The sequence below is a fragment of the Arenibacter algicola genome (assembly GCF_000733925.1).
Classification (GTDB): Bacteria; Bacteroidota; Bacteroidia; order Flavobacteriales; family Flavobacteriaceae; genus Arenibacter; species Arenibacter algicola.
Window position 1 is genome coordinate 1,384,115 of the sequence record NZ_JPOO01000001.1, and the last position, 115,343, is coordinate 1,499,457.

87 protein-coding genes, 2 tRNA genes, 1 other RNA gene, 1 pseudogene and 1 riboswitch (2 of these 92 running past the window's edge) are annotated in these 115,343 nt (G+C 38.5%); of the genes and pseudogenes, 41 read left to right on the forward strand and 50 right to left on the reverse strand.

Going from position 1 to position 115,343, the window contains the following annotated elements; translation table 11 throughout:
* Positions 1-1,224, reverse strand: the 5' portion of a protein-coding gene (locus tag U735_RS0106075; RefSeq protein ID WP_031442977.1) for a DNA polymerase III subunit gamma/tau. It extends 615 nt beyond the left edge of the window; only the first 1,224 of its 1,839 coding nucleotides appear in the window; the start codon lies at positions 1,222-1,224; its stop codon lies off the left edge, out of view.
* Between the two features lie 133 nt (positions 1,225-1,357).
* Between U735_RS0106075 and rnpB the strand changes: the two genes are divergently transcribed.
* An RNA gene (gene rnpB / locus U735_RS24990) (RNase P RNA component class A) lies at positions 1,358-1,674 on the forward strand.
* Positions 1,675-1,994: 320 nt separating this feature from the next.
* On the opposite strand, the gene U735_RS0106080 is transcribed toward rnpB, so the two are convergent.
* Genes U735_RS0106080 through U735_RS0106090 form a run of 3 tightly spaced genes read right to left on the reverse strand, consistent with a single transcriptional unit; the run spans position 1,995 to position 4,004 of the window.
* Positions 1,995-2,540, reverse strand: coding sequence for an RsmD family RNA methyltransferase (locus tag U735_RS0106080; RefSeq protein WP_031442978.1), 546 nt, complete (start codon positions 2,538-2,540; stop codon positions 1,995-1,997).
* Positions 2,540-3,376: a DUF3822 family protein gene (locus tag U735_RS0106085; protein ID WP_031442979.1), complete on the reverse strand. Its 837-nt coding sequence runs from the start codon at positions 3,374-3,376 to the stop codon at positions 2,540-2,542. The genes U735_RS0106080 and U735_RS0106085 overlap by 1 nt, the downstream gene beginning before the upstream one ends.
* On the reverse strand, positions 3,354-4,004 hold the full coding sequence (locus tag U735_RS0106090) for a hypothetical protein (RefSeq protein ID WP_031442980.1): 651 nt from the start codon (positions 4,002-4,004) through the stop codon (positions 3,354-3,356). The genes U735_RS0106085 and U735_RS0106090 overlap by 23 nt, the downstream gene beginning before the upstream one ends.
* A gap of 101 nt (positions 4,005-4,105) precedes the next feature.
* Here U735_RS0106090 and U735_RS0106095 point away from each other — a divergent pair, with 101 nt between their 5' ends.
* The 7 genes from U735_RS0106095 to U735_RS0106125 all read left to right on the forward strand — a co-directional run bounded on the left by U735_RS0106095 (position 4,106) and on the right by U735_RS0106125 (position 10,962).
* Positions 4,106-5,539, forward strand: a complete 1,434-nt coding sequence (locus tag U735_RS0106095) for an ATP-dependent DNA helicase (protein ID WP_031442981.1) — start codon at positions 4,106-4,108, stop codon at positions 5,537-5,539.
* A 33-nt stretch (positions 5,540-5,572) separates the two neighbouring features.
* On the forward strand, positions 5,573-6,136 hold the full coding sequence (locus tag U735_RS0106100; RefSeq protein WP_031442982.1) for a DUF4126 domain-containing protein: 564 nt from the start codon (positions 5,573-5,575) through the stop codon (positions 6,134-6,136).
* A 114-nt stretch (positions 6,137-6,250) separates the two neighbouring features.
* Positions 6,251-6,979, forward strand: coding sequence for a 3-deoxy-manno-octulosonate cytidylyltransferase (kdsB, locus tag U735_RS0106105; RefSeq protein ID WP_034248065.1), 729 nt, complete (start codon positions 6,251-6,253; stop codon positions 6,977-6,979).
* Complete coding sequence (locus tag U735_RS0106110) at positions 6,970-7,671, forward strand: HAD family hydrolase (RefSeq protein WP_031442984.1); 702 nt, start codon at positions 6,970-6,972, stop codon at positions 7,669-7,671. The genes kdsB and U735_RS0106110 overlap by 10 nt, the downstream gene beginning before the upstream one ends.
* A 4-nt stretch (positions 7,672-7,675) precedes the next feature.
* Positions 7,676-8,803, forward strand: a complete 1,128-nt coding sequence (locus U735_RS0106115) for an iron-containing alcohol dehydrogenase family protein (RefSeq protein ID WP_051891885.1) — start codon at positions 7,676-7,678, stop codon at positions 8,801-8,803.
* A 137-nt stretch (positions 8,804-8,940) separates the two neighbouring features.
* On the forward strand, positions 8,941-9,480 hold the full coding sequence (locus U735_RS0106120; protein WP_031442986.1) for a 1-acyl-sn-glycerol-3-phosphate acyltransferase: 540 nt from the start codon (positions 8,941-8,943) through the stop codon (positions 9,478-9,480).
* Between the two features lie 387 nt (positions 9,481-9,867).
* Positions 9,868-10,962 (forward strand): hypothetical protein, encoded by a 1,095-nt coding sequence (locus tag U735_RS0106125; protein WP_031442987.1) that lies wholly within the window; start codon positions 9,868-9,870, stop codon positions 10,960-10,962.
* 97 nt (positions 10,963-11,059) lie between these two features.
* Here the strand turns inward: U735_RS0106125 and U735_RS0106130 are convergent, their stop codons facing one another.
* The 4 genes from U735_RS0106130 to gcvT all read right to left on the reverse strand — a co-directional run bounded on the left by U735_RS0106130 (position 11,060) and on the right by gcvT (position 14,117).
* Positions 11,060-11,770, reverse strand: coding sequence for a YebC/PmpR family DNA-binding transcriptional regulator (locus tag U735_RS0106130; RefSeq protein ID WP_031442988.1), 711 nt, complete (start codon positions 11,768-11,770; stop codon positions 11,060-11,062).
* A gap of 67 nt (positions 11,771-11,837) precedes the next feature.
* Positions 11,838-12,125 (reverse strand): 4a-hydroxytetrahydrobiopterin dehydratase, encoded by a 288-nt coding sequence (locus U735_RS0106135; RefSeq protein WP_031442989.1) that lies wholly within the window; start codon positions 12,123-12,125, stop codon positions 11,838-11,840.
* Between the two features lie 48 nt (positions 12,126-12,173).
* Positions 12,174-12,992 carry a sugar nucleotide-binding protein gene (locus U735_RS0106140; RefSeq protein ID WP_031442990.1) on the reverse strand — a complete coding sequence of 273 codons (819 nt, stop codon included), beginning with the start codon at positions 12,990-12,992 and terminating at the stop codon, positions 12,174-12,176.
* A gap of 39 nt (positions 12,993-13,031) precedes the next feature.
* Positions 13,032-14,117 carry a glycine cleavage system aminomethyltransferase GcvT gene (gene gcvT / locus U735_RS0106145; protein ID WP_031442991.1) on the reverse strand — a complete coding sequence of 362 codons (1,086 nt, stop codon included), beginning with the start codon at positions 14,115-14,117 and terminating at the stop codon, positions 13,032-13,034.
* A gap of 261 nt (positions 14,118-14,378) precedes the next feature.
* Here gcvT and U735_RS0106155 point away from each other — a divergent pair, with 261 nt between their 5' ends.
* Positions 14,379-15,992, forward strand: coding sequence for an aminopeptidase P family protein (locus U735_RS0106155; protein WP_031442992.1), 1,614 nt, complete (start codon positions 14,379-14,381; stop codon positions 15,990-15,992).
* A gap of 17 nt (positions 15,993-16,009) precedes the next feature.
* Here the strand turns inward: U735_RS0106155 and U735_RS0106160 are convergent, their stop codons facing one another.
* The gene (locus U735_RS0106160) at positions 16,010-17,053 is read right to left on the reverse strand and encodes a beta-1,6-galactofuranosyltransferase (protein ID WP_031442993.1); all 1,044 of its coding nucleotides are present in this window, start codon (positions 17,051-17,053) and stop codon (positions 16,010-16,012) included.
* 139 nt (positions 17,054-17,192) lie between these two features.
* On the opposite strand from U735_RS0106160, the gene glf reads away from it, so the two are divergent.
* Positions 17,193-18,290, forward strand: coding sequence for a UDP-galactopyranose mutase (gene glf / locus U735_RS0106165; protein WP_031442994.1), 1,098 nt, complete (start codon positions 17,193-17,195; stop codon positions 18,288-18,290).
* A gap of 11 nt (positions 18,291-18,301) precedes the next feature.
* Here glf and thrC read toward each other — a convergent pair whose 3' ends face one another.
* The 4 genes from thrC to U735_RS25505 all read right to left on the reverse strand — a co-directional run bounded on the left by thrC (position 18,302) and on the right by U735_RS25505 (position 23,286).
* Entirely contained in the window at positions 18,302-19,597 is a 1,296-nt protein-coding gene (thrC, locus tag U735_RS0106170; protein ID WP_031442995.1) for a threonine synthase, read from the reverse strand.
* 67 nt (positions 19,598-19,664) lie between these two features.
* Positions 19,665-20,597, reverse strand: a complete 933-nt coding sequence (locus U735_RS0106175; RefSeq protein ID WP_031442996.1) for a homoserine kinase — start codon at positions 20,595-20,597, stop codon at positions 19,665-19,667.
* A gap of 34 nt (positions 20,598-20,631) precedes the next feature.
* Positions 20,632-23,076, reverse strand: a complete 2,445-nt coding sequence (thrA, locus tag U735_RS0106180; protein WP_031442997.1) for a bifunctional aspartate kinase/homoserine dehydrogenase I — start codon at positions 23,074-23,076, stop codon at positions 20,632-20,634.
* A gap of 69 nt (positions 23,077-23,145) precedes the next feature.
* On the reverse strand, positions 23,146-23,286 hold the full coding sequence (locus U735_RS25505; protein WP_157365008.1) for a hypothetical protein: 141 nt from the start codon (positions 23,284-23,286) through the stop codon (positions 23,146-23,148).
* A 58-nt stretch (positions 23,287-23,344) separates the two neighbouring features.
* Here U735_RS25505 and U735_RS0106190 point away from each other — a divergent pair, with 58 nt between their 5' ends.
* Entirely contained in the window at positions 23,345-24,889 is a 1,545-nt protein-coding gene (locus U735_RS0106190) for a bifunctional ADP-dependent NAD(P)H-hydrate dehydratase/NAD(P)H-hydrate epimerase (protein ID WP_031442998.1), read from the forward strand.
* A gap of 45 nt (positions 24,890-24,934) precedes the next feature.
* Here the strand turns inward: U735_RS0106190 and U735_RS0106195 are convergent, their stop codons facing one another.
* The gene (locus tag U735_RS0106195) at positions 24,935-25,345 is read right to left on the reverse strand and encodes a hypothetical protein (RefSeq protein ID WP_031442999.1); all 411 of its coding nucleotides are present in this window, start codon (positions 25,343-25,345) and stop codon (positions 24,935-24,937) included.
* A 205-nt stretch (positions 25,346-25,550) separates the two neighbouring features.
* Positions 25,551-28,103, reverse strand: coding sequence for an ATP-dependent Clp protease ATP-binding subunit (locus U735_RS0106200; protein WP_031443000.1), 2,553 nt, complete (start codon positions 28,101-28,103; stop codon positions 25,551-25,553).
* Positions 28,104-28,360: 257 nt separating this feature from the next.
* Here U735_RS0106200 and gyrA point away from each other — a divergent pair, with 257 nt between their 5' ends.
* Together gyrA and U735_RS0106210 are read left to right on the forward strand one after the other, a co-directional pair.
* Positions 28,361-30,892: a DNA gyrase subunit A gene (gene gyrA, locus U735_RS0106205; RefSeq protein WP_031443001.1), complete on the forward strand. Its 2,532-nt coding sequence runs from the start codon at positions 28,361-28,363 to the stop codon at positions 30,890-30,892.
* A gap of 43 nt (positions 30,893-30,935) precedes the next feature.
* Positions 30,936-32,198, forward strand: a complete 1,263-nt coding sequence (locus U735_RS0106210; protein WP_031443002.1) for a tetratricopeptide repeat protein — start codon at positions 30,936-30,938, stop codon at positions 32,196-32,198.
* Between the two features lie 56 nt (positions 32,199-32,254).
* On the opposite strand, the gene U735_RS0106215 is transcribed toward U735_RS0106210, so the two are convergent.
* Complete coding sequence (locus tag U735_RS0106215) at positions 32,255-33,007, reverse strand: C40 family peptidase (protein WP_031443003.1); 753 nt, start codon at positions 33,005-33,007, stop codon at positions 32,255-32,257.
* Between the two features lie 22 nt (positions 33,008-33,029).
* A complete protein-coding gene (locus tag U735_RS0106220) occupies positions 33,030-34,205 on the reverse strand; it encodes an acetyl-CoA C-acyltransferase (RefSeq protein WP_031443004.1) in 1,176 nt (391 codons plus the stop codon).
* Positions 34,206-34,441: 236 nt separating this feature from the next.
* On the opposite strand from U735_RS0106220, the gene U735_RS0106225 reads away from it, so the two are divergent.
* The 11 genes from U735_RS0106225 to U735_RS25510 all read left to right on the forward strand — a co-directional run bounded on the left by U735_RS0106225 (position 34,442) and on the right by U735_RS25510 (position 43,447).
* Positions 34,442-36,490 (forward strand): HD family phosphohydrolase, encoded by a 2,049-nt coding sequence (locus U735_RS0106225; protein WP_031443005.1) that lies wholly within the window; start codon positions 34,442-34,444, stop codon positions 36,488-36,490.
* Positions 36,491-36,645: 155 nt separating this feature from the next.
* Positions 36,646-36,729 (forward strand) — tRNA-Ser (locus U735_RS0106230).
* A gap of 181 nt (positions 36,730-36,910) precedes the next feature.
* A tRNA-Pro gene (locus U735_RS0106235) sits at positions 36,911-36,985 on the forward strand.
* Positions 36,986-37,211: 226 nt separating this feature from the next.
* Complete coding sequence (locus tag U735_RS0106240) at positions 37,212-38,513, forward strand: site-specific integrase (protein WP_083260601.1); 1,302 nt, start codon at positions 37,212-37,214, stop codon at positions 38,511-38,513.
* A gap of 257 nt (positions 38,514-38,770) precedes the next feature.
* The gene (locus U735_RS25935; RefSeq protein ID WP_232233182.1) at positions 38,771-39,103 is read left to right on the forward strand and encodes an IS110 family transposase; all 333 of its coding nucleotides are present in this window, start codon (positions 38,771-38,773) and stop codon (positions 39,101-39,103) included.
* Between the two features lie 10 nt (positions 39,104-39,113).
* Positions 39,114-39,767 carry a transposase gene (locus U735_RS24455; RefSeq protein WP_232233184.1) on the forward strand — a complete coding sequence of 218 codons (654 nt, stop codon included), beginning with the start codon at positions 39,114-39,116 and terminating at the stop codon, positions 39,765-39,767.
* 727 nt (positions 39,768-40,494) lie between these two features.
* Complete coding sequence (locus tag U735_RS0106260; protein ID WP_146032826.1) at positions 40,495-40,674, forward strand: hypothetical protein; 180 nt, start codon at positions 40,495-40,497, stop codon at positions 40,672-40,674.
* Positions 40,675-41,088: 414 nt separating this feature from the next.
* Positions 41,089-41,541, forward strand: coding sequence for a response regulator (locus U735_RS0106265; RefSeq protein WP_031443008.1), 453 nt, complete (start codon positions 41,089-41,091; stop codon positions 41,539-41,541).
* 102 nt (positions 41,542-41,643) lie between these two features.
* Entirely contained in the window at positions 41,644-42,138 is a 495-nt protein-coding gene (locus U735_RS0106270) for a hypothetical protein (RefSeq protein WP_031443009.1), read from the forward strand.
* Between the two features lie 164 nt (positions 42,139-42,302).
* On the forward strand, positions 42,303-42,569 hold the full coding sequence (locus tag U735_RS25695; protein ID WP_031443010.1) for a transposase: 267 nt from the start codon (positions 42,303-42,305) through the stop codon (positions 42,567-42,569).
* Positions 42,570-42,604: 35 nt separating this feature from the next.
* The gene (locus U735_RS25510; RefSeq protein WP_232233225.1) at positions 42,605-43,447 is read left to right on the forward strand and encodes an IS3 family transposase; all 843 of its coding nucleotides are present in this window, start codon (positions 42,605-42,607) and stop codon (positions 43,445-43,447) included.
* A gap of 1,388 nt (positions 43,448-44,835) precedes the next feature.
* Here U735_RS25510 and U735_RS0106285 read toward each other — a convergent pair.
* Genes U735_RS0106285 through U735_RS0106295 form a run of 3 tightly spaced genes read right to left on the reverse strand, consistent with a single transcriptional unit; the run spans position 44,836 to position 47,075 of the window.
* The gene (locus tag U735_RS0106285; RefSeq protein ID WP_031443012.1) at positions 44,836-45,933 is read right to left on the reverse strand and encodes a hypothetical protein; all 1,098 of its coding nucleotides are present in this window, start codon (positions 45,931-45,933) and stop codon (positions 44,836-44,838) included.
* A gap of 1 nt (position 45,934) precedes the next feature.
* Positions 45,935-46,738 carry an RNA polymerase sigma factor gene (locus U735_RS0106290; protein ID WP_031443013.1) on the reverse strand — a complete coding sequence of 268 codons (804 nt, stop codon included), beginning with the start codon at positions 46,736-46,738 and terminating at the stop codon, positions 45,935-45,937.
* A 19-nt stretch (positions 46,739-46,757) separates the two neighbouring features.
* Complete coding sequence (locus tag U735_RS0106295; protein ID WP_031443014.1) at positions 46,758-47,075, reverse strand: hypothetical protein; 318 nt, start codon at positions 47,073-47,075, stop codon at positions 46,758-46,760.
* Positions 47,076-47,246: 171 nt separating this feature from the next.
* Here U735_RS0106295 and U735_RS0106300 point away from each other — a divergent pair, with 171 nt between their 5' ends.
* The 3 genes from U735_RS0106300 to U735_RS26180 all read left to right on the forward strand — a co-directional run bounded on the left by U735_RS0106300 (position 47,247) and on the right by U735_RS26180 (position 50,565).
* Entirely contained in the window at positions 47,247-47,657 is a 411-nt protein-coding gene (locus tag U735_RS0106300) for a helix-turn-helix domain-containing protein (RefSeq protein ID WP_031443015.1), read from the forward strand.
* A gap of 983 nt (positions 47,658-48,640) precedes the next feature.
* Positions 48,641-49,903 (forward strand): group II intron reverse transcriptase/maturase, encoded by a 1,263-nt coding sequence (gene ltrA / locus U735_RS0106305; protein ID WP_051891886.1) that lies wholly within the window; start codon positions 48,641-48,643, stop codon positions 49,901-49,903.
* Positions 49,904-49,935: 32 nt separating this feature from the next.
* Positions 49,936-50,565 (forward strand): group II intron maturase-specific domain-containing protein, encoded by a 630-nt coding sequence (locus tag U735_RS26180; RefSeq protein WP_051891887.1) that lies wholly within the window; start codon positions 49,936-49,938, stop codon positions 50,563-50,565.
* Positions 50,566-50,764: 199 nt separating this feature from the next.
* Here the strand turns inward: U735_RS26180 and U735_RS0106320 are convergent, their stop codons facing one another.
* The 12 genes and pseudogenes from U735_RS0106320 to U735_RS0106390 form a co-directional block, all read right to left on the reverse strand.
* Positions 50,765-51,547 carry a hypothetical protein gene (locus tag U735_RS0106320; RefSeq protein WP_051891888.1) on the reverse strand — a complete coding sequence of 261 codons (783 nt, stop codon included), beginning with the start codon at positions 51,545-51,547 and terminating at the stop codon, positions 50,765-50,767.
* Between the two features lie 325 nt (positions 51,548-51,872).
* Positions 51,873-52,595: a hypothetical protein gene (locus U735_RS0106330; protein WP_031443020.1), complete on the reverse strand. Its 723-nt coding sequence runs from the start codon at positions 52,593-52,595 to the stop codon at positions 51,873-51,875.
* Between the two features lie 664 nt (positions 52,596-53,259).
* Entirely contained in the window at positions 53,260-54,390 is a 1,131-nt protein-coding gene (locus tag U735_RS0106340) for a hypothetical protein (RefSeq protein ID WP_031443022.1), read from the reverse strand.
* Positions 54,391-54,441: 51 nt separating this feature from the next.
* Positions 54,442-55,380 (reverse strand): sugar-transfer associated ATP-grasp domain-containing protein, encoded by a 939-nt coding sequence (locus tag U735_RS0106345; protein ID WP_051891889.1) that lies wholly within the window; start codon positions 55,378-55,380, stop codon positions 54,442-54,444.
* A 2-nt stretch (positions 55,381-55,382) separates the two neighbouring features.
* Entirely contained in the window at positions 55,383-56,960 is a 1,578-nt protein-coding gene (locus tag U735_RS0106350) for a 7TM domain-containing protein (RefSeq protein WP_031443024.1), read from the reverse strand.
* Between the two features lie 757 nt (positions 56,961-57,717).
* Positions 57,718-60,141, reverse strand: a complete 2,424-nt coding sequence (locus tag U735_RS0106355; RefSeq protein WP_031443025.1) for a carboxypeptidase-like regulatory domain-containing protein — start codon at positions 60,139-60,141, stop codon at positions 57,718-57,720.
* Positions 60,122-61,486 (reverse strand): HTTM domain-containing protein, encoded by a 1,365-nt coding sequence (locus U735_RS0106360; RefSeq protein WP_031443026.1) that lies wholly within the window; start codon positions 61,484-61,486, stop codon positions 60,122-60,124. Before U735_RS0106360 ends, U735_RS0106355 begins: the two co-directional genes overlap by 20 nt.
* 57 nt (positions 61,487-61,543) lie before the next feature.
* Positions 61,544-62,650: an imelysin family protein gene (locus U735_RS0106365; RefSeq protein ID WP_316933004.1), complete on the reverse strand. Its 1,107-nt coding sequence runs from the start codon at positions 62,648-62,650 to the stop codon at positions 61,544-61,546.
* A gap of 94 nt (positions 62,651-62,744) precedes the next feature.
* Entirely contained in the window at positions 62,745-63,947 is a 1,203-nt protein-coding gene (locus tag U735_RS0106370) for a DUF4856 domain-containing protein (protein ID WP_031443028.1), read from the reverse strand.
* Between the two features lie 1,069 nt (positions 63,948-65,016).
* Positions 65,017-65,184: pseudogene (locus tag U735_RS25225) on the reverse strand (transposase); the annotation flags it as partial.
* Between the two features lie 29 nt (positions 65,185-65,213).
* The gene (locus U735_RS0106385) at positions 65,214-66,182 is read right to left on the reverse strand and encodes an ISAon1 family transposase (RefSeq protein ID WP_031443029.1); all 969 of its coding nucleotides are present in this window, start codon (positions 66,180-66,182) and stop codon (positions 65,214-65,216) included.
* 7 nt (positions 66,183-66,189) lie between these two features.
* The gene (locus tag U735_RS0106390; RefSeq protein WP_031443030.1) at positions 66,190-66,576 is read right to left on the reverse strand and encodes an ISAon1 family transposase N-terminal region protein; all 387 of its coding nucleotides are present in this window, start codon (positions 66,574-66,576) and stop codon (positions 66,190-66,192) included.
* 67 nt (positions 66,577-66,643) lie between these two features.
* Between U735_RS0106390 and U735_RS0106395 the strand changes: the two genes are divergently transcribed.
* From U735_RS0106395 to U735_RS0106415, 5 genes are all read left to right on the forward strand, one after another.
* Positions 66,644-67,576, forward strand: coding sequence for a site-specific integrase (locus U735_RS0106395; RefSeq protein WP_083260597.1), 933 nt, complete (start codon positions 66,644-66,646; stop codon positions 67,574-67,576).
* Between the two features lie 384 nt (positions 67,577-67,960).
* Positions 67,961-71,125: a SusC/RagA family TonB-linked outer membrane protein gene (locus U735_RS0106400; RefSeq protein WP_031443032.1), complete on the forward strand. Its 3,165-nt coding sequence runs from the start codon at positions 67,961-67,963 to the stop codon at positions 71,123-71,125.
* 17 nt (positions 71,126-71,142) lie between these two features.
* The gene (locus tag U735_RS0106405) at positions 71,143-72,774 is read left to right on the forward strand and encodes a RagB/SusD family nutrient uptake outer membrane protein (protein ID WP_031443033.1); all 1,632 of its coding nucleotides are present in this window, start codon (positions 71,143-71,145) and stop codon (positions 72,772-72,774) included.
* 40 nt (positions 72,775-72,814) lie between these two features.
* Positions 72,815-74,188 (forward strand): glycan-binding surface protein, encoded by a 1,374-nt coding sequence (locus U735_RS0106410; protein WP_051891890.1) that lies wholly within the window; start codon positions 72,815-72,817, stop codon positions 74,186-74,188.
* Between the two features lie 80 nt (positions 74,189-74,268).
* Positions 74,269-76,449: an endo-1,4-beta-xylanase gene (locus tag U735_RS0106415; RefSeq protein ID WP_031443035.1), complete on the forward strand. Its 2,181-nt coding sequence runs from the start codon at positions 74,269-74,271 to the stop codon at positions 76,447-76,449.
* 581 nt (positions 76,450-77,030) lie between these two features.
* Here U735_RS0106415 and U735_RS0106420 read toward each other — a convergent pair.
* The 4 genes from U735_RS0106420 to U735_RS0106435 form a co-directional block, all read right to left on the reverse strand.
* On the reverse strand, positions 77,031-78,389 hold the full coding sequence (locus tag U735_RS0106420; protein WP_031443036.1) for a glucuronyl esterase domain-containing protein: 1,359 nt from the start codon (positions 78,387-78,389) through the stop codon (positions 77,031-77,033).
* 59 nt (positions 78,390-78,448) lie between these two features.
* A complete protein-coding gene (locus tag U735_RS0106425; RefSeq protein WP_031443037.1) occupies positions 78,449-80,386 on the reverse strand; it encodes a sialate O-acetylesterase in 1,938 nt (645 codons plus the stop codon).
* Between the two features lie 79 nt (positions 80,387-80,465).
* Positions 80,466-81,644, reverse strand: coding sequence for an endo-1,4-beta-xylanase (locus tag U735_RS0106430; protein ID WP_051891891.1), 1,179 nt, complete (start codon positions 81,642-81,644; stop codon positions 80,466-80,468).
* Positions 81,645-81,947: 303 nt separating this feature from the next.
* Positions 81,948-84,122: an alpha-glucuronidase family glycosyl hydrolase gene (locus tag U735_RS0106435; RefSeq protein ID WP_031443039.1), complete on the reverse strand. Its 2,175-nt coding sequence runs from the start codon at positions 84,120-84,122 to the stop codon at positions 81,948-81,950.
* Positions 84,123-84,747: 625 nt separating this feature from the next.
* Between U735_RS0106435 and xylA the strand changes: the two genes are divergently transcribed.
* The 4 genes from xylA (at position 84,748) to fsa (ending at position 90,299) form a co-directional block, all read left to right on the forward strand.
* The gene (xylA, locus tag U735_RS0106445) at positions 84,748-86,064 is read left to right on the forward strand and encodes a xylose isomerase (RefSeq protein WP_031443040.1); all 1,317 of its coding nucleotides are present in this window, start codon (positions 84,748-84,750) and stop codon (positions 86,062-86,064) included.
* Between the two features lie 3 nt (positions 86,065-86,067).
* The gene (xylE, locus tag U735_RS0106450; RefSeq protein ID WP_031443041.1) at positions 86,068-87,447 is read left to right on the forward strand and encodes a D-xylose transporter XylE; all 1,380 of its coding nucleotides are present in this window, start codon (positions 86,068-86,070) and stop codon (positions 87,445-87,447) included.
* Positions 87,448-87,511: 64 nt separating this feature from the next.
* A complete protein-coding gene (locus U735_RS0106455) occupies positions 87,512-89,548 on the forward strand; it encodes a transketolase family protein (protein WP_031443042.1) in 2,037 nt (678 codons plus the stop codon).
* Between the two features lie 97 nt (positions 89,549-89,645).
* Complete coding sequence (gene fsa, locus U735_RS0106460; RefSeq protein ID WP_031443043.1) at positions 89,646-90,299, forward strand: fructose-6-phosphate aldolase; 654 nt, start codon at positions 89,646-89,648, stop codon at positions 90,297-90,299.
* A 93-nt stretch (positions 90,300-90,392) separates the two neighbouring features.
* Here fsa and U735_RS0106465 read toward each other — a convergent pair whose 3' ends face one another.
* Positions 90,393-91,496, reverse strand: a complete 1,104-nt coding sequence (locus tag U735_RS0106465) for a glycoside hydrolase family 43 protein (protein WP_031443044.1) — start codon at positions 91,494-91,496, stop codon at positions 90,393-90,395.
* Between the two features lie 402 nt (positions 91,497-91,898).
* Between U735_RS0106465 and U735_RS0106475 the strand changes: the two genes are divergently transcribed.
* On the forward strand, positions 91,899-96,053 hold the full coding sequence (locus tag U735_RS0106475) for a hybrid sensor histidine kinase/response regulator transcription factor (protein ID WP_031443045.1): 4,155 nt from the start codon (positions 91,899-91,901) through the stop codon (positions 96,051-96,053).
* A 169-nt stretch (positions 96,054-96,222) separates the two neighbouring features.
* Here the strand turns inward: U735_RS0106475 and U735_RS0106480 are convergent, their stop codons facing one another.
* Complete coding sequence (locus U735_RS0106480) at positions 96,223-99,513, reverse strand: glycosyl hydrolase (RefSeq protein ID WP_031443046.1); 3,291 nt, start codon at positions 99,511-99,513, stop codon at positions 96,223-96,225.
* A 464-nt stretch (positions 99,514-99,977) separates the two neighbouring features.
* On the opposite strand from U735_RS0106480, the gene U735_RS0106485 reads away from it, so the two are divergent.
* The 3 genes from U735_RS0106485 (at position 99,978) to U735_RS0106495 (ending at position 102,752) form a co-directional block, all read left to right on the forward strand.
* The gene (locus tag U735_RS0106485) at positions 99,978-100,847 is read left to right on the forward strand and encodes a DMT family transporter (protein WP_262482702.1); all 870 of its coding nucleotides are present in this window, start codon (positions 99,978-99,980) and stop codon (positions 100,845-100,847) included.
* Positions 100,848-100,989: 142 nt separating this feature from the next.
* Positions 100,990-101,101: riboswitch (TPP riboswitch) on the forward strand.
* Between the two features lie 60 nt (positions 101,102-101,161).
* Positions 101,162-101,764: a nicotinamide riboside transporter PnuC gene (gene pnuC, locus U735_RS0106490; protein ID WP_031443048.1), complete on the forward strand. Its 603-nt coding sequence runs from the start codon at positions 101,162-101,164 to the stop codon at positions 101,762-101,764.
* Positions 101,733-102,752 (forward strand): acyl-CoA dehydrogenase family protein, encoded by a 1,020-nt coding sequence (locus tag U735_RS0106495; RefSeq protein WP_031443049.1) that lies wholly within the window; start codon positions 101,733-101,735, stop codon positions 102,750-102,752. The genes pnuC and U735_RS0106495 overlap by 32 nt, the downstream gene beginning before the upstream one ends.
* A gap of 21 nt (positions 102,753-102,773) precedes the next feature.
* Here the strand turns inward: U735_RS0106495 and U735_RS0106500 are convergent, their stop codons facing one another.
* The 12 genes from U735_RS0106500 to U735_RS0106555 all read right to left on the reverse strand — a co-directional run bounded on the left by U735_RS0106500 (position 102,774) and on the right by U735_RS0106555 (position 113,337).
* Positions 102,774-105,035 (reverse strand): carbohydrate binding family 9 domain-containing protein, encoded by a 2,262-nt coding sequence (locus U735_RS0106500; protein WP_031443050.1) that lies wholly within the window; start codon positions 105,033-105,035, stop codon positions 102,774-102,776.
* A 495-nt stretch (positions 105,036-105,530) separates the two neighbouring features.
* Positions 105,531-105,701, reverse strand: coding sequence for a Lacal_2735 family protein (locus U735_RS25515; protein ID WP_034248072.1), 171 nt, complete (start codon positions 105,699-105,701; stop codon positions 105,531-105,533).
* Positions 105,702-105,703: 2 nt separating this feature from the next.
* Entirely contained in the window at positions 105,704-106,246 is a 543-nt protein-coding gene (locus U735_RS0106510; protein ID WP_031443051.1) for a glutathione peroxidase, read from the reverse strand.
* Positions 106,247-106,249: 3 nt separating this feature from the next.
* Positions 106,250-106,933: an SDR family NAD(P)-dependent oxidoreductase gene (locus U735_RS0106515; protein WP_031443052.1), complete on the reverse strand. Its 684-nt coding sequence runs from the start codon at positions 106,931-106,933 to the stop codon at positions 106,250-106,252.
* A 9-nt stretch (positions 106,934-106,942) separates the two neighbouring features.
* Positions 106,943-107,173 carry a hypothetical protein gene (locus U735_RS0106520; protein ID WP_031443053.1) on the reverse strand — a complete coding sequence of 77 codons (231 nt, stop codon included), beginning with the start codon at positions 107,171-107,173 and terminating at the stop codon, positions 106,943-106,945.
* Positions 107,174-107,177: 4 nt separating this feature from the next.
* Positions 107,178-107,876, reverse strand: coding sequence for a GTP cyclohydrolase I FolE (gene folE, locus U735_RS0106525; RefSeq protein ID WP_031443054.1), 699 nt, complete (start codon positions 107,874-107,876; stop codon positions 107,178-107,180).
* A 54-nt stretch (positions 107,877-107,930) separates the two neighbouring features.
* Positions 107,931-108,203, reverse strand: a complete 273-nt coding sequence (locus U735_RS0106530) for a TIGR03643 family protein (RefSeq protein ID WP_031443055.1) — start codon at positions 108,201-108,203, stop codon at positions 107,931-107,933.
* On the reverse strand, positions 108,200-108,538 hold the full coding sequence (locus U735_RS0106535) for a hypothetical protein (RefSeq protein ID WP_232233189.1): 339 nt from the start codon (positions 108,536-108,538) through the stop codon (positions 108,200-108,202). The genes U735_RS0106530 and U735_RS0106535 overlap by 4 nt, the downstream gene beginning before the upstream one ends.
* Positions 108,539-108,747: 209 nt before the next feature.
* On the reverse strand, positions 108,748-110,172 hold the full coding sequence (locus U735_RS0106540) for an SDR family oxidoreductase (protein WP_031443057.1): 1,425 nt from the start codon (positions 110,170-110,172) through the stop codon (positions 108,748-108,750).
* A gap of 43 nt (positions 110,173-110,215) precedes the next feature.
* Entirely contained in the window at positions 110,216-111,526 is a 1,311-nt protein-coding gene (locus tag U735_RS0106545; protein WP_031443058.1) for an ABC1 kinase family protein, read from the reverse strand.
* A gap of 9 nt (positions 111,527-111,535) precedes the next feature.
* Complete coding sequence (locus U735_RS0106550; protein WP_031443059.1) at positions 111,536-112,192, reverse strand: TetR family transcriptional regulator C-terminal domain-containing protein; 657 nt, start codon at positions 112,190-112,192, stop codon at positions 111,536-111,538.
* A gap of 245 nt (positions 112,193-112,437) precedes the next feature.
* Positions 112,438-113,337: a MerR family transcriptional regulator gene (locus U735_RS0106555; protein ID WP_031443060.1), complete on the reverse strand. Its 900-nt coding sequence runs from the start codon at positions 113,335-113,337 to the stop codon at positions 112,438-112,440.
* A 200-nt stretch (positions 113,338-113,537) separates the two neighbouring features.
* Here U735_RS0106555 and U735_RS0106560 point away from each other — a divergent pair, with 200 nt between their 5' ends.
* Positions 113,538-115,343: the 5' portion of an FUSC family protein gene (locus U735_RS0106560; protein WP_031443061.1), read on the forward strand. Its footprint extends 429 nt past the window's final position; the window shows 1,806 of its 2,235 coding nt (coding positions 1-1,806); its start codon is at positions 113,538-113,540; its stop codon lies beyond the right edge, outside the window.

Here is a 115,343-nt window from a genome sequence, read left to right on the forward strand (position 1 = left end):
GCTTTCGACATTAGGAGCTGCCGTATGGACTGATTTTGCCTCCGGTTCGTTGGGTTTAATTTCTTTCTCCAGAACGGAGGGGCGACTAACCTTATAAAAGGAGGCGGGGATTATAAAATCTGGTTTGTTGCGACCATTCCCTAAGGATTCAGACTTTTTTTTTTCTCCATCAAAATCGATAGAGGCTAATTTCATTAAGGTCAACTCAACAAGAAGTCGCTGATTTTTACTGGACTTGTACTTTATGTCACAATCGTTGGCCAAATCAATAGCCGATAATAAAAAGCTACTGGATGTTTTTTTGGATTGTTCGCTGTAGTGTTTTTTTGCCTCCTCCCCAACTTCTAGGAGTTCTATAGTATTCTGATGTTGGCACACCATTAAATCCCTAAAATGCGAAGCTAGGCCACTTATAAAGTGGTGTCCGTCAAAGCCCCTGGCCAAGGTTTCATTAAAAAGAATCAGTAGGCCCGGAATATCATGCTTAAGAATAAGATCTGTAGCCGCGAAATAAGTATCGTAATCCAGAACGTTTAAATTCTCGGTTACAGCTTTTCTAGTCAATTTTTTGCCAGAGTAACTCACAACCCTGTCAAAGATGGAAAGTGCATCGCGCATCGCGCCATCAGCTTTTTGGGCTATGATATGAAGTGCATCGTCTTCAGCTTCTATTTCTTGGTTCTCCGCAATATATTTTAAGTACTCGGCAGCATCCTTAACAGTGATGCGCTTAAAATCAAATATTTGGCAGCGAGACAGTATTGTAGGGATAATTTTATGCTTTTCCGTCGTGGCCAATATAAATATGGCATGTGCGGGTGGTTCCTCCAACGTCTTTAAAAAAGCATTAAAGGCAGCTTGGGACAGCATGTGCACCTCATCAATAATGTATACCTTGTATTTTCCAACTTGTGGGGGTATACGCACCTGACTTGTCAGCTCCCTTATATCATCTACTGAATTGTTGGATGCAGCATCCAGCTCAAAGATGTTAAAGGCAAAGTCCTCATCTTCATCCGTTCTGCCGTCTTGATTGATCTGCTTGGCCAGTATACGGGCACAAGTAGTTTTTCCTACTCCTCTGGGACCTGTAAACAATAGTGCCTGAGCTAGGTGATCATTGTCTATGGCATTAGTAAGGGTATTGGTAATAGCCTGTTGCCCAACAACATCCTTAAATGTCTGGGGCCTGTATTTTCTGGCGGATACTATAAAAGGTTCCAAGGCTATTAACTTATTTTCGGCGTAAAAATAATACGCCTATGGGTGAAGTACAAATATAAAAATAGCATTGTATTAAAGGGCCTATTTAACTTTCTTTAGTACTTTATTTATCAACAATTGAATTACCTTTGCAATAGCAGGTCGCCTTATCGCTCCCCGCTTTCCGTGGGGGGAGGAAAGTCCGGACACCATAGTGCAGTATAGCGGGTAACGCCCGTCCGTCGAGAGATGAGGACAAGTGCAACAGAAAGTATGTACAGGTTATGCTGTAGTGAAACCAGGTAAACTCTATACGGTGCAACGTCATGTAAATCAGTGTTTGAGGGCTGCACGCCCAAGCTGAAGGGTAGGCGGTTAGAGCCTTTGGGCAACCATTGGCCTAGATAAATGATAGGGAGGCCATGAAGTAATTCAAGGCTAACAGAATCCGGCTTATGACCTGCTTTTTTTAATGAGACAGCATTTGCACAGCAAATGCGTAGTCGAATTAATGCCGCAGCAGGCGGTATCACTAATTATCAAAGTGTTTTGGGTAATGCCGCCGTAGGCGGTATAATATCATTTTAAAGCTGTCCCGAGAGAATAATTTGAAGTTAATGTCGCTGCAGGGGCTATCTTTTTGATGACCACTGGCAATGGAATATTCTAGCAGTTAATGCCGCCTCAAGCGTTATAATGTGAACTTAACACGGCTTCAGGCGTTAAAATATCTACCAAATGTCGCTCAATGCGGTATCATTTCAATATAATTCAGTTGTATAAGACTTTAGTTATTCTTCGCTCCATTCGAAAAAACTAAAAATACTGCCGCCATATCTTCGCTGATTGGTGAAATGCTCTAAATGTGAAAGATCGGTATGTTTGGAATGCTCAATAATCAGAACACCATTCTCTAGCAATAGCTGCTTTTCAAATACCAGTTTGGGAATAGCAGCGAACTCTTCGGGGGAAAGATCATAGGGCGGATCGGCAAATATAATATGCGCTTTTACAGGGTTGCTTTCCAAATATTGAAAAACATCTTTTTTGATGGCTACTATAGGGAAGTCCAAGTCAGTGGATGTTACTGTAATAAACTTAATACACCCAAAGTCTGCATCCACGGATGTAATGCTTTCGGAGCCCCTAGAGGCAAATTCGTAACTGATGTTTCCGGTTCCGGCAAAAAGATCCAATACGCTGACCTCATTAAAGTGGTATTGGTTGTTGAGTATATTGAAAAGGGCCTCTTTAGCCATATCGGTCGTAGGACGGACTGGGAGCTTTTTGGGAGCACTTAGTCTTTGGCCTTTGTTTTTACCGGATATAATACGCATTAAAGAGTGTTTAGTAGAGTAAAATCTATTGTTTCCTTATCTGTTCCCCCAAAATGATGAAATGAAGTGTTGGAGGGGACGAAAATGGAAATGTCCCTTACATATTGATGGCACATATTGTATAGTTCATCTCCTTCTTCAATAGATCCAAAAAGTTTGAGCTTAGTGGTTTCAGTATCCAATTTCAATTGTTCCATGGTAAATAAAAGGTAATAAATAAAATCCTCCTTGGTAGCAAAACTGAAGTTATTGTATAGAATCAACTTTTTGTTGGAAATTACGGCGATGTCCATATGTCCCTCTATGAGGTGTACATAACAAATGGGCTCGCTTTGGTTGCCATGGTGGTTTGTCAAGGTCTGGATCATGATCGTCCCATGGTGCATAAATTCAAATTCACCGAAAAGGTCGTATATATAGTTGTTTATATTCATAAAGGGAACATAAACGTTTACCATGTCCAAACTTTTAATTTCATCATATTCCAGATGGTCGTTGGCCAAGATTTTTGCATTGAATTTTAGGTAATTGGCCAGCTCTTCTTCGTTGAAAAGTGGCTTTGGGACTAGGCAGAAAAGGTTGTTCCTGTGTATTACAACGACTTCTGAAAATTTTACGTCCCTTATTCTATTTTTCTCAAAAAGCTGTTTTATTTCCTTTTGAACGGCATAGGGAGTAAGTTCATTTTCAAAAACCAGTCTTTCGGAAGCAAGAATTGTATTGGAAAGTGTATCCAGAACACAAAAAGAAAGTCCATTCAAGCTAACTTGAATGGACAATTTATGATATTCCGATTTAGAATTCTCTAAAATGCTATTGGTCGTTTCGTTTGTCATATATAGATGGCCAATTTCCACTGGTGCTTACCTCGGTCAAAGATCCAACCCTAATTATGTTTCCGTTTACTTCGTCAACATTAATTTGTGCATTTTCCCTAGCCAACAAAGTTTTGGGTTGGTCATGCAATACAATATCCTTACTAACCTTTGCCTCAAAAACCGGAGCTTTATATCCGCTTTTTTCGATGATGCTCGCCTTCATTTCAAATTTTTCTCCACTAGGAGCATAAGGAACATTCATCATGGTCTTATAGCGATCGTCTTTTTTGAATAAGGAATCCTTAACGGAAACAGTACCAAGGGTATCTATTATTTTTACTTCTTTCAACATATCGATACCAAAATTCTTATCGTATTCCAAATAAGAAGAATCTCTCTGTTGGGTAATGGTGTATTTACCGGTATCTACAAAACTTACCAAGGCGTTAAAATCCTTTGCATATCTGCCATTTACAGTTTTATATGCTTCTTGGGAATTTCTGATGTCCTTTAAGTTGGATATTACTTTAGCAAAACGTTCTTGCTTAACTTTCTTAAATTCAATTGGGCCATTCACGGAATTATATATCATATAACCCAACACGATAGCTGCTATCCAAAGGACAATTTGTAAAATGGTCTTCATTTTGTAAGTCTTATTTTATTTAGTGGTTGTCACAAATCTACAATTTTTTTTTAATGGTAAAAGTATTTGACCTTAAAAATACTGATTATCTTTGAGGACCTATGACTTCTATAACCGACGCTACTTTTTTTAAACTACTGAAAGATAAATTTCCGCATGACCCAACTGCCAAGCAGTCAGTGGCTTTGCAAAAACTTGCAAGTTTTGTTTTGTCCAAGGAAAAGGAGAGCGTTTTTATGTTAAAAGGGTTTGCAGGTACTGGGAAAACTACCATTGTTGGTACAATTGTGACCAATCTTTGGAAGACCACCATGAAGGCCGTTTTAATGGCTCCTACCGGGAGGGCAGCAAAGGTAATGTCCAATTATTCTGGAACACAAGCTTTCACGATTCATAGAAAAATTTATTTTCCCAAAAAACAGAGTGGGGGTGGGGTACAATTCGTCTTATCACCCAATAAGCATAGAAATACCATTTTTATAGTGGATGAAGCTTCCATGATTCCGGATACGCCAACGGATTCGAAGTTGATGGAAAATGGGTCTCTCTTGGACGATTTGCTAATGTATGTGTATTCAGGACATAATTGTAAGCTAATCCTCATTGGTGATACCGCACAGCTTCCTCCGGTACATTTAAATATTAGTCCGGCTCTGGATGAAAATCAATTGGCCTTGAATTATAACAAGGAAGTTATAAAACTGGAGTTGGACGAAGTGGTGAGGCAGGCCGAGGATTCAGGAATTTTAGTAAATGCCACCAACTTAAGGGAGCAGTTGCAAAGTGAATTCTTTGATGATTTTAAGTTTTCGGTGAGTCACTATACAGATATAGTGCGCTTGGTGGATGGCAATGATATCCAGGAGGCTATAGACGATTCCTATTCGCAAAATGGCAAAGAGGAAACCGCTATTATAGTTCGCTCCAATAAACGGGCCAATCTATATAATGAGAATATTAGGAATAGAATCCTATATCTAGAAAACGAGTTGGCCACTGGGGACTATATGATGGTAGTCAAAAACAACTATTTTTGGTTAAAGCCTACTTCCGAAGCTGGTTTTATTGCCAACGGCGATATCATTGAGGTCTTGGAGATATTTGCCATTAAGGAGTTATACGGATTTAAATTTGCGGAGGTAAAGGTGAAATTGGTAGATTATCCCAATCAAAAACCGTTTGAAACTGTGCTTTTATTGGATACCATTATGGCAGAGACTCCTTCTTTGTCCTATGATGACGGCAACCGTCTTTATCAGGAAGTTATGAAGGATTATGCCGATGAGAAATCCAAATACAAAAAGTTTTTGGCAGTAAAGAACAATAAGTTCTTCAATGCGCTCCAAGTTAAATTCTCCTACGCCATAACCTGTCATAAGTCCCAAGGGGGGCAATGGAATACCGTCTTTGTGGAACAGCCGTATTTGCCTAACGGAATAGACAAGGAATATCTTCGCTGGTTATATACCGCCGTGACCAGGGCTAAGCATAAATTGTACCTTATAGGCTTTAAGGACGATTTTTTTGTTGATTAGGAATAGCCTAATTTCGCATTAAAGTTTGGAAATATGACTTTTGAGACCGTTTTAAGCATATTTTTAGGTATTGGGCTGGCGGCATCTGTAGGCTTTAGGATTTTTTTGCCTCTGTTTGCCTTAAGTTTGGCCGCTTATTTTGGTGTATGGCAACTAAATGAAAATTGGGAATGGGTAGGGAGTATGGCCGCCTTAATAACTTTTGGCGTTGCCACTATCGTGGAAATTTTCGCATATTTTATTCCTTGGTTGGACAATTTGTTGGATAGTTTTGCAATTCCTATGGCTGCTTTGGCGGGTACCGCTGTAATGGTGTCAACAGCTTCCAATTTGGATCCAGTGATTACCTGGACCTTGGCTATAATAGCGGGAGGGGGTACGGCCACTGCGATAAAAGGAGCTTCGGCTACCGGCAGATTGGCTTCTACGGCCACCACCGGGGGAACGGCCAATCCTGTTATTGGTCTGGTGGAAACGGGCACTGCGGCAGTAGTAACTACAGCATCAATTTTCGCCCCTATTCTTGCTGCGTTTTTGGTCCTTATTATATTGATCGTTATATATAGGTTGTATAGAAAGTTTAGACCGAGAACATAATCCAAATTAATTTTAAATAATTTCCGTGTGAAATAAGCATGCCCCAAAACTGTTCTTAGAATCAATGAAGAAATGCCTATTAAGTATGACCGTTAAAACAATTAATATCTACATATGAAAATCATTGCAATGATACCGGCTCGTTATGCAGCCTCAAGATTTCCGGGTAAGCTTATGCAGGACCTTCAAGGGAAACCTGTAATACAAAGAACCTATGAAGCAGCTGTAAAAACTGGTTTGTTTCAGGAAGTTTATGTAGTTACCGACAGTACCACTATTTATGATACCATTACCAATATAGGAGGCAAAGCCATAATGAGTATAAAGCAACATGAATGTGGAAGTGACCGTATTGCCGAGGCAGTTGAATCCATGGGTGTTGATATCATCGTAAATGTTCAGGGAGATGAGCCATTTACGGATAGGGAAAGCCTGGCCAGTGTAATCGAAGTTTTTAAGGATGACGTTAAAAAAGAAATAGATTTAGCTTCCTTAATGACTAGAATTACCGATTGGGTAGAGATCAATGACCCCAATACAGTTAAGGTAATTGTGGATAATCAGAATTTTGCCCTTTATTTTTCCAGGGCCCCAATACCATATCCCAGATCAAGGGAGTTGGACATACCTTATTTTAAGCACAAAGGAATTTATGCCTTTAGGAAAAGTGCTTTGATGGATTTTCAGAGACTGCCCATGCTTATATTAGAGGCGACGGAAAAGATAGAAGCCATTCGCTACTTGGAATATGGCAAGAAAATAAAGATGGTAGAAACTAGTGTTACCGGTATAGAAATAGACACGCCGGAAGATTTGGAAAAAGCAAAGAAAGTATGGAAATAGATTTTGGCAATATCAAAGTGGTTGGTTTTGATGCCGATGATACCCTTTGGGTAAATGAAACGTATTTTAGGAATGCGGAGGAAAAATTTGCCAGTCTTTTGGATAGTTATGAAACCAAGAATCAAATAGATCAGGAGCTGTTTAAAACCGAGATCAAGAACCTTGAACTATACGGTTATGGTATTAAAGGGTTTATGCTGTCCATGATAGAATCTGCCCTGGATCTTTCCAATAATAGGATTTCTCAGGCAACTATTACGGAGATTTTGAATCTAGGGAAAGAAATGCTGTCGCACCCAGTGGAATTGTTGGATGGTGTGGAGCAGGTATTGGAAGCCTTAAAGGATAAATATCGCTTAATAGTATTGACCAAAGGGGATTTGTTGGATCAAGAGCGGAAATTGGATAAATCCGGCCTGTCCAAATATTTTCATCATGTGGAAGTTCTAAGCGATAAAAAGGAAGAAAATTATAAGAATCTATTGGAGCATTTGGAAATTCCTGTGGAGGAATTTTTAATGATTGGAAATTCTTTAAAATCGGACGTATTACCTATATTGAACATTGGAGCAAAAGCTGTTCATATTCCCTTTCATACTACTTGGCAACATGAAGAGGTAAAGCCGGAGGAGCACAACAACGATCACCTTACCTTAGGCACCCTCTCCGATATTTTAAAGTTTCTTAAATAAGTTTATGGACATAAAAAGTAAAAATATCAACACAATTGCAAGCCCTGAATTGAAGACGAATTACAAGAACTTTCCTATGGTGCCTCGCGTTATATTTGGAGCGGGTTGTTTTGGACAGTTGGGGGAGATTCTGTTGCCAAAACGGATTAATTCCGAGGCGCCATTTATTTTTTTGGTAGACGATGTATTCGAAGGTAGTGGGCTAATTTCCAGAATACCGTTAATTTTTAACGATCAAATAATATTCATTTCGGCAGACGAGGAACCTAAAACGGACCAAGTAGATGCCTTGGTCCAGAAAATAAAAAACGATTATGACAATCTGCCTTCTGGAATTATCGGTATAGGTGGGGGTACTTTGTTGGATTTGGCTAAAGCCGTGGCCATAATGTTGACCAATAAAGGCAATGCGTTTCAATATCAAGGTTGGGATTTGGTAAAAAAACCATCCATTTATCATGTTGGTATACCCACCATAAGCGGTACCGGTGCGGAAGTGTCCAGGACAACGGTATTATTGGGACCGGAGAAAAAATTGGGAATAAATTCCGATTTTACCACTTTTGACCAAGTGCTCTTGGATCCGGATTTAACCAAAGGGGTTTCAAAAGAGCAATGGTTCTATACTGGTATGGATTGTTTTATACATTGTATAGAATCCCTCAACGGTACTTTTTTGAACGCTTTTAGCCAGAGCTATGGCGAAAAGGCACTGGAATTATGTAAAGAGGTGTATTTGGATGATCTGCAAGAGGATGATGCTAGAAATAAATTAATGATGGCTTCCTGGCATGGGGGAATGAGCATAGCCTACTCCCAGGTTGGGGTTGCGCATGCCATGAGCTATGGTCTGTCCTATTTATTGGGTGTTAGACATGGAATAGGAAACTGTTTGGTGTTCCAGCATTTGAAGGAGTTTTATCCTGAAGGAGTAGAATTATTTAATGAAATGAAGGTAAAACACAACATCCGGTTGCCAAAAGGCATCTGTGGTGAGCTGACCAATGACGATTTTGAAATTATGATAAATGTGGCCCTTAGCCTTGTGCCCTTATGGGAAAATGCCTTGGGAAAGGAATGGCGCACTATTATAACCCCTGAAAAATTAAAATCGATCTATCAAAAAATATAATATATCCTAGAATATGATTCTTTATGTTCCAACTTGTGCTGCGTTTTGTATCAAATATAAACAAGGCAGGTTGTGGTAAATAAGGGTATCTGGATCAAGTACAAAAGGCACCTAACATTTTAAATAGTTAATGGTTTATGCAGACCCTTGCCAAGTTTATATATTTTAAAATTTTAGGCTGGAAATTGGTGGGATCCTTTCCGCAGCTGGACAAATGTGTTGTTATTGTGGTGCCACATACCAGTTGGGTCGATTTCTTTTTGGGACTTTTGATTAGGCGGGTTTTGAACGAGGATATCCATTTTATAGGCAAGAAGGCACTTTTTAAACCACCATTTGGTTGGTATTTTCGCTTGATGGGCGGTGCTCCTATCGATAGAAGTAAAAATATGGATACGGTGAGTGCTACGGCCAAAATATTCAATCAACATAAAAAATTCAGATTGGCGCTTTCCCCGGAAGGAACAAGAAAAAAGGTTTCGGAATGGAAAACAGGTTTCTACTATATTGCCAAGGCGGCCAAGGTTCCCATTGTGATGGTGGCGTTCGACTTTGGAAAAAAGCAGATTAAAATTTCCAAGCCTCAATATCCTACGGATGACAAAGAGGAAGATTTTGCAACTTATAAGGCATTCTTTAAAGGAGTAGTGGGCAAGGTGCCGGAAAATAGTTTTTGATATTCACTATTATACACCTCAATGGACAGGATAACCGCTCTCTTGGAATTCTGTATTTTCACTGGAAATAATTTATACTTAACATGGATTTTTAGTTGTAGTATATTCTAATTTTTTAAATAATTAAAAGAGCTATAATTAAATTGACGGTTATGTCACCGTGGACAATGGATTTGATTCCTTCATAAATGTAATCAAACTGCCCAATAAGAGCTGTACACAACATTTTCAGGTACTTATACATCTTTAGTGCTTTAATAAATCCTTTTTTGGGCGTGGAATACTAATTTTGATCTTAATACGTTATCAAGGAACAAGGTTTAGGCCTGGTTATATTAAGGAATAACGTTGATTTAAATAGCATTTATAGTATTAATTCCATTGAGAATGAAAAGAAATCAAATAATAGTCTTTTTAATTTCCGTCTTCTGTTTTTTTACTTCTATTGCCCAAGTTGAGGTAATGGTTAATAGTCTTGGTGACGATGATGTTAAGGGTACTTTACGTTGGGCCATAAATGCCGCCAATGCTGATGGGGAAATCAATAAAATAAGTTTTGTGGAAGGATTGGAGGGCACTCTTAGCTTGTCTGCAGATCTGCCTCATATTAATAGTAATCTAACCATTGCTGGACCTGGGGCGAATCACATCGCCATCTCTGGGGAAGGGAATTATCGTATGTTCATGATTAATAAAGGGTTTAACTTGGATATCTCCGGGCTAACCTTAACCGATTCTGCAGATAATTACAATGATGGAACTATTTTTGCCGTTACGGGCTCTGCAGTAAAGGCTTCAGAAATAAGGGTTACAGGTGTTTCCAATCAAACAGCATTTTGGTCCAAGGGAGATAATTCATCCATAACTATCTCCAATTCCGTTTTTGAAAATAATTCTGCCACCTTGTTTAGGAGCTATTGGGGGTCTACTCCCAATTTTACTTCGGATAATGAAAATGACTATACCAATAGAATTACCATTACCGGATCGTCATTTATTTCCAATAGGGGCTTGATTTTTTCAACGGAGCATTATGTGAAAATAGATAATTGCATCTTTAGCGGGAATTATGATCAAATAGCCAGTTTTAAGGGGGTAAACCGCTACCAGATATTAAACTCTAAATTCGTTAACAATACCGGTCGGTTGTTGTTTACGTTTTCAAGTAAGATTGGGGATACCCCATCCTGGGGCGAGGATACACTTGGGACCAACAATACCCTTTTTGATGGGAACCTTTTTCAGGGAAATACAGGAACTATTATTAATACAGGTGGAGGTTTTAAACATGATTCCAAAACTACTATTACCAATAATATCTTTGTAAACAATGGAAATAATTGGTACGGTAATCCTATTGTAACCTCAGGAAACCAACAGAATAATTTTATAACCTCGGTTACCCCGACGGAAGATGAGGGAACCATTGTTCTTACGTTGAACAAATCACTCATTATCGGGTCTGAAGACGAGCTGCACTAAAACTGGATTCTGCAGAATTTTTCACCTGATTTTATTATTTCAAAAAAATTAAAGAGGCCCAATTACGGGCCTCTTTCTAATTATTGTAAGGTGATTATTATTCCTGCATGGTGTGATATACGTTCTGCACATCATCATCCTCTTCTATTTTCTCCAAGAGTTTTTCTACATCGGCCGCTTCTTCCTCGCTAAGGGCTTTAGTGACCTGAGGAATACGCTCGAAACCTGAAGATAGGATTTCGATGCCCCTGTTCTCCAATTCTTTCTGAATGGCCCCGAAACTCTCAAAGGGAGCATAGATCAATATACCGTCCTCATCCGCAAAAACTTCTTCCGCCCCAAAATCGATCATTTCCAATTCCAATTCCTCTGGGTCTATGCCCTCTGCAGGAATCCTAAAGTTACAGGTATGGTCGAACATAAACTCAACAGAACCCGAGGTTCCCAAGCTACCGTTGCATTTGTTGAAATAACTTCTAACATTGGCTACGGTCCTAGTGTTGTTGTCCGTGGCTGTTTCTACTAAAATGGCAATGCCATGAGGTGCGTATCCCTCAAAAAGAACTTCCTTGAAGTCGCCCAAGCTTTTGTCAGATGCCCGTTTAATGGCTCTTTCCACATTGTCTTTGGGCATGTTTACCGCCTTGGCGTTTTGGATAACGGCCCTTAATCGCGCATTGGAGCTAGGGTCTGGCCCTCCCTCTTTTACTGCCATAACAATGTCTTTGCCTATTCTGGTAAAGGCCTTTGACATAGCGGACCACCTTTTCATTTTACGTGCTTTTCTAAACTCAAAAGCTCTTCCCATTTCTTAGTTTTATTATAATAATTTGGAACAAATTTAATAATTTTTACTGCTGGCGCAAGTGTTAAGTCTACTGACTTACAATAATTTCCTCAATACTCTGCGCCAACTTAAAATCCCTTTCAGTAACTCCCTCCGCATCATGGGTGGAAAGCCTTATATTAAGGGAATTGTAGACATTGCTCCAATCCGGGTGATGATTTTGGGATTCACATTCAAAGGCGATTCTGGTCATTACAGAGAACGCATCCTTGAAATTCTTAAATTCAAAAGAGGTTTCAATGGCACCATCCACATAATCCCAACCGTCCAATTCCTCCAATCGCTTTTCTATTTCTGATTCAGATAATTTTTTCATGTCGCTATTTTTTATAAAGTTAATTAAAACAGTACAATTCCACGCGGCTTATTCACTAAAGATATGATGGTCTATTATCTCCTGATAGTTAAATAATAAATTCTTTGGAAGCTGGTTCGTTTTTGGTAGCACCGCCAAATAACGGTCCTCATTGGTGGTAAATACACGTTTGTAAATAGGCTGGTAGTTGCCCAAACGGCTTACGATTTCCTTTATAAAATCTTCATGGTGTATTAGGTCTACACTTCCCAAATGAAAAGTTCCTGACTTATTGTGGTTTATAAGGTAATGTATTTGCTGTGTTAGTTTATCATCGTTGGTGACGTTGATGATCAAATTGGGGAATACTTCAATAGGTTCTTTATTGGTCAGGGCATTTTTTATTTCTTTAATTCTCGGTGAATTTATGCCAAAAACCATGGGCACTCTAAGAATAGCCATTTTGGAAACAGGTATCCTCAGCAGCATATTTTCTATTTTAATTTTCAGTCGGCCATAGATGCTTTCGGACAAAGTCTTGTCATTTTCATAGGAAGGGTATTTGCTATAGGCATCAAAGACGTTGGCAGAGGATATAAAATACAATTTGCAATCCCTGTTTTGGATGTATTCCACCATATGTTGGTGGGCCATTACCTGTGCTTGGAAATTTCCCCTTATGGCAGAAATTATTAAATCGGGTTTTACTTTGTTCAAAATATCATGTACGTCATCCTCCTCCAGATCATAACGGAAGAACTGTTGATTGTTCTCAAAGCTCCTTCTTGCGGAGTAATAAGTACCATAGGTGTCAAAATAGGAATGTAATTCCTTGTAAATGGCATTACCTATAAAACCGCTTGCTCCTAAAATGAGTATTTTGTTCATTCTATCACCTCCTTTTGCAAAACTCAATCGCTACATCTGTTAGACCTTATAAAAAGGGAGTTTAACAATGGTAGCAGGAACTGCATTTTTCCTAATTTGAATATAGATTTTACCGCCAATTTGGGATGCTGCCGTGGGCACATATCCCAGACCAATACCTTTCCCCATGGAAGGCGACATGGTGCCCGAGGTTACAATCCCTATTTTATTTCCTGTTGCATCAACAATATCGTAATCGTGCCTTGGAATCCCCTTCTCATCCAGCTCAAAGGCTACCAGTTTTTTGGTAACACCTTCTTCTTTTTGTTTGGCTAAGGCTTCGCTATTTACAAAATCCTTGCTGAACTTGGTAATCCATCCTAAGCCTGCTTCCAGTGGCGAAGTAGAATCATTGATGTCATTACCGTACAAACAGTAGCCCATTTCCAAACGCAAAGTATCCCTGGCAGCAAGTCCAATAGGTTTTATGTTGTATTTGGCACCGGCTTCAAAAACCTTGTCCCAAATCTGTTGTACTTCTTCATTCTTGCAATATATTTCAAAACCTCCAGAACCTGTATAACCTGTGGCTGAGATTATTACATGTTCTATACCCCCAAAATCCGCTACTTCAAAGGAATAGAACTTTATAGCGTTTAAGTCTATTGAGGTCAACGTCTGCATGGCTTCCACGGCTTTGGGGCCCTGAATGGCAAGAAGGGAATACACGTCGGATATATTGCGCAGATCTGCACCAAAATCCTTATTGTATTTACTAAGGTGTTCCCAGTCTTTATCAATATTTGAGGCGTTTACAACCAAAAGATATTGTTCTTCTTTAATTTTATAGACTATTAGGTCGTCCACAATACCACCTGTTTCGTTAGGTAAACAACTGTATTGTGCCTTGCCAATGGTTAATTTGGAAGCATCATTGGAAGTTACTTTTTGTATGAGGTCCAATGCATTGGGACCTCCTACCAAGAACTCGCCCATATGGGATACATCAAAGACGCCCACGCCTTTGCGGACCGTTTCATGTTCTATATTAACTCCTTCATAGGAAACAGGCATATTATATCCTGCAAAAGGTACCATTTTGGCACCCAATGCCTCATGGGTTTTTGTCAATGCGGTGTTTTTCATTTGAATAATTTGAGGCGTAAAAATATCGAAAATTAATCGAAGGGAGAATCTATATACTTTTTGTTTTGCACAAATTGATGTTAATTTGGGTTCCTACTTTAATAATTTGTGGGAGCAGGGATGTTCCCCTCTTCAAACCGGGCAGTGATTATTTTTTGTCCCTTAAAGGGTTGGTCGGCTTGCTTTTCCATATTTCCGGCCAATTATTGATCGATAAGGTATTATAATTGATTATTTTTAAGCATTAATTTAATGATGACTATGAGGAATTTAATTGTGATTTCTTTATTTCTTTTTTTAACGTCTTGGCTTCAGGCCCAGGAAGTGCCCAACGATTTTTTAAGCGCTGATTTTCATAAGGGAAGGCGTCAGGAAGTGCGTAAGGCAATGCCTCCAAATAGTGTTGCGGTATTTTTTGCTGCAGCTGTAAGGAATAGGGCAAACGACGTGGATTATATATACCATCAAGATCCGGATTTTTATTATTTAACCGGGTATAAAGAGCCCAATGCCCTTTTGCTCATATTTTCTGAAATGCAAAAGGATAAAGCCGGGAACAATTATGATGAGGTGCTCTATGCCCAGAAAAGGGATGAAAAGGCCGAACAATGGAATGGAAAACGTTTGGGAGTAGAGGGTGTTAAAGGGCAATTGGGGTTTGAACGTGCCTTTAATGCGGAAGAATTTTTAAACACTGATATTAATTTTCCCAAGTTTGAAAATGTACTGTTTTTCGATTTCAATAATGATTTTAGGGATACCAATGACCCCGCTGATTTATTTGATTTGATAAGGTCATTTAAGGAGAAGTCCAATTATCCGTCAGATTACGACGCCACTAAGCAACAGCTTTATGGCATGATCAAGTCAACGGAATTGGAAAATAGTGCCAATGTGGCCCAAACCTTGGGGAGGTATTTAAATTATTACCAGGAATTAAAATCGGATAAATTATTGGTTGATTTCGTAGAGGCTACAGATGATAGGTCCCGGACTGAAATCAAGGAAAAAGTGGCCCTGCAATTGAAATCCAATAACCTCAACAGTGCTATGCTGGAGGAAATAATGAACACCTTAAGGGAAATTAAGACCGAGGAAGAGCTGGTACTTCTTAAGAAGGCCGTGGAGATTTCCGCGGTTGGTCAAATAGAGGTTATGAAGGCCATGCACCCCAATATGTCCGAAATGGAAATTCAAGGGGTGCATGAGTTTGTCTATAAGAAGTACGGTGCCGAATATGAGGGCTATCCTTCAATAGTGGGTGGAGGCAATAACGGTTGTATTCTACATTATATAGAGAATAATAAACCTAAGGTGGGGAATGATCTGGTTTTGATGGATTTAGGAGCCGAATATCATGGTTATACAGCCGATGTAACCCGTACCATTCCGGCGAATGGCAAATTTTCAAAGGAACAAAAACAGATTTACGATATTGTTTACAATGCCCAGGAGGCGGGAATAAAGGCCAGTGTTTTGGGAGCTTCTTTTCAGGCTCCTGGGCAGGCTGCCAGTGAAGTTGTTGCCAAGGGGTTGATGAAGCTGGGAATAATTGGAAGTCCTGAGGAGGCCAGAAAATATTTTCCGCACGGCACCTCCCATTATTTAGGTCTAGATGTTCATGATAAGGGTACCTATCAGCCCTTTAAGGAAAATACGGTGATTACGGTGGAACCTGGAATTTATATACCGGAGGGGAGCGATTGCGATAAGAAGTGGTGGGGAATAGCAGTTAGGATCGAAGACGATATTCTTATCACTAAAAATGGCCCTGTTAATTTATCGGGGATGGCTCCTAGGACCACGGAAGCCATAGAGGCAGTGATGAAACAAACCAGTCCGTTGGACCACTTTAAATTACCAGCACTGGATTAAATTGGTGAATATAGGGGCTATGAAAGTGCTAGAAGTGCCTTGCCCATAGCCTCTTTTAAAAATCCACCTGAAATTATTTGTTCCCTAACTTCAGCTACATTTTTTACCATATTTTGGTAGTCTTCATTGGACAGGTTTTTTAATTTCCCATCCAATTCCTCCAAGGAGGATATACAAATACCTAATTGGCGTTCTTTAATGACGGCGGCAATGGCCGCCTTATTCCATATAATTATAGGAAGGCCACAGAGTAAATAAAGAGATGTCTTGTGGGGGTTGTTATATAAAAGATACTGCCCAAAATGCCCGGCACATTCGTCTATGGAATTCCCGTTCCATACCAGGCCAAAGGAACCTCTTATGTGTTTTGCAACTTCATCCGGAGAAAACATGCCTTCAAAACTTATGATGGAATTGGCCTGGTCCACATCACCTTTAATAAAACCGCTACCGTATAGCTTCAAATGAAAGCTGTTATTTTTTAAGGCATCCAATTTATAGATAAAGGCACTTTTGGCCATTCCCAAGCCACCGGCGAAAACTACATCGAATAAGCCATTTTTAGAAAGTTCAGGAGCTGTATAGTTGCTATTGTCTTCCAAATAATCGAACATGTACAAGGGTATCAATTTTGCGGTGGCCCTTTGTTGCTCGAACCATTTTTTCATGTTGTCGTTATGTACAATGATTACATCGGCACATGAGAATTTTTTCATTTCCCGGGCAATATCCTTGTTTTTTCCCATGAGGTATTTAACATCATGAATGATCAACACGATTTTACATTTTTTTATTCCGGCTATGGTAGTGATGTATTTGTAATATTTGCTAAGTGGGTATTGTATGGCCAAGGTGGAATTTTTTGGCAAACGAATAACGCCCTTGGTTATACCAAAAAAACTTACTACAGCACCAATGGCAGAACTGGCAAAAGTGGTTTGTTTAAAGCCTAAATTTTGGAAACCTATGGTGTCCAAGATCCGCTCACAATCTGTTTTCGGCTTGGAGGCTGCACTGTTGGTTGCTTTGTAATTTCGGGAGATATAATATAAATTGGCCATTTTGGGTCGGTTCATTAAGCACTACAAATATAACCATGTTATGGCAAAGGGGATTTTTTTTTTAAATTCAATTCATAAACGTTATAATATACATTAGTTTTACTTTTTATAAATTACAATAAGCACTAATAAACCTAAAATGAAATACGATTACCTGATTGTAGGAGCTGGACTATTTGGTGCCGTGTTTGCCCATGAGGCCAAAAAGAAGGGGAAAAAGTGTTTGGTAATTGATAAGCGTTCACATCTTGGGGGCAATGTTTTTTGCGAGGAGGTGGAAGGTATAAATGTTCATAAGTACGGGGCGCACATTTTTCATACCAATGACAGGGCAATTTGGGATTATGTAAATAGTTTTGTAGAGTTTAATAGGTATACCAATTCGCCCGTAGCCAATTATAAAGGCGAGCTTTACAATTTGCCCTTCAATATGAACACTTTCTATCAGTTGTGGAAGGTAAAGACGCCAGAGGAAGCCAAGGCGGTAATTGCAGAACAAGTAAGGGAAGTAGGGGTTAAAAATCCAAAGAATTTGGAAGAACAGGCTCTTTCGCTGGTCGGTAAGGATATCTATGAAAAATTGATCAAAGGCTATACGGAGAAACAGTGGGGAAGGAAGGCCACCGAACTGCCGGCTTTTATCATAAAAAGGTTGCCGTTGCGATATACGTTCGACAATAATTATTTCAATGATAAATACCAAGGAATTCCCATTGGGGGTTACAATAAGTTGATCGATGGTTTGTTGGATGGAATAGAAACACGTTTAGAGGTCGATTTTTTTAAAGATAAAACCGAATTGATAGAAACGGCTGATCAGCTAGTGTTCACTGGTAAGATCGATGAGTATTATGACTACCGGTATGGTAAACTGGAATATAGGAGTCTGGACTTTAAGCATGAAATCCTGGATTTGGAAAATTACCAGGGCAATGCCGTTGTAAATTATACAGCTTCAGACATTCCATATACCCGTATCCTAGAGCATAAGCATTTTGAATTTGGTACACAGAAAAAGACAGTTATAACCAAAGAATACCCTACGGAATGGTCCGGTAATAAAGAGCCTTATTATCCCATAAATGATTTAAGGAACAATGAAATTTACTCCAAGTATAAGACCTTGTCCGAAAAGGACAATATTATTTTTGGAGGAAGGCTGGCCGAGTATAAGTACTATGATATGCACCAAGTAATAGCCTCGGCATTGGCCAAGTGCAAAAAAATCTTTAACTGAGATAAAGCTATTTATTTACCCAATAGGTAGCCCTTCAGCTCACTATATTGGGAGATTTTGATCGACTTTTTCTTTTTCCCCATTACTTTTACAATACTTTCCGGTAAATCGATGTTTTCACGAATAGTGTCCTCCACTACATCTAAAAACTTGACAGGGTGAGCAGTTTCTAAGAAAATGCCATAGGTATCCGGATGGGTTTCCTGGTACTTCTTTAAGCCCAAATAACCAACGGCACCGTGGGGATCGGCCACATAGGTAAAGTCGTTGTATAATTTTAACATGGCTTCTTTTGTCTCATTATCTGTAAAGGAATAAGAGGATATATTCTTGGAAAGCTCATCAAAATTGTCTTTGTACAAATGTCTTATCCTGATAAAATTACTGGGATCACCAACATCCATAGCGTTGGAAATAGTGGCGATGGAAGCTTTTGGGTCATATTCTCCTGTATCCATATAACGAGGAACAACGTCATTGACGTTCGTTGAGGCAATAAAATGTTTGCAGGGCATTCCCAGTCTTTGAGCCATAATACCAGCACAGATATTTCCGAAATTGCCACTAGGGACAGAAAATATAATATCCTTGCCCTTGGACTTCATCTCTTTATATGCGAACAGGAAATAAAACATTTGTGGGAGCCATCTGGCCACATTGATACTATTCGCAGAGGTCAATTGCATGTTTTGGATCAACTCTTCGTCCAGGAAAGCTGTTTTTACCATGTTTTGGCAGTCGTCAAATGTACCTTCAACTTCCAGGGCAGTAATGTTCTTGCCCAAAGTGGTCAACTGTTTCTCCTGAATATCGCTCACCTTTCCGCTAGGATATAGAATAACAACCTTAACTCCATCCACCCCGAGAAAGCCATTGGCTACTGCGCCTCCGGTATCTCCGGAAGTAGCAACCAATACGGTGACATCCTTGGTGTTTTCAGATGAAAAATAGCCAAGACATCTGGCCATAAATCTTGCCCCGACATCCTTAAAGGCCAGGGTAGGGCCGTGAAAAAGTTCCAATGCGGCCACGTCGTCCTCAATTTCCACAAGTGGGAATTCAAAATCCAAAACATCGGCAATTATTTCTTTGAGAGCGTCTTCTGGAATATCCTTGCCCACAAATTGTTGTATGGCCAAGAAGGCAATTTCGTGATCGGAGTAATCTTCTATCTTGTTGAAAAAATCCTTTGGCAGGGCCTTGATTATTTCCGGAAAATATAACCCGCGATCAGGGGCAATTCCTTTTATAACTGCATCTTTAAAAGATACGTTGGGTGCTTGGTGGTTTAGGCTATAAAAGTTCATATTTATTGATGTTAGAATGAGTTGTAAATTTTGAGTTCCGCTAAAATGCATTGAAGGACATAATACATTAGCCTTCCAATATTTTAATCCCTTGGGTATTTATTTTCGAAACATGTACGTCATAGTCGACACCTATTTTTTCGTATACATTTCTCATAGCTTCGCCCACTTTAAGTGCATTTTCCTTGCCCTTACTTAGGGCAAAGATAGATGGGCCTGAACCTGAAATTCCACAGCCTAGGGCACCTGCTCCAATAGCATCTTCCTTTACCTTGTCGAATCCGGGTATAAGAATGGATCTAATGGGTTCTATGATATGGTCTACCAGTGATCTGCCTATTAGGTCGTAATCATTGGTAAATAGCCCGGCAATAAGCCCACCTACATTTCCCCATTGCTTAATGCCGTCTTCTAGGGAAATGGAGGTTTTGAGGATTCGTCTGGAGTCAGAAGTCCTTACTTCTATTTGTGGGTGTATTACCGTTGCGTATAACTCTGGAGGGGTCGGAATCTTTACAATGTCCAAAGGTTGGTAACTGCGTACCAAAGTAAAGCCTCCGTACAGGGCAGGAGCAACATTGTCCGCATGGGCAACCCCGCTGGCCAATCGTTCTCCTTCCATAGCAAATTTCACCAACTCTAGACTGCTAAAGGGACTGCCCAATAATTGGTTCATGGCCCATACTGCTCCTGTAGAACTGGCGGCACTACTTCCTATACCACTGCCCGCTTTTATTTTCTTGTAAATCTCGATCTCAAATCCACCTACATGGTCACTTTCCGCCAACAAGGCCAAACCGGCAACCCCGGCAACATTTTGTAGGGTCTCGGTGGGCAGGTCCTGTCCAGTAAGTTTGGTGATCTTTATTCCTTTTTCGTTGATTTTCCTTACCACCATCTCATCGCCTACAGAATCCAAAGCAAGACCAAGTACATCAAAGCCACAGGAAACATTGGCTATGGTAGCTGGACAGAAAATTCTAATTTCGTTAGTTTTCATTTTTATCAAATAAATTTCAGGCTTAGGCGCATTTTTAGAAATTGCCGATGCGTATAATATCTGCGAAGATACCAGAGGCAGTGACATCAGCACCGGCTCCGGCCCCTTTTATTATCATGGGTTGGTTGGGATAACGTTCTGTATAGAACAATACAATATTATCACTTCCTTCCAAATTATAGAAATCATGTCCCTTAGGTATCCGTTGTAGGCCCACACTGGCTTTTCCATTTTCGAATTGTGCCACATATTTCAATTTGCTGTCTTCCTCAACCGCCTTTTTGTACATCTCCTGAAACGAATCTTCATACTTGGTCAGCGATTTGAAGAAATCTTCATTGTTGGTTGTTTCCAAACTTTCCAGAGGTAGAAAAGAATTATTTTGGATGTCCTCTATGTTCAATACGTTACCACTTTCCCTGGCAAGGATCAATATTTTCCGCATTACATCCACCCCGCTCAAATCTATTTTGGGGTCGGGCTCTGTATATCCTTCCACTTGAGCTTGTTTTACTACATCGTGGAAAGTGGTACTGTCATTAAAATTGTTGAATACAAAATTTAGACTACCTGAAAGTACAGCTTGAATTTTTAATATTTTGTCGCCCGAAGCTACTAGGTGCTTTAAAGTGTCTATAATGGGTAGGCCTGCACCAACATTTGTTTCAAAAAGAAAGGGAGCGTTGTACTGTCTGGCCAGATCTTTTAACTCCTGATAATTGTCATAGGCAGATGAACAGGCTATTTTATTGCAGGTAACAACGGAAATACTATTCCTTAAATATGAATTGTAAGTTTCCGAAACCTTCTGACTGGCGGTATTGTCTACAAAGATGCTATTTCGGTAATTCAGTTTTTTTACCTTTTGGAAGAATAGGTCTAGATTGGTCTTTTCTCCCTTGTTTAGCAATTCTTCCCAGTTCTTAAGGGCAATGCCGTCTTCATCGAATATCATAGTTCTGGAATTGGACATCCCAATAACCCTGATATTAAGTTTTAGTTTCTCCTTTAAATACTTTTTTTGTGATTGTATTTGGTTCAAGAACTTGGCCCCAACATTACCGACTCCCATGACGAACAGATTCAGCTGTTTTATATTTTCCTCAAAAAATTCCTCATGTAAGGTATTGAGTGCCTTTTTTACATCCTCTTTGAGGATTACGGCAGATATGTTACGTTCAGAAGCTCCTTGGGCTATAGCACGGATATTAACGTTGTTCTTACCTAGGGTGCTGAACATTTTTCCGCTAAGACCTTGATGACTTTTCATGTTGTCTCCGACCAGGGCAATGATGGCCAAATCTTTCTCTGCAACTACCGGTTTTATTTTTCCGAGTGAAATTTCTATGTCAAATGCATCATTGATAACTTGAACCGCATGGTCCGCATCCTGATTGTCTATTCCTATACAGATAGAATGTTCGGACGATGCCTGGGTAATCATAACAACACTGATGCCAGCAGTTGAAAGTACTTCGAAAAAGCGCTTGGAAATCCCTGTAATTCCTACCATTCCTGGACCTTCAAGGGACACTAGGGCAATATTTTCCACATGGCTTATTCCCCGTACAGTTTTTCCTTGTCCATTTTTATTCTTGGTAATCAAAGTGCCAGGAGAATTTGGATCAAAGGTGTTTTTGATAACTATGGAAATTCCTTTGGTCAATACCGGTTGTATCGTAGGCGGATAAAGAACCTTCGCACCAAAATGGGATAGTTCCATTGCTTCCTCATAAGAAATATGAGGAATGGCCATGGCCTGCTTTACTATTTTAGGGTTGGCAGTATACATGCCGCTTACGTCTGTCCATATTTCCAGAACTTCCGCATTTATGGCGTTTGCAACAATGGCAGCAGTATAGTCCGATCCTCCACGGCCCAAGGTAGTGGAATCTCCATTTACGGCAGAAGCAATAAAGCCTCCCATAATAATTACGGATTTATTACAGTTGTTGACGTAGTCGGTAATATTTTTGTTCGTCAGATCAAAGTTAACGGCTGCTTTTCCAAAATTGGAGTTTGTTTTTATAAGCTGTCTGCTATCGGCATGAACGGTATCTATTCCTTCAACAATAAAATATTCGCTTATTATATAGGAAGACAGCAACTCTCCATAACTAACAATTTTGTCCGATAGTTTCGGTGTAATTTCCCCAATTAAATATGCCCCTTCCAAAAGTGTTTCCAAGGTGTTAAGCTCACTCTTTACTTTACTTAGCACCTTACTTTGGGAATGAATAGGGATTAGTTCCTTAATGGTAATAAGGTGTCTGTCCTCTATTTCCTTTAGGATGTTTTTGTAGGTTTGATCCTGTGCGGAAGCTAGAGCTGCCGTCTTTAAAAGAAGATCTGTAATTCCGCCAAGAGCGGAAACTACTACAATGCTTTTGTTGGACCCAAGGTCTGCAATTATATTTTTTACTAAACTTATATTATTGGCGTTGGCCACTGAAGTACCACCGAATTTTAGAACTTTCATGGTTCAAAGGTATTAAATAAGAAAAATTGAATTTTGATAAAATTGTGTAACAGACGTATATGTAGTAGCTTACCCCAATGGGGTAGTGGTGCTGATAACGGTAATGGCAATGCAACCATTTATAAATGGTGTATTAAGAAGATTATTGTCCGTATTGTTAAAAGTCATCATAAGAATAAAGAACCAAATGTAGTATTTTTGATTACCCAATCAAATGTTTTGACGGATTTTTACTAAATCATCAATTTTTACTAAATAATCTTATTGAATGAAGATTTTTAATGCCAAACAGATATACGAAGCTGACAAATTCACAATAGATAAGCAGCAGATTACTAGTGAACAGCTTATGGAGCGGGCCGCAATTCGGATTTTTAATTGGATGCATTCTAGAATGCAGGGTGCCCAGGCCAAAATTCATTTGTTCTGTGGTATAGGCAACAATGGCGGGGATGGGCTGGTACTTGCCAGACATTTGCAGGATCATGATTATAATATCGAGGTATTTGTTGTTAACTATAGCGAACACAGGTCCAAGGATTTTTTAATAAATCTGGATCGTTTAAAAGAGAAAGGTGTCTGGCCCAATTTTTTAAATGAAGAATCGGAATTGCCCGATATTGGAAAAGATGATATTATTGTGGATGCAATTTTTGGGATAGGCTTGAACAGGGTTCCTGATGAATGGGTGATTGGGCTTATGCAGCACCTTAACAACTCAAAAGCCTTTGTTCTGTCAATAGATATGCCTTCCGGACTTTTTATGGAAGCTGGTCTGCCCAATACAGAGGGGGTAATAAAAGCCAATTACGTGCTTACTTTTCAAGTGCCAAAACTTGTTTTTTTTCTTCCTGAAACGGGTAAATATGTGGATCATTGGGAGGTTCTGGATATTGGCTTGGACCAAGAGTTCTTGTTTAAGTTAAAATCACATTATGAGTTGATAGGGAAGAACGAAGTCCGGTCCATGTACATTCCCCGGGAGAAGTATTCGCATAAGGGCAGCTACGGCCATTCCTTAATAGTTGGTGGAAGTTATGGGAAGATCGGGGCCGTTGTTTTGGCTGCAAAAGGAAGTATGTTGGCAGGAAGCGGATTGGTTACGGCCTATGTCCCAAAGTGTGGGTATTTGCCATTGCAGACGGCATTGCCGGAAGCCATGGTACTCACGGATAATGAAGAAGTGGAAATTTCCAAAATAGATTTTGATATGCTGCCCAGCGTGATCGGTATTGGTGTTGGAATGGGAACAACCGCAACTACAGTTAAGGCTTTTTCTGATTTTCTCAAGGGGAATAAACTGCCATTGGTCATAGACGCCGACGGATTGAACATACTTTCCAAAAATCAGGACTTGTTCAAAGTAGTGCCTCCGCAAACCGTATTAACTCCGCACCCAAAGGAGTTGGAGCGTATAATTGGGAAATGGGCGGATGATTTTGACAAGTTGAAAAAAGCAAAGGAGTTCTCTGAAAAATACGATTGCATTTTAGTTATAAAAGGGGCAAATACCATTACTGTTTATAGGGATATGGGCTATGTTAACACCACGGGAAATCCAGGCATGGCCACTGGGGGGAGCGGGGATGTGTTAACAGGGATAATCACGGGCTTGATCGCTCAGGGTTATTCTGCATTAAATGCTGCTATTTTTGGGGTATACATCCATGGGAAAGCCGCAGATATTGCGGTAGAGAAATGTGGCTTTCAGGCCTTGATAGCCAGTGGGATATTGGATAATATTGGCAAGGCGTATTTGGATCTTTTTCAAGTTTCTGAACCTGATGCTGCCACTGGTGAAAGTGAGCAATAGAAGGTATGTTTTTGCCAAATATGACAATACCATACCTTTATTATGCTATTCTGCGTTGGATATTCTTACACGTCTTTTTACCCACATTAGGGCATTGTCCTGATCAATGAAGAATTTCATAGGTTTCTTGTAAAATAGTCTCTCGATATTAAAATTGTGCATGTCTATTTCTTTAATTGAAACTACTGCAAAAGCCTTAATATTCTCTATTTCCCTAATTTGATTGTATACCATTGGATCTATGGCATACGAGTTCTTTCTTAAACTTATGTAACCGAAGTTTTTATTTCTGAAATGAATTTCCATAATACCAATTATTTGAAATACTCTTTCTTTGGTTATGGTGCTTCCTTCATCAAAAATAGAAACCATGTAATCGTCAAATACCTGTACTTTTCCAATGTCCAGTTGATATTCTCGTACGATAATAGTCTTCTTGGGTCGTCCGACTTTCATTCTCCGTATTTTATATAGTGTGTCTGCAGCGAATGTAGAATTAAGTACAACTATTATAAAAATTATTAGATTAAAGACACTTTAATCGTTTATGTGGAGAGGAAATGGGCTTACTGTGTTTTATTTCTTACAAACCTGGGGGAATAAATAAAAAAAGGAGTAGCGTTTTGCTACTCCTTTTTTGTGTTAATTATAGATATCCAATTTAGGTTTTGGACGACTTTTCTGCTTTTTTGATCTTAATGGTGAGCTCTTCCTTGGCCTCGTCAAGATCCATATGAATAGTATCGCCTTCCTCCAATTTGGAATTTACGATTTCTTCCGCCAGAGCATCCTCAATATATTTTTGAATTGCTCTTTTAAGTGGCCTGGCACCGTATTGTTTGTCAAAGCCTTTTTCGGCAATATAATCCTTGGCCTTATCTGTTAGCTGCAAATCATATCCAATATCCTTGATCCTGAGGTATAGTTTCTTCAGCTCAATATCGATTATCCTGTGGATATCTTCACGTTCCAGAGCGTTAAATACAACAACGTCGTCTATTCTGTTTAAGAATTCCGGAGCAAAGGCCTTCTTTAGGGCGTTTTCGATAACACTTTTTTGATGGGTGTCTGCCTGTGCCTTTTTTGCGGAAGTTCCAAAACCAACTCCTTGGCCAAAATCCTTTAACTGTCTTGCTCCAATGTTGGAGGTCATTATGATGATCGTATTTCTGAAATCGATCTTTCTACCAAGACTATCCGTTAAATAACCATCATCCAGCACTTGTAGAAGCATATTGAATACATCTGGATGTGCCTTTTCAATTTCGTCCAACAGAATAACGGAATAGGGCTTACGGCGTACCTTTTCGGTCAACTGTCCGCCTTCTTCGTATCCGACATATCCTGGAGGTGCACCAACAAGTCTTGATATGGCAAATTTCTCCATATATTCACTCATATCCACTCTGATCAAGGCGTCCTCTGAATCGAATAACTCCTTGGCCAGTATTTTGGCAAGTTGTGTTTTACCTACCCCTGTCTGCCCTAAAAAGATGAAGGAACCAATAGGTTTGTTCGGATCTTTTAGACCGGCCCGGTTACGTTGGATTGCTTTGGCAACTTTGGCAACTGCTTCGTCCTGACCAATTACATTGCTCTTGATCAGTTTTGGCAATTCGGCCAGTTTGTTGCTTTCTGTTTGTGCAATCCTGTTTACGGGAATACCGCTCATCATGGAGACCACGTCCGCAACATTGTCTTCAGTAACTGTTTCTTTGTGGAGCTTACTGTCTTCCTCCCATCGTTCTTGGGCAATGGCCAAATCTTTCTCTATTCGTTTTTCATCGTCCCTTAGTTTGGCGGCTTCCTCGTATTTCTGTTTTTTAACGACCGTATTTTTTAGTTCACGAACGTCTTCCAACTGTTTTTCCAGTTCCAAAATTTGTTTTGGAACATCCATATTAACGATATGAACTCGAGAACCTGCCTCGTCCAGGGCATCAATGGCCTTGTCCGGTAAATATCTGTCCGTCATATACCTGTTGGTAAGTTTTACACAGGCAATTATGGCCTCATCGGTGTATATAACGTTATGGTGATCCTCGTATTTGCCTTTGATATTTTTTAAGATCTCAATGGTCTCGGTTACAGTGGTAGGCTCTACGATTACCTTTTGAAACCGTCTTTCCAGAGCGCCATCTTTTTCTATATATTGTCTGTACTCGTCCAAAGTAGTGGCTCCTATACATTGAATTTCACCTCTGGCCAGTGCTGGCTTAAACATATTGGAAGCATCCAAACTGCCTGTGGCGCCACCGGCCCCAACTATAGTGTGGATCTCATCTATGAACAGGATAACATCGTCGTTTTTTTCCAGTTCGTTCATAACCGCCTTCATTCGCTCTTCAAACTGGCCACGGTATTTGGTACCGGCTACCAAAGAAGCCAAATCCAGAGTCACTACCCTTTTATTGTAAAGGATTCTGGAAACTTTCTTGTTGATTATCCTCAGGGCTAGGCCTTCGGCAATGGCACTTTTACCAACACCGGGCTCTCCTATCAGCAGAGGATTGTTCTTTTTTCTTCTGCTAAGAATTTGGGAAACCCTTTCAATTTCCTTTTCACGGCCCACTACGGGATCCAATTTGTTTTCTTCTGCCATTTTGGTCAGGTCGCGACCAAAATTGTCCAATACGGGGGTTTTCGATTTTTTGCTTCCCTTTTGCCCGGTACCGGAAGTGCCAAAAGTGCCTTCCTTTTCCTCACTGGGCTCATCGGAATCACTGGGAAAAGATTCCGAGGTAGGAGAGTCTATATAATCATCATCACTTGTTATCATTGATTTAAACTGGTCTTTTACTCCGTCATAGTCCACTTTTAATTTATGTAATAATTTTGTCGTAGGGTCGTTTTCATTACGTAAAATACATAGTAATAAATGGGCCGTATTGATAGAGGAGCTTTGAAATAATTTAGCTTCCAAAAATGTTGTTTTCAGTGCACGCTCCGCCTGTCTGGTCAGATGCAGGTTCTTTTTGTCCTTTTGTGCAGCGCCAGCATTTGGATTGGCGGGACTTAATATCTCCACTTTTCTTCTCAAGTGATCCAAGTCTACGTCCAATGCGTCTAAAATGCTTATTGCTTTTCCATTACCGTCCCGCAGTAATCCCAGCATTAAATGCTCGGTTCCAATGAAGTCGTGGCCTAGTCTTAAGGCCTCTTCCTTACTGTAAGCAATAACATCTTTTACTCTAGGGGAAAAATTGTCGTCCATAAAATATCCTTTCAACTTTAAAAATAGTAAATCTATATCAATCTATGGCAAATACTATACCTAATATTCGTTAAAGGTGGTCGATTTGACGAAATAAGCCATTATTTGCAAAAAAATTAACAATCAAATAGATATGCCAACCTCATATTTGAAGTGTTAATAAATTCTTCACAAAAGTATGTCCTAAGTACTTGTATAGTATCGATTTTACGTATATTGTCCTGCTTTTTTAACTAAAAATAAATAGAAGATTTTAAATGGCAGAAGGAGAAAAATTAATTCCGATTAACATTGAAGATGAAATGAAATCTGCCTACATTGATTACTCAATGTCGGTCATTGTGTCACGTGCCCTGCCAGATGTTAGGGATGGTTTAAAGCCAGTGCATAGAAGGGTTTTGTTCGGAATGCATGAGTTAGGTGTTAGATCTAATAGTGCCCATAAAAAATCCGCGCGTATTGTCGGGGAAGTATTAGGTAAGTATCATCCACACGGGGATACTTCTGTTTATGATTCCATGGTGCGTATGGCTCAGGAGTGGAGTTTAAGGTATATGTTGGTCGATGGCCAGGGAAACTTTGGTTCCGTTGATGGTGACAGTCCTGCAGCTATGCGTTATACGGAGGCCCGTATGCGTAAAATTGCGGATGATATGTTGGCCGATATAGATAAGGATACGGTGGATCATCAATTGAATTTTGATGATTCCTTGCAAGAGCCAACGGTACTCCCTACCAGAATACCTAATTTATTGATCAATGGTGCCTCGGGTATTGCAGTAGGTATGGCGACCAATATGCCACCCCACAACCTTTCCGAAGTAGTTGACGGTACCGTAGCCTATATTGACAATAACGATATTGAGATCGATGAGCTTATTACCCATATCAAAGCGCCGGATTTTCCAACAGGTGGTATAATTTATGGCTATGATGGGGTTAAGGAGGCCTTTCATACAGGACGTGGTCGTGTGGTAATGAGGGCGAAAGCCAATTTTGAGGAAGTTCAGGGACGGGAGAGTATTGTAGTGACTGAAATTCCATATCAGATCAACAAGGCGGACATGATCAAGAAGACTGCCGATCTTGTCAATGAAAAAAAGATAGAAGGTATTTCTACCATTAGGGACGAATCGGATAGGAACGGTATGCGTATCGTATATATCCTTAAAAGGGATGCTATTCCAAATATCGTTCTAAATACGTTGTACAAATATACTTCGTTACAGTCCTCTTTTAGTGTTAATAACATTGCACTGGTAAAGGGAAGACCGCAATTGTTGAATGTTAAGGAGATGATCCACTATTTTGTGGAGCACCGCCATGAGGTAGTAGTAAGGCGTACAGAGTTTGAGCTTAAGAAGGCGGAAGACAGGGCGCACATCTTAGAAGGACTTATTATAGCCTCGGATAATATAGACGAGGTAATTGCTATCATAAGAGCTTCTTCCAATGCTGATGAGGCCAGGGAAAAGCTTATGGAGCGCTTTAAGCTTAGTGAAATCCAGGCAAAGGCCATTGTTGAAATGCGTTTACGCCAATTGACAGGTCTGGAGCAGGATAAATTAAGGTCGGAATACGAGGAGATAATATTGACCATTGCCGATTTAAAGGATATTCTTGCCAAGAAAGAGCGTAGGATGCAGATCATTAAGGATGAGCTCTTGGAGGTTAAGGACAAGTATGGAGATAACCGTCGTTCCGAAATAAATTTTGCCGGTGGTGACTTAAGTATGGAGGATATGATTCCTGATGAGCAAGTGGTAATTACCATTTCCCACGCCGGTTATATTAAAAGAACACCCCTTTCAGAATATAAGACCCAAAACAGGGGTGGTGTTGGTCAAAAAGCATCTTCCACCAGAAATGAAGATTTCTTGGAACACCTTTTCGTGGGTACTAACCACCAATATATGTTGTTCTTTACCCAAAAGGGTAAATGTTTCTGGATGCGGGTCTATGAAATTCCGGAGGGAACCAAAACTTCCAAAGGCCGTGCTATCCAAAACTTGATCAATATTGAGAACGATGATATGGTGAAAGCCTTCATATGTACACAGGATTTGAAGGATGAGGAATATGTAAACAGTCATTATGTTATTATGGCCACGAAAAAGGGTATCGTTAAAAAGACCTCTTTGGAGCAATACTCAAGGCCAAGACAGAATGGTATCAATGCAATAAGCGTCCGTGAGGACGATGAACTTTTGGAAGCTAAACTCACTACAGGTGCCAGTCAGATATTCCTGGGATTAAAGTCCGGTAAGGCCATTAGGTTCGAGGAGGTAAAGACGAGACCTATGGGTAGAAATGCCTCCGGTGTTCGTGGAATTACCTTGGCACATGATAACGATGAGGTAATAGGAATGGTGGCCGTACATAATTTTGAAGAGGAAATATTGGTAGTGTCGGAGAATGGGTACGGAAAACGTTCCAGTATTGAAGACTATAGAATCACCAACAGAGGAGGTAAAGGGGTGAAGACCATTTCCATTACCGACAAAACAGGTGGATTGGTAGCTATTAAAAATGTTTCGGACTCAGATGATTTAATGATTATCAATAAATCGGGCATCGCGATTAGGATGAGTGTTGAGGATTTAAGGGTAATGGGTAGGGCAACACAGGGTGTTCGACTCATTAATATTAAAGGCAACGATTCCATTGCGGCTGTGGCTAAAGTGATGAAGGACGAAGATGAAATAGATGACATTGCAGACCTAGAGGTAGATGCCAAAGAAGAAGATGGCACGGCTCTTGATAATGATAATGCGGAAACCAAAGAATAACATTTAAACACGAATAAACACTAATAAGTAAATTTAATTTGAAATGAAAACAAATATTTTAATACTCTCGACTATGTTTTTTTCGGTAGTCGGAATTGCTCAAAAGGATGAGATCAAAACGGCTGATAAAGCGTTAAAGTCGGGCGATGCCATGGCTGCGAAAACAGCATTGGATGGTGCATCTTCACTAATTGCCAGTGCAGATGAAAAAATGCAGGCCCAATATTACTTTTTGAGGGGAACTGCTTATGCCGAACTGGCCAAAAAAGGCACCGCCGGTGCTTTTGATGAAGCTATTTCTTCCTTTAAAAAAGTAAGTGAAGTAGAGGAGAAGAGTGGTAAGGCCAAGTACGGATCGGATGCCAAGGAAAAACTTTCTGGCATGACTGCCGACCTTATTAATTCTGCTGTAGAAGATAACAACAATAAAAACTACGAGGAAGCGGCCGGTAAACTCTATATGGGTTACCAATTAAGCCCACAGGATACTGTTTATCTTTATTATGCGGCCAGTAGTGCTGTAAATGGAGGGCATTATGAGAAGGCGCTAAAATATTACAACGAGTTAAAAGATTTGGGTTATGATGGAGGCGGAATGGTCTACAAGGCTACCAACGTGTCTACTGGTGAAGTAGAAGAGATGGAGAAAACCCAAAGAGAGCTAATGGTTAAATCTGGTGCCTATAAGGATCCAGTGGACGAGAAGACTCCTTCAAAAACTACGGAAATTGTTAAGAATATTGCCTTGATTTATACACAATTGGGTCAAGATGACAATGCCTTGGAGGCCTATAAGGATGCTAGGGCAAAAGACCCAAAAGATGTGAACTTGATCCTGAACGAGGCCAACCTTTACTATAAGATGGGCGATAAGGAGAAATTTAAGGCTTTAATGGCAGAAGCTTCTGAAGTTGCTCCTGATAACCCGGATTTGTTCTACAATGTTGGTGTCATCAATATGGAACAAGGGTTAATTGAAGACGCAAGGAAAGCTTATAAAAGGGCAATCGAAATTAATCCAGGATATGTGAATGCGCAATTGAACCTGTCTACCACGTATGTCAATGAAGGAAATGGCCTGATAGATGAAATGAATTCACTTGGAAATTCCAAAAAAGATATCGCTAGATATGATGAGTTAAAGGAGAAAAAGGATAGCTTGTTCCGTGATGGGGCTATAATCTTGGAGGATGCACTAAAATTGAACCCGGACAATCAAAGTATACTTTCACAATTAAAGAATATTTATGGTGCTTTGGGAGATAATGAAAACTTCTTACGCCTTAAAAAGCTTACCGGAGAGTAATAAATAACACTTTTCAAGAATATTTTAAAGGGCTATCGCAAAACGATGGCCCTTTTTTATATGATTTTTTTGATTACCCTTAGTTTATGGGTATAGGTATTTGTTTCGGTATTGAAAATTCCCGTATGGTCAATTCGGTCTATTCTGACCTTACCAAAGGAATGGATAACATAGTTGTTCTCCATGATAATTCCTACGTGGTCTATAGTGCCTTCGTTATTGTCGAAAAAGGCCAGATCTCCCGGTTCACTTTCTTCAATAAAACTTAAAGCCTCCCCTTGGGTAGATTGCTGTTGGGCTCCCCTGAGTAAACGATAGCCGTTTGTTTTATAGGTCATTTGGGTAAATCCCGGACCATCAATGCCAAAAGTGGTTTTTCCTCCCCATAGATAAGGTGCGTTTAAATAGAGGAGAGCTTTGTTTACGAGTTGGTCTTTATCTTGTTTTCCGATTGTGAACGAGCCATCGAATTTGTGATTTAGAGGACAATTTTGTGGTATACAAGATCCTAGCACAATAGGAAGCAGTACATTGTTCTCTGTTTCTATAAATGAAATAAGTTCGGAAGATACTTTTGTTGATTCCAGACTTTCCAATTCTTTAAATAGGTCTTCGTCTATAAGGGTGAATTGCTGATTGCTGACCCAGCCTTCAAAATTATCGAAAGCGTTGCGGATCTTGCTCCATTTTTTTCTTTGATCCAATACCTTAAAATGTTCCCCGTACAAAAGCTGGGAAACCATTTCGCTGGTGTCGTCTGCAACGGAACGTATTGGGACAATACTAAGGTGGCAAATACCGTATTGCATGGGCTTGCTTTACAAGAACTTATTAATTTCTTTCTATAATTATTGCAGAAGCGCCACCGCCACCATTACAAATGGCCGCTGCTCCTATTTTAGCTTTGTTTTGATCCAGTACGTTGAGTAATGTAATAATGATCCTTGCCCCTGAACAACCTAGGGGGTGACCCAAAGAAACGGCTCCTCCATTCACATTTACATTTTTATCGGTAAGGCCAAGTATTTTCATATTGGCCAGGCCAACTACCGAAAAGGCTTCATTAAATTCAAAATAATCAACTTCTTCCATGCCGATGCCGGCTTTGGACAAGGCTTTTGGAAGGGCTTTTGCCGGCGCTGTTGTGAACCACTTTGGTTCTTGGGCCGCATCGGCATAGCTTTTTATAGTAGCCAAAGGCTTTAATCCCAGCTCTTTCGCTTTTTCACTGCTCATTAGTACCAAGGCCGCTGCACCATCGTTGATGGTGGAGGCGTTCGCAGCCGTTACCGTGCCGTCCTTGGAAAACGCAGGGCGTAATCCGGGAATCTTATCCAGTTTAACATTTTTAAATTCTTCGTCTTCAGTTACCAAAATTGGTTCGCCCCTTCTTTGCGGAACTTCAACGGGTACTACTTCATTGGTAAATTTTCCACCTGCCCAGGCATCCGCAGATCTTTGGTAGGATTGAATTGCAAAATTATCTTGGTCTTCCCTGCTAAATTTATATTCAATAGCGCAGGCGTCCGCACATGTTCCCATGGCTTGCTGGTCATAGGCATCCACAAGTCCATCTTTTTGCATGCCATCGATCAATGTGCTGGGCCCAAATTTATGTCCACTTCTTAAGTGGATGTAATGGGGTATTAGGCTCATGTTTTCCATACCCCCCGCAACAACAATACTGTTGTCTCCCAATGCTATGGACTGGGCGGCCATCATCACCGATTTCATTCCCGAGGCACATACTTTGTTGATTGTAGTACAGGGTACTGTATTGGGTATGCCGGCATAGATGGCGGCTTGTCTAGCTGGTGCCTGACCGGCTCCTGCCTGCACAACGTTTCCCATTAGAACTTCCTCTACTTGGGAAGGATCCAATTTTATTTTGCTTAATGCGCCTTTAATGGCGATAGCGCCAAGTTCTGGTGCCGTAATGGTGGACAATGCTCCCATAAAGCTTCCTATTGGTGTTCTAACAGCGGAAACGATCACAACATCTTTCATCAAGTTCATTTTTATTATCTGCGAATTTAAGAAATTAATGCGCAATGAGGTGTGCAACGCTAGAATATTCCAAGTTATTTCTGAATCTGCAACTGCTTTTGGGGATTGGTAATAGATGAAATAAAGCCTACGCCTGTTGGTTAAATTTTATAAGTAGGTTTCAAAAGTGGTGTTATTTGGGTAAAGTATCATTTTAAGTTTATATTTTTCTATTTTTGACTATATATACTTACCGTATGCGCACTTTTTTGGACAGCCTTTATAAAAATCACTCCCTGGTTTATAAGTATTTTTTATATTTCTCGGCTGTTTTCTTTATTGTATTCTTTTTTCCACGTGGCGGAAAGTTTAAATACGAATACCAAAAGGGCAAGCCATGGCAATACAATAATTTTTATGCTCCATTTGATTTTTCCATAAATAAGGGCGAGGAAGAAATTATAAAGGAAAAGGAGAAAATAGAAAGCAATCATATAGACTACTATTATTATGACTCCGGTATTGTGGCCGAAGTAGACAGCACAATTGGCAGGGAGCTGGGTAAGGCTTTTAATTCCTCCAGTTTTAACCAGAATGAACTTGAAAGGATCAAAGATGTTGCCAATGACGTTTTGGCGGATCTATATGCGAATGGTATTCTGTCCAAAATAGAGCGGAGGAGCACTAGCAATAGTCTTTACTTGGTTAAGAATAATGAAGCCACTAAACTAAATTTTGATGATGTATATAGTCTATCTGAGGTAGAGGGCGTTGTTAGGAAAAAACTTGCCCAAGGCAATTTATCGGCTTATGAGCCTTCTTTTCAGGAAGTGTTCTTCAATTTTATAAAACCCAATGTTAGTTTTGACGCTGATCTGTCCAATAAGGAGTTGGAGTCCGAATATTCGAAGATTTCCTATACTTTGGGAAATGTGGACGAGGGCAAGCTTATTATTGCCAAAGGGGAAGTTGTGGAGCAGGAGGACGTTAGGGTGTTGGATTCGTTGAAAAGTGAATTTGAGTCGGAATTATGGGAAGAAAATAACCAATATTTTATACTGTTCGGCTATACCGTATTGGTGGCAATGGTATTAATGATGTTCTTCCTTTTTCTTAAAAAATATCGTCTGGAAATCTTTAAAGACAATACAAAGGTCACCTTTATAATAGTTAATATTCTTATCATGGTATTTTTGACCACTATGGTGGTCAAATATGATGTAGAGTATGTTTTTGTGGTTCCATTGTGCATTTTGCCCTTGGTCCTCAAGACATTTTTTGATGCAAGGATGGGCCTCTTTGTTCATGTTCTTACCGTATTAATTTTGGGTTTTGTAGTGCCCAACAGTTTTGAGTATATATTTCTCCAAACTTTGGCCGGTATTGTTACCATCTTGTCTGTATCCGAACTTTATAAAAGGGCTAATTTATTTATATCGGTAGGTCAAATAACACTGATTTATATTATTGGTTATTTTGCTTTTCATATGATCCATGAGGGTAATCTGGAAGATATACACTGGATGGCTTTTGGGTATTTTTTCTTGAATGGAATGATTACACTGTTCGTTCAGCCATTAATTTATATTCATGAGAAAATATTTGGTTTGGTGTCCGATGTTTCCTTATTGGAGTTGTCCGATACCAATTCCAAATTATTGAAGGAGTTGTCCAATAAAGCTCCTGGAACCTTTCATCATTCCCTTCAGGTAGCCAATTTGGCTGAAGCTGCGGCCAATGAAATTGGGGCCAATGCCATGCTGGTGAGGGTAGGGGCGTTGTACCATGATATTGGTAAAATGAACAACCCTACCTATTTTACGGAAAACCAGGTTACAAATGTTAACCCTCACGATGACTTGGAGCCTAGGGATGCTGCGGCCATAATTATTAACCATGTCATTGAAGGCATAGAAATAGCAAGGAAGAATAAAGTTCCAGATCGTGTAATAGATTTTATACGGACCCATCATGGAACTTCACTGGTCTTTTATTTTTACAAAAAGCAGGAGGCTATGGAAGGAGAGGTAAATGAAGAGGATTTTAGATATCCCGGACCGATTCCTTTTTCAAAGGAAACCGCCATTTTAATGATGGCAGATTCTGTGGAAGCTGCTTCCAAGAGTCTAAAGAACCCCACTTTTTTGATAATCGATGAATTTGTTGAAAGAATTATTGAAGGTCAAATCAAGGCTGACCAGTTTTTAAATGCCAATATAACTTTCAAGGAAATAGAAGCGATAAAGAAGATTTTGAAACAGAAATTGGTCAATATTTACCATTTAAGGGTAGAATATCCGGAGTAGTGGGTTTCTAGAATTGTTTGAAGCTTAATGAGATAAGTTAAATAAATGGCTGATTCGAAAGAACAAGTAAAAAAAAATCGAAAAATTGTTGCGTTCTTATGAATGAAAAAGTACATTTGCAACCGCATTTTTAATGCGTGAGCTTTAAAATTATTGGAGAGGTGCCGGAGTGGTAACGGAGCAGATTGCTAATCTGTCGACGGGTAACTGTCGCCAGGGTTCGAGTCCCTGTCTCTCCGCTTTTTTTTAGAGTAGTATTGATGAGATGGTTTTAACCATTTTGGGGGAGTACCAGGCCTATAGCGTGGCAGGTCTCGCCCGGTTTGTAACGCAAGGCGTTATTATTGAACCGCGTTTGGGACGCGGAGGTCGTCACGCTTGAGGCGTGACCACCCCAAGAAAGAAAATAGATAACTAGTTCGGGGTGTAGCGTAGCCCGGTTATCGCGCCGCGTTTGGGACGCGGAGGTCGCAGGTTCGAATCCTGCCACCCCGACGAACCTAGAAATAGGTAGTAGCAAAAACACTGTTAATCAATTGATTTTCAGTGTTTTTTGTTTTTACACATTTTCTTTGATATCAAATGATATCATATGTGCACACCTAATTCGGTGTGCAAATCGGTGTGCAACGGTTCACTGAAATTGTAGTAACTTGAAAGAACTTTAGGTAGTATTTGACTTTTTTCCTTAGTGATCATTGTCTAACTAAAGCCGTTTCAAATGAAAACAAACCAGACCTTTACGGTAATCTTTTTTACAAGAAAATCAAGAAGTGTAGCAAACCTTCTATCCATTTATGTACGTATCACCATTTTGGGCAAACGTGCGGAGATCAGTTTAAAGCGAAAGATCGATGCAGGGCAATGGGATTGCATCAAGGGCAGGGGCAAGGGCAGGTCGGAGGAGATCCGTAACCTGAACACCTATTTGGACCAGGTGCAGGCCAAATTGCTACAGTGCCATGCCCAACTTGTCCAAGAGGACAAGATAGTTTCCTCCAATGCTATTAAAATGCGTTTCCTGGGTGAAGATGAGGTTAGTAGGACCTTGATGGACCTTATCGAATATCACAACGGGAACATGGTCCATGTCCTGAAGCCTGGCACCATGAAGAACTACTATACCACGGAAAAATACCTAAAGCGATTTTTAAAGAGCAAGTACAAACAGGAGGATATCCACCTGAAGCAGCTCAACTATCGTTTTATACTGGACCTGGAACATTATTTAAGGAGGTGCACGGACAAAAAGAAACAGCTGTGCCTTAACAATAATGGGGTGATGAAACATTTGGAACGGTTCAAGAAGATGGTAAACCTTGCCGTGAAACTGGAATGGGTAAATAAAAACCCTTTTGACAGGTTCCAATTGAAGTTCAACAAATTCGACCGGGTGTTCCTGACCCAAAGGGAATTAAGGCTTATAGAGGAAACGGAATTCAAACAGGACAGATTGCAATATGTAAAGGACTGTTTTGTGTTTTCCTGTTATACCGGACTTTCCTATGTGGATGTAAAGGAACTTACTTGGGATAAGATCACCAAGGGGATAGATGACCGGAACTGGATTTATACCAAACGGGAAAAAACCGACGAGCTGGTCAAAATTCCTATTCTTCCCCAAGCATGGGAGATTTTGGAAAAGTATAGGGATTATCCTACTCACAATGGATTGCTTCCCATTTGTTCCAACCAGAAGGTAAATACTTATCTCAAGGAAATAGCAGGAGCATGCGGAGTCTATAAGAACATTACCTTCCATGTGGCCCGACATACCTTTGCCACGACCGTCATGTTGTCCAATGGGGTACCCATTGAAACGGTCTCAAAACTTTTGGGCCATACCAAATTGTCCACCACCCAGATATACGCTAGGGTAGTGGAGTCCAAGATAAGTGAGGATATCGGCAATCTATTGATGAGGTTTAAGGAAAGGGAGAGCCAAAGTGCGGTTGAAAAGAAAGATAAAAATGGGGAACGAGAGATAAGGACTATCGACTCCAAATCCTTTAGATTAGCTTAATTAGATAAATAAGCTAAAAAGGATAATGATGATGGTGAAAAGAGGGGGTTTGGGGGAGACTTATACTTCCAAAAATGTCCATAACTTTAGCTTATTCAAAAAAGAATGGGGTGAACTAACCCCAAATCTAGGTTAACGGCCTAGGGTAAGTATTAGTCCCCATTCTTTTCTAACCCGGTTACAAGGACCATATAGAATTTTAGGAATTTACCTGCTAAAGGTTTTAGTCAACGTAACCATCTAAACAGGATAAAGTTATGAAAATCATGGAAACCATCGGCATCGATGTCAGTAAAGTGACCCTTGATGTCTGCATTCACAGCAACCAGGAACTGGCAACCTTCGAAAACTCGAACAAAGGCTTTGCCCAACTGCTCAAATGGGGCTACAGATCCAGCCCCCACCCAAAGGAGCATATTTTTATAGCCTTCGAACACACGGGCCTCTATTCGGAACGGCTATCGGAATATCTTTCCGAAAGGGACATTCCCCATGCCATGATCTCGGGATTGGAAATAAAAAGATCCTTGGGGATCGCAAGGGGAAAGGACGATCGGATCGATGCCTCCAAGATTGCTCTGTATGCCTAAAGGCTGCGGGATGAGATACGACCTTCCCTTGCGCAGTCGAAAGAAATCAGGTCCATCAAAAAAACTACTTTCCCTTAGGGACCGTCTTGTAAGGCAAAGGGCCGGCTACAAGGCAAGTTCAAGGGAACAAAAGGACATCCTCAAACGAAAGGACAGCGAACTTCTTTTCAAAGTCCAGGACAGGATGATCAGGGAGCTCTCAAAACAGATCAAGGAAATCGAAAATGAAATGCAACAGATCATAAAAAGTAGCCCTGAACTCGATCATATATTTGTTCTACTGAAGACAATAAAATGCATTGGCGATCAAGCTGCCCTGTTCCTATTGGTATATACAGGGGCCTTTACCAAATTCAGGAATGCCCGACAGTTTTCTGCATATTGCGGAGTGGCTCCCTTTCCCAATCGATCGGGAACCAGTCTAAGAGGGACGACCCGTGTAAGCCATCTGGCCAATAAGAAGATGAAAAGTCTGCTCGATATGTGTGCCAAATCGTCGATCTGCTATAACATGGAAATAAAGGATTATTATTTCCGTAGACTGGCAGAAGGGAAAAGCAAAATGAGCACAGTGAACGTCATACGGAACAAGCTTATATCACGGGTATTCGCCGTAATCAATCGGGACACACCATACGTTGACCTATGGAAATACGCCTCTTAAAAATTATTTTCCCCTCAATATCGCCCCCCACAAAAAGGATGGGGTGTATTGAGGGGGAAATAATCGACCAATTAAAAAAATAATGAAATTTTATTTGGAAAGTCCATAGAATACTTACCATGTTATACGGCTCCAACGGAGAGGAATATTTAGTATTCCTGCAAGATTTAAATGAAATTTTGAGTTTAAACGAATTAGCTGAGTTGGACTATTTGTAAAAAGATCCAACATACGGCGTTTAAACCCTCAAATCTACAGTGAGCAGCTTATTCGAGTGAACTCCACTTATTCAAGATTTAGGTAAAATTATCACAGATTTCTATATTGGAATAGTGTATTTGTGCTTAACAAATATAATGATAAGTAAATTGGTCGAACCAAATTACATTTTTGTCGGCCAGTTTGCATGTCACAAAACACTTTCGGAAGGATTAAGTAAATTTTTAACTTTTAGTTGCTCAAAAAAAAGGTAATGCTGCAATATATTGGAAGTTATATCAAGTTATCCATCCTGGCAAATAACTGCTCACCACACAAATGGATAGTTACACATCATTGGCCTGCAGATCATCGATTATTTTTGCGTTTCAGCAATAAATGCAATTGATTTGATTCTTAGAATAGGCATGGTCTAAAATAAAATCTGTAGACTATGGTTAATTTTATTACAGAAATCGTATTGGTTGTACGATCGATTTTTAATTTTTATAATACAATATTTTATAAAATGAAAAAGTTTCCCCAAATTTTGTTCATTGACCTGTTTGCCCTTTCGCTAAAAGTAAAGGCTCAAGCGATAGGAACCTTAATTAAAACGGCATCAGAACTTAATATTTCCACTTACTGTAGTGCCAATGACGCGAATATGAATTGTAGTAGCTGGCCAATAGAACAATCCTCGGTATAGATGTATTTGAAAGAAATAGTTCTAGAACAATTAACGGAGGTCCAACTTTGTTGGTCAATACTGCTGTTGCAAACGCGGCCTCCTTAGCTGTTTTACTCCATTTCAGAACTATCTCAGGTTGTACTCCGCGATGTATGAGCTACTCCCAATATGATGACGGATGATGTCTTTGTTTGTAGTAGGGAAATAGCTGCAACCTTTGTTGGTACAGCTTGATAAGCATTGAATGTTGACCCGATCCGTTGATAGTTCGGTGTTTCAATACAAATCGGCGTATTAAAAAAAGTAACAGAAAGTAGTAATCCTAAATATATTAGTGGCAAACAGATAGACCTTTATTCATATAGTATTTTTCACTTCCTATGTAAGGTATTGTTTTCGTTTGACATGATGTTTAACTTAATTTAAAAATGTATGCATACCAACCAAATACTCTACATTGGGAACCATTTAATCGATATTCACCTGTTCCAGGAATATCTTTTTGAAGAAACAAAATTTTGGAATTTTAATATTTCAAAAAATTGCATCCATGCTTACCATTCAATTTTTGTCGAAAAAATCGATCAAAATGAATGGGTTCCCGACTTAATTTTAATGGAGGTAGATGAATCCATCGATGCGTATAAGGTTTTGCTGGAGGCATTTAAAAATGAAGAACCATTTAATCGTATTCCCCTAATGATTTTAGGAACGGAATCGGTTCCCGTTGCTATAAAGGAAATCTATATTGATTATGCCGATCTATATGTGGAAAAACCCTTGGAAATGGTAGATTTTATCAAATCTATTAAAGCAATGTCCAACTATATAAAAACCATCGATTCTTTATGGCAATTTAAAAATGGATCGGCCAAGGTTTCATAATACTTGAATGACCGGGATTTGAAGTCATTTATATGAGATTTAAAAATGTCTCCGATCAACACTATACAACTCATTTGAAAATGAATCCTGAAAATTATAATTATGGACCTAACCAAATACATTTTGATTTTTTTTTCATGTATGACCATAAATGCCCAACAAAGCACTAGCTTAAAGGAAGATAGATTCAATTCCTCCCTGATATCCCCAACTATTGTACATGGGGAAATGTACTTTTCTGGTATTACCAATGGGAACAACAAAACAATAGTGAGCTTTAATGCCTATAAGGATACAGGATATGAAAAATATGATTTTGGGGCAACTTTTATTAATTCATACCCCATGACCTCTGGGATGTTGTACATAACAAAAGACTGCGATTGGTTTGTGGTCTCCCTATCCATTGGTGCCTACAAATTTAACAATCGGTCGGCTTCATATAGTGGCGCATACCTTTCCCACAATTATAATAGTGGTTATTTTGGGTTTGGTATGGCAGATATTATAGATGTGGGTTTCAAAAATGGTACCGAGGACGATTTTTTTACTTTGATGCCCGGACTCCACAAGTATTCGCTTTTCAAAAGATTATAGATCTATATGATTTTTCGATGGGCGCAGCTGTTAACGGCTCTCATCACGTATTGAGAAATGGAATTATAAAGCCGCCATAGTGTAGCCTTCCCCTTTTTGTAGGCTTCCCTAAAAATAGGACAGTATAAAATTCGAATTTATTAATTTTAAATTTTAACTGTCACATGAAAAGAACAAAATTTACGGAAAGCCAGATTGTCAAGGCACTAAGGGAAAACGAACAGGGAAGATCCGTTGGCGATATTTCCAGGGAACTGGGTATCGACAAAAGTACATTTTACTACTGGCGCAAGAAATACGGAGGTATGGAGCAGCAGCAACTGAAACGTCTAAAGGAGCTCGAAGAAGAGAACAATAGGCTAAAACAAATGTATGCGGATGTTAGTCTGGACAATAAAATGTTAAAGGACGTTTTGTCAAAAAAGTTCTAAGGCCTTCCGACAAGAGAGTTCGAGCAAAATATCTCATCAAACAATATACGGTTCCCATATTACGTGCGTGTAAACTTGTTGATTTAAGCAGATCAATGTGGTATTACCAAAGTAGACGGGATGACAGCGAAGTCATCGACAAGCTAACCGAGTTGGCCGAATCATATCCGACCCGGGGTTTTGATGAGTATTATCATAAGATCCGTCGTGAGGGCCTAAAATGGAATCGAAAGCGTGTGTTGCGTGTGTACCGCAATATGAAGCTGGGCCTTAGGCGCAAGCACAAGAAACGTTTGGTAAAACGTGTAAAGCAACCCTTGGAAGCACCTTCACAGCTCAATGAATGCTGGAGCATGGACTTTATGAGCGATGCGCTTAGCGATGGCAGAAAAGTACGCGTATTCAACGTTATTGACGACTGTAACCGTGAAGCTATCGCCATTGATGCCGGACTATCCTATCCGGCACGGGCGGTCATTGAAACATTGGAAAACCTGAAAGAAGATATAGGGACTCCCAAATATATAAGATGTGATAACGGACCGGAATTTATCTCAAAGACATTTATGAACTGGTGTAAAAAGAACTTTATAGAAATCAAATACACCCAACCTGGAAAACCGATGCAGAACGGATACATAGAACGGTTCAACCGCTTTTTTAGAGAAGACATATTGGACGCTTATTATTTTAATGACGTATATCAGCTCCAAAAGATAAGCGATAACTGGCGGGAGGACTATAATTTTAACCACCCACATAAATCTCTGGGCAATAAATCGCCCAAAGAATATATGCCCAGATTTGATGAAGAATTTAAATTCTTCATCAAATCTGACCTAAACAACAATTATTTATCGAATTTAGAGGTGTCCTAAAAAGGGGAAGGCTACATTCTCTATTGACTATATTTAGCCCTAAGGATGCGAATTAAGTCTAGAAAAGTTAAACTAATATGATTGTTAAAGTATCTCCATCTTTTGATGGTATTTCTTGTAGATTTTAACAAGGTTGCCATGTTCCATAGTCTACTATGTGATACCTTTTTACTCCCTGTTTCATAGATGATATGGCATACCGCGAGTTGGTCTTTATGTATAAAGAGTATTGTGAAATGTATATAAAAGTAGAAATATTGGGTTTGGATTTCCAAAGGATATTCTTGATAATCTAAGGGGACACCTGCTTGGTACAAAATAGAATTAGTAAGTGTTTTTGGTCCAGTATATCGTTCTGGGTCAATAAGTTATGAAAATTCACCAGAATAAACAAAACACTTCAGATTTCGTGGCAGCTTTAGCTATTTGATTATAGGTAATATATATCTAAAATTTATAGGATAAATCTTACAAAAAGTTAGATCGCAATACAATAATTCACCGCCACAAGAGTTAAACAATTATAAGCTCTTTTTTTAATTTTGTATGTGGTTTTCCACATTTCGTATGGGCATTGGCAATAAAAAGAGTTCTTTTGGTTTTTTCAACGTTGGATTATGTGTCGGCAAAAAACAAATGTGCTACACGTGCGGCTAGCATCAGCTTATTCACAACATACTTATAAAATAACGATTAACTATATTTCCCATATAGGCTAATTTAGTATTTTTTTGTCTCTTATGTACATTTGTTAAACTTGATCCACTTGATTCAAAACTATGCCTTCTTTGTGTACATCTTCTTGTGGAGGGAAGGACACCAATCATTTAAGAAACATGATGAATTTATAACCTCACAATTGAAATCATAAGTATTATGATTTTTAAGGTTGGAAATTTAGGACTTCGATGGTTGCAAAGTAGGGTGACAGAATTGGTACTCGCGTCAACAGGAGAACAATCAGAATACTTACCCTTCATTTCCACTTAAATGTTCAGCAAAACTTCTATGAATCCTTTAAAACAGAGTGTTTTTTACTGTAAAAGCCGCGAAAAACATTCCAGTACTATAACTGTACATGACTATAATTTTCTGAGCAGATTGGGTTATAGGAATTCTGTTCAATAATAGCCTTTTTTTAGCTTAAATTATTTAGGGGAATATAAATTTCCTTTTAAAACACTCCCGTCACCTTATGAGGAAAGCATAGAAAGGAAATTCATTTTTAAGCCTAAAAAATTATGGGTTTAGATCAAGTTTGTTCTGAAAATTTGTCTATCAAGTGGATATCAAAATAAGAGAACCCACGCCGTTGTATATGTTGTTCACATTTAGTGAGTGTCTCGAACCTCACCTTACGGGTGTACAAGCACCCTCAAATAAATTGATTAACCTACAATTAGTTCAATACCTGCTTTCTCTGCCTTGTATTTTATTTTGGTCATGAGCTCGCAATAACTCCAGTTTCTCAATACAAATTCTTCCTTTTTAGCAATATCCATCTTATCTTTCTGATTTAATAAAATGAGCGTTCCTGCCCGATGTTTAATGCAGAAATCAATTAACCTTCGGCTGTATACGTGTATACGATGGAGTACATAATCACTTTCTGACTTTCGAAGCCTGTCCACCGCTTTAAGTTTTCTTTTACGCCCTTTGCCCGATCTGGAATAGGTCGCGCCAATTTGCGCTCGTTTGTATGCTGCCTGTATCGCCAACCTCCTGTACAAAAACTCTTCCCTGGAACCAATGGTAAGTTTGGTTTTGCCAGCTTTCACAATTATAGGGTATTCCAGGGACAGTAAGGCCTCCGCCATTAACGCCGGATCTAGACTATTCCTTTCTTTTTCAATTTCAAATACTGCCAGCCAATAGGTTTTACCATCTTTGAGTTTAATGTGTGAAGTGCAAAGCTTGATGTCCTCTTCGACCAGACGCTCCAAGAGTTTTTGTTTGTCGGTGAAATCCCTTCCCAAATAGGTTTTAAAGGGAATGGAGAATAAGCGAAAACAAAATGCTTTTTTATCGGGATTATAGGATATCCGGTTCATGCTTTTTGGAGGGAACGGAAATGCCATTTCCTTTTTAAAATTCCGTAGGGAGCATTGCCCCCGCCAATATTCCGATTTGTTTTTATTAAAAGTGGATAACAGGTTATTGTTCAGGCTCGATAAAATATCGGTAGGGATTTCTCCTTTGAAGCGATCGGATACCACGCGGTAAGTGGTATTGATACGGGAACGTTGCAGGATACCGTCTTCCTCTTTTTTTTCATCGGCCAGTTTGTACTTGATTCCTTCAGAAAGATAAAAGAACTCTTTGATCATTTCTTGTACATACATATGGGAGACCATAATGTTCGCCGCCCTAAAGCACCGATTTTGATACTGGTAGAGTTTATCCAGTTTCTCCTTACGCTCTTCTTTGGTAGGCAGATCTATCAGCAACTGGATCCTTCTAGTGAGTTTAATAGTTGATTTTCCCATATTAAGCCAATTCTAATTTTTCTTTCTGACGAACCTCCGATAGCTTATATGCCGCTATAAATTCTTTATGGACTTCTTTTTGGGGTAGGTTAAGGACCTCGGCAATAAATGCAAAGGAATACTTCTTGTTGCACCGCAACTCCAATACCCTTTCTTGTTCCTCGGTCAACACTCTCGGGGCTTTTACTTCATTACCGGAACACTTTTGTTCATTTACACGACTACTCCCAAAATGGATAATCTTTCTAATATCCTGAATAGCCTTTTTTACATCTTGACTGGTCTTGCAAATGCTTGTTCCCATTACTTCGGCAATGGCTTTATATTGGAAGCCATATTTTAAACAGAGGTTGATTAAGTGTCTCCTTTCTGCGGTCAATAAGGGCAGCACAACTTTGATTTGGTCGAAGGCTTTTTGTTTCGACTCTTGATTTCGCAAATGTTCATTGTCATTAAGCGAATCATAGCCCACCATATAGTCCTGGTAATTTTCGTAGCCTTCTAAAGAGTAAACTTTCCTAAAGAACTTGTTTTTGGGCTTGCTGTAGTATGATATACATTCTCTTTTCATGACAAACCTTAAGAAGTAGAAGATATGCTTTGGGCTTTCTATATGGTCCCTATGGGTCCATAGCTTTAAAAAGGCATCTTGAACCAAGGATTCTATTACAAATTCATCATATATAAATCGCTTTCCCACCCAGAATATATTTCTGCTGTATGTAGCATGAATTTGTGCAAAGGCGGATGTGTCACCATTCTTTAACAGTTCAAAATTTTTTAGAATGTGAATATTGTTCTTCATAGGTTTGATTTTTTGGCGATTATGATTCTCTAATAAAATGATTGATTTTTGGTCTGGGAATGTGTTCTTTTACTTTGTCTCTAAAGGCCATTCGCTCCCATACCGTTCCGTCATCCCTGCGAAATACTTCTTGGAAGCTATCCAGTTTTGATAACAGAAAGGAGACCATGTTTCCCGGGATATGCACTTCTTCTATATCTTTGCATGTAGTGTTCAGCTTAAGCAATAGATATCTGGGAAGGCAATAGTTTTTTGATATAACGGTCCACTCAAAATATTTCACTATAGCTATAGGTTCCTGACTGTTTATCAGATCTTTTATTTCCGTGCTTTTCATTTTTTGGACTTATCTTGATTCTTTGCGATAAAGTAACAATGCCGTTTTACGGTACCGAACCAAAACCATTGGTATTTTACCAAATGGATTGGGTATCTTACCAATAATGTTTGAAGATTTTCCACTATCTTTACCTACAGAACATATAGGATAAGTTATTATATTTGAGATATGAGCACAGCAACAAAACCAAACCATATCGGCAGAAAGATTGGCCGTATTAGGGAATTACGCGGCATGAAGCAGGAAGCCTTGGCCATGGAACTGGGCATTAGCCAACAGAGTGTTTCCCTAATTGAGCAAAGTGAAACCATTGAGGAAGAAAAACTGGAACAGGTGGCCAAGGCTCTAGGTGTTACCGTCGAGGCGATCAAAAATTTTTCGGAAGAATCTGTACTTAATATAATTTCAAATTCCTTTCATGATAATTCTGTTTTGAATGGCGTTTTATACAATCCAACATTCAATCCTATTGATAAAATTATAGAGCAATCTGAAAAGATTGAGGAACTATATAAAAAATTGTTAGCTGCTGAAAAAGAAAAGAACCACTATTTAGAGAAGCTATTGAATAAAAAATAGATTTCCTTTTTTTCACATAGAGTATAGAATTTTAAAACCATATCCGTTTTCATTCAAAAAAAGGAATCGGTTATGGTTTTCTTTTTTTAATGATAATAAGCTCTTTGCAACCATCGGGAGCAAAGCAAGATCGTCTTTGTGGCCACAAAGACACATCTTGAATTCTCTGTTTGCGGCAAAAAAATGCCTAAAAATGGTGCTTTAGGGAGCTTTTGCCGCAAAAATCCAAGGTTTTTTTGGTCTTTTGAAATATAAATAACTGAAAATCAAAATAATAAGATCAGTAACGTCGCTTTAGCGCGTTACCCTCTTGCTGTGCGTACTGAGTTGCCCCAGGGTAGAGTGTACTTAGAAATAAGTTCATTGAAAGGGCAACGTAACTTTGAAAGTGATGATAGGGTTTATCAAGGTCAAAAAGAAACGAGCTAACTTAAAATCAAATTAGAAAGTTAGAGGACTCACACTTTGATTTGTGATAGACAATTGGACTATCGGGGAAGATATTCAGGTATCTTTCTCAAACCGCCCTGTGGTGCTTGTTTCTAAGGGAACAGGTATTGAGCGACAGGGTCAAGGCAGGCAAACCATATTATTGTTATTGCCTGTAAGGTACGGGTATAGGAGTTGAACGCAAGTGAACCCTTATTGACGTGTCGAAAGTAACCTTTATTGTGCCAAAACCAAGGGGGAGCAGCCCTGCGAGACAGAATGTAGCGGTTACCTGATTACTGGCTACATGGCACACGGCATATAGAGGGCAAGAACTATACCTAGGCGCTATCAAGGAACTTGGGAACCTGTCGTTATGGTGTTAAGGGAGAAAGCCAAGCAGAGACCCTGTAAGGCTCCGAGTACCAATACATAGCACAGGGGCAGAGTATCCCGTAGTAGTGATTGAAGGCCTTTGTAATGAAGGTTTAGCGAAGGGGGTACATTATTCAGCTGGATGGATTAACCAACTGAGAATATTTTTTTTTTTTAGGATGAAATTAAATCAGACAGCAAAGCAGTTTAAAATTCCGAAACCACTGGTTTGGGAAGCTTACCTTAAGGTAAAACGAAAAAGAGGAGCTGCAGGGGTAGATGGAGTTACCATGGATGACTTTGTAGAAAGAGAGGGTAAATACCTTTACAAACTCTGGAACCGAATGTCATCAGGGAGCTATATGCCCCAGGCAGTTAAACTTGTCGAAATACCAAAAGGAACAAAGGGAGAAACAAGACCTCTGGGTATTCCTTCAATAATTGACAGGATCGCTCAGATGAGTGTTGTTATGCTACTAGAACCAAAGATAGATCCGATATTCCATGAAAATTCCTATGGTTACCGACCCGGACGTTCAGCCCATCAGGCTGTAGAACAGGCCCGCAGACGTTGCTGGAGGAATGATTGGGTTCTGGACCTTGATATCTCCAAATTCTTTGATACGATCGATCACGAACTATTGATGAAAGCAGTAAAATTACATACCCAAGAACGTTGGGTTTTACTCTATATCGAACGATGGCTTAAAGTCCCGTACCAATTAAAGAACGGAGAGCAAGTTCCCAGAACAAAAGGAATACCGCAAGGTTCAGTAGTAGGGCCGATTTTAGCAAATCTATTTATGCATTATACCTTTGACTATTGGATGAAAAAGTACTACAACCACATTCCTTTTGAAAGGTATGCCGATGATTGTATCTGCCATTTTCGAACATTGGAAGAAGCGGAATACATGCATGAAAAGATCAAAATGAGGATGGAACAATGTGGATTGGCATTAAATAAGAAGAAGACCAAGATTGTCTATTGCAAAGATGATGATAGGAGAGGAAGTTATAAAGAAGTAAAGTTTGACTTCTTAGGCTTTACCTTCAGGGCCAGAAGGTCTAAAAGTCGTCGGGGCAACTACTTCATTAATTTTAGTCCAGCCATCAGCAGGAAAGCTATCACAAGAATCGGAAGAGAAATCAGGAGTTGGAACCTTCATCTTAGATCTGATAAAACCTTGACGGATCTGGCCAATATGTTTAATGCCAAGCTTCAGGGATTTATCAACTATTATGGAAGGTTTTACAAATCTGCGATGTACCCCTTATTCCAAAGGCTAAACCACAGACTGGCCCATTGGGTTGAACGGAAATTTAAAAAGTGTAGGAGACACAAAACCAGAGCAATAAGACTGTTAGGTGAAATCTGTCATCAGAACCCTACTTTATTTGCCCACTGGAGAATGGGTGTCCTACCTCCAAAGACAGTATAATATCTTTGGCGCAGAATAATAGGAGCCGTATGATGCGAGAGTATCACGTACGGATCTGTGAGAGGCTCAAGGGGAGGTTCCTTGGGCCTACTCGATTAGTGGTACATTGTACACATAAATATGCTGCATTAAAGTTGCTCGGTTCGATAAGGGGGCGACTAAAGAGTTGCCACTTAGAAATCAATGAAGAGAAATCAAGGATTGTCTATTGCCATCGCAACCAAAAGAAGCAACCTAAGCTCAAGGAAACCTATCAGAAGTTTGATTTTCTCGGCTTCACGTTCAAGCCTCGAACAGTAAGGGTCAGGGGTAAGCAAGTATTGGGCTTTACCCCAGCTATCAGCCAAAAGAGTACCAGTAGGATAGCATCAGAACTAAGGAAGAGGGATATCCATCGTTGGGTACAACTACCACTTGGCAAGATAGCAGAACTGCTAAGACAGAAGATAAGGGGATGGGTCAATTACTATGGAAAATTCCGATTGTCGGATATGAGGAAGCTCTTTAGGATATTGCATATTCGTTTGGTCAAGTGGATACGCAATAAATACCGTCGTTTTAAACGTAAAGAGTGGGTCTATGCTTATCGATACTTACAGAAGGTATCCAGATGTTACCCCAATCTTTTCTATCATTGGCAATATAACGTGTTAAGACCATAATTGCAGTCTTGGTTTAAGAAGAGCCGTATGATGGGAGACTATCACGTACGGTTCCTTTAGATTTGAATCTATAAACAATATACAATTAATCAATAATTATGTTGTTGAAAAGAATATGGCCAAAACCACGCCCATAAGATCCATAAGGATTACTAGAGCATTGGTATTGGCCATAAATAATCAATTATGCCAAAAGGTTTTAATCATCCAATAAATCAATAAAATCCTTGAACCTATCCCTTAGCTCTTGGGCAATTTCATTATTGCCATCGGTGTCCACCGGACTTATTTCTATTGTACCATCATTGTTGCCATCCACGGCCTGAGAAAGGTTGACGCCGTTCACACTGTTGAACAACAGGCTTAGGTCAAATTCTAGAGATAGGTTTTCAGTGCCGCTTGAAACGGTAATATCAAATTGAGGATCCTCAAAATCAAGTTCGAGTTCATCCTCAAAATTATGCCAAAAGACAAAAGGGATATTGTCTATGGTGCCTTTTACCAAGATAGACTTTTCAAAAAGTGCACTGGTGTCATCCGTACTTTTGTCAAATTTAAACTCAATTTCCTCATACTTGCCCATAGGTACAGATGCGGTAAGAAAGGATATTTTACCTGCCAACAAATCAAGTTCAAAAGGGCCTTCCAATTCAATTTCGTCCTCAAAATCGAAATAACCGTCATCATCCCATTGTTCGTTGTCATCTTCTTGATCGTCGATGTCCAGTTCCAATTCGAACTCTTTTAGGTTCAACAAGAAATCACTTAACACTACCGAATTTGCAGATGCCTTATCCGTAGTGGCTGTTTTGCCTGTAGGGCTTACATAATTGCTTTTGGCACTGATGGCCAATTGTCCATTTTTGCCCATGGGGTCATCCTTGGTACATCCTGTCAGGCCAAGTAGGCCGATAACTCCGATACCAAGGTAACGGAAGGTGTTTTTTGCATTCAATAATAAATTTGGGTCATTCGCATTCATAACTTAAGTATTTAAGGTTATTGATATAACAACTGGTAAAGCATAAACCCTACCTAAACTAAACGATTAATTATCTTTTTTGGTATACAGGGGAGGGAAAACCATTTAGAACCCTATAAGCCAGGTTATTATACATGCACAATACAATTCTAATTTTTGGCAATATCATTGCTTTGGTTTGTGTAGATATCAGGCAAGTTCTTGGTTTTTTCTTGGTGGGATGTCTAATGTCAATGGGAGGTTCTGCTATAATACCTCCTTTTAAAACCTGTTTAATTGTTCTAAATAGCATTTTCTAAGGGATTCCATAGTGGCATGAGGATGATCAAAAATCTATACCCATTCCCATGCTTAGTTCATGATCCATTCCAGCATAAAAATCTAACCTTCCCACGGATAGTTTTGCATAGACCAATAAGCTGTTGTATTTTGAATACCCAATACCTATATATTGATTTTTATATCCCAATTCCATGGACATATTAGGGTTAAGTTTTTCAATACGATGGTATGACGCACTTGCTGCCAGGCCCAGAGAAAAATCATATAGGGCTATAATTTTTTGATGAACAAAGACTTTCGGAGTCTTAGCATCGAAGTAAAAAAAATTATCTGCTGTCCCATTTCTGAACCCTACATCGAATATATCTGAAATGCCAAAACCGAAATAACCGTTCTCATGATTGTGTGAAACATAAACACCGGTATATGAGGCTGAACGATTATTATATTTGTAGGCCCCAAGGGTCAGGGAAACAATAAACCAGTCACAATCCTTGGTCAAATAGACCATACCTGAGGTCATGGGATTCGAATATATAAAAGTTCCCCCGACATCGTATTTTTCATACTTCGTTTCCCTATATGTATTAAAGGTTACCGTTGAATTATCATTGCCATCGGTAATCCCTGAGAATTTCATGTCCCCATGTACCGTAGTAGGTGAAATCAATGAACTATTAAATCGATCCTCTTTTAATTTGCTCGTTTGTTGTGCACATAAAGTTATGGACGATAACAAAATCAAAATGTATTTGGTAAGTTTCATAATTACAATTTTTGGGATTCAGTTCAAAACGCTCCACAAGTGGTATAGACGTCATTGTTCTTTTAAAATTATTTTATATATTATTCTTTAATAGGGTATTATAAATTTTAAAAACTTGGGACTTTCTATTTAGAAGCTTATTTAATGAATTGACTAAATAAAAAATGATCAACTCTTTATACAACTAATGAATTTTTTTAACACCAATTGGTTTTTGATGTAATGCTTGGTTTAATCTCCATAGAATGCCGCTAGACTTCGAAGTGGCAATTCGGAGCCGATTATTATAAAGGGAATATGATTGAACTGGACATTCTCTTTGATTTTTTCGGGAATAAGCCTTTCCTCTTTTGGGTTATGGCCCAAATCCATAAGAATTACTTCAGAAATCGAAAAGTTGAAACCTATACTTTCAAAAAATATACTTTTGAGGGAGTGAAAACCTTTTTTAGAAATATCAAGATTCCAATTCTGGGTTTCGTCAAAAAGTTATTCAAGTAATAGGTGAATATCGATTATATTGTTTCCTGTATTTAGTATTTGGTTCGCATACATAACATTAAAATTTATTGGATAACTAGTAAATTATTTTATAGTACTTTCATAAAGGGTCAATATTGGTTGGGGATTATAGATTATGTCATCAGAATAAACAAAATTGAGACTATAGCTCCATTTTCAGGCCAATACCGGCATACTGGTTGCGATATGCCCTAAAGGACCTAGCACCGATATCGGTGTAATTGGTGGTCCTGATCCGGCTATAGGCCTCAGCTGAAATAAATAGATTTTTTCCCAAAGCTTGACTGACATCCAATTTAAAATTGGTATATCGGTATTGTGTCAGTTCCCCTTTTGGACCATTGCTATCCATGGCTTCAATACTTTTGTAATTTCTGCTAACATATTCGACCGTGGTCCGCACCTTGGTTCTATCATTATCAAATTTCATACGTAACACCGGACCGTATTGCCTATATCCGGAACGGTCAGCCGACTTGTCCAACCTAACTAGATACTCCAGACTCGGTGTCACTTCAAAATTTTCGCCAATTGGATAATCGTAAAAAACCTGAGCGTTTATATACCTCCAATCCCTAATTCCGTCAACGGTTGAACTTGAAGCATCATATGTATCATAAAGTCTTTTCTTGGCGTACCCAATGATACCAAAAGAATGTTTCAGACCATTTCTTTCGAAATCTTGCTCTGATCTAAACTGTAGTCCATATTCATTATATTGTAAGTCCTTTACTCCATATGGATCGAAATTTCTGAATTTGTAAAATCCTTCCAGTGTAGTTTCATGGTCCTTAAAGGGGGAGAACTGTATGCCCGAGATTGCGCCATAATCGTAGTACCCAAGTGGGCTTACCAATACGTCTTGGTCACCATCGAGACCATTGCGGTTCATCCGTTTAAATGTCGCTTCCAGTAAGAACTCCATGTTTTTCCCGATATTATAATCGTACTTGGCGGACGTTGTCATACTCCAATAGCTATCGTCATAATTTTCATATAACATCCTGGCCTGTGGACTAATTGAGAAGCGGATCCTGTTTTCTTTCGACATGTATCGGTAATGATAATCTATCATCACAGCCTGATAAATGCTGCTGGATATCAATTGGTCTCCAGAAAATAGCGTTCCATCCTGATCGACGGCAGTGGGACTCTTAAAATAATTATAGTCATAACCTCCAAGGCTTTCTGCATCAAAACTATGTTTGCCCTGCGCAAAGCAAGAAGTCGTTATGGCAAAAAAAAGTATATATGGTAATTTTAGATTTTTCATATGGATTTGGGATTTTAATGGTACAGTTGTTAATGAAAAGCTTATTAAGGATTAGTATGCCCAAGAATCGGAATTAAGGCCCAGTTTCTGATAATTGTGATGTAGAGATCTTGAATGTTGGAATAGATGATCAATGGCTTTTTGTAGGCCACATTGGTTCACCAACTGGATGGCAAGGCCCGGGCGCACATTTACCTCCATAATTTGAGGGCCCTTGGTTTTGTCTATGACCAGATCAATGCCCAGATAGTCCAACGGAAAGGCCTTTGATGTAGCTATGGAGAGTGCCATAATTTCCTTCCAAAAGGGAATGGTCACCCCCTTGATTGATTTAGGATTGTCGGGATGATGGTCCCTGTAATTTTTACCATCATAGACCTGTGTAAGTCGGCCATTGACCATATCCACTCCTATACCCACGCCGTTCTGATGCAGATTGGCCATTCCCCCAGACTTGGATGTGGGCATTCGGAGCATTGACATTATGGGAGTGTTCTTCAAGGTGATGATCCTAAAATCGGGCACCCCTTCGTCATAGATTTCAGCAAAGAAAGGATGTGGCACTATACATTCTTCAATTAAACAATGATCACCGTCCCCTCTGGAGAAAAACCCGGAGACGATTGCGGTGATATGCTGAAAAATTTGACGCTCTGTAATTTTAATACCGCTATTGGACCAAGTGCCATCTTCCTCTTTTTTTATAATTTTTATGCCACCGCCACCGGACCCATTGGCAGGTTTTACGGCTATAGCACCATAATTTATGCATTTTGCCCATTCCCTTTTTATATCGCTAACGTTTCGGATAACCGCATACGTGTCCGCACATGCAATTTTATTGCTGTGAAGGATTTCCTTGGTTTTCACCTTGTCATCCGCTAACTTATAATCCCGTTTATGGTTATTGGGGTATATTAAGTCTAGGTTTCGTCGATTAAGACCGATGATTCCCTGTCTATTCTGTATTTGAAATAATTTTTTAAACATGATCAAATATTTTTAAGGTTGAACAAAGGTTGAAATCGAAATAATTCTGTCCATCGCAACCCAATGTAACGTCCTAAAATCATGGCCAGCGCAATGACAATCAGCAGTATCTCAGGAAACAAAATGATGACCGAAGAAACAATGGAGCTGGACAATAGCCAGTAACAGAAAACTACAGAAATTATGGTTTGTGAGAAGGTGGCAGTTGCTTTTTGAAAACCGTCCTCAGCGATCAAGGTGGAAAATCGTTCCGCCGAGACGGTGAGAATTATGGTCGGAAAAAAGGAAAGGGAAGTCAACCACACAACATTGGTTATCATTCCTATATACGACCCGGCCAACATGACCAACACCATTAGTGAAAGTGAGATAACTAATTTTGGTGTGTGCAACAGTCCTAATCTATTAAAGGGCCTTGTCACTAATCCCACAAATAGTATTAAAAATATAAAAGAAATAATTCCTTTTATAAACCCTATTTCCATCAGGGAAAATGATATTAAAACTGGCAGGAATACGCCAAATGTTTTTAATCCAACAACATTCCTAAGAAAAGCTACCAGTAATCCGCCTATGGGGATCATGAGCAGGAGGATGAGCATCTGTAGATTAATGATGTCATTTTCGACCAATCCCCATAGTGATATGGGGTATTTCTTTCCAAATTCATCTGCGCTGATCCCCAAGAACGGAATGTTGACCTGTTTTTTGATCTCATAGGTATAGTCAAAGTTGATACCAGAGGTGTAGGTGATCATAAATTCATCCCCTTCATATAATTCCAGATAATTGGCCGGCAAATGGGCATAGTGATTGTTCAGGGCATCGAAAGGTATCCATTTGTCGTTTATATTAATTTCCGTCCAGGAATGCGAGGTGCGCTTATTGGCCTCCTCTAAGATTATACCTCCTTTGATCCGTGAGGGATAGCCCAATTTTCTGGCCAATGCAACCAGTAACCTACTTTTTCCATTACAGGAAGCCCTGTTTTGTTCCAAGGTGGTTATGGCGTCCGTTAAGGAAATTATCGGCGCTGAGGGGATTTCATATACAAAATCAAAAAGGTTTCTAATGACTTGCCGATCACTGATCGCATCGGTAGATAAAAGATTTGCCAGGGAATCAATGCGGTCATCATTTACTTGTATATACTGGGAAGCTTCTAAATAGGAATCATAATTTGATCTATTATGATCAAAATTTAACGGAAAATCATAATTCTTGGTCTGGCCCTCAAAGGTGAATTGATAGTTTATATCCTCATAATTATTTTCTTTGGTGCTTGTCCATACACCTTTTAAGTTATTGCCTTCGTTCAATTCTTGAAAGCTCCCGGGACTATCGGAGACATCCTTGGCGTTGGTAATGCGCTGATGATCATTGCTTTTTGGTATAAATGTCCTAACGATGGTATTGCCCTTCTGGGTCTTGTAGAAGTAGCGGTAGTGGACGTTGTACATGTCGTCTGCATAGAAACTGTCTATGTACTTGGTTGCCGGGACTATTTTAAAGGCCAGAGAAATCGTTGCCAAAATCAGGATAGCCAAAATGGTAATACGAAATTTGTAGGTAGAATTCATATTGCATTTGGTGGTTTGGTTTTTAATAAACTTATTTTAATAGCAAAAACTTTATGTTTTTGTAGTATAACACTTACAAAAGTATTTACCCTACCTCCTTGTCCTTATCTTTTTAATTATATTGTATACATATTCCTTTCGAATTTTACGGGATCCCCATTATTCATTGATATTCTAAGGACTTACCCTTTAGACCATATTAACTTTTTTTAAAATAGGTTAATTATTGTTAAGAGGGATATATCTAAAGGCCAACCCATTAAGAATAGCCATCTATACGTCTTACATGGTAATTATTAAGGGAACGAAGTCTAAGGCAAGGCCGATGTTCGATGCAACCACCTAATAGGTTTGATTTGTATAGGTTCGAACACAAATAATCGAAAACTTGAAGCAATTCATTCCTGTGTTTGAAATATTAAGATAATCAGTGATAATTACAAATAAACTATCACTAGTGTCAAAAACGCGTTGGGGCAATAATTCAGTGAGTTGAGCGAAAACGTATTTGCCTTGATTCATAGGTTCGTGGAAAAATCACGAACTTAAAAAAAGTGCAATTCAAATCGTCACCGTCAAAAAACAGTGATATCTTTCTAATTATCAATAATTTCAAAGAACATTTTAAAATTTATAGTAGACACTAGTGATAAACTATTTAAATTAATTAATGCTAACACGCAAAATGGGTAGTAATAATGGTTGGTTGAACATGAACGGGTTAAGCTTAAAATGTAACAATCAACTGATTTAGATTTTAAAATTTTATTTGCAAGGTAGCATACCAATTTTTTGGTGCCGATGGAATTATACCAGGTCCAGGGTAACCTGTAGCTCTTCTTGTAAAATACCTATTATCCAAAACATTATTAATGCCAGTTTCTAACTTGAAATTTGCATATTTATAAGAAAGTGAGACATCTAAAATATCGTATTCAGGAATTTTCCCTACCACACCACTCAAACTTGCAAGCGTGGAATTTGTGGCATCTGTAAACTGACTTCCCAGATATGTATACTGAATATTTCCCAGCAAATTCTTATAACCCCCTTGCACCCCTATTTTGATATTTAAATCCGGAACAAACTCCACTTTATTTCCTTTCACACCATATTGTTCCGAAGTTGTGTATTCGGAATTTATTAGTGCTGTATTAACAAAAGAATTAAGTTTTACATGTTTATTTAGATCAAAATATTTTTTTAGATTAAAATCAAATAAGGATTCTATACCATACATCACAGCATTTCCTACATTACCTCTTTCGCTGATTACCCGACCATCGGACAAACTTTTTTGAACAAACCCGATCCTACCGTTATAGAACAAACCAAAAACACCTAAATCATAAGATATAATATTATTAAAGTTACCCCGCATTCCCAAATCAGTTGTGAACCCTTTTTCATCTGTAATATCTGAATTTATGGAAAAAGCGGGATTTGTAATATTGATATCGGAAAAAGTTACGGAGCGATAATTTTGTGAAATATTCCCATAAACCTCTAGGGTTAGGTTTGGTTTAAAACTCAACCCAATTCCCAATAATAGAAGGGAACGATCAAAATTCTGACTTTCCCTTACGGTTTCCTCAAAGATAACATTGCCTGCAGCATCCGTATTTATGTGTTTGTAAAACCCATCGCTTTGTGTTTTTATATATTCAAAACGAAATCCAGGTGTTATTGAAAAACTGTTGGAAGCGTAATAAATATTTTCCCCAAAAAAAGACAAATTGAAATTGGGCAAATCAAACTCAGATTGGTTTGGGTAATAGGGATATTCGGAAAGGGCAAAGTTGAAATCCGGTCCTTTCCCGGCATTACCTGGCCCTTGCTTTTGATAATTGTCCGCTTTGTAAAACTTGGTGCCCACTAAAAATGTCGCATTTTGATTTAACATCTTGTACTTGCTTAATAATCGAGATTCATAGCCAAAATTAGAGAAGTTCCCTTTAATTAGGTCTCGCTCATTTTGAGGGTCAACTTGATTTACCCTATTGGTTCTAAATCCTAGTGCATTTCTGGACGCATCCAAACCAAAAAAGTTGAAAGTAAAATTGGTTTGGTTGGAAAATTTGTGTGCAAATTTAAAGTTATAAAGTAACCAATCTACTTTAAACCAGTTCCGTTCACGGTTACTTTGATATGGATTCTCGGCAAACATGGCATCGGTCAATCCACCGCCTTGGTGCGCTAAATAGCGTAAATAAGACAGCTCGACGGTCAACGAAGTATTTTCTGTAAATTGGTATCCCAAATTAGCAAATACATTTTTAGATTCAAACTCTGAATTTGGTCTAAATCCTTTGCCATTTTTATAGTTAAAATAAGTATAATAGCTCCACTTATTGTTTGTGCCATTTAAACTTGTAAAATGAGTGTATAACCCAAAACCTCCTAATGTGTTTCTAGTAATCACTTCTAGAGGTTTACTGGGATTTGGAGATTTTATTTTGAAATTTATTAGACCTCCAAATTGCGTACCATATTGTAACGAAGCTGCACCACGGATCACTTGAATTTCCTCCAGGCCCTCCGAAGCTGGCGTATAATAACTTTCAGGATAACCCAAAACATCCGCACTGATATCATACCCATTTTGCCTGGTGTTAAAATTCGCTGTCCGGTTAGGGTCCAGACCTCGTCCACCAATATTAAGCTGCAAACCTGCATCATCGTTTTGGTATATATTCAGTCCTGCTACCTGGCTGTATATTTGGCGTGCATTGTTCGAGGCCAAATTAGCCATTGATTTCTCAACCAAAATAACTTCTGTTTTTTTACCTGCATATATGGCGGTTTCCTCAACATCATTCAATCGTTTTAAATCAAAGACGCCCTGTTTTCTGGCAATGACCTCAACTTCGGTCAAGTTTTGGGTCAAATCATTTAAAGCTATAATTAATTCAGAAGAATTTTCGGTTTGAATTGTTACTTCCTTAACTTCATACTCATAGGAAAAAAATACAAGTGTCACTTCTTTTTTTGAGGTTCGAAATTGAAAGTAACCAGATTGATCTGTTGTTGCCAATAATCCAGAAACTTTATCGTAAACATTAACATCAGCAATGACATTGTTGTTTGTCGAAAAGATAACAGTACCCGAAATGCTATGTTGTGCAAACGTTGAAACACTAAAAATAAGTGCAAAAATAAACTTAAAGTCCTTTAATGTCATCCTTAAATGGTAATATCCAATGTTTTGGCTTAAACGATTCCTTTTCTTGGAGCAAATCTATCCCCTTATCGATAAACAGTTCGCTTATCCTTCCATTCAAGGCTACATAACTTTCAACAAAAACTTGTACATTATCATGGCCTTGGGATGTAAAATAATCCCCCAGATAATGTGCGTATTCTAGAATAAAATCAGGTTGAAAGCTCATTTGTTTTTCTTGAAATGGGGTCAAAAAATCTTTATTGTCAACATAGAAAAAGTCATTGGTTTCTCCATTTACGATCTTAAAGGTTGATATTCCCATTTTTTCCATAAGCATAACTCGCCATGAAAAACGGTAGCCCTCTTCTGCCCAAAATAATTCATTTGGATACAGTAAATATCGAAATGGAAAAATAAGCTGAAAACCAAAAAAAACTCCAATAATAAATAACAATGGTTTTCTATAATTGAAGGCATAATCATCAACTTTCGATACTGAAGAAGTATTTATTTTAAATATGAAAATGTATTTAAGAGCTCTAATAATCCTTTTATGCAAATCAGCATCAAAAAATATAAGTGCCGAGACAATCATAATAAAAGGGAACATCCCAATAGGAAATAGTACCCTAGTAAAAACATGAAATATAACCACTAAAATGAATGCGAACCGACGTGATTTTTTGTACAATAATAAAAAGGGAATACTTAAATCATATAGTATACCACTCCAACTCATTGTATAGTGAAACCAATTTTGGTGCATTAACACCTCCCCGATCAAAGGCAAATCATATTTGGCGGGCAACCATATTTTTAAGGGCTGCGCCCTAAATAGCCAGTCACTGTTTAGTTTGGCCAAACCAGCATAAAAATATACAATCCCCAAAAGAAGCTTTATACTATCAATGGTCCATTTTGGGATATTTATGTACGCTTTTTTTCTTATGTAGTTATCCATCGAAAAATAAGCATTTGCAGGTATAAAAATCATTAGAAAACTAAGCAGGCTAATAAAGTAGTAATGATTTAAATATGTGGTTTTATCCATAAGCTCTATATATGTAAAGCTCAAGAAAAAAGCAATTATAGCTATTCTGTATTTTAATCCCAATGCAACTAGGATGGCCGCTATTCCACAAATGGCAAAAAGTAAATAGGTGTACATGCCAATAGGTTTGACCCACCCGAAACCATAATATGAAAAATGAAACTTCGGTTGAATATACAGCGATTCTATCCAACCGAGATACCAAAATCGCCCAATACTAAAGCACATCATAATGCCAAAACAAATTCTAAATACGACTAGAGGTGCGGCATTGGTTGATTTAGCGAGATATGAGGTAATATTTAAACGCATTGATAATTAATATGGAAAGCCATTATTAAGACAATCTTTAGAATCAGCCCTAGATTTTCAGTCACCATCTGCATCAACATAATCTACACTTATATTAAATGCTTGTAGCATATCAACTTTTAATGAGACGACGATTAATTGGAGTGCATCAAAAGCTTCGGTCATCTTCGTATTATCTGTATTGATTTGGGAATTAAAGTTCATATCCAATACCTGTATTTTTTGCCGAGCAGCATCAAACCTCGAATTTACCGCAGTTGCTAAGTCGTTTCTTTTCAAATAACCCAAATAACTTTTAAAACTTTCACCACTTCGGTCAGAACCGTAGTACTTCCCGTTAAATGTATTTTGAACTGCCAGCAAGGCATCCAAGGCTAATTCCTTGGAAATATTCTTGCTATATAGGCCTTCTACTTTGTCAGGTAATGGAGTAGAAGAAAAAACACCTGCGGGGATTCCAAATTTATTCGCGCGTAATCCTTTTTCATAATAGAATATGTAATCATTTACAAACTTATTTAGAGTGCTGGTTACTGTATTTGTTTTTTGACTGACAAAGGTATCTCTGTAGGATGTTTTCCAATCGTTTAAAACGGTTTCGGTCAAAGACTGCATCTGATTTATTAAATCGGATAAATAATTCAAATACTTTACATCTGCATATTTGTTTAAAATTTCAACATCGTCATTGGCTATACCGAACAACATATAGTCAACTGCGGGAAACCCAACTGCATCATTGTTATTGGTATGGCTTAGATCATAGGTGCCCGAAAAAACATTTGCTTCCACATCCGTAATGGAGACGGGATAAATATTCATCTGAAATGCAAATAAAATTTCTTCAGCTTTACCTATGTTAAACATTTCTGCAAATTGCCATGTCCTGTAGGCACTTAGCCAAGATGCCCTCAATGCAACTAAATTTGTGTTATCGGGTTGAGATATAAAATCATCTTTAGCGAGTTTTAATGCTTTAAGTTTAATATTTAAATCTTCATAGGCCGGTATAATAATATTATCTGCCAAATTGATCAATAGGGCTTCTCTATCAAAATCATCTGAATTACTACTACTTGGGCTATCTTCAGAAGATGGGGAACTGCATGCCAGGAGACTCATAGCTCCCAGAATTATTAGAAATAATTTTTTTATCAAATCCATTGGCTTTTATATTATAATTTGTACTATACAATTAGTAAAGTAGTTTCTGTAATAATGGAAACAGCAACTACTTTTTTGAGAATATAAAGTTTTACTAATTAGCTGCTTGAGCTGTAGTAAAACCAAACTCCGCCGCTATGGATGCTGAAATACTGTCTAGGGTTTCTGGTGTTACATCCCAAAACCCGTTGCCTTCCATGAGTTGCGCTAAATAGCCATCAACTTCGGTTTTGGTTACATAAGGTATGGTCGAGTTAGGCATTCTAGAGAATTGTAAACTGTAAATAAACCCATATGCTTCCGACAGGGCATGAAACGCGGTAGCTTTATCAGATTCTAAATTGGTTTTTCCGGCCTGTAAATAATATACAGCTCTTACGGCTGGTATTTTTGATAAATTTTCCCTGATAATTTCCGCTTGTTCATCGCGAACAGTATAAGATTTGGCAACGATTGCCGCTCTTCCTAATTTAAAAGCATTGTATATCGTTACTGGTATTTCAGAAAAATCTGGGTCACCTTCCAATTTGTATAAATATTCGCTTAAGAACTGATCTGCATCCAATTGGGGTACTTCGGGATCAGTTTCGTTCCCATACAAATACCCGTAAGCCTCATCCCACTTATGTTCCATTGCAGTAAATTCCTGATTTACTTCCAATACCCCATTATCATTATTTGGTAAATTAGAACCTTTATCCAATACTTTAGGGCTTAAATAGTTATTAAGAATTTGGTCCATCATTAAAGCACCTATCAACCCCTTGGCAAAAGCTTGATTTAGTTCCAGTCCTTTATTGTTAATATACCGGATGGAACCTCCTCCGGCTTGCTGTATTTGACCAGCTTGTCCTGCAGAGGCAGTTGTGTTCCAGTTTATAAAAACCTCTGAAGCTTGGGACGCAATCCAATTATCAAAATCTGCTTTAATGGCATTTGAAGTGGTGGTATTGGCTGAAAAATAATCTGCCGATGCTGCAATTTTGCTACGTATACTTTTATTGGATAAATTTAAATTGTCATCGTTAAAATCATTTTCCCCTTGAACATGGGCAAACATAGCATCCAATTTTATTTCTGTACTTGAATTATCTTTTAATGAGGACACCAATTCTTCCGCCATTTTTATTCGGGTAGTTTGCCCTTCAAAATTTACCGTAGATTTTCCATTTCTTAAAAAGCTATATGTATTGGGGGCTGTAACTTGATTTACGTCATTTACACCATCATCATCCGTTGAACATGACTGGAATATCACAGATACTATTAGTAATAGGTTTAAGCTGAATTTTTTCATTTTATTATTTTTATTTAGACTAGTTATATATAATCATATATATGAAGTCGCAAATATATATAGGTAAATTGTTTAAACAAAATTTATTTAGATTAATTATAAATAAAATTAAATTTAGCCACAATGGCCAATTAGAAATGGAAAAAATTTGAATTTTGGAATCTTAGGTATAATCTAGTATTAATTAAAATCTTGGCTTGAACGCAACCAAGTGGTTTATATAAAAAGGGTTTTCTGCTAATTACGTGATAGAAAACCCGTTACAAACTAAACCAATTTTTAATTTCCCAATCTTATGGAAAACTATTCATTTACATTGAAGTTGTTCAAAACTATGATAACATACCAAAAGCCGAAATTACCTGGGAAGCAACACATAATCTGGAATCCTCACTTTGTTCTTTTTTTAGGACCAGATCCAAAACCATCGTTCCATCGGCATCTTTAAAATTAATTAAAATTCTCCCTCAAGTGTAGCTGTTATTTCCACATTCCAATCAGTGGTATATTCGGAATTGTTACAGTAATAAGCATTCGAGGCAGTTCTTTCGCTGCCTATGATATCCCTATCAAAATCAGATTTTGTACTAGGATTAACTTCGGTATAAGTACAATTTTCTTTACTTCAGCCAATAAAATTACCATCGTCCCACAATTTACTTTTTACACTGGAGTATTATGACTGCTTTTTTTAATGGCAGCAGAAATTTCACAGGATGTACCAACTCCAAGGATGATATTGGTCTTTGATAATATTATTTGTACCTTTAATACACTAAAGAGCATCAAATGATATCTTTAGAGTTCTTACTTGGTTTTGAGTGTACAAATAGGTGTGCAAATTGAAATAAAATTATGTAAACAACTGTATAACAGTGTTTTGGGTGTAGGTAGTTAGGTCTGCCACCCCGACGAACCTAGAAATAGGTAGTAGCAAAAACACTGTTAATCAATTGATTTTCAGTGTTTTTTGTTTTTACACATTTTCTTTGATATCAAATGATATCAAATGATATCATATGTGCACACCTAATTTTGGATCAAGTACAATTTCTGGGTATTTGGATATTTATGCAAATAATTGAGTTAATCTAAACAGGAAGAATTCTGTATTTCTAACGCCTCTGAACTGGGCCCTAAAAGCTTTTATTTTGGCATTGAAGGATTCTGCAGATGCGTTTGTGCTCCTGTTTATAAAATAGTTCAGGATCGACCTATAGTTGAGGGATATTGTGGATTAAGTACAATTTCTGGGTATTTGGATATTTATGCAAATAATTGAGTTAATCTAAACAGGAAGAATTCTGTATTTCTAACGCCTCTGAACTGGGCCCTAAAAGCTTTTATTTTGGCATTGAAGGATTCTGCAGATGCGTTTGTGCTCCTGTTTATAAAATAGTTCAGGATCGACCTATAGTTGAGGGATATTGTGTTGGCAATGGTATTGAAGGCCCTGAAGCCTGTATTCTCTACGTCTTTGTGCCAATGCGCCAGCTTTGTATATGCCGTTTGAATGGAAGTTGCCGTATTGAATATGTTCCTGAGCCCCTGTACCAGGTCGAATGCGAGTTTTATATCGGGATAATGGGCGAACAATATTTTACTTCTTTCCGATTGGTTCCGGGTCCAATTGTTGGGCGATTTATAAAGTAGGTACCTACTTCGGGCCAAGAGTTGTTTTCTGGTGTCCCCGTTATTGAATTCTTTTGGGACGAAGGCCCTGTTCTTTTCTTTTGCCCGTTTTATCTGTTCGTTCTCCAGGTCTATGGCGTCCCATCTATGCTTGATCCGAATGTCCTGAAGGGCCTCCAGTGCCAGTTTCTGTACGTGGAACCTGTCGGTGACCTGTACCGCTTTGGGGAAGCATTTTTTGGCGATGGTCTTCATGGAGTTTGCCATATCCAGGGTGATTTCCTTGACCCTGGCCCTTTTCTTGTCCGATATCTTCATTAGTTGTTCTATGATAGGTTCCACCTTGGTACCGGAGAATATGGCCACTATGGACCCTTTTTTGCCCTTGGCCTTTTTGTTGGTGATTATGGTATAGAGTTCCCCTTTGGAGAGTGCCGTTTCGTCAATGGACAGGTAAGGCCCCATATTTTCGGGAAAGATGAGCCACTGTTTGGCATGTCCCTTTTGTTCCCAGTCCTTAGAATCGCTCAGATAGTCCTTGTACTGTCGCTGGAGTCTATTGCCGTTTACCCCGAAGAGGGACCCCAGCTGTTGGCCGCTCAGGGCCGTATTATCCGTTGATCTCTTTTAAAAAAGCAGCGAACTCCTTTGATATGCGGGTCCCCTGTGCAATAAAATCATCCCAATCACGGCTTGCCTTGGTCCACTTTCCATCTATCAGGACATCCCAGCGCCTGCGCTTGAGGCTCAAGCTGACCAGATTGCTGCGGATCGGATAATCATCGATGACCCTGGGCTCCATAAAGCCACTGGCCTTAAAGGTGTGATCTTTGTAACGCTCCGGTACCTGCTTTTTCTCCTCTAAAAATACAGTCAACCGATTGTCGTACAAGGGATTCTTTATCGGCTTTTGTTCAAAACCGACGATATCAAAAAAGTCAAGTAGTCCCTCTGGTAAAAATAAGCTCAATAACGATAAATCGGTTCCTTTGTCCATCCATTAAATTTAAAGTGCAAAGAAATAAATTATTCACTTTAGACCCAACTTTTGTACTTGATCCGATATCTATCTAAAGCAGCTCAACTATCGTTTTATACTGGACCTGGAACATTATTTAAGGAGGTGCACGGACAAAAAGAAACAGCTGTGCCTCAACAATAATGGAGTTATGAAACATTTGGAACGTTTCAAGAAAATGGTGAACCTTGCCGTGAAACTGGAATGGGTAAACAAAAACCCTTTTGATAGGTTCCAATTGAAGTTCAACAAATTCGATCGCGTGTTCCTGACCCAAAGGGAATTAAGACTGATAGAGGAAACGGAATTCAAACAGGATAGATTACAACATGTAAAAGACTGTTTTGTATTTTCCTGTTATACCGGACTTTCCTATGTGGATGTAAAAGAGCTTACAAGGGATAAGATCACTAAGGGTATAGATGATAGGAATTGGATCTATACCAAACGGGAAAAAACGGACGAGCTGGTCAAAATCCCTATACTTCCCCAAGCATGGGATATTTTGGAAAAGTACAGGGATTACCCTACCCACAATGGATTACTTCCCATATGCTCCAACCAGAAGGTGAATACGTATCTCAAGAAAATAGCGGGAGCATGCGGGGTCCATAAGAACATTACTTTCCATGTGGCCAGGCATACCTTTGCCACTACGGTCATGTTATCCAATGGGGTACCCATTGAAACGGTCTCAAAACTTTTGGGCCATACCAAATTATCGACCACCCAGATATATGCTAGGGTAGTGGAGTCCAAGATAAGTGAGGATATCGGCAATCTATTGATGAGGTTTAAGGAAAGGGAGAGCCAAATTGCGGTTGAAAAGAAAGATAAAAATGGGGAACGGGAAATAAGGACTATCGACCCCAAATCTTACCATAACTTAACTGCGCATTTGGTCTACTTTTCATATCCAATCATCTTCAACCAACTAGCTTTCGGTCCAATTGCCGTAAAATTACAGCTTGTGTTATAATTAATGTTTATAGATCTTAGTTTTATTTCGGAAAGCAATGTGCTTTGAATAATACCTTATGAATTAAAAAAAAATATACAGACTACCACCTTTTCCAAATTGATTTTAAAAGGTAGGTTAATGTAGGTATGGAAGATTTTTTCTTGCGGCTAAACCAATTGTTTACTTTAAAGATTCTAGTAATTATGGGTAATATTATGCCGTAAACATGGGGCTTACATACGTTTGCTTCAAAATTTATATTTGGAGACTGAAATTTTATACTCCTTTGGTTCTTAACTTAATAAGTTTGGACAAATCTATTCTCCTTAATTCTAATATTTGATTGTGGATGAGTCGATTCTTTGAAAAATGAATTACTAACCAAATTTATAAACTCAGTTTATGACAAACCTATTATTTTTTAAAATCGAATACTTTAAAAAGCTTGGATTTCCAATCCTATTGTTTCTCTGTTGTGCAGAGATTAACGCTCAAACTACGGTTTCTGGAAAGGTATCTGATGCAGATGGACCAATTCCTGGTGTCAATGTTGTTTTGAAAGGAACCAACAATGGTACGGCAGCGGATTTTGATGGTCTTTATGAAATTCGGAATGTTCCGGCAAATGGCGTATTGGTATTTAGTGTTATAGGGTACGAAACCAAAGAAATCGCGATTAATAATCAAACCCAAATTAATACAACTTTAGAGTTTGATGTTTCTTCCTTGGATGAGGTTGTCGTAATTGGTTATGGACAAATGAAACGTACGGATTTAACAGGATCTGTGGTTTCTGTATCTAGTGAAGCAATAACTCAATCTGTGGCAACATCTGTAGATCAAGTTTTGCAAGGACGTGCAGCAGGTGTGCAAATTCAACAGAATAGTGGTGCACCTGGAGGTAGTTCTTCAATTCGTATACGTGGAATTAGCTCGCTAACCGGGTCTAATGAGCCTATTTTTGTAATTGATGGTGTAATTATTGATGGTTCTACCGGATCAAGTAATAGCAATCCTTTACAATCCATAAATCCTTCAGATATTGTTTCCTTGGATGTATTGAAAGATGCATCTGCAACAGCCATTTATGGATCGAGAGCAGCAAACGGGGTTATAATTATAACCACCAAACGAGGTAAGGCAGGGGAGTTATCCATGACTTATGATACTTATATGGGTTGGCAAGAAATACCAGGAAAGATAAGCTTAATGGATCTACAACAATATGCTGTACATCATAATACACGCGCTGATTTGGGTATTGTTGAGCGTAATAATGCTTATATCCGTCCAGATTTATTAGGACCAGGTACAGATTGGCAGGAGGAATTATTTACCCGAGCCATGATGCAGAGTCATAACTTATCTGCTTCCGGGGGAACGGAAAAAACTACCTATGCCATGGGTATTGGTTACCTAGATCAAGATGGCATAGCAATTGGTTCAGCGTTCGAGCGTTTTAATCTAAGGGGAGTAATAGATTCCCAAGTTAAAGATTTTCTTAAAGTTGGCGTAAACCTGGCATTGAGCAATTCAAAATTAAAAACTACGGTTTCCGAACAAGCGCTGATTCCGACTGCACTTAGACAAACCCCAAATGTTGCCGTACGTAATGCAGATGGGTCCTTTGACGGGCCGGATACAGATCAGTTTGTTCAGAACAATCCAATTGGCCTTGCAGCCATTAAGGATAATAGGAATGAAAATGTTGGATTAAGAGCCAATACTTATGCCGAATTAACATTGGCGAAGGGACTTAGTGTTAAAACACAGTATTCGTTGGACTATGGTTTTTCCAACGGGTATAGATTTGATCCTTCATACGCCTTCGGTGCTCTTATAAATGATGTTAGGGAGAGTAATAGGTCAAAATCCTTTAGTAAATATTGGAATTGGTCCAATCTATTGAACTATAACAATGAATTTGGACAGCATAACGTAAACATGATTCTTGGTCAAGAAATGCAGGAATCCAAGTGGGATAACTTAACAGGATATCGATCTGGCTTTATAACTAATGGTTCTACCGATTTAAATGCAGGAGACGCTACAACTGCTAGGAACTCCAATGCCAGTAATAAAAGTAGTATTAGTTCTTATTTCGGTAGAATGTTCTATTCATTTGACGACAAATACCTCTTAACAGGCACATTGAGAAGGGATGGATCTTCCAAATTTGGTAAAAATAATCGTTGGGGCTGGTTTCCTTCAGCTGCCTTTGCCTGGAAAATATCCAATGAAAATTTCCTAAAGGAAAATGATGTGATCAATAATTTAAAACTGCGTTTAGGTTGGGGAGCTGTTGGTAATCAAAATGCACCTAACTACGCTTATACCCCTATTTACTCAGCTTCACCAACTACTTTCGGACCTGGTTTGCTAGCTGCAAATACAGCAAACCCGGATATAAAATGGGAAACTACTTCGTCCAGTAATGCTGGTTTGGACCTTAATCTTTTTAATAACCGTATAGAGTTTATAGTGGATGTTTATTATAAAGAAACAAAAGATTTACTACTGGAAAAACCCCTGCCAAGATATGTTGGTGTTGCAGGTATAGGATCAACAACACCACCACAAGTAAATATTGGATCCCTTGAAAATAAGGGAATCGAATTAACACTAAATACTGTGAATGCAGATACAAAGGATTTTTCTTGGCGTTCCAATTTTGTTTTTTCTATGAACAGAAATAAGGTGTTATCATTGGTTAATGAATCGTCCATACTAAGTAAAACGCTTCAACAAGGTTCAGATATTTCCATAGTAACACGTACCGCCGTCGGGGAACCCATTGGACAGTTCTACGGGTATAAGGTTATAGGTCGATTTGAGGATGCTACAGATTTCTATTATAAAAACGAGGCAGGTGAAATAGTTCCAACAGCATTACCAACCGAGGTAAACACTATTGGTGAAAATGCCATGTGGATAGGTGACTATATGTTCGACGATAAGGATAAAAATGGAGTGATAGATGAGAATGATCTACAATACATTGGTAATCCTGCTCCAGATTTCACTTTTGGTGTAGGGAACTCCTTTACGTATCAAGGGTTGGAGCTAAATATATTGTTAACGGGCTCGTACGGGAATGATGTAGTAAATTATCAGAGGCGTTTCTTGGAAAACCCTCGTGGTAATACAAATTTATTTGAAACTGCCTTGGGTTATGCCCAATTGGGTCTAATTAACCCTAACGGACCCAACGACTATCGTAATGTTCAAATTGTGGGAGGCGATAAATACATGCCTAGAATTGCCGGTTCTTCGGCAGCTTCGGAATCCAACTTCCGCTTTAGCGATAGGTTTGTAGAAGATGGCTCCTATGTAAGAATTAAGAATATTTCTTTTGGCTATAACCTACCACAGGACTGGATTGCCAAGTTCGGATTACAAAATGCCAAAGTATATACCAACATGCAGAATGTATTGACATTTACCAAGTATTCTGGCTATGATCCGGAAGTAGGATCTATCAATCAAGATGCTCTTTTAACAGGTATCGATAATGGCCGTTATCCGTCACCTAGTATAATAACAGTTGGATTAAATGTTAAATTCTAAAAAAAAATACTATAACTATGAAAACTAAAAAAATAATTTATACTGGTCTTATAATGACGTTTGTCCTTATTTGTACGAGTTGTAGCAATCTTTTAGAGGTAGAACCGGAAGATTTGGTTACTCAAGATAATTTCTATAATTCAGAAGACGATTTTAGAGCGGCAACCGCACCCCTTTATAATAAGGTGTGGTTCGATTTTAATTCTAAATTCTATTATGGACTTGGAGATGGCCGTTCTTACAACTTGTATGCACCATTCTCCGATTACATTTACCCATTCAGTGATTTAAATGAGACAGGACTGACAGGGCCGTTGGTTGAAGCTTGGTCATCATTCTACAATGTTATTCAACAATCCAATAACGTTATAAATGGGATAACGGCCAGTACGGTTGATGAAAGTGCAAAACAGGCCTATATAGCTGAAGCACGTTTTATGAGAGGAACAGCTTATTGGTATTTGGCTTCGTTGTGGGGCGATGCAATTATTTCTACCGATCCTGCAGAATTGGTCAGCAATCCTATAGTCAATAAAAATCCAATCGAAGACGTGTATCAATTTGCAATACGCGATATGGAATATGCTGCAAAATACCTTCCTGAACAATCCGGTCAGGCAGGTAGGTTAACCCGTTATAGTGCATTTGGTATGTTATCGCGAGTTTATCTTTCCTATGCCGGTTTAAGTGATAATCCAAACAGTGGCACCCGAAATCAGGAATATCTGGATTTGGCCAGAAAAGCTGCAGATAAGGTTCTTACGGAAGGCCCATACGTTTTAATGGACGATTATGCCGATTTATTCAGGATAGAAAATAATAATAATAGTGAATCATTGTTTGCATTACAATGGGTTCCCAATGGAGATTATGGTGTTAATAATATGCACCAAGCTTTTTTTGCTTTAGGTTCGGATATTACTGGGGATGATGCTGCATGGGGATATTGGACAAGAGCATCTTATGATGTGTTAAAGGAATATGAGACTAATGATCAACGTCGCGAGGCCACTTGGATGGGCAATGAGGATTTCTACCCCAACATTAATGTAGCAAATGGTGGTTACACTGTAGATCACCCCAATGATTTTCTTACAGTTAAAAAAGGTGTGGTAGGTTCAAATAAAGATAACGCCAGTATAACTCGTATGAATTCTGCCTTGAATACTTATATGATTCGTTTGGCAGAGGTGCATTTAAATTATGCCGAAGCGGTTTTAGGCAATAACACAAGTACCGCAGATGCCAATGCCTTAATTTATGTAAATCAACTTCGTACCCGAGCTGGTCTTGAAGAAAAAACGTCTCTAACGTATGATGATATCATCCATGAACGAAGGGTGGAATTATGTATGGAAGGGCAATTTTGGTTTGATCTCGTAAGGCGCTCCTATTACCAGGAACAAGAGGTTATCAATTACATTATTGCTCAAGATAGGGGAACCATTACACCTTTTAACTATGATTCCGAAACGAATACCGTAACAGTTGATGAAACTGTTGATCCCAGTACACGGTCTATAGGAGTGATTGATAGGTCTATATTCTTTCTACCTTATCCAGAATCAGAGGTTGTGCAAAATCCTTTACTAAAGGATGCTCCTGTACCATATGAATTTACGGAGGAAAGAATAACTGACTTGTTCTAAGGATTGGAGAAAAAACAATAATAATTAAAATTAATTTGATATGATAAAATATATATTAATTAAAAAACACTGTACATCCTTAACAATCGTGGTTCTGATATTGGCTTCCATACTTTTTGCGGCATGTGAAGAAAATGATTCTGAAGGTGGTGCGATTGCCATTAGCAAAGTATTTCTGGAAGACGTTAATTCATCAGTTCCGGACAGGCAAGTGAACTTTGGTCGTTTGGGACAATTGTTGCGCATTGAAGGTTATGGTTTTGCAGGACTTAAAAAAGCCTATATAAATGGATATCCTACCTATTTTAATCCGGTATATGTGACGGATAATTCAATGTTGATCAGTATTTCAGCTGACACGCCAACTGTTGATGCAGATGAAAGTGTTCGCAATACCATACGTTTGGCAAATGATACCAATGAAGTAATTTTCTCTTTTGAAATTAGGTCATCGGCACCAACTATAACAAGCATTTCCAATACATTGCCTAATCCAGGTGAAGAAATCACCGTTTATGGTACTGGATTGATAGAAGTGAATAAAGTTGTATTTCCAGGCAATATCGCTGTTACAAATGGGATTAGCTATGATGAAGAAGACGGTGAGTTCTTTATGGTAACCGTTCCCGAGGGAGTTTCAGAGAACGGCGGTTCCTTATTTATAGAAAGTGCCAATGGTGGTGCATATTCACCATCCTATTTTAACTTCAAAAAGGGAGTTATATTGGATTTTGATGGCAATGGTGTTCATGGATTTTGGGATGCAGGAAATAGTATGATTAAAGATGTAGACATAGAATCTACTTCAATTGGAGTTGGAAATGTTTCACAAGGAATTTATGCTCCGCATCGGCCATCTAGAATTGCCTCTTTTGCTGCAGCAACAAATCGAAATTCAGAGGTATGGACGGCAGGTAATGATGTGGATAATTGGCGTAGTCAAATAACCCCTTTTATTGCAGCTTCAACCCCTTTAGATCAAGTGGCCTTTCAATTTGACATATATGTTCCGGAACCTTGGGCAAATACCGGATACTTGCAAATACTGTTAATAAATAATTTTAACGGTGGAGAATGGAGCGGTGGCGCTTATAATTACGTACCATGGATAGTTGATGGTAAAGTAAAAGCTTTTCAAACCAATGGTTGGACGACGGTAACAGTTCCTTTTACGGAATTCTATAATTTTTCGGATGGCGAATACACCTTTGAAGATTTGCTGGCATACCGCGAAGGAGCAACTTATAAAAACTTCGGAATATTCTTTAACAACTCGGACATTAAATTAAGTGATATAACTGGAGGTAGTAGTGAAGTGGAATTTGCATCTGCAGCCACCTCAGTAAATGTGTACACTGATAACTGGAGAATTGTATCCTTGGAAGTCCCGACCACTACCGATTTTCCTGAATAAACTTATAATAGCCGACGACTATAATCTTTAGTTAGTTTACCTAAAAAATAGAAGATTTTAAACTTATAAAAAAAAGAAAAATGAACTACAAAAAAATATTAACCATTATGGCTCTTTCGCCCATGATTTTTTGGTCCTGCGACGATCAAATGATGGATTGGACAGAAGATGCTGAAAAAGGCAAGGTAACGGTAGCGGAACTGCCCTTGGAACTCGCTGAAAAAATTACCAGGTACGAGGCATTAAATACGTACACGGATTTTGTTCTTGGTACGGGCATTGGGCTTGACCTGTATCTTAATGATGCCACCTACAGAGGTTTAACAGATGCTAATTTTGATGAAGTTACTGTTGGTTATGCCATGAAACATGGCCCAATGGTAAATTCTAAGGGAGAATTAAATTTCGGAAATGTTGATGCCTTCATTGCTAAAACGAAGGAAGCCGGATTAAGTGTATTCGGTCATACTTTGGTATGGCATCAAAATCAAAATGCAAGTTATTTAAACAGTTTAATTGCTCCAACTGTTATCCCTGGTTCAAGTGGCGCCAATTCCCTTGATCTTTCGGGATTAAAAGACGGTTCACTTGACGGTTGGGGAGGATCTTGGAATTCCGCAATTTCTGTGGTCGAGGGTGAAGGGCTATCAAGTAGTTCACAAGCGGTTCAAATGATCGCAAGCGGAACCTCAAATCCATGGGATCTACAACTTGGAACTCCAGATATAACTATTGTCAGTGGTCATACCTATGAAATTTCATTTTATGTAAAATCCGATCAACCTGGTAAAGGACGTATATCATTTGAAGGATTGGAAAATAACTATCCATGGCAAGATTGGTATGCTACCGGGGGGGACTGGACCGAAGCGTTTGATACCACTTCGCAATGGCAACAGGTTAAAATAACACTGAACGACTTTACCGGGAATACTTTCAAGTTTTTCTTTGATATGGGTTATTTGGATGGAGTAACCTATTTAATTGATGTAGACAATATACAAGTGGTAGATTTGGATGCTGAACCTACTTTCGTTAATTTAATAACCAATGGCGACTTTGAAGGAGGTACCCTGGATGGTTGGGGAGGTTACGGAAATGGCTCCTCAAGAGCGGTATCGGCCGAAGGAGAAGGTTTTGGGGATACAGGATATGCTATGGTATTGACAAACCCGACGGCGGCGAATGCGTGGGAAGCACAACAAGTGTTTACATTTGATCAACCCTTGGAACTCGGAACAGAGTATACCTGTACTTTTTGGGTCAAGGCTACAAGCTCCGTAATTTTGCAATTTGAGATACAAAATGCCGATTATGCTGGAGACTACTATGGAGGTATTAATGTAGGCACAACTTGGACTCAGGTAACAAGAACTGTAATCCCATCAACTGATGATAAAACAAAATTTATTTTCGATTTTGGAGAGGCAGCTGCGACTTATTATATAGATGATATTGTATTAACTTCTGGAGAAACTGGTGGGGGTTCAGGCCCTACTATTGTTGAGAAAACGGAGGAGGAAAAAAAAGAAATTATAGGTGCTGCTATGGAAGATTGGATTTCAAAAATGGTGGGGCACTATAAAAGCGATGTACATGCTTGGGATGTTGTAAATGAACCAATGAAAGAAGGAGGTTCACTTCGAGATGGAAATATTCCCGAATTGGCCGATGATGAATTCTACTGGGTAAAATACCTAGGTGAAGATTACGCTGTTACGGCATTTAAACTAGCCCGACAATACGGAAACCCAACGGACAAACTTTTCATCAACGATTATAACCTTGAGTACAGTTTGGAAAAATGTGATGGTTTAATTCAGTATACACAGTACATAGAGAGTCAAGGTGCTACAGTTGATGGTATTGGTACACAAATGCATGTATCCTATGATAGTGATAAAGATAAAATAGTTCAAATGTTCCAGAAATTGGCTGCTAGCGGTAAATTGATCAAGATTTCAGAGTTGGACGTAAGATTAGGGACAAACTCACCCACCAATGATCAGTTGGCAGCACAAGCCGAAATGTATCGCTTTATCATAGAAAAGTATATTGAACATATCCCATCGGCTCAGCAATATGGGATAACCATTTGGGGTATTTCGGATAATGAGCAGGAGCACGAATTTTGGCTTCCTGATGAATCACCCAATCTATGGGATGCAAATTACAATAGAAAACTTGCTTATAAAGGGGCAGCCGATGGTTTAGCTGGACGCGATGTAAGTGAAGATTTTACTGGAGAATTACAGGATTAACATCAACAAATAATTTCAGAGATCTGGTGGATTTTTAGTAAATGAGTATTGATGATTTTATTGGAGAAACTAAAAAGGTAGTTATTTTAAATAATTGCCTTTTTTTGTTATTTAATCCCAAGTGTCCTAGATATGACAACGTATCTATGCAATTATTTACTTGACCGCGAAAGTTTATTAATTTGTTCCTATGCCCTAAAAATCCGTGAATTATTAAAGTCCAGGTCCGCAGCGTATAATTGCGAAATAAAGAACCCCTTGTTAGTTGGTGTGTAATGTAACAATTAATAATAATCATTTAACTTATAGGATATGCCCAGATTCCGGAATAACACAATAGATCTGAATTACATTAAGCACGGCCCAAGAATGGCCGGCCTTATTGAGCGGAAAAATCACAAATAAATTACTTTAATTAATCCGGGAAGATTTGCTGAGCGGATTTTTTAATATTTGTTTTGAGGGAAGTTCTGATGTCCTTCAAATTCCGGTCTAGCCTATTAAAGAGTTAGCAATATTTATTACAATTGATATTGATTTTGGATAATTAGCTGTTTTGAAATATTTATTTCGCTTTAATGTTAATCCCAATATCTGTGGGCCCAAGCGATCCACGTACTCCAATTTGGTCCGGTGCTATGTCCTCCGGCGTGTTGCCTATAGGCTATTTCTCCAGTAGTAAGGGCATTTCCCATTAATGGAAATTTATTAGTATGAAGCCCATTTTTACCAAGAAGTCTATAAACTGGGGATGCATGTACACCTGCAAGAAACATACCTTTTGCATCTACCCAATTACCCTCGATCAGTGCCGATCCAGCACTTATAAAGACAGGTCTTGGTGCGCATAGAGCAATTAATTCATGGGCATCGACTGGAAGATCGGTAACAGTGAGTGTGCTTGCATACTTAATAAAGTTTCCGCAAAACCAGTGGTATTCTCCAGAGGAAGCTAAGTTTTCAGTCATTTCACCAAAATTTCTTCTCAAGAGAGAAGACCCTCCCGCACCGGCCGATCCAATAAACGCCATGGAAAATCGCTGATCAAATGCCATAGTGACCAAAGCAGCTTTGCCGTATCTGGAAGTTCCTTCAATAGCTATTTTTCTTGCATCTATCGTTGGGTCGGTTTCAAAATAATCTAGTGCTTTTCCTGCACCCCAGGCCCAGGCACGAAGTACGCCCCAATCTTCTGGCTTTCTATTCCGTCCCTGGTTTAATAAACCAATTATCCCTGAAGTAAGTCCAGCACCATTGTCATCTTGAATACTGCTGGGTACTAAAATGGCATACCCCCAATGCTGCGAAATTAACTGTTGTTTCCAACGTGGTTCATATGGGGATGCAAAATAACTTTTTGGTTCGGCAGGAGGAGTGCCGAAAGGCCATTGGATATAACCAAATTCCATTACCAACGGTACAGGACCGTTATCAGCCATTGGAATGCCTATAAGTAGTTCAATTTTAACATCGATTTCTGGATAGGTCGAATTATCCACCTTACCTATTAAGTGCTTTTCTCTAACCGGATAAGGGCCTATCATAGTATCCTTTTCCTGCTTCACGGTCCAAGTTACTTCTGGAAGTATTGTTGGCAAAAAACCATACATTTCTCTTTCAAAATCATTGGCAATTTCGCCTCTGCGTATTTTCCACCATTCCTCTTTAGTTGTTACCCTCTTGCCTTTTTTGGTTATTAAGGGGTTAGGTATGTTATAAGGTTTTACTAGGGCCTCATTGGTATTTGCAGCGTTGGGATTATCTGGGTTACCAGAGGGACCAGGTCTATTATCAATTTTTATGCCTAGCTTTTCTTTCATATTCAAAAAATCGAGCTGGGTATATCGATTAATACTGTCCCTTGCTTCTTTCGAGTTTTGGGAACTGATCGTTAACGTCCAAAAGACCATAGTTAAGTATAGAAAATTCCTTACCGTCATATAATTATACTTTTTGTGATAAATTAATTCCCTCGATTAAAAGCATTTTGCCATTAAAGTTATTCAATCCTAAATGGGGAAGCTGGTAGACCTTCTCGGTTATACAGGTTTGGATTATCTGGGTTATCCCCCCATGCATAACGAACGTATTGTGGGTTAACAATCTCATCACTCCAAACGATGACTTTATTCCCTCGGATTTCGGCATTTGCCCAAACGAAGTTTTTATCCTCACCTGCAATGGCAAATTCTCCTAACTCCTGACTATCATTAGTTACTAAGCCACCTCCAACATGCATAAATGAAATAATAATTTTGTTGCCATCAATTTCGTGTTCCTTGTATATGGGACCTGAATAGACGATATCCTCACCGTAAGCAAGTTTTAAGGCAGCCAAGGCCATGCGTTCCCCAACATCTTTTTTGTTATCAGGGTGAATATCGTTCCATTCCCCTAAATCTATATTTACCGTCATGGCAGTATTGGGGGTGGTAAGAGCCTTTAACTGGGATTCCCTAAACTCCGCCCAATTGCTCCTGGAAGGTAAATAGTTTACCTCCATATAATTGGGTAATTGTGCATAAATAAAAGGTAGATCGGCATTATTGAATTGTGTTCGCCAATCCCTTATAAAAGCAGGTAATAGATTGGCATAAGCTCCTGGATTACCAGAGTTACTTTCGCCTTGGTACCACAGTATTCCTTTTATGGATAGCTCTGTAAATGGCGCTACCATAGCATTGTAAAGAGCAGTAGGTTCATTTTGTGGGTTAAAGCTTCGGCTCCCAACAGTTTCTGGGGAGGGAGGTGCAAATACTTCTCCCACTTTGTATTTCCAATACCCTTTAAGATCCACTGTGTCCTTTTCCGCAAAAACATAATAGGGTTTGTCGGGTACAAAACCACCCTTGCCAAAATAATTTGTCACTTTTACCACAAAAATATTTTTCCCCTGTTTTAATATATTCTTTGGTACACTATATCTTCGCTGAGGATATTGATAGCTTGTATTGCCAATATCAATACCATTAATGTACAGTTTATCGGCATCTACGATCCTGCCGAGGAACACCATTGCTTCCTTTCCTGCCATATTTACAGGTATTTCTATCTCCTTTCTATACCAGACTACCCCATTTAGATCCCTGACTCCTTGATCCTCCCAATATCCTGGTATATTGATGCTACGCCAATTTTGGGGCTCAAAATCCTTCTCGTACCATTTTAAAGGTCCTATAAGACCTTTATCAGTGATTTTAAAACGAGCTCCAGTTTCTTGATTGGAATCTATTGCGGTTAAACTATTTATATAGGTCGTGTCTTTGTTTTTCCTGATGGTCTCTAAAATTTCAGGAAAATTCTGAAAACCTTCCTCGCTGGTCCACGCCTCTATTGGTGTGCCACCCACGCTGGCATTTATAAGGCCAATTGGCACTTTGTTTTTGTTATATATTTTTTTTGCAAAAAAATAAGCGACTGCAGAAAAAGGCCGAATTTCTTGAGGAACTGCTGATTGCCATGAGCCCCCTTTAACATCCCTATTTGGTCCGGCTAATTCTGTCAGGGTGGGGATTTTGAAATGCCGTATTTGGGGATAGTTCACATTTTTTATTTCGTCGGCATAAGTAACATCGTGAATATTCAACTGATGCACCATGTTGGATTGACCAGCACACAGCCAAACATCACCTAAAAGGATATTGTTCAATGTTATTTCATTTTTACCTTTGATAATCATGGTATAGGGTCCACCCTCTTTCATCTTGGGTAGCTCTACATTCCATTCTCCGTCGGTCGATGCAACAGTCTTAATTTTTTTTCCATGAAAGCTTACTGAAATATTTTCCCCGCTCGAAGCCCAACCCCAAATTTTGATTTTGGCATTACGCTGAAGAATCATGCTATCTCTGATAATTTCCGGTAACTCAACTTGCGCGACACTTGTAGCTGAAACGGTCAATACAATGAATATTATAAAAGCCTGAAGTGTTTTCATGGTTATTAATTTTTTCCTTGTTATTTTATAAGAGTACTTTCATCGGTAACACTCTTCTTAAAAGGCTCGAGATAACTTTTTAGTTTATTGGGTTCTTTTGTGAATTTACTATAATGTTAATTACACTGTCGTAAGCCACCTTGGGTTGGTAGTCCCGATCAAATAACAATGGGTAATTTTTTCTTCCTTTAACCGGCCAATTGTTAAGCCAGGACTGGTTGTCATTTACACCCCAAAACGTTACCCGACTTATCTTTTCACTATGTTTTTTGAATAATTTAAAAATATCCTGATAACGCTTTGCCAATTTTATTGAAATAGAGTCAGGAAGTTTAGCAGGGTATGGGTTCATAAATGCACTATTTTCAAAATGTTGGTTCACCTCTGCACCCTCCAAATCATTGGGATTAGGCAAAACCGTTATGTCCAGTTCAGTAATCATGACCTTTAATCCAAGGTTGTAATAGGCCAAAATACTAGCCTCTATATCTTCCAAACTGGGCCCCTCCAAATTCCAATGGCCTTGCATGCCAATACCATCTATCTCGGCACCGTTTTCTTGTAAGTTTTTCACCAATTTTATGACGCCATCCCTTTTCTCCTTATTGCACAAGTTGTAGTCATTATAATATAATTCAGCTGATGGATCGGCTTCCTTTGCCCATTTAAAGGAGTCACTTAAATAGCCATCGCCCAAAACTTTTAAGAATACGGATTCCCTTAAAGTACCGTCTTCGTTTAACGCTTCATTGACCACATCCCAACCATTGATCCTACTTTTATAGCGGCCAACAATTGTGGTAATATGGTTTTTTAAGTTATTGGATAATTCCTCCTTATTATCTACCATGGCTGCCCACGGGGCTAACTGGCTATGCCATACGAGGGTATGGCCAATAATGAACATATCGTTATCAATGCCATAGGCAACAAATTTATCTGATGTTTCAAAGAAGAACGTATTTTTTTTAGGATGGAGAAATTTCCATTTCATGCAATTTTCGGGAGAAATACTATTAAATTCTCCTCGTATTAATTTTTGGGCCAACGAATCCCTACCTAAAATTTGATTTTCATTAATTGCTGCACCAATTAAAAATTGGTGTTGGAATGCACTTTTTAAGGATATTTTTTTTTCAATAATTTGCTTTTTATCCAGTTCCGAGCAACCTACGAGAATTAAAAATACCACAAGGGGCATAATTTTTTTTTTAAGGACTTGCAGATTACTGAAAAAATGGGCTTTTGTACTGAACATGTCTATACCGTTTTTTAAACTGTTATTGAATTTATCTAGCGTATAAATGTACTATATGCGACTAGGACAAATTATAACAATTGAAGCAATCCATATTAAACTTGTTGCAACTCTAAAACTATCTTCTTTCAAAGGATTGCAAAAGCCCAAATAGTATAAATCCTGTAATTCTATTCAAAAAACATATATAGAATTGCTCGGAACATTATATTTATATTATATCATGTTGTCTAATTAGAAGAAATAATATCTATTTCCATTAAAAACTTCCATAATAAGAACCTCTTTTAGCCGTAACAGGTTTTAATCCCATCGTGGTCGAATTCCAGGAGCAAATGGAAATTTAAGCGATTTAAAGTATTCCAATGTTTCCACTGGATTTTCTACACCATCAGGTAATGATTTTTGGGAAAAAGTTTGGAAATATAACAAAGAAGCATCACGCCACCATTTGGCTTCCTTTAGCTGTATTTGAAGAAGCATGTTCACCTCATTGAATTCACCTTCCGTTAAATAAGGCCTTACATTTGCCCATGTAGTAATCATCCCCCTTACTTGATCCACGCCTTGCTGGTATTTTAACGCCAATCCATCCCATAGGGTCTTACCATTTCTTAATTGGTAATTCCAAGGAAGATGATGGAACCACAACAAATATTCCTCAGGGATTCTGTTGGGATCATTAAAAAGTTTCGCCACTTCCTCGGCATATTGTTCCGTGGCATTGCTGCCGGTTGGTGTACGGTCAAAACCTATTCCTTTGCTATCGGCTTTATGGTAATAAACGGGATTCCAATCTGGTCTACCTAAATCGTCTACCCAAGGGCCGGGTCCATAATGGTGACCGGTATCAAAAAGATGATGTAGGCCCAAAGGGTTCATATAATTTACTACGGCTTCACGGGAGGTAAGCATCATTTCCTTTATAGGTTCCAAAAAACCTTTATCATTACTATAGGTAGCCCTTAACCATTCTTCAGCTATTATTTCAGAACTTAATTCAGGATTCCAGGCCAAACGGCCAAACCCGTACCAATTAGCTTGTGCAAACGGATGTCCTGTCCAATTGATATCCGTACCAATATTGGCAACTCCGGCCATTCCAGTAAGCTTATTGCCATGTAGACTGCCGGAAATGACCTTGGCCACTGTGCTTCCCTTTCCTTTTTTAAAGGTGTCCGCCTCCAAGACTTCCTCAAATAATTTTGGGAGATATACCAGGTGGGTACTAAAACCTAAATATTCTTGGGTAATCTGAAATTCCATCATCAGGGGAGTTTTTGGCATAGCGCCGAACATAGGATGAAACGGTTCCCTAGGTTGAAAATCAATAGCCCCATTCTTTACTTGAACCAAAACATTGTCCTTAAATTTTCCGTCATAAGGAACAAATTCATCGTAAGCCTGTTTGGCACGATCTGTTTCTTCATGTTCAGAGTATACAAATGCCCGCCATATTACATTACCACCAAAGGGTTCCAATGCTTCCGCCATCATATTGGCGCCATCTACATGATCGCGACCATAATTTTGAGGTCCGGGTTGCCCTTCAGAATTAGCTTTGACTAAAAATCCTCCAAAATCTGGAATTATTTTATATATCTCAGAAGTTTTGTCCTTCCACCATTTTTTTACCTCCTTATCCAGTGGATCAGCTGTTTTTAAATTGCCTATTTCAATAGGTGCAGAAAAACGTGCAGTTAAATATACCTTTATTCCGTAACCTCTAAAAACCTCGGCCAGGGCTTGCACTTTCTTTAAATACATAGGTGTGAGGACTAGGGCATTCGCATTAACGTTGGTCAATGCGGTAGCATTTATACCAATAGAGGCATTGGCACGAGCATAATCAATATAACGTTGGTCTATATATTCTGGTAATTTCTGCCAATCCCATAAGGAGAATCCTGCATACCCACGTTCAACCGTACGGTCTAAATTGTCCCAGTGGTTCAACATTCTTATTTTTATTTTAGGACTATCTAACAAATCGAGCGCATTCAGATCTTGGTTGCTTTGCATTAAATTCAATAGCCTAAAAACGCCATATAGAATTCCTAATTCTTTCTTTGCAGTTACGATTGTAATCCTGTTATTTTTATAATTGACCGATTTAAGTAGAAATCCTTCATTATTGAGATTGGATAAATCATCATTAAATTTCTGTGCCAAATCTTTTGGTAAATCCTGGGCTAATGCGACGACCAAAGCATTATCTGGACCTATAGAATTTGAGAAAGTAGGTGATTTGCCCAGCATTTGCCCAAGGGCAACTGAAAGTTCGTTCTTTGCATTTTGCATTATTTCACTGCCTTGAGATAAATAGGCAGGATTTCCCAACTTTGAATAGCTGCGTAAAATCTCCGAATTCTCAATCAGGTTGTAACGTAACCAAAGTTTGTATCCGTCCAAATTTTGACTATGTATCTGGAACGTCGTTAGAATGTAAAGCAGTATTGTTAACGGTAAAAATTTCATACGGAAACTATATTTAATAGAACTATAAATACTGAAATTAAGACAAATTAGTAAAATTAAGAAATTTGAACAATGAATAAAATCCATAGTATAATGGATTCCAGAATACTATTATTCCAGATTATGAAAGCCACTTCTGATGCAATTACCAATGATTGTCCTATTCCAGCCGTATTACAGTACTTAGGTTTTGGACTTCACTAAAGCCTTTTCGTAGTTTTTCTCCTATATTCTTACTAAGTGCCTTAATACGATGTAAAGTAACCGAAAAAACTTCCGTCAATTTTATAACTGTAAAGATAACATTTAGCGTCTTCAGAATTGAAGGCATAGACGAAGCAAAGACTTTACAATATAGCCAATATTGATGTAAGCTTGTCCCTTTTGTCACAGTATCGCTTCAAGTTTATTATTTATATCCCCATTTGTGCTAATAAAGAATTTCCTTTTAAAATACTTTTGGTTGCAAATTAAACATACCCCTTGGTGCGCTGTCTAGGAGAATATAATCCCGATATCGTCGATGTAATATGCTCTGTAAATGATTACAGAGCCCTTTTAAAAGGCATTTCCAAATGGAAAACATGAACTCCAAATGATATTAAACAGTAAATAATAATAAGTTATGGCAACAAAGGAATATTTTCAAGGAATAGATAAAATCAGATTTGAAGGAAAAGAATCGGACAATCCATTGGCATTTAAGTATTACAATCCCAAACAGCTGGTCGCAGGAAAAACCATGAGCGAACATTTTAAATTCGCCATAGCATATTGGCATACTTTCTGTGGACAAGGTTCCGACCCCTTTGGACCTGGAACCCAAAGATTTGAGTGGGATAAAGCTTCAGATCCTATTCAAGCGTCCAAGGATAAAGCGGATGCAGCCTTCGAATTTATATCAAAAATGGGATTTGATTATTTTTGCTTTCATGATTTTGATTTGATTCAGGAAGCCTCAACTTTTGCCGAATCAGAAAGAAGATTGGCAACTATTACTGAATATTTAAAAGAAAAGAAAGCAGATACGGGCATCAAATTATTATGGGGAACGGCAAATTGTTTTTCCAATCCCAGGTATATGAATGGTGCCGCCACAAATCCGGATTTTAATGTGGTAGCCAGAGCTGGTGGGCAAGTAAAATTGGCATTGGACGCAACCATTGCACTGGATGGTGAAAATTATGTCTTTTGGGGCGGCCGTGAAGGTTATATGTCATTATTAAATACAGATTTGGGCCGGGAATTAGATCATATGGGACAATTTTTGTCTATGGCAAAAGACTACGCAAGAGCTCAAGGTTTTAATGGGACTTTCTTTATTGAACCAAAACCAATGGAACCCATGAAGCATCAGTATGATTTTGACGCAGCAACAGCGATTGGATTCTTAAAAGAATATGGCTTGGAGAAAGACTTTAAAATGAATATTGAAGTCAATCATGCTACTTTGGCACAGCATACTATGCAACATGAATTGGCTGTGGCAGCCAAAGCTGGAATGTTGGGAAGTATTGACGCCAATAGGGGCGATTACCAGAACGGTTGGGATACGGACCAATTTCCCAACAACATCCAAGAGACTACCGAGGCGATGTTGGTCTTCCTGGAAGCTGGAGGTTTACAAGGAGGGGGAGTAAATTTCGATGCAAAAATCAGAAGAAACTCCACCGATATGGAAGATGTATTTCACGCCCATATTGGAGGTGCTGATACGTTTGCTAGAGCTTTGATTACAGCCGACAAAATTTTAACTTCTTCGGCATATAAGGTTTTAAGGGAGAAACGCTACAGCTCATTTGATTCTGGAAAAGGTGAAGATTTTGAGTCTGGGAAATTAGAACTTTCAGATTTGTATGATATAGCGAAAGAAAATGGTGAACTTGGGCTGCAAAGTGGTAAACAAGAGTTGTTTGAAAACATTATCAATCAATATATTTAAATTATGAAGCAGAATACAGCATTCATTTATGTGGTGACACTTGTTGCAACATTGGGAGGATTACTTTTTGGTTATGATACAGCGGTAATCTCAGGAGCAGAAAAATCGATCCAGGCATTTTTAATCGATAGCCAGGGATTAGGGTCGTTTTTACATGGAATTACAGTTTCATCAGCATTAATAGGCTGTATAATTGGAGGGGCTATATCAGGGTTTGTATCATCTGCCTATGGTAGAAAATACGCCTTGATCATTGCAGGTATTTTATTTTTACTTTCTGCCCTAGGCTCGGGAAACCCTGAATTTTTATTTTTTGAAAAGGGTGAACCGTCCATGGGTTTACTTTGGATGTTTAATTTCTATAGGGTTATAGGAGGAATCGGTGTAGGTCTGGCATCTGCGGTATGCCCAATGTATATTGGGGAAATTGCTCCAGCCAATATTAGGGGAAAATTGGTGTCTTTAAATCAGTTTGCTATAATTTTCGGTATGCTGGTGGTTTATTTTGTAAATTGGGGAATTGCCGACGGCCAATCCATTGAGTGGATAAATGAAATAGGATGGAGAAGAATGTTTGCTTCGGAGGCCATACCTGCCTCAATTTTTGTGATTCTCATGTTTTTTGTGCCGGAATCTCCAAGGTATCTGGCATTGCAACATAATGATACAAAAGCCTTGGCCATACTTACCCGATTCAACGGGGTGGAAAAGGCAAAAAAGATCCTTCAGGACATTAAAAATAGTGTAGATACTTCCAAAGCAAAATTATTTTCATATGGGAGAGCGGTAATAATTATTGGCATATTATTATCGCTCTTTCAGCAATTTGTAGGTATAAATGTAGCATTATATTATGCACCCCGTATATTTGAAAGTATGGGAGCTGCAAAAGATGCGTCCATGTTGCAAACAATAATTATGGGCTTGGTAAATGTGGTGTTTACAGTCTTGGCCATTATGACGGTTGATAAATGGGGAAGGAAACCTCTGTTAATTGTTGGTTCTATAGGAATGGCAATCGGTATGATTGCCATTTCAACCTTGGCTTTTTTAGGTATTATAGGTATTACTACCTTGATATTCATAATTATATACACGGCTTCTTTTATGATGAGCTGGGGGCCTATTTGCTGGGTTCTTATTTCCGAAATATTTCCTAATAAAATTAGGAGTCAGGCAGTAGCTATTGCAGTTGCGGCACAATGGTCGGCTAACTTCTTTATTTCTTCAACCTATCCCCCAATGATGGAATTTAGCAATGGTGGGACCTATCTTTTCTATGGGGTAATGAGTATTCTATCTGCTTTCTTCGTCTGGAAGTTTGTTCCAGAAACCAAAGGAAAAACATTGGAAGAAATGGAAGGTATTTGGAAGAGAAAGTAACTTAATGGCACACAAATAGTATTGAATACCTTATTTGTAAAGGTTTAAAAAAGAATCAATAAAAATGAACAAGAAAATAGACCAACAGTCTGCAGATAACATTAGGGCATTAGCTGTTGCCATGGTAGAAAAGGCAAATTCCGGACACCCAGGCGGACCCATGGGTGGGGCGGATTTTATGCACATTTTATATTCCGAATTCTTTAATTATGATCCATCGGATATGACCTGGCCATTTAGAGATCGCTTTTTTATGGATGCAGGTCATTTATCCACTTTGATGTATGCACAATACTATCTTTTGGGTAATTACAAAAAAGAGGACGTGGCTAATTTTAGGCAATGGGGCTCCATTACGCCGGGCCATCCGGAAGTTGATGTGGCCAGGGGGGTTGAAAATACTTCGGGACCTTTGGGACAGGGACATACTATGGGGGTAGGAGCGGCAATAGCCGCTAAATTTTTGCAAGCCCGTTTTGGTGATTGGATGAATCATAAAATCTATGGTTTTATCTCAGATGGAGGTATACAGGAAGAAATCTCCCAAGGTGCCGGTAGAATTGCAGGCCACTTGGGTTTAAGTAATTTTATAATGTTCTTTGATTCCAATGACATTCAGTTATCCACGGCTACCGATGAAGTTACTTCTGAAGATACTGCAAAAAAATATGAAGCTTGGGGGTGGAAGGTGGTTACAATAGATGGACACGATCATAATGCAATTAGAAAAGCCTTGACCGATGCCAATAATGAAACGGAAAAGCCTACCCTGATAATTGGTAAAACCATTATGGGCAAAGGAGCAGTTGCTGCCGATGGAAGTATGTTTGAAGGTCATTGTGAATTACATGGTCAGCCAATAGGGCATACAGGCGCAGATTATGAAAAAACCTTATTGAATTTAGGAGCAAATCTTGAAAATCCTTTTGATATATTTGAAGAGGTAAGCGATTTTTACAAAAAAATAAAAAAGGAAAAAATAGCGGGAGCTGCCAGAAAGAAAGGGGATATTGACACTTGGAGAAAGAATAATGGCGAATTGGCGGATAAATTGGATTTCTTCCTTTCGGGCAAACTTCCGGAGTTGGATTTTACCTCAATAGTGCATAAGGAAGGATTGGCAACCAGAGCGGCATCCTCAGCCGTTTTAAGTTATTTGGCAGACCATGTAGATAATATGATCGTATCCTCTGCCGATCTATCAAATAGTGATAAAACAGATGGTTTCCTTAAGAAAACGCAGGTACTTAAAAAGGGCGATTTTAGTGGAGCTTTTCTTCAAGCGGGAGTCGCAGAACTGACAATGGCATGTGTAGCCAATGGAATTGCCCTGCACGGTGGAATTATTCCTGTAATAGCAACCTTTTTTGTTTTCTCGGATTATATGAAACCTGCCATTCGTTTGAGTGCCATACAGGAATTACCCGTAAAATATGTTTGGACGCACGATGCCTTTAGGGTAGGGGAGGATGGCCCAACACATCAACCTATAGAGCAAGAAGCGCAATTGCGTTTGTTGGAAAAATTAAGGAACCATAGTGGTAGGAACAGTTTTTTAGCTTTGCGCCCTGCAGATTCTGCGGAAACAAGCATAGCATGGAAAATGGCCTTGGAAAATAATTCAACTCCGACCGGGTTGATTTTATCAAGACAGGGGATTAAGGACTTACCATCTTCCAACGGATCAAGATATCAGGAAGCCTTGGCTTCGGACAAGGGCGGGTATTTGGTAAAGGCAGTAGACAATCCTGATGTGGTGTTAATTGCCAATGGTTCGGAAGTTGCCACCTTAATAGCTGCAGCTGAAATATTAGAGGCAGAAAACAACTTTAAAGTGAATATTGTCTCTATTATTTCTGAAGGCCTGTTTAGACTTCAAACCAAGGAATATCAGGATAGTATTATTCCTCATGACAAGCCTAAATTTGGATTAACCGCTGGATTACCGGTTAATTTGGCTGGACTCGTAGGTGATAAGGGCCAGGTGTTTGGATTGGATCATTTTGGGTATTCCGCCCCGGCAACAGTGCTTGATGAGGAATTTGGATTCACGGGCGAGAAGGTTAGTAAAGAAATACTGGAATTCTTAAAAACAGTATAAAATAAGTTATATAAAACATGCATAAAGAGATTTCGGCACTATTGACAATCAGTTCTGGGATGTTTCTTTTAATATTAAAATAATAAATTAAAGACAGATGAAATTTTTTATAGATACGGCAAACCTAGGTGAAATTGTTGAAGCACAGGCCTTAGGGGTTTTGGATGGGGTTACCACCAACCCTTCATTGATGGCCAAAGAAGGCATTACAGGGACGGCGAATATTATAAATCATTACAGCAAAATTTGCGATTTGGTAGATGGTGATGTAAGTGCTGAAGTAATTTCCACCGATTTTGAAGATATGGTGAAGGAAGGTGAGGCCTTGGCCGCATTACATCCGCAGATCGTAGTGAAATTACCAATGATTGCCGATGGTGTTAAAGCTTGTAAATATTTTTCTGATAAGGGCATTAGAACCAATGTGACCTTGGTTTTTTCTCCAGGTCAGGCATTACTTGCAGCCAAGGCGGGAGCTACCTATGTTTCGCCGTTTTTAGGCAGATTGGACGATATTTCAACTGATGGCTTAAATCTTATTGATGAAATACGGACCATTTATGATAATTACGGATTTAAAACGCAAATTTTAGCAGCATCGATTAGAAGTACAATGCATGTAATTAATTGTGCCAAATTGGGTTCTGATGTTATGACCGGACCTCTGTCCGCAATAACTGGATTATTAAGACATCCATTAACAGATAGTGGTTTGGCTAAATTTTTGGAAGATTATCAAAAGGGAAATTAATTAAATAAGGAAATTATATTTTTTGTTTAAAAGGAGGCTGCCCTGAAAGGTAGCCTCCTTTTAACTGGCTATATTATATAATGGGGTTCTATTTTATTTTAGGATTGTATTAATGGTTTTAATGGAGCCATCCGATTTATGTATCAATTCCGTTACTTTTACATTTCTAAGATTGGTTTGGTTGGAAAGTTGAATATCGTGATAGAATAAATACCATTTGCCATTGACTTCAACAACAGAATGATGATTGGTCCAGCCCAATACAGGATTGTTTAATACACCTTTATATGTAAATGGGCCGTAGGGATTATCACTTGTTGCGTAAACAATATAATGCGTGTCGCCAGTAGAATAACTCAAATAGTATACATCATCTTTCTTGTGGATCCAGCAGGCCTCAAAAAAGCGACGATCATTATCCTTTGTCAATAGGGGCTTGCCTTCTTCATCAAGTATTTCTACTTCCTTTACGCTCTCAGAAAACGCTAACATATCATCGGTCAGTTTGGCAATTCTCGGTAGAATTGCCGGAGATTCGGGATTTCCTCTATCTTGTTTGGAACAATCGGAATCTTCGTAAGTATTGTTCTCCCATCGTTGCAGTTGTCCACCCCAAATGCCTCCAAAGTACATATATGAGCTGCCGTCGTCATCCGTAAACACAGCAGGGTCTATACTATAACTTCCTTGAATATAATTAGGTGCGGCTTTAAAAGGACCTTCTGGTTTATCGGAAACAGCTACGCCTATTCTAAAGTGATCCTCCTTATCCTTCGCAGGGAAATAAAGATAATATTTTCCATTTTTGAAGGCTGCATCTGGCGCCCAGAATTGGCGTGTTGCCCAGGGCACGTCTTTAATGTCCAAAGCAATATCGTGAATAGTGACATTTCCACCAATAGAATCCATAGACAATACTATATAATCTTGCATACCATATTGACTTCCACAATCATCGTCCACAATGGTACTTTCTATATCATGGGAGGGATATATATAAATTCTATCATTAAAAACGTGCGCAGAGGGATCCGCCGTGTAAATTGCAGAAACTAATGGTGCATTTAAAAAACCGTCTTCCGACAATACTTCTTTTGCTAAAATTACATTTTTGGATTCTCCCTTATTAGTTATTTTACATGAACTCATTGTTAATAATCCCAAACATACAATGGTAATGTATTTAAAGTTTTTCATCTTTCGTTATTTTATTTTTTAATTGAACTATTTAAGCTTTCTGATTGTTCAAATTTAGACAGAGACAGTATTTGAAGTATAAAACATTTGAATCAAAGCCTATCAATTTTGGGGAAAACATCTCCTTGACCATTATTTATAATACCCAACCCTTTAAATTTGTAGGATCAGTTCTAGTTCTGGGCATTGAAGAATTAAAACCACTTAAATATTAATTCCCAGACCTTAATTTAATATGTATGGAGATGGTTGATTGCTAGGCAAATTTTAGCTTATCTAACTAAATTTTAATACCTTAAAATGTAATAAAGAATCTTTATGTGCCACTTAGTTACAACTGTTTCAATAATGAAGTCCATGTTTTATTTATTTAAAATCAGGAACACATGGTGCGTTGTAAGAATGAAATCAATTTTCTTCACAATAGTATTGTTCTTTTTTTCGTTCTTACAAATCGGTTTTTGCCAGGATGTTCTTGATGATAATAATTTTGTTACCATCAATGAGGATATTACTCAATATGGCATCACCTCAATTTTTAAGGACTATGCGGGATATTTATGGATTGGTACCTATGGGGACGGATTGTTTAGATATAACAGTATAGACTTTAAAAATTATAAACAAGAGTTCAATTCTACAAGCGAATCGCTTAATAGTTCAGTTGTAAATTCTATTCATGAGGATGTGCAGCATAGATTGTGGGTAGGAACGGATCGTGGTATAAATTTGTATAATAGGGATTTGGATAGATTCGAGAATATTGAGTCGCCAAATCAAGAAAGTTTTGGAGCGTTGGCAATATATGCCATTGCAGAATATAATGAGGATAGCTTGCTTTTGGGGACATTTGGCCAAGGACTGTTTAAATTTAATAAGAATGATTTAACCATTGAACTCATTCCTTTTACTGGAAAATTATCAGATGAAGGGCTGTTGATCAGCTCCATAGTTAAACTGCCCACCGGACGGGTATTAATAGGTACGAATCTTGGGTTAATGACGTTCGACCCATATAAAGAAGAACTTCAATTGGCAAAATTTGATATAGGAAGGGGTTTTGATTCCATTGATAATTCTATTGAATCTATGCATGTGGCTATAGACAACTCAGTCTGGATCGGAACGTTTTCTTCAGGAGTATTAAGATTATATGAAAATGAAAAAGGACTCTTTACAATTGACAAATACCCAATAAGTGAAAAAAGGATATTGTCATTGGCAGAAAAATCCAATGGTACAATCATATGCGGTACAGAAAATGATGGCCTTTTTGAAGTTAATAGTCAATCCGGGACCATTAATAACTATAAATATGATAAACTAAAACAAAATGGATTAAAGACAAATTCCATTTGGACCGTATACGTTGATGAAAAAGATAGAATATGGTTGGGATACTATAACAAAGGTGTTGATGTGTATGATAACGATTACAATAAATTTAGTTCCTTTAAGAATATACCGGCCCAGCCCAATTCATTGAACTCCAATGCAGTAACTGCGATTGATAGTGATCAAGAAGGTAAGTTATGGATAGGGTTGTTGGACGGCGGGGTAGATGTATATGACCCACTTAAAAATAAGTTTACCAATTTACACGATCAAAAAAATGATATTGCCAAGGGACTTTATGCCCTGGACATTCAAACTATTTTTGTGGATAGTAAAAATAATAAATGGGTGGGCACATGGAATTATGGACTATTTCTATTAAAACATAACGAAAGAACCTTTATAAACATAAATAAGGATACCCCTAACAGCGTTTTTAAATCCAATAGAATCATGAGTTTTGCCGAAGACTCCCAGGGTACCATATGGATTGGTACTTTCTCAACTGGCTTATACTCCTATTCCAAAAACTTGTTTAGACATTATAATGGCCCGGAATTTCGAGCTTTTAATATTCATCGAGGTAACATTCGTAAGGTACTGGTAGATCATGAGGACAATGTTTGGTTGGGCTCTAGGACAGGTGTATTCAAAATTAAAAAGGGTAATGAACCCATTTTCCAAGTGAGTTCTTTAAATGATGAACTCAACAGTACCTTGGCTGAACCGATCTCTGAACATATAATTTTTAGTCTATTTGAAGATACAGAAAGGCAACTTTGGATAGGAACCTTGGGAAATGGGCTATATAGATACAATATGGACAATGATTCACTTTATTGGTATAATATAAATAATGGTCTAATTCATGAAAGTATATCTTCTATTACCCAAGACGCTTCAGGGGCATTATGGATTGGCGGAAATGCCGGATTATCAAGATTGGATATTAAAAATAACGCCTTTACCAACTTTAATAAAAAGGATGGTTTACTATCCAATAGTTTTAATTACAACTCGGTTTACAGAAATAATAACAATGTGCTGTTTTTTGGAAACTCCAAAGGCATAAATTATTTTAACCCAGATAAAATAATATATAACCAAGAGAAGCCAACCGTTTATTTTACAGATTTTAAGATATCCAATGAATTAATAACTCCAAGTACAGAAAACTCTCCATTGAAAAAAGTAATATCTAAAACTGAAGAAATAACTTTAAATCATGACCAATCTGTATTTACTATAAGCTATGTCGGCACCAATTATACAAGGAGCGAGAACAACCAATATGCTTATTATTTGGAAGGATATGATAAGGAATGGAATTTTGTAGGAACAAATAGAAGCGCTAATTACAAAAATATTCCTCCAGGAGATTATATCTTTAAGGTAAAAGCTTCCAACAATGACGGTATTTGGAATGAAACCCCGACTACTTTGAGTATTAAAGTGCTTCCCGCTTGGTGGGCTACAAAACTAGCCATTATAAGTTATATTTTATTAACCTTATTACTTGGCTATATAGTTTACAGGTTTCTTAAAATTAGGATTCAGGAGCGAAGAATATTGAGTTTTGAAAGGGAAAAACACAAACAGTTCGAGGCACTTAATGATAAAAAGATTCAATTTTTTACGAATATTTCCCACGAATTCAGAACACCTTTAACCCTTATACTATCGCCGCTGGAAGATATTATTGAAAAAGAGAATACCCAATTTTCCAGTGATATTAAAGAAAAGCTCAATACTATTTATAAAAATGCAAAACGTCTTTCCAGGCTTATTAATGAATTAATGGATTTTAGGAAACTACAATTCAATAAAATGACCATAAATGCTTCCCAAATAAATGTAGTCCCCTTTATTGAAGAAGTGGTAGGCCACTTTGAGGAGGAGGCCCTTTTAAACAAAATTGAGTTATCGGTAGAGTATGATAATGAAGATATTTCAATCTGGTCAGATCCGTCGATGCTAGAAAAAATTGTTTTTAATTTGTTGTCAAATGCCTTTAAAGCTACACCAACAGGAGGGGCTATAAGCGTACAAATAAATGCCTCCCAAGATTTAGTTGTACTTCCACTGATAAATGAAACGGAGCCGGTCGAAGTTATAGAAATTATAATTAAGGATACAGGATTAGGAATAAAGGAAGAAAATATTGATAAGGTTTTTGATCGATTTTATCAGGCCAACGAAATGAATGAACAGTATTATGGAGGAACAGGTATTGGGCTGGAAATGGTGAAGAGTTTTATAGATCTACACAAAGGCAAAATAGTATTGACTAGCAAAGAGAAAGCCGGTACACAATTCAAAATATATTTTCCGTTGGGCTATTCACATTTAAACATTCAAAATATTAATAGGACCAATAAAAATCCAATCAATGAATATTCTGAATCACAAGAAGTAAATTTAGATGGGGATAAATTAATAAGGGAAAATAAAGCTGTAAATAAAAAGATGGTTCTCATTGTAGAGGACAATGTGGAGTTAAGGACCTACTTAAAAAATGAGCTGAAAAATGAATACCAGATTAAAGAAGCGGAAAACGGTCTTGAAGGCTTGGAGAAAGCTAATAAATATATTCCTGACCTCATTATTACTGATGTTATTATGCCCATCATGGATGGTTTTGAGCTTTGTGAACGCATAAAAACCGATTTAAAAACTAGCCATATCCCTTTGCTTATGGTTACAGCAAAAGGAATGCAAATAGATAAGGTTAAAGGTATAGATTCGGGGGCCGATGTTTACCTTAACAAACCATTTAACTTGAAAGTTTTGAGGTCCCATTTAAAACAGCTGATTACGAGCAGGCAAATTTTATTCGACAAATATTTTAATGGGGTCAGTACCACGATTATTTCAGATAATACCACTTCTTTGGACAAGGAATTCATTAATAATGTGCTTGGCTATATCAATGATAATATAAGTGATGAAAAACTAAATGTCGAAAATTTGGCCGGGGAATTATTGTTAAGTCGGAGTAAATTATATAGAAAAATCAAGGCCCTTACAGGGGATACCGCAACTGAATTCATACGTAAAATCAGGCTGCAAAAAGCAAGACAACTCATTGAACAAACGGATCACACCATTGGTGAAATATGTTATATGGTCGGTTTTTCATCCCCATCTTATTTTACTAAATGTTTCAAGGACCATTTCGGAATTCTCCCTACAGAAACTAAGGAATTGCCTACTGAAAAATAACGGCTTTGTACAGGATATTTACATTCATAACGTTATAATACTAAAGAATAGCAAATAATATCTTTAGGGTTCTTACTTACTTTTGCTTCGAATCTTTTAATGTGAAATCCCTTTTTCTAACTTTGGACTGATGGTTTTCATTGTGGGCTACCTCTTAATTGGTTTGTTTTTATTTCTCGGCATACACCACCATTTTTATAGGTCCGATCAACCCAGATGGGGGAAGGTCAGCGTCCTTTTTATAAAACGGCATAGTAGTAAAGGTCATTTTCTCTTGTACATCGGGCTGTGCATCACCAATAAGCCTATTTACCCATGTATTAGTGACACTTATTTGCAGTTCGTTATTGCCCTTTTTCAAAGCTGATGTGATATCAATTTCATATGGTTTTTTCCAAATGGCCCCTAAGTTCTTACCGTTCAAAACAACTTCGGCAATATTATTTATTGTATGAAATTGTAGGACATACTTTTCACCTTCCTTTATTCTTTTCTTTTGGTTAAAGGTCTGTGTGTACAGGGCAGTTCCACTAAAGTATTTGGTGTCTTCGGAATCGGTCCATGATTTTAACTGTAAGAGTTCTTTGGATTTTTCATCAATATCCAAGGTCCATGTGCCGGAAAGAATTCTTTCGGTCAGTTTGACCGGCCTGCTCAACGATAGACTTTGTTCGGTGGTTTGGTCTTGAAAGACCACAAAAACGGCATCCCATGATTTGAAATCCAAAGGCACCAAAGTTCTCCCTTCTTTAAATTGATACCCCAGGGGACTTATTTCTCCGGTTTCCGCATTCCAAAGATTTGGGGTTTTACCACTCACATTGAAGCTTACGGTTGCTGTTGCAGGATTATCACTCCTGTTGTTTAACCAATATATATCGGTTTCATTATCCCTTCGGTGTCTGAACAGTATTTTATGGTCGGTACCACTTATTTGAACATCGGGAACTAAGTTAAGACTTTCTAAACTGGCCATTTTTGATTCCACCTCGTCTGCCAGTTTATGAAACTCATCAAGATCATCGGACAAACTAGGGGAGTTTTCTGGTATTTTCCCTGTTACTTTTACACCAGCATTCTGTAATTCCCTTATTTTATTGAGCGTGGAAAGTGTCATTTCTTTAGCGCTTTTATCCAACATCAGCACTTTGTAGGTATTGCCGCTCGGGGCCAAAAGGTTTCCTGCTTCAGCTTTAATATCCTCTTTTAAGATGGATGCGTTGACATAATCAAATTCCAAACCTTGTGGTATTTCCGGAAGTTTTTCCCTACTTACCCAAGTGATGTTGGTATTTTCCCCATAATAATAAAGGATATCCGCTACATTTTTACCCTGTTGTAGCAAATAGGAGCTGCGGCCAAGGTAAGTTATCCATGCTTTAGCACCAGCTCCGGACCAGGTTTCGTGACGCGTAAAGTATTGTCCGAAAGGGCCTAGTGAAAATCCGGGGGGTGTTTCCAAAGGCTGATGCACCGATGTGTGGATTACAAAACGATTGAGCCCACTGGCCATTTCAAGATCGGCAGTCCGTTTTAACCTCTCAGGATGTTCTTGAAAAGGCTTTCCTATTGAAGTCATGGATTCCGCGGCTACAAAGGCTTTTCCATAAATATGGGCCACAGAGGCAGATTCCCGTATGTCGGCCTCGCTCCGTACCTCCTCGTCATTTCCTCCAGCCAAACTTCCTGGCGTCCACATGGCGGACATAGGGATATCGGCATTGCGTTTAACATCCATGCCATCTGCCAAATAGATGCGTCCGCCTTCATGGGATTCGGTATATCGTTTCATACCGCGTTTATGTAATTCGTCCCCAATAACATCGTAATGGTTTTCTGCAATCATTTCCCCAATGGTCTTACGGAAATCCCATAAGAATTTATCACTGGCTTCGGCACTTTTTACAATGCGACCGGTTAAGGCTGGAATCCAAGTTTGAATGGAATAGCCTCTTTTTTTCTGAAATTCCTCGGGCAGATTTTTTGTCCAGTTCATGTGTCCGGCTTCGTAGCTATCCAAAATCATATACCCCAACCCTTTATCTCCCATCTGCCTATCAGTTGCATCCTTGTACATATCTAGGTAAGTATTGATATACCTTTTAACGGCCATTGGATCTAATTTATCCACTTCCAGCCCTGTGGCCTCTGGTGATGCTGGGTGATTTTGACGTCCAGTCAAAGAATAACCAAAACGAATAATTGACCAATTTCCATTGGGAACTTTCCATTCCAAACTTCCATCCGTTTTCATTTTTGAAGTTAAATCAATGATATCTTCGGTAGCTATTACTCCTGAATCCTTGGGCATAAAGGATGTTGTACCTTCCTTCCATGGAGAAAACCCGGCTTTATCCTCAATTTTGTCTATTCGTGGGGTGTTGTACAATATAAATTCGGCTACCTGTACACCATCTGGTTTTGGTACTTCGGCCGCCCCTCCCATCATTGCCGCTAATCCAGTTACCTGTCCCGCCAAGGTCTCATAGGCAAATCTGAAATATTTGGCAGTTGTAGGAGGGAAACTTACCGTGGTTTGTGGCACCAGACTACCATGGATCCGGGTTATTTCACTAAAATTAATACCATCATTACTAATCTTAAGGCTCCTATTTTCAGGACTGCCCCTGAATTGTTCCAATTGATTGTGGTTTGCCCCGACAACTGCAAGGGATTGAAATGTTTGTGGTGTTTCAAATTCATACTGGATCCACATATCCTCCCCAACTTCTTCGGGAGGAAGATAAGTGCCTGTTCGGAGGTCTCCATCCGTAAGATCGGTTAGATTAAAATCTCCACCGCTTGAAGATACTTTTGGCTTTAAACCATCCAGAGTTTTTTCCGAGTCAGGTATCCGATAGGCAATAACTGCTACATCCTGATAATATTTTGGAAGCGCTTCCAAAGTATTCCCGCCAATATCTTCCCTCGGGGCCATATCGTTTTGGAAAACCCCTGTGGTTTGGGGAGGTTCAGGAATTCGTCCTTTGTAGGTCTGTCCTCCCTTTACCGTAAGTTCGGACCATACATATTTTTTCATACCGTCTTTTGGTTCAACCCAAGGTCCGCCGGTAACACTCCAGCCAGGTGAACCAGCTATGGCCATTTCCAATTTTTTTTCGATAGCGAGATCGGTAGTGTACTTAAAAGCCTCTTTCCATTCTGGCGTCATAAATACTAGTTTATTGGACACAACTACTGGGGTTAGGAGGTTGGCGTCGAAATTTTGAAAGCCTCCGATACCAGTGTCTTCCATCCATTCCAAATCTTTTTTAATGCCTGCTTTGGTAATGTTGCCATTCATCCAATGCCACCATACACGGGGTTTGGCGCTATTAGGGGGGCTTTTAAATTCTTCTGATGAAACAGTTTTTAGGGTTTCTTGTGCCATACCTTGAGTAGAGGTAAAACAAAGGACTACCAGTGTTAATAAACTGGCTAGTGTGAGTGTATTTTTCATATAGATGGACGTTATTGGAGAATATTTCGAAAACAAGGTAGGATATGTTGAAAACAATACTGTCCTGTACTGTGCTGAATTGTAAGGAAATGGGAAAGACGTTTTACTTATAGAAGGAAAATCATGCTAAAATAACTTTCAAATCGAATTTAACCTAAGTCAGCTTGTGGAAAGCATAGGACTGGGTAGTTTCAGGTAAAACTAAGAGGAAGGGAATTTGTTTTATTTTCAAGAGGCACCTTTAACAAAAATCCTTACAGTCCCCAGCCTGCGTTGTATTATCATAAGAAACAAACACAGCTAATTAATTTCACCAACCTCTGCGACTGTGTCCGGTTAAAAATCATGAAATTCATCAAATTAGGACAATTCATACTGTTCTTAAAGTAAGTATGGGCGAGGTTTTTATACCTTAGCGATTTTAGGCCAATAAATATTGGCCTTGGCAAAACAACAACGCTATTTTGTTACATATTAAATGGAGTAAATCTTCCGGACTGGATTTTAAAAAAGCATTGCTTTTTATGACCATCAGTACCTTTTCATTTGCGTTGATGAATGTATCCGTGAAGTATTTAAACCGGATCCCAACATTTCAAATTGTATTCTTTAGATGTTTTGGTTCCTTGGTGTTGGCAACAACCTATATTTTGGTCAAGGGGATTCCCATATTTGGTATCAAGAGAAGACTTATGTTGTTAAGAGCTGTGTTGGGCCTAACGGCTATGAGTTTGTTCTTTTTTTCCTTAAAATACTTGAATGTTGGTACTGCAGTTTCATTAAGGTATATAGCCCCTATTTTTGCTGCTGTTTTTGCGGTTTTCTTGTTAAGGGAAAAGTTGAAAAATATTCAATGGCTTTTCTTCCTGACTGCCTTTGCAGGGGTACTGGTTTTAAAAGGGTTTGATGGCAATATTAATCCAATAGGTCTGACCCTCATCTTAACCGCCTCTGTTTTTAGTGGAATGGTTTATGTGGTTATTAGAAAAATAGGAGTTTCCGATCACCCTGCAGTTGTAGTAAATTATTTTATGTTCGTAGGGACCGTAATTGGCGGACTTTTGGCTATAGCTGTTTGGGTTAGGCCTATAGGTTACGAATGGATGTTTTTACTATTGTTAGGTGTATTTGGTTTCATGGGGCAAATATATATGACCAAGGCATTTCAAATTGCAAAAACAAACCTGGTTGCTCCATTAAAATACATTGAGGTGATATTTACAATTTCAATCGGTGTATTGTGGTTCAATGAAGCCTACACTATTTATAGTTTTATTGGATTATTTATGATCATTTCCGCCTTGGTGTTGAATACTTTGGTGAAGAAGGATTAGATATTCACCCTCTTAACCTGGATGACAGACCTATTTTATGGTTATACTTTTACTTTCGAGTATGGCTATCCGGCTTTAAACAATCTTTTTTTTAAATACATATCCAAAAACGGAGTGCAAATCACAAATTAGTTTTAGCTTTGTCCTTGAAATGGGGTGCTTGCCAATATGGGCAGGCTGAGATGATACCCAGGAGTTTTAACTCTGAACCTGATCCGGATAATGCCGGCGTAGGGATTTTAGTTCGATGTTGCACCATTGCAAGTCGCTACTTTCTTCATCTTCCCATTTCATAAATTAAAGTTAGGGAATCGATGGAGAATTTTTTCACACAGCTTACATGGTTACAGGCAATTGGAACAGTCCTTGGAGTAGCCCAAGTGCTATTGGCAAGGGATAATAATATCCATAATTATTTATTTGGAATTGTTTCCATTTTAATTGGTATTTGGGTCCTATACCAAACAAAACTGTATGCGGATATTATACTTCATCTATACTATTTGCTTATGAGTATCTATGGTTGGCTTTATTGGAAGTATGGTAGTCAAAAAGAAGAAAGTCCTATTACTTACTCGAATAAGGCAGAACAAATAAAGGCAGTTGGTATTGTGATCGCCTGTTTTGCACTTATGGTCTACTGGCTAAGATTTCATACCAATTCGGATGTTCCTATCTGGGATGCGGCTGTTAGTGCCTTTGCCTGGGCCGGGATGTGGCTCATGGCCAAAAGAAAAATGGAGAATTGGATCTACTTAAATATTAGTAATATAATTTCAATTCCCTTGCTCTTTTACAAAGAACTGTACATTTATGCAGGCCTCACCATTTTCTTGTTTATAGTGGGAACCTCGGGATATTTTAAATGGAGAAAATTAATTATAGATGACATTAGTAGACAGCCTGCACAAGCATAGTAGAATAAATTGGGAAGTCGATGTATTTCCACAAGATGTTTTGGATTGGATCATAAATGAAAACCTATGGAACATATGGGTCCCTAAAACTTATGGTGGATTGGAACTATCCCTAACAGCGGGATTGGCCCGGCTTAGGGAATTGGCCAAGATTGATGCCAGCTTGGGATGGACCATAACACTATGTAGTGGGGCCAATTATTTTATAGGCAATTTACAGCCAATTAAAGCTCAGGAAATTTTTATGACGACAGGGGTTTCCCCTTGTTTAGGGGGAAGTGGAGGAGTTTTTGGAAAGGCTGAAATAGTTGGTGATTATTTCAGAATTTCGGGAAAATGGCGCTATGCCACTGGCGCTCCCTACCTCACACATTTCACATTGAACGCGGAAATTGTGGAAAACGGGATCAAATTGCGGAATGATGACGGGTCGCCAAGGGTGCAGTCATTTATAATTCCTAAAGATGCAGTGCAGGTAATTGAAGATTGGAATACCATGGGGCTAAAAGCTACCGCCACCCATTCTTTTGCTGTTGCAGATTATATGGCCCATAAGAGCTGTAGTTTCAGCTATAATGATTGCTATTTGCCTCACCCTATTTTTAAAATTCCCTTTGCCCTATTTGCCGATTTAACTTTATGGATAAATTATATTGGAATAGCTGAACATTTAATGGAAGAAGCCGGTTCAGATATGGGCAAAGGGAAGTTGAACGCTTTGGAAAATACTATTTTGGAGTCTGATCAAAAAATATTCTCTTACGCCAATGAAATTGAGAAAAGGATTGATGAAAAAAGGGTGATTGGTACTGATTATATGGAAGAAATACACAATGTAGCAGTTCAATCGGTGAAAGGAATTTCTCGGAATATCATAGAAATCTTTCCAAGTTTGGGAGTGAAGGCAAGTACAAAAGGCAATAAGTTAAACCAAATTTTCTGTGATTATTTTACAGCAACCCAACATCATATTTTTAGCAGGAAATAATAGAGAAAGAAAATAGGCAGCTTAAAGATTTATCCAATAGGTAAGTTTAAATACCAAAGCCCTATTCTTGCTCGTAAAATTGGAAGGAAAATAATTTTCGGTATAAACAATATAGAAATCTGAAGCCGGTTTATATCGCCATTGAAACCTAGCATTCAAATTCATGTTGTCCGTTAAATTATTGTACTGGTAATAACCCGTAAAGAACAGCTTATCCGTAAAGGTAACATCCAGCTTTGGTCCTAGAAGAAATAACTCTGCTTCACCATAATCTTCATCCAATTTAAGATTATTATAGTCAAAACGCATGGCAATATTTACGTAGGGTTGAAAGCGCATATCCAGCTGCCCTGATATATTTAGATTGGTGCCATTGTAAAATCCGCCATAAGTTGAATTTAATAGGAAATTCATTTTCTTCACCGTGTTACTTTGATAGGAAGCAGAAATAGTATTCCAACGATATTCCTCGCCTTCCAAAAATTTCCTGGATTCCACATTGTTTACAGGATTAAAATCAAAGGTCAATTGTTGAAAAATATGGGCTAAATCGAAGGTTAGGTTTGCAGAATTCTTGAAATCGAATACGTAGCCTATGGCAAATTCCCTGTCTACCAAATTACCATTAGGTAAATAGGTGTCATTTATTCTGGCTTGGGGCCCTGAATAAAGTAAACTGTTGTTCTCAGGGTAAATTTTGTAGGCTACTTCGGAATAATAGCCCATTTGTCCTGGATATACCATACTTCCCGGTACATAACCAACTTCGGCATTAAAGTTTTTATCAACAAAGAAGGCTCCCAAATTAGCCAAAAGACTACGGTCCGAATATTGAAAGAAGGCTGAGCCGGACATGGTCTTGGCTTTGTTTCTATTGTCGAAGGATTGTGCCAGGAACGAACTGTGGTACCACCTGTTATCCTTACTTCTCAGTACTAAATCGGCATCAAGGACCCTATTATAAGTGTTGGGCCTAAGGCGATCTTCCAAGGTAGGTCTGCCAAAAATACTGGGGTGGTAATATTTCAGGGAATCACTTTCCGTTACCCCCAAACTTTCTTTGTTGACAAAGGTCATGGAAAAACTGGATTGTTCGTGAAACATTCTTTGAACCGTGGCCACGGTATAGTTTTGGGCAGGTAATCCCAATTCCAACATTTTCTTTGTATGCATATTCATGACCCCTAAGCGCCATTTTTCGTTTATAGTTCCACTAAGTCTAGCCCCATACATTATAGGTACTTTCTGGGGAATTCCGGTAGAATCCTGGATAATACCGATACGTCTGGAGAAAAAGGGTCTGGCCGAATCAAAACCGGCATTGTCAAAAAGGTCGCTATTTTCTAGGAAAAATTGTCTGCGTTCCGGGAACCTAAATTCGAACCTTGATAAATTTAGTATTTGTTCATCGACTTCTATTTGGGAGAAATCGGGATTCACCGTAAGGTCTAAATTCATTGATGGGCTAATGCTTACTTTGGCATCAAATCCAGTCTGTAGTTCTGTTGAGGAATCTGTTGGGTCTACCTCCCTATCTTCGAATGCACCTCCAGAGATATAAGGGATAAGTGAAATGTTGGAACTGGCCTTGGGAATAGGACCCTCCCAAATAAGCTGCCCCGCATAGGCAAAGGTACCGGTATAGAATTGTCGTGGTGTACGTACCCAGGCCGACTTTATATTCCGTTTTTTATCCAAACGATCAAAAGTAACGTTCCATTCCTTAACATCACTCTTGTATTTAAAACTTTTGAACGGGATTGCCAATTCGGCAATCCACTTGTCCTCGTATCTAACAACCTTGGAGTACCATTTATTGTCCCAATATATATTGAAGGCGTTTTCTCCATTTCCGCCACTGGATACAGTTCCCTCTCTCTGGGCCCCTATGGCAGTTACATTAAAGAAATACCCGTTTAAACGGTCATTGTACGGTCCAAATATAAAGGAAACATTATCGTTGATGGAGTAACTAAAATCCCTTCTAAGGGTGCTCACTACATCTGGCGTGTCATCGTCATAACATACAAAGGATACATATAGAAACTCGTCGTTGTAAGTCATCCGAGCCTCTGTTTGAAAAGGGGAGGGCAAACTATCTACCGGAAAGTTTTGATACCAATCATCAGCTACGTCGGCTTCCTTCCAGGCATTTTCATCCAGAACCCCGTCCAGCACGATGTCGCCATGGAACTTTTTGATCTTCAATTTTGTGCCCGGTAGATTTTGGGCATAAATAATGGAAGATAAAAAAAGTAAGGTCAAATGTAAGCAATACTTCATTTGTTCCCGGTTTTATGGTTGGTTTTGGGCTATATGTACTAAAGATAAACTATTTATAGCTATTATTTCTATAACATGTCAATCCCATTTCTATTGGATTTATCCAGAGATGTTGGAAAACGCAAAGTTATTTTAACGTATAAACTAAGTTGAATTAGGAGGTTAAATCTTAACTGTTCTTTCGGGATTGTGGAACACTTTTTTTCGGCTTGGGAAATGAACAAATTTTAATGGCAGTAGAAGGTAATATGGTACTTTCTATTTTTGTGCCTGCAACGGATACAATGCCAATTTAAGGGAAAAAAGCCAACTGCAGCAATAGGGTAATCTATAACTGGTATACAGGAGTAAAAACAGACATATGGTTCATGGCCTGTTGAAGTATGAAGAGGTTATGGATGTAGTTCAAATGGAAAATATCTTTGTTTATTTCAAGTTAGAGGAAGTGGTCCATGCTTTAAGGTCATGAAGTGAATAGTTGACCTAAAAGTTTGCTCAATTCTTTTGCAGTGCAACAAGTTCCTCTAAGACTTCCTGGGCTTCTGCATACTTTTTGTCGCTTTCAGATCGGTTGATGCTGGAAAGTGTATGCCACTCCTTCATAAGTCCATTGTATTTTTCTTGAAGTTTTTTTTCCTTGGATTTGTTTTTGAATATTCCGAACATGATTATTTTATTAAGAATTTAGTTATTTTAGAACTCATGGGATTGGTGTTGGAAAAGAAATAATCGACTAAATTCCCCTTTTCGTCCACTAGATATTTTTGAAAATTCCATTTCACTGTAGAATTTTTATGGCCATTTACATCTTTGTTAGTAAGCCATCTGTATAAGGGGTGTTGGTTTTTTCCTTTAACATCGATCTTTTCGGTCATTAAGAATTTTACCCCATAATTTACTTCACAAAATGTTTCAATATCTGCAGGGCTACCTGGTTCTTGGCCCCCAAATTGATTACAGGGCAATCCTATAACCACTAAATTATTTTTATAGGAATCTTGGAGTTCCTGTAATTGCTTGTATTGGGGGGTAAAGCCACATTTTGAAGCCACATTTACAAAAAGGATATACTTTCCCTCAAAGTCTTTCAAATTTATGTGCGCAGCGCTTAGGCTGTTTATTTTGACATCATATATGGATTGCCGATCCATCTTTTCCTTGGGTATGGAACTGGTGAATAAGGTTGCGGCAAATGTTTTGAAGGGGTTCATACATTAAATTTTAAATGTTACAATTCCATAGTCCATTTCAAATATTTGACCTGAGATCGAGGATGCTTTTTCAGACAATAGAAATTCGGCCATTCCCGCTACTTCCTTGGGATCTAGGAATTTCTTTAAAGGATGACGTTCTTTAATATTTTCGATCATCTTTTCATTGCGCAGAAGTTTTGAAGCCAATTCGGTATCAGTAACCGTAGGTGCAATGGCATTAATACGTATCGTGGGCGCCAATTCGGCACCTAGGGATTTCACCAAACCTTCCACGCCAGATTTGGCTGTGGCAATACTGGCGTGGTACGGCATTCCTAATTTGGAGGCCACAGTGCTAAAAAGTAACACTGATGGGTGTTGCCCTTTTTTTAATACCTCCAAATACTTCTGAATGGCCTTGACGGCACCAATAACATTTATTTCAAAATCTTCCCTAAAGTCTTCCAAACTAAAACGCGAAATAGGTTTTAAATTGATGCTTCCGGGACAGTACACTATGGCATCCAGTGCAGTAATTTCAGGCAAATCGTCCTTAAGGATATCAACATTGTAATGTGTTAGGTTGCCGTGAGTATATTCTGGTGCCGTCCTACTAAGATTGATTACTTTATGGGAATCTACCAAATTACCAACAATAGCTTTTCCTATTCCCTTACTGCCTCCTACAATGACTATTGTCTTCATTTTTTTGTATTAAATTTTGGTAACCAAATGTTTGCCTTTTAGCCTTTTTTCTACTATACGTTTTATGGCGGTCAGGCGCTTCATGATATCCATAACCTTGTCATCCTTCTTGCTTTTATAAATTTCATTCAGTCCCAGGATTAGCGCTTTTGCTTTCCTCGAAATTTCAATTCTGTCGCTGGTGGAGAGCGATTTTAGTTTTCTTTGTTCAAATTCCAGTGCTTCGTTAATGAGGTCCATAATATTAATTTTTAAGATAGTTTTGTAATTCTGCTACTTTTGATGGAGTATTAAATTTACCTCCATAATAGGAGGTTACAGTTGCGGATGTTTCATCTTTAATGCCCCTTGATGACACACAAAGGTGTTTGGCATCTATAATTACCGCAACGTCGTCAGTGCCTAAAATACGTTTCAAATCCTCTGCGATTTGATTGGTAAGGCGTTCCTGTACCTGTGGCCTTTTGGCATAGTACTGTACAATTCTGTTCAACTTGGACAGGCCTATTACTTTTCCGGAAGAGATATAGGCCACATGTGCTTTTCCAATGATGGGTACAAAGTGGTGTTCGCAGTTGGAATAGAAAGTAATATTCTTTTCCACCAACATTTGATTGTACTGATATTTATTATCGAATAATGCTATTTTTGGCTTGTTTGCCGGATTTAAACCAGAGAAAATCTCATCGATATACATCTTGGCAACTCGCTCAGGAGTACCTTTCAGGGAATCATCTGTAAGATCCAATCCCATGACATCCATAATCTCCTGAAATAATAATGCAATACGTTGTTTTTTTTCTGTGTCCGACAGTTTAAAGGCATCTGGCTTCATTGGGGTTTCCAAACCTGTATAGAGGTGGTCGTCGCCGATATCCTCATGGGTGAAACCATTTAATTTATGTCCGTTTTTTTTGTTTAGGGTTAAGGTATCTATATTCATAATATCTTTTTAGTGTGCTGTACTTATGTACTCATCCCATAAGTCAAAGCACTTTTATCGTTTTGAAATTGAGTTATGTGTAATCTGTTTTTGTCTAGAACATTTAAAACGACCTTCTACAAAAGTTCTTAATTTTTGATGTTTGGTGGCCCGTCCTTGAACGCGTTGGCGCCACATTTTAAAACTACTTGGTTTCATTTCCCGTCGCATAAGCTTAATTACTTCTTGCTCACGCATAGAGAACTGATAGATTATGGCTTCAAATGGAGTTCTGTCTTCCCAGGCCATTTCAATAATACGGTCTATATCCCTTTCGCTCAAACTCATTTGAAATTTAAAAAATCATATTTTGACTCATATTTAGCTTTTTGTCTCATCAATTTAAGTAGGAGAGGTTTACTCTGTTCAAAGGCCCCATCTTTTCTGAACCTAACAAATCGCCCTTGGGCATATAGACTGCTATAGTCACCTTTGTAAATAACCAATTGATAAAATGGAATGACCCATGTAAAATTGATGGTACCTTTGATTATTCTCACCAATATTCCCAGCGGGCGTAATTCTATATTGGCATAAGTTGCATCAAAAGTACTGTTGAGATAATCTTTCATATTATCACTGGATTCCTCAATAACCATTCTTTTAGAAACAGTTCCTTTCATTTTAATAGTTTTTATAAAGCTGAAAGGTTTCCCGACCAAATCATTTATAAGTAGGGAAATATCTTTGTTTCTATGTGAGGTTTCTAAAATCATATTACTTCTGCACTATACTCAAAGCTACAAAATGTTTAAGTATTGTGAAAATAAGTTAAACAGAATTGGATTCTATTTTCTTATGGTGGTATAGGCTAATACTATATAAAGGAACTCTAATTGGTCACCAATTTATTGATAAGTCCATTGAAGATTAATCCATGGAAGGGAAACACGCTGTACCAATACAGACGGCCGGCAAGCCCTCGGGGCCGAAAAGTAGCGGTTTGTTTCAGAAGTCCATTTTCAATTTTAAATTCTAACCAAGCTTCTCCTGGAAGTTTCATTTCTGCGTATAACAATAGTTTTTTTTCGTTTTTATCGCTAAAAATGACTCTCCAAAAATCTAGGGCGTCCCCAGCATCCAATTCGGAAACATGGGTTCTTCCTCTACGCAACCCAATACCACCCACCAATTTATCCAGATACCCTCTTATTTTCCAGAGGAAATTGCCGTAATACCACCCCGTGGTACCTCCAATAGACCAAATCTTGTTGATAGTGGACTGTTCATTTTGCACTTTTCGTTCTTTATAATCCTTAAAACATCCAAATTGGGGAACATTGATGTATTTGTGCAGGTTATTCTTTAAGCGGCCGCTGCTCACCATGGAATCCTTCCAACTGGATACGATACTATTTTGTTCAATTTTTTCGAAGGCCAATTGCACGGCCTCTTTATAGGTTATAGGGTGTACGTCTAAGAGTTCATTGATATTGCTGGGCTTTCCAACAATTTGGACGCCCATGCTGTCCACCAATGTTGTTGCCAATTTGTAGGAGGTGGAGGTTACAAAATACAACCAATAAGAAGAAAGTTTTGGAGTCATGACCGGCACTGTTAAAATATAGCGTTTTAGCCCCCTTGTTTCTGCAAACTCCAAGAGCATTTGCTTATAGGTTAAAATTTCGGGACCAAAAATGTCATATGAGCTGTTATAAAGCTCTTTCCTTCCCTTTGCCCGTGATAAAAAAGCCAATACATCCCTTATCGCCAAGGGTTGGGTTTTGGTATTAAGCCATTTTGGCGCTACCATTACAGGTAGTTTTTCAACCAGGTCCCTAATGATCTCAAAGGAGGAGCTTCCCGATCCAACAATGATACCTGCCTTAAAAACGGTAAGTCCGTAAGAATCAGAAGCTAAAATTTCTTCTACATTTTTTCTGGACTGTAAATGTTTGGAAAGTTGTTCTTCGTTTGTAATACCACTTAGATAAATAACTTGCTTAAGGTTGGTAGTGGAAAAATAGTTTTTGAAATTGGCTGCACAAGCGGCTTCCAGGCGCTCAAAATTATTGGAAGAGTTAGACATGGAATGTATAAGATAATATGCCACATCAATATCTTTGGGTATATGTTTTAGAGTTTCCGGTTTTAAAAAATCGGCCTCGATTATACTGATATTTTCATCATCGAGGTAGTTTTTATCCGCTCTTAACTTATCCCGTACAGCGCAGACTACAGTATGCCCTTCATGGGTCAAAATAGGAATCAATCGTTTTCCGATATATCCTGTGGCGCCTGTTACGAGAATTTTCATTTATTGTTTTATATAGGATAAATAATTCAGCTTCACTCGGACATTAAAATCCATTGAAGTTGTTAATCTTAATATTGTCGGCTTTTAAATCGAACATAAGGTTGTACAAACCAAAAAATGTCCTATTAATATAGATAAAATGTTTGGACCCTCTGTTACCGTTCATTTTGCGTAGTTCGGTGCTCTTGGAGTAACGCTGTCCCAATTCTGTGATTTTTCCGAAGAATTCTTTATTTGAAAAGTCGAAAGTTTCCACCTGAAATGGTTGGGTGAAAAGACTTAACAATTCATGGAACATCTCCGTGAAGAATTCGGCTTCCTCTGGGGAATCGTCTTCACGTAAAATCTCCAGTTCATATAATTTGGAAACGAAGAATTTCTGGTCGTTAATATTCTCTGGTTTGGCCAACTCAAAATAAGGGACGTAGAAATCATTGGGAATAATTTTCATACAGCCAAAATCCAAGGCAATCAATTTACCTTCCTTGGATACCAAGAAATTTCCAGGATGTGGATCTGCATGTACTTTTCTCAACTTATGTATTTGGAACATATAAAAATCCCATAATGCCTGTCCCAATTGGTTGGCTTTCTCCTGATCGGTATTATAGGCTGTAAATTCTGAAAGGTGTTCACCTTGCATGAAATCCATGGTAATAATTCGATCAGAGGACAATTCTTCGTAATATTGAGGAAACAAAAGGTTGGGAATGTATGAGCAGGCATCAGCAATTTCCTTACTCTGTTCCATTTCCAACACATAATTTGTTTCCTCTATTAACTTTCCTTCAACTTCCTTAAAATACTTGTCCGAATCTTTGCCCTTAATATTAAACATTTTAATAGCAATAGGTTTAACAAGTGCAAGGTCGGAGGCTATACTCTCGGCAACTCCAGGATATTGGATTTTCACAGCAAGTTTTTTCCCATATTTTGCTGCCTCATGGACTTGTCCAATACTGGCAGCGTTGACTGAAGTTGTGTTGAAGGAATCAAATAATTCATTTGGCAGTTTGCCAAAATAATTTTTAAAAGTTTTAATTACTAGAGGGGGCGATAATGGGGGAACTGAAAATTGGGCCAAAGAAAACTTTTCCACATATGCTTGGGGCATTATACTTTTTTCCATGCTCAACATTTGAGCCACTTTAAGGGCACTTCCTTTAAGTTGTTTAAGGCTATCATAAATATCTCCCGCATTGTTCTCGTTGAGCCGTGATCTTGCCTCAACCTCTGTTTTCGTTAGTTTGTCGCCATAATACTTTAGATAATTTACCCCAACTCTGGCACCCGTGGACACCAGTTTTGAAGCGCGATGTATTTTAGAAACAGGTATATTGTCTATTGTTTTCATAGAATGTTTTTAATTCATGTGCATTTTTTCCTTGAAAAGAAATTTTCCAAAGTCGATTACACTTTTGAGCGGCGCAATATTCAAAACATCGAAACTGGTGTTGACCGATTTCTCTATAAAGATGTCGGTCTTTTCAAAGGCAGCCGAGGTGTCTTCCATCCAGAATTTAATGGTCAATAAAAATTGTAACCAAGCCGATTCTTGCAGTGCTCTACGTTGAATTTTATCTATTTGTTCCTGTTTAATGTCCAAGGTTTCAATGTCCAATTCCTCTATGTAGAAGGTGAAATTCTTTTTGAGCCCTGAAAGTAGCGTTAGTCCCTTTAGGCCGTTTTTATGGCGGTGTAGTGAGTACATTACATAACTTCTATTGGCCGTTAAATTTTCAAAAAAGGTGTAGTAAAAACTTAATAGCTTATTTCGGGCATCGAAGGATTTATAATCTTCGCTTTTTTCCAGTACAGAAATGGTATTATTAAAAAAAGCTTCGAAAATATGTTTTTCAATGGCTTCGAACGAACCAAAAAATTCATAGAACTTAGACTCTTCAAAGTTGTTGGCTTTTGCAAAGGCATAAACCGATTTGGGGTTTTCATTATGTTCAAGGACATAATCCATATAAGATGAGATAATGTCGTTTTCTGTTATTGTTTTCTTTTTTGCCATGATTTTCTGTTGTATGGTACAAGATACAAAATGTTTAACCTTTTTAATTAAATATTAAACAAAATTTAACTTGATTTTAGGGTGTTGAAACTTAAAAAGCCTTTAAAGGGCATTGCATAGAATTTTAAAACTCAAAAAAAGGGCTGCCATCCAGAATAGCGGGTTAACAACCTAGGTGGTAAATTAGGGTTGCAAGGATTTCTTCCTTAGCCGTAAGATTCCAAATTTATATCTATTTTGGGTCGTCAAAGATTTTGCACCAATTGATCTATCTGGGAAAAGGCAACAATAGTTTTGGGCAAATTACTTTTATTTATTTCTTGGAGCATTTTTCCCGATATCCAAAGCTCGGAAGCAGTGTCTTTCAGTAACATTTCATGAAATTCATTTAGATATGCCATAATGTTTTCCTTGTCCGGTTGTACCGTAAAATAGGAAACGAAGACAATATTATCATATAATGGAACCAAATCCTTTAAACTAAATATAGGAATGCTTTGTCCAAGAAAAATGGATTGATAGCCTTTTGATAGGATTTCATAATTTAGGAACATCAGCCCCAATTCGTGTATTTCGTTGTCCGGAAGATACAGCACAAAGGTTTTGGAGGCATTGGAAGGTGTGTTGAATTGCAACTTTTCTGTATTTACCAAAATCTTTTGTTTGATCAGGGCGCAGATAAAATGTTCATGGGAGGGCGTAATGGTATCGGTCTGCCAAAGCAGTCCCACTTCGTTTAAAAAAGGGATAAAATCTTCATAGAAAATTTCCCTAAATGATTTCTCCTTTAAAAGTGCATTGTATGTTTTAAAAAATAGTGCCTGATCAAAGTTCATCATGGACATTTTAAAGGAATTTAGCACATGTCCGTTGTCCCTCTGTTCCGCAACCATAATTTTTACAACCTTAGGAATATTATCTTCTCCTAGCTGCGAAATCTTTGAAATCTTATAACCGTTATTGTAGAGAAAGGTAACGTTAAGAAGTTTTTGTAGGTTCTCTAAATCATAACATCTTATGTTGGTGTCCGTTCTGTTGGGCTGAAAAAGGTTGTATCGCTTTTCCCATATTCTAATGGTATGGGCCTTAATACCAGAAAGATTCTCAAGGTCTTTAATGCTAAAATTACTCTTAACGTTGTTCATTAATTTTTAAAAAAGGTTAAACAAAAATATCATTTTTATATTTTATTTCAAAGTTTCTACAAACGTTTAATATATGGGTCTGTTCATGTGATTCCATCTTCGGCCAGTTTTTTTCTTAAATAATATTTCCCGAAAACAGAATATTCCACTATTTGCCTTAGCCATGGCAAATCGTATCTTTATGGCTGAACAATTATGTATTGAAATCATACAGCCAAATCATTTTCAATAATTTTAGGGAACTGCTGCACTTTTTGAAAAGTACCAATTTCTCTAAGGCCATTCTGATTGCCATTGCGGTTACGGTACCTATTTTACTTTCCATCAGATGGGGACATTTAGAAATTGGACTTGCGCTTTGCTTTGGGGCCTTTTGGAGTTCGCCCAGTGATGTGAGTGGCAACTTTCGTCACAAGAAATATGGGATCCTATTTTCTGCGCTGCTGGTAATGTTGGTTAGTTTTATTGGGGGGTATCTCAAGTTCGAAACGTGGTTGTTGATTCCTGTTTTGGGGCTTCTAACTTTTGCAATCGCCTTTATTTCGGTTTATGGATTTCGGGCTTCCCTAATCAGTTTTTCCGGCTTGCTGGCCCTGGTATTGAGTTTCGCCCATGAATCGAAGGAACTCGAAATTTATGAATACGCACTTTTAATAGGTGCGGGTGGACTATGGTATTTGCTATTGGCCGTACTTTGGTATCGTATAAATCCCAAAGCGCAGACCGAAGAGCTTTTCTGGGAGACTTATAGGCTCACCGCCGAATTTCTGGAAACTCGGGCTAAATTGGTAGGTCCGAAGATGGATCGATTGGAATTGCAGTCCAAATTATATGAGATTCAGAGTAAGTTAATTGAACATCATGAAACCCTAAGGGAAATTTTACTGCTTTCAAGGAAAAGTTCAGGAAGGTCAAGTTATCAGGCCAAAAGACTGTTGATTTTTGTTGAATTAATAGACATGCTTGAAACCGCTATAGCAAATCCGGTCAATTATGAAAAAATGGATGCTCTTTTTGGAGACCACCCCGAGTTTATAGAGAGCTTTCAGAATCTAATATTTGAAATGGCAGGTCAATTAAGGATAATCGCCGAGGCAGGAACCGACCAAAGCAAGTTTCCCAAAAATTCCAAATTGGTGCAATATTTTGGTAAGGTGGAACACGAAATAGCCAGCTTCAGGAAGGAAACGGGCACTGAAGATTATGAGGGATTCCTAATGCTTCAAAACCTTTTACAATATCTTGAAAAACAATTTGAAAAACTTAAAAAGATAAAATGGCTTTTGGGTAATCCGGATCTGGGTACGCTAGATTTGGTGGATCAGACTTTGGCCAAACGTTTTATAGTGGCCCAAGATTATGATCCCAAATTATTGCTGAGCAACTTTAGTTTTAGGTCTACCATATTTAGACATTCCTTAAGGTTGTCTGTAGCCGTTATGATAGGGTATGCTCTAGGTAATTTCTTCGATTTTCAAAATCCATATTGGATACTCTTGACTATTATCGTAATAATGCGGCCCAGTTATGGTCTTACCAAATCCCGTACAAAAGATAGAATTATTGGAACGCTTATAGGAGGCGCTATTGCGACCGGTTTTGTTTTTTTAATACAGAATCCCTTTGTATTTGGGCTCTTGGGAGTGGTGTCCTTGATTGTTGCCTTTTCAATGGTCCAGAAAAATTATAGGGCGGGGGCAACATTCATAACTCTTACCGTGGTATTTGTTTATGCCATTATCCGTCCAGATATAATAACCGTTATACAGTACAGGGTATTGGATACCCTTATTGGAGCTGGACTGTCCTTTGTGGCGATGTTGTGGATTTTGCCGGCATGGGAATTTATGGAGATCAGGGAGCAAATAGAAAATAGCGTCAAGGCCAATAAAGGTTTTCTTGCCCAAATTGCCCAATATTACGAACAAAAGGGTAAGGTTACAACGACCTATAAGGTGTCGCGTAAAGAGGCTTTCGTGGAAACTTCCAACCTTAGTTCGGCCTTT

Coding starts and splice junctions, on each gene's coding strand:
- U735_RS0106080 (WP_031442978.1), bottom strand. CDS start 2,540: ATGCGTATTATATCCGGTAAAAACAAAGGCCAAAGACTAAGTGCTCCC.
- U735_RS0106085 (WP_031442979.1), bottom strand. CDS start 3,376: ATGACAAACGAAACGACCAATAGCATTTTAGAGAATTCTAAATCGGAA.
- U735_RS0106090 (WP_031442980.1), bottom strand. CDS start 4,004: ATGAAGACCATTTTACAAATTGTCCTTTGGATAGCAGCTATCGTGTTG.
- U735_RS0106095 (WP_031442981.1), top strand. CDS start 4,106: ATGACTTCTATAACCGACGCTACTTTTTTTAAACTACTGAAAGATAAA.
- U735_RS0106100 (WP_031442982.1), top strand. CDS start 5,573: ATGACTTTTGAGACCGTTTTAAGCATATTTTTAGGTATTGGGCTGGCG.
- kdsB (WP_034248065.1), top strand. CDS start 6,251: ATGAAAATCATTGCAATGATACCGGCTCGTTATGCAGCCTCAAGATTT.
- U735_RS0106110 (WP_031442984.1), top strand. CDS start 6,970: ATGGAAATAGATTTTGGCAATATCAAAGTGGTTGGTTTTGATGCCGAT.
- U735_RS0106115 (WP_051891885.1), top strand. CDS start 7,676: ATGGACATAAAAAGTAAAAATATCAACACAATTGCAAGCCCTGAATTG.
- U735_RS0106120 (WP_031442986.1), top strand. CDS start 8,941: ATGCAGACCCTTGCCAAGTTTATATATTTTAAAATTTTAGGCTGGAAA.
- U735_RS0106125 (WP_031442987.1), top strand. CDS start 9,868: ATGAAAAGAAATCAAATAATAGTCTTTTTAATTTCCGTCTTCTGTTTT.
- U735_RS0106130 (WP_031442988.1), bottom strand. CDS start 11,770: ATGGGAAGAGCTTTTGAGTTTAGAAAAGCACGTAAAATGAAAAGGTGG.
- U735_RS0106135 (WP_031442989.1), bottom strand. CDS start 12,125: ATGAAAAAATTATCTGAATCAGAAATAGAAAAGCGATTGGAGGAATTG.
- U735_RS0106140 (WP_031442990.1), bottom strand. CDS start 12,992: ATGAACAAAATACTCATTTTAGGAGCAAGCGGTTTTATAGGTAATGCC.
- gcvT (WP_031442991.1), bottom strand. CDS start 14,117: ATGAAAAACACCGCATTGACAAAAACCCATGAGGCATTGGGTGCCAAA.
- U735_RS0106155 (WP_031442992.1), top strand. CDS start 14,379: ATGAGGAATTTAATTGTGATTTCTTTATTTCTTTTTTTAACGTCTTGG.
- U735_RS0106160 (WP_031442993.1), bottom strand. CDS start 17,053: ATGGCCAATTTATATTATATCTCCCGAAATTACAAAGCAACCAACAGT.
- glf (WP_031442994.1), top strand. CDS start 17,193: ATGAAATACGATTACCTGATTGTAGGAGCTGGACTATTTGGTGCCGTG.
- thrC (WP_031442995.1), bottom strand. CDS start 19,597: ATGAACTTTTATAGCCTAAACCACCAAGCACCCAACGTATCTTTTAAA.
- U735_RS0106175 (WP_031442996.1), bottom strand. CDS start 20,597: ATGAAAACTAACGAAATTAGAATTTTCTGTCCAGCTACCATAGCCAAT.
- thrA (WP_031442997.1), bottom strand. CDS start 23,076: ATGAAAGTTCTAAAATTCGGTGGTACTTCAGTGGCCAACGCCAATAAT.
- U735_RS0106190 (WP_031442998.1), top strand. CDS start 23,345: ATGAAGATTTTTAATGCCAAACAGATATACGAAGCTGACAAATTCACA.
- U735_RS0106195 (WP_031442999.1), bottom strand. CDS start 25,345: ATGAAAGTCGGACGACCCAAGAAGACTATTATCGTACGAGAATATCAA.
- U735_RS0106200 (WP_031443000.1), bottom strand. CDS start 28,103: ATGGACGACAATTTTTCCCCTAGAGTAAAAGATGTTATTGCTTACAGT.
- gyrA (WP_031443001.1), top strand. CDS start 28,361: ATGGCAGAAGGAGAAAAATTAATTCCGATTAACATTGAAGATGAAATG.
- U735_RS0106210 (WP_031443002.1), top strand. CDS start 30,936: ATGAAAACAAATATTTTAATACTCTCGACTATGTTTTTTTCGGTAGTC.
- U735_RS0106215 (WP_031443003.1), bottom strand. CDS start 33,007: ATGCAATACGGTATTTGCCACCTTAGTATTGTCCCAATACGTTCCGTT.
- U735_RS0106220 (WP_031443004.1), bottom strand. CDS start 34,205: ATGAAAGATGTTGTGATCGTTTCCGCTGTTAGAACACCAATAGGAAGC.
- U735_RS0106225 (WP_031443005.1), top strand. CDS start 34,442: ATGCGCACTTTTTTGGACAGCCTTTATAAAAATCACTCCCTGGTTTAT.
- U735_RS0106240 (WP_083260601.1), top strand. CDS start 37,212: ATGAAAACAAACCAGACCTTTACGGTAATCTTTTTTACAAGAAAATCA.
- U735_RS25935 (WP_232233182.1), top strand. CDS start 38,771: ATGAAAATCATGGAAACCATCGGCATCGATGTCAGTAAAGTGACCCTT.
- U735_RS24455 (WP_232233184.1), top strand. CDS start 39,114: ATGAGATACGACCTTCCCTTGCGCAGTCGAAAGAAATCAGGTCCATCA.
- U735_RS0106260 (WP_146032826.1), top strand. CDS start 40,495: ATGAAAAAGTTTCCCCAAATTTTGTTCATTGACCTGTTTGCCCTTTCG.
- U735_RS0106265 (WP_031443008.1), top strand. CDS start 41,089: ATGCATACCAACCAAATACTCTACATTGGGAACCATTTAATCGATATT.
- U735_RS0106270 (WP_031443009.1), top strand. CDS start 41,644: ATGGACCTAACCAAATACATTTTGATTTTTTTTTCATGTATGACCATA.
- U735_RS25695 (WP_031443010.1), top strand. CDS start 42,303: ATGAAAAGAACAAAATTTACGGAAAGCCAGATTGTCAAGGCACTAAGG.
- U735_RS0106285 (WP_031443012.1), bottom strand. CDS start 45,933: ATGGGAAAATCAACTATTAAACTCACTAGAAGGATCCAGTTGCTGATA.
- U735_RS0106290 (WP_031443013.1), bottom strand. CDS start 46,738: ATGAAGAACAATATTCACATTCTAAAAAATTTTGAACTGTTAAAGAAT.
- U735_RS0106295 (WP_031443014.1), bottom strand. CDS start 47,075: ATGAAAAGCACGGAAATAAAAGATCTGATAAACAGTCAGGAACCTATA.
- U735_RS0106300 (WP_031443015.1), top strand. CDS start 47,247: ATGAGCACAGCAACAAAACCAAACCATATCGGCAGAAAGATTGGCCGT.
- ltrA (WP_051891886.1), top strand. CDS start 48,641: ATGAAATTAAATCAGACAGCAAAGCAGTTTAAAATTCCGAAACCACTG.
- U735_RS26180 (WP_051891887.1), top strand. CDS start 49,936: ATGCGAGAGTATCACGTACGGATCTGTGAGAGGCTCAAGGGGAGGTTC.
- U735_RS0106320 (WP_051891888.1), bottom strand. CDS start 51,547: ATGAATGCGAATGACCCAAATTTATTATTGAATGCAAAAAACACCTTC.
- U735_RS0106330 (WP_031443020.1), bottom strand. CDS start 52,595: ATGAAACTTACCAAATACATTTTGATTTTGTTATCGTCCATAACTTTA.
- U735_RS0106340 (WP_031443022.1), bottom strand. CDS start 54,390: ATGAAAAATCTAAAATTACCATATATACTTTTTTTTGCCATAACGACT.
- U735_RS0106345 (WP_051891889.1), bottom strand. CDS start 55,380: ATGTTTAAAAAATTATTTCAAATACAGAATAGACAGGGAATCATCGGT.
- U735_RS0106350 (WP_031443024.1), bottom strand. CDS start 56,960: ATGAATTCTACCTACAAATTTCGTATTACCATTTTGGCTATCCTGATT.
- U735_RS0106355 (WP_031443025.1), bottom strand. CDS start 60,141: ATGACATTAAAGGACTTTAAGTTTATTTTTGCACTTATTTTTAGTGTT.
- U735_RS0106360 (WP_031443026.1), bottom strand. CDS start 61,486: ATGCGTTTAAATATTACCTCATATCTCGCTAAATCAACCAATGCCGCA.
- U735_RS0106365 (WP_316933004.1), bottom strand. CDS start 62,650: ATGGATTTGATAAAAAAATTATTTCTAATAATTCTGGGAGCTATGAGT.
- U735_RS0106370 (WP_031443028.1), bottom strand. CDS start 63,947: ATGAAAAAATTCAGCTTAAACCTATTACTAATAGTATCTGTGATATTC.
- U735_RS0106390 (WP_031443030.1), bottom strand. CDS start 66,576: ATGGACAAAGGAACCGATTTATCGTTATTGAGCTTATTTTTACCAGAG.
- U735_RS0106400 (WP_031443032.1), top strand. CDS start 67,961: ATGACAAACCTATTATTTTTTAAAATCGAATACTTTAAAAAGCTTGGA.
- U735_RS0106405 (WP_031443033.1), top strand. CDS start 71,143: ATGAAAACTAAAAAAATAATTTATACTGGTCTTATAATGACGTTTGTC.
- U735_RS0106410 (WP_051891890.1), top strand. CDS start 72,815: ATGATAAAATATATATTAATTAAAAAACACTGTACATCCTTAACAATC.
- U735_RS0106415 (WP_031443035.1), top strand. CDS start 74,269: ATGAACTACAAAAAAATATTAACCATTATGGCTCTTTCGCCCATGATT.
- U735_RS0106420 (WP_031443036.1), bottom strand. CDS start 78,389: ATGACGGTAAGGAATTTTCTATACTTAACTATGGTCTTTTGGACGTTA.
- U735_RS0106425 (WP_031443037.1), bottom strand. CDS start 80,386: ATGAAAACACTTCAGGCTTTTATAATATTCATTGTATTGACCGTTTCA.
- U735_RS0106430 (WP_051891891.1), bottom strand. CDS start 81,644: ATGTTCAGTACAAAAGCCCATTTTTTCAGTAATCTGCAAGTCCTTAAA.
- U735_RS0106435 (WP_031443039.1), bottom strand. CDS start 84,122: ATGAAATTTTTACCGTTAACAATACTGCTTTACATTCTAACGACGTTC.
- xylA (WP_031443040.1), top strand. CDS start 84,748: ATGGCAACAAAGGAATATTTTCAAGGAATAGATAAAATCAGATTTGAA.
- xylE (WP_031443041.1), top strand. CDS start 86,068: ATGAAGCAGAATACAGCATTCATTTATGTGGTGACACTTGTTGCAACA.
- U735_RS0106455 (WP_031443042.1), top strand. CDS start 87,512: ATGAACAAGAAAATAGACCAACAGTCTGCAGATAACATTAGGGCATTA.
- fsa (WP_031443043.1), top strand. CDS start 89,646: ATGAAATTTTTTATAGATACGGCAAACCTAGGTGAAATTGTTGAAGCA.
- U735_RS0106465 (WP_031443044.1), bottom strand. CDS start 91,496: ATGAAAAACTTTAAATACATTACCATTGTATGTTTGGGATTATTAACA.
- U735_RS0106475 (WP_031443045.1), top strand. CDS start 91,899: ATGAAATCAATTTTCTTCACAATAGTATTGTTCTTTTTTTCGTTCTTA.
- U735_RS0106480 (WP_031443046.1), bottom strand. CDS start 99,513: ATGAAAAATACACTCACACTAGCCAGTTTATTAACACTGGTAGTCCTT.
- pnuC (WP_031443048.1), top strand. CDS start 101,162: ATGGAGAATTTTTTCACACAGCTTACATGGTTACAGGCAATTGGAACA.
- U735_RS0106495 (WP_031443049.1), top strand. CDS start 101,733: ATGACATTAGTAGACAGCCTGCACAAGCATAGTAGAATAAATTGGGAA.
- U735_RS0106500 (WP_031443050.1), bottom strand. CDS start 105,035: ATGAAGTATTGCTTACATTTGACCTTACTTTTTTTATCTTCCATTATT.
- U735_RS25515 (WP_034248072.1), bottom strand. CDS start 105,701: ATGTTCGGAATATTCAAAAACAAATCCAAGGAAAAAAAACTTCAAGAA.
- U735_RS0106510 (WP_031443051.1), bottom strand. CDS start 106,246: ATGAACCCCTTCAAAACATTTGCCGCAACCTTATTCACCAGTTCCATA.
- U735_RS0106515 (WP_031443052.1), bottom strand. CDS start 106,933: ATGAAGACAATAGTCATTGTAGGAGGCAGTAAGGGAATAGGAAAAGCT.
- U735_RS0106520 (WP_031443053.1), bottom strand. CDS start 107,173: ATGGACCTCATTAACGAAGCACTGGAATTTGAACAAAGAAAACTAAAA.
- folE (WP_031443054.1), bottom strand. CDS start 107,876: ATGAATATAGATACCTTAACCCTAAACAAAAAAAACGGACATAAATTA.
- U735_RS0106530 (WP_031443055.1), bottom strand. CDS start 108,203: ATGAGTTTGAGCGAAAGGGATATAGACCGTATTATTGAAATGGCCTGG.
- U735_RS0106535 (WP_232233189.1), bottom strand. CDS start 108,538: ATGAAAGGAACTGTTTCTAAAAGAATGGTTATTGAGGAATCCAGTGAT.
- U735_RS0106540 (WP_031443057.1), bottom strand. CDS start 110,172: ATGAAAATTCTCGTAACAGGCGCCACAGGATATATCGGAAAACGATTG.
- U735_RS0106545 (WP_031443058.1), bottom strand. CDS start 111,526: ATGAAAACAATAGACAATATACCTGTTTCTAAAATACATCGCGCTTCA.
- U735_RS0106550 (WP_031443059.1), bottom strand. CDS start 112,192: ATGGCAAAAAAGAAAACAATAACAGAAAACGACATTATCTCATCTTAT.
- U735_RS0106555 (WP_031443060.1), bottom strand. CDS start 113,337: ATGAACAACGTTAAGAGTAATTTTAGCATTAAAGACCTTGAGAATCTT.